We start from the raw sequence: 112856 nt of genomic DNA, 5'->3' as shown, positions 1-112856 counted from the left end.
GACCGATATGCCTGCGATGGCGGTACGCAATGTCGTGGACACCACCGGTGCGGGAGACCTCTTCGCGGCAGGATTCCTCGCCGCGCGCTGCAAGGGATATGGCATCGATCGCCAGCTGATGACTGGCGGCATCGCCGCGGCCGAGATCATCTCCCACTTCGGTGCTCGCCCGGTTGCCGACCTCAAGGAACTGGTGAAGCTGTGATGAAGCGCGTCGCGGTCTATTGCGGCTCCAGCATGGGCGGGGAACCGGCCTTTGCCGAGATGGCCCGGAGCCTCGCGCATGAGATGGTCGCCCGCGACATCGACCTTGTCTATGGCGGTGGCCGCCTCGGGCTGATGGGAGTGGTCGCCGACACGGTGCTGCAGGCCGGAGGCAAGGCCTATGGCGTCATTCCAGCCGCGCTGGTCGACAAGGAGGTGGCCCACACCGGACTGACCGAACTGTACCAGGTCGCGGGGATGCACGAACGCAAGGCGAAGATGACCGAGCTTTGCGACGGCTTCGTCGCGCTTCCCGGCGGGATCGGCACGCTCGACGAACTGTTCGAGGCCTGGACCTGGAACGCGCTCGGCTATCACGCCAAGCCCTTTTGCCTGCTCGATGTTCATGGCTTTTGGCGCGGGCTGGACCTGTTCATGGACCATGTCAGCGATAGCGGTTTCCTGTCGCCGGCGCGGCGTGAGCAGCTCATGCTGGCGCACTCGCCGTCCGAAGCGATCGACATGCTGGACGCCGCGGCGAAGAACGCTACGCAAGGCATGGTCTGGTAAGGGGCGGGGAGGCCCTCACAAGAATGAACCATTTGTTCGGCCTGGTCGGCGTCGCCGCCATACTGCTGCTCGCGTTCCTGCTTTCGAGCGATCGTCGCGCCATTCGACCCCGCGTGGTGGGCGCCGCCTTCGCGCTGCAGGCCGTCATCGCCTTTCTCGTCCTCTACACCCCGTGGGGCCGCGCGGCGATCGAGGCCATGGCGACAGGCGTCTCGAACCTGCTCGGCTATGCGGGTGAGGGAACGGCGTTCTTGTTCGGGCCAAAGGAGAACAACCCGGCGTTGTGGAATACCTTCGCGCTGGGCGCCCTGCCGGTGATCATCTTCTTCGCCTCGCTGGTGTCGATCCTTTACTATCTTGGCATCATGCAGCGGATCGTGCGCTGGGTCGGTGGCGCGATCGGCTGGATTACCGGTGTCGGCCGGGTCGAGGCACTCGGCTCCGCCGCCAATATCTTCGTCGGCCAGTCGGAAAGTCCGTTGGTGGTTCGACCCTATCTCGCCGCGCTTCCGCCCGCCAAGCTGTTCACACTGATGGTGGTCGGCATGGCCGGTGTCGCAGGCACGATCCTGGCCGCTTACGCCAGCCTGCTCGGCGCGCAATACCTGCCCTATCTGCTGGCCGCCGCATTCATGTCCGCGCCGGGGGGCATTCTGATGGCCAAGATCATCATGCCCGATCCCAAGGAGCCGGCCGAAGCGCCCACGCCGGAGATGGCTGCGGCAATGGCAGGGCCGCCTGCGGAAACGGTTGAGATCGCTGAGACCTTCGAAGAGGGCGAAAAGCCCGCGAACATCATCATGGCGGCCGCGCAGGGCGCTCAAACCGGCGTCAAGCTGGCGGTCGCAGTCGGCGCGATGGTGCTTGCCTTCGTGGCTCTGGTGGCGCTCGCCAACGGCCTGCTTGGCGGGATCGGCGGCTGGTTCGGCGTCGAAGGCCTCAGCTTCCAGCGGCTGGTCGGATACATCTTCCAGCCATTCATGTTCCTGATCGGGGTTCCGTGGAACGAGGCCGGAATTGCCGGAGGTCTGTTCGGGACCAAGATCGTGTTGAACGAATTCGTTGCCTTCATCGACCTCGGCAACGCCCAGGGCGCGGCCGCCGCGCTGACCGATCGGAGCCGCGCGATCGTCACCTTCGCGCTGTGCGGTTTTGCGAACTTCTCGAGCATCGCGATCCAGATGGCCGTCACCGGTGGACTTGCACCCAATCAGCGCCCCGTGATCGCCCGCCTTGGCATCCGCGCGTTGATTGCAGGCAGCCTTGCGAACCTGATGAGCGCGGCACTGGCCGGGATCATGATGCCTTGATCGTCATCCCCGCGAAGGCGGGGATCCATCTCCCACAATGCCGACTTGTGCCAAAGTCCGGAGATGGACTCCCGCCTTCGCGGGAGTGACGGCGTGTATGATCTCAAACAATTGCGACCCATCGTGCAGCGGAGTAGAGGCGCCCGCATGACCACCGATCTGCTTACCCCCGATAACATCGCCTCGGTATCTCTCGCCGAGGCCGACCGTGACCGCGATGCCTTTGCGACGAAGCTTGGCCGGAGTTTCGAGGAATATGGCTTTGCCGTGATTGCCGATCACGGCATCCCCGAAGATCTGATCCACCGTGCCGAAGAAAAGGCGAGGGCGTTCTTCGCGCTGCCGGACGAGGCCAAGCGGAAGTACGCCCTCGGGCAGGGCGGCGCGCGTGGTTACACGCCGTTCGGGATCGAGACCGCCAAGGGCCACAAGGCGCACGACCTCAAGGAATTCTGGCACGTCGGCCGCGAACTGCCGGAGGGGCACAAGTTCACCGACGTCATGTCCCCCAACGTGTGGCCCGAGGAGGTGCCGGGCTTCAAGGAGACCTTCCTCGAACTCTACGACACCTTCGACCGAACCGGGCTCAAGATCCTCTCCGCGATCGCTCGCTACCTCGGCGTCGACGAGGACTATTTCGCCGACACCGTGCGGGACGGGAACAGCGTGATGCGGCTGCTTCACTACCCGCCGCAAACGGAACCGACCGGCGAACATATCCGGGCCGGGGCGCATGAGGACATCAACACCATCACTCTGCTGCTCGGGGCCGAAGAGGCGGGGCTGGAGCTGCTTACGAAGGACGGCCGCTGGATCCCGGTTTCACCCAAGCCTGGCGAACTGGTGATCAACATCGGCGACATGCTGCAGCGCCTGACCAACGGCAAGCTGCGCTCGACCTCGCACCGGGTGGTTAACCCGGCGCTCGACCGGGCGAGCAAGGCGCGTTATTCGATGCCCTTCTTTCTCCACTTCCGGCCCGACTTCGTCATCGAAGCGCTGCCGGGCACGGTGCCGCCGGGCGTTGAGCCGAAGTGGCCGCCGATCAGCAGTCACGATTACCTGATGGAGCGACTGCGCGAGATCAAGTTGGCCTGAGCGCTGTTACCAGCGGCGGCCCGAGCCGCGCCGTCCGGTCAGGCGTCGCATCAGCCAGCCGATGCCAACCGTAAACAATAGCCGTCGCAACATGAGGTTTCTCCTTGTGGCGAATGAGCGAACGCGAGGCGCGTCTGTTCCCTAGTGGGCCCGAATGGCAGGCGAGCTCGTTGCGCTTCCATGCTGTCATTCTCAACCGAGGGCTCGGGCCCGAAGCTGCTGCTGATCCATGGGCTCGGCAGTTCCCGTCAGGCTTGGTCACCGATCATCCGGTCGCTGGCGCCAAGGCGGGAACTGATCCTGGTGGACTTGCCAGGACACGGCGCCACTCCGCCGGAAGCGGACAGTGGCACCTTTGCCGGGCTGGCGCGAAGCCTGCGCGAGTTCCTGGAGACGCAAGGGATCATCGGCGTGGACATGGTGGGCAGCTCGCTGGGGGGGCGGCTGGTGCTGGAGATGGCTCGGACGGGCGAATCGGGTGCGGTCGTGGCGCTCGATCCGGGCGGCTTCTGGCGGGGCTGGGAGCGGACCTTCTTCAGCGCGACAATCTCGGCATCCGTCAACCTGCTGCGGCTGGCTGGGCGGAGCCTTCCAGCACTTGCAGGCAACCCGGTATCGAGGACAGCGCTGCTTGCGCAATTGTCGGCGCGGCCGTGGGCGCTTGATCCCAAATTGGTCGCGAACGAGCTGCGGAGCTTTACCTCTACCCCCAACTTCGACGCCCTGGTGGCCGACCTCGCCAATGGGCCGGAGCAGAAAGGTCCGGCGGCGGCGAGCACTGGCACAGTGGTTATCGGCTGGGGCAGGCAGGACCGACTATGCATCCCCGTGCAGGCCAAGCGGGCGCAGGCGGCGTTTCCATCCTCAACGCTTCACTGGTTCAAGGGCAGCGGTCATTTTCCCATGTGGGATCAGCCGGGCGAGACAGCGCAGGTGATCCTGGACGCGACCGGCGGGCGGTGGCGTCAGGACTGACCGCTTTTCCTCCCGCGGCGAGAGGTCAGCTCCCACAGCCGCGGCCGGAACCAGTCGCAGACGATGTCGGGACGGGCCCGATGCAGTCGCTCGAACTCCTCCCTCGGCGCAAATCGCGCAGTGCCGATGAACCTCAACGCCGGGCACTCTGCCAGTGGCATGAGGCATTTCTCCTCGAGCCTGGTGGATGTGGTCAGCAGCGCCTGAAGCGCGGGAAGGCCGCGCAAGGGCTCGAGGCTCGGGATCGTGTACGTGCTGTCCATGCCGCCTTCGATGCCGATCACTTCGAGCCGCCGAGCGTCGCTCAGCCACTCTAGGTTGGACATTCGCTTGGCGTTCGCAATGAGCAGGGTGCCGAGCGCCGGAAGGTCGAGCAAGGGCGAGAAGTCGCCCAGCTTGCGCGGGGAATCAATGCTCAGGAATCGCAAGGAGCGCAGGTTCAGCAACGGCGACAAGTCCGCTGCGACAAATGGATATTCGAGTTCCAGGCGCTCAAGGCCGTGCAATTGGCCGATTTCGTCGAGGCAGGCCTGGTCGGCTTTCCCCACGATCAGGTGCCTTAATGCCGTCTTCGTCCCGATGCCGCGATAGCTGTGCTCCTCTTGCCGCCCGAGCAGGACCTTGTCGGCTGCGTCCGGAATGCACGCGGCGGTCGGGTAGTAGTAGTGCGCGTGCCATTCCTCCCAATTACGATCGGCGTGGCCGCGGAATCGGCCACTGAGCGCGCTGCTAAGGCTGGGATAGGTATCGGCCGCTTCGGACATGAGAAGGGTCCAGGGCGACGGAGTGAAAAATTGCCTACTCGGCGTCCTTCAGATTGTCCGGGCCGAATCCGCAGGGAAGGAGATTGCCAATCCGGTGCTGCTCGACCTCATGACCGTCCCCGCTAGCGCACAGGATCTCAATGTCGTTGCCGGACAGGTGGGCAGCTTCGAGTATCGCCTGCCGGCATCCGCCGCACGGGGTGACCGACTGCTCACCCGTCAGGCCGTCAGGACCGATCCCCCCGCCGGCGACGGCGATCCTGACCACCTTTTGGAGCCCGAATGCGTGTTGCGCCGCGGTCAGCGCGCTTTGCTCCGCGCAGATGCCAAGCCGATAACAGGCGTTCTCCATGTTCGCGCCGGTAACCACCTCGCCATCCACACTCTCGATTGCGCATCCCACATGAAAACGCGAGTAGGGCGCATAGGCCTTGAGCGCCGCTGCGCGCGCTCTTGCAATCAGTTCGTCATCGTTCATGGGCAAGCACCTAAGCGCTCTGCCAAAGCTTGTCGAAGGGTCCCCTCTTGAACCGCGTTGCATTCCTGCTGCCCGCCCTGCTGCTGTCCGCTTGCGCCACCGTCCGCACTCCGCCGACCCCGGTCCAGCCGGTCGAAGTCCAGATCCTCGGGCTCAATGACTTCCACGGCAACCTTGAGGCCCCGGCGGCTCCCGTTGCTGTGATTCAGCCGGACGGCAGCAAGGTGGAGGGCCGGTTCGGCGGCGCGGCGGCCTTGGCCGGAACCTTGCAGCGGCTGCGCGCGGGGAAGGCCAGCGTCACCGTCGCGGCCGGCGACCTGATCGGCGCGACGCCGCTCGCCAGCGCCTACTTTCTCGACGAACCGGCGATCGCCTCGCTGACCGCCGCCGGATTGGAAATTGCGGCTGTCGGAAACCATGAATTCGACAAGGGCAGCGCCGAGCTTCTCCGCATGCAGCGCGGCGGCTGCGACAAGCATAGCAGCCGCACGCCCTGCCGGCTCGAACCCTTCCGCGGCGCCGGTTTTTCCTACCTGGCCGCCAATGTGCTGACCGATCGCGGCACCAGCCTGTTCCCAGGCACTTCAATCAAGCAGCTGGGCCCGGTCCGGGTCGGCTTCATCGGCATGACCCTGAAAGAGACCCAGACGCTGGTCACGCCCGCGGGTGTCGCCGGCCTCCGCTTCGCCGACGAGGCCGATACCGCCAACGCGCTGGTGCCGACGCTGAAGTCGGCCGGCGTCGATGCGATCGTGCTGCTCATCCATCAGGGCGGACGGGTGAAGGACGTGTATCGCGAAACCGGCTGCGAAGGCCTGTCCGGCGACATTCTGCCGATCCTGGACCGCCTGCATCCGGAGATCGGAGTGGTCGTCTCTGGCCACACGCATAACAGCTACGCGTGCGAAGTGGAGCGGGGCGGCGCCCGGCGACTGCTGACGAGCGCGGGCAAGAACGGCTATCTCATAAGCGACATCCGCCTGTCCTTCGATCCTCGTACCCGCCGCCTGCTGAGCCGCTCGGCGGCCAACGTCCCGGTGGACGGAGCCGCCGACCCGCAGGTGGCCGGCCTGGTCCAGCGTTATGTCGATGCGGCCCGGCCGGCGGCTCGGCGAACGGTTGGGCGCCTGCCCGGTCCAGCGCTCAAGGATGCGGACGACGGCGAATCGGCGGCTGCAGCGCTGGTTGCGGATGCCCAGCTTGCCTGGACCCGGCCCGCGGAGCGAGGCGGCGCGCAGATCGCGTTCATCAATGCCAGCGGGGTCAGGACCGACCTCAAGCCGCAGGCCGATGGCACGGTCACCTACGGCGACATCTTTGCGCTTCAACCATTCGGCAACAATCTGGTGGTGAAGACGCTGACCGGCATGCAGCTGAAGGAATTGCTGGAACAGCAGTTCGAAGAGGTGCCCGGCGCGACGAAGGTGAACTCGCTGCTCGTGCCTTCCGCGGGGTTCGCCTTCTCGTACGACCTGCGCTTTCGCAAAGGGCAGCGGATCCAGTCGATGACTCTGAACGGCCGACCCATCCGTAATGAAGAAAATTATCGCGTGACGGTGAACAACTTCCTGGCGAGCGGCGGCGACGGGTTTTCCATGCTGGCGCAGGGCAGGGACAGCTTTGATGCGGGGCTTGATCTGGATGCGCTCGAAGCGTGGCTGGCGCGAAATCCGAAGTTACCGGCGCCGGGGCGAGTGCGGGAAGTGAAATAACCCCGTGCCACTAGCGCGCAAGCAGAATCAACGGAACGGCGGCTCGTCGAAGCTCCTGAGCTTGCGGCTGTGAAGCGCGTCGCCTTCCTCACGCAGCAGCCCCAGCGTCTCGATCCCGATCCGCAGATGCTGGCTGATGGCCCGCTCGTAGAAGGCGTTGGCTTGTCCCGGCAGTTTCAGTTCGCCATGCAGCGGCTTGTCCGACACGCACAACAGGGTGCCGTAGGGCACGCGGAAGCGGTAGCCCTGGGCGGCGACGGTGGCGCTCTCCATGTCGATGGCGACCGCGCGGCTCTGGTTGAAGCGCAGCGCCGACTGGGTGTAGCGCAGCTCCCAGTTGCGGTCGTCCGTCGTGACGACCGTGCCGGTCCGAAGGCGGGTCTTGAGCTGATCTTCGTCCTCTCCGGTGACCTTCGACGCCGCATTGAACAGCGCGGTCTGCACCTCGGCAATGGCGGGAATGGGAATCTCGACCGGCAAGACGTCGTCCAGCACATGGTCGTCCCGCAGGTAGGCGTGGGCGAGCACATAATCACCGATCGACTGGCTTGGACGAAGCCCGCCGCAATGTCCGATCATCAGCCATGCCTCAGGGCGCAGCACGGCGATATGGTCGCAGATCGTCTTGGCGTTTGACGGGCCGACGCCGATGTTCACCAGGCTGATCCCGTCGTCGCCGTTCGGTCCGATCAGGTGATAGGCGGGCATCTGGTAGCGCCGCCACGACCCCGCCGCGATCTCCGCCTCAGCATTCTCCAGCATGCCGCGATCATAACGGCCCCCCGGCACTGACAAGCCTTGGTAGGGGGTGTCGGGCCTGCGCAGGGCATCGGCGGAAAAGCGCACAAACTCATCGACATAGCGCACGTAGTTGGTGAACAGGATGAACCGCTGGAAGTGGGCTGGCGGAGTGCCGGTATAGTGCCGGAGGCGTGCCAGGCTGAAGTCGGTCCGGGGCGCATCGAACAGGGCCAGCGGACGCGCGCTGTGCTGGGCGAAATCCCATGACCCGTCGGCGATCTCGTCGCCGATATGAACCAGCTCGGTCGTCGGAAACCAGCGTCCAAGCTCGGCCGAGGCGATACCGTTGAGCTGGAGGTCTTCCGACCCGTCGAGCACATAAGGGTAGGGGATTTCGCTCGCCGATCGCCCGACACTGATCTCGACCTGATAATCGCGCAGCAGATGTTCGAGCTGCGTCGTCAGATATTCCCGGAACAGCTGCGGTCGGGCAATCGAGGCGGTGTAGATGCCGGCCTGGTTCAGCCGCGCAAAGGCTCGGGCCGGGACCGGCGGCGGCAGGTCCGGATCGTAGGCGATCCTCAGCTCTGGATAGGCGAACGCGCCCGCGGCCCGCGCTTCGGCGTCGGGACGGATGCCCTTGGTCACATACGCGATCAGGGCACGTCGGAGGTTGGCGGCCGACTCGTCGAAGATATCGCCGAGTTGGTTGAGAATGCCGGGAATGGCGTCAGTGCTGGTCATTAAAGAAAGCCCGATGCGGCAAGGGCGGAGCGCTGGCAACCCCTGTTGCGGGCTCCATGGGTTCGCGGCAGAACATTCGAGTTCCGGGGGGGAGGACGACATGGCACGCAAGGCCCTGAGGCACGGCGCCAGTTTCGCGCATCTGGCACTGATCCTTGCCATCGCATCGGCGCTGAGTACCTGGCTGCTTTCGATCGGGAGCATTCGCGGGTGGTGGAGTGCCGCGACGGCTCTCGCGCTCTTGCCTTGGTGCTTCGGGTTAGCGTTGGCGGCGCTGGCTGTCGGATTATTCGCTCGCTTCCGCCGCCGCGAGGGCCAGATGGTGGCGGTGATCGCGTTCCTCCTCGGCCTTGCGGTCGCCGGCTTCCTTGCGGGCGAGAAGATGCGTTGGGACCGTCATCCCGCATTGCATGACGTCACCACCAATCTCGACGACCCGCCGGCATTTTTGGCCTTGCCCATTCGCCGCGACCTCCTGTCGGGCGTACCGCTGCACGACCGGCCCGGCTATGCGGCACTTACCCCGGTCGAGCGGTGGAAGGCCGTGCATGCGGAAGCCTATCCGGACCTGCGCCCCATCTCCGTCGACTGGGAGCCGGGGGAAGCGATCGGTCGGGCCGACGCCATTGCCAGAAGCCGCGGCTGGACGATCGCGCGCACCGATCGAGCCCGAGGAACTCTAGAGGCCACGGCACGATCGCGCTTCCTGGGTTTCGCGGACGACATTGCCATCCGCGCAAAGCCGGGTCGATCCGGCGGCAGCATCGTCGACATCCGCTCCGTCGCGCGGGACGGGATGAGCGACCACGGACGCGGCGCGCAGCATATTCGTATGCTGAGCCGCGCACTTGCTCCGCACCATTGACGAAGATGCATGCCATTGCATTAGTAAGCACGCTTATTATATGGCCATGCCATGGAACAGCTGGCGTGGGACATTGGCGAGACGTCGCATCTGCTTCGGCGCGCCTTCGATCGGCGCGCGGCCGAATTAGGCGTAACTCGCGCGCAATGGCGGGTGTTGGCGCATCTCGGCCGAGTGCCCGGGCAGCGGCAGGTCGATCTTGCCGACCGCATGGACATCGAACCGATCACCTTGTGCCGCATCGTCGATCGGCTGGCTGACGCCGAACTCGTGGAGCGTCGCCGCGATCCCGGTGATCGCCGCGCCTGGCAATTGTTCAACACCCCCAAGGCCGAGCCGCTGCTCGAACGACTTCATCTGCTCGCCGATGAGATGAGCGCGCAGGCGTTTGCAGGACTCGGGTCGAACCAGATCGAATCCGTCCGGCAAGCGCTTGCGCGCATTCGCGCCAACCTCGCCGGGGAGCAAAGGAACAGGGCGTCGGCATGAACAAGATCAGCAGCGAACCGATGGTCGGCGAGGAACTCCCGGTCACTCAGTCGTCCAGGCCAGGCTGGAAGCGCATCCTGCTGATGTGGGTCGTTCCGCTTCTGCTGCTCGGCGCGGGCGGCTGGTATTATCTTTCCGGCCAGAACGAGGTCGAGACCGACAATGCCGCCGTGAAGCAGGATATCACCGCGGTCGGCGCGCAGGTCAGCGGTCCGATCTCCGAGGTGTTCGTCAAAGACGGCGACCGGGTGCGGGCCGGCCAATTGCTCTTCCGTATCGATCCCGCGCCCTATCAGGTCGCACTGGCGCAGGCTGAGGCGCAGTTGGCCGCGGCGCGGCTGCAGGAAACCCAAGTCGTCACCCAGGCGGCGGGGACATCGGCCGATATTGTCGGCGCGCAGGGCCAGTTGACCATTTCCCAGCGCGCCCTGGACCGTCAGACCGAATTGCTGAAGCGCGGCTTCACCACCCGGGTGGACTACGACGCCGCGCTGGCGGAGGTTACCGCCGCCCGCACCCGTTTGGCGGAAGCCCGTGCGCAGGCGGCCAACGCACAAGCCGCGATCGCGCCGACCGGCGAACAGCCCAGCGAAGCGGCCGCCCGCGCCGCCATTGCCAAGGCGCGGCTCGACCTGGCCCGCACCGAGGTCAGGGCGCCGGCTGCCGGAGTCATCGCCAACGCCGACCGCCTGCTTGTCGGGCAGCAGGTCGTGCCCGGCATCGGCATGCTGTCGCTCGTTGCCGGCAATGACGCTTGGGTGGAAGCCAACTTCAAGGAAAAGGACTTGGCGCGCATGGTTCCGGGCCAGCAGGCGAAGATCGAGATCGACGCCTACCCCGGCGAGACCTTTACTGGCCGCATCCAGAGCATCGGCGCCGGTACCGGCAGCGAATTCGCGATCATCCCGGCCCAGAACGCCAACGGCAACTGGGTCAAGGTGACGCAGCGCGTGCCCGTCCGGATCCGCTTTGACCAAAGGCCGGCCCGGCCGATGATCGCGGGCCTGTCGGCCACCGTAACGGTCGATCTGAAGGACTAAGGCCCCGTGCAAGCCGCGTCGCACCCGCTGCCGTCGGGCGAGCGTCTGCTCGTCACGGTCGCCGTCATGCTGGCGGTGCTCATGCAGGTGCTCGACACCACCATCGCCAATGTCGCATTGCCGCACATGCAGGCGAGCCTCGGGGCGACGCAGGACAGCATCAACTGGGTCCTCACCAGCTACATCGTGGCCAGCGCGATCGCCATTCCCATCAGCGGGTGGCTGGCCGACCGGGTCGGACGCAAGCGGTTGATGCTGATCGCGGTGGTCGGGTTTACAGTTGCTTCCATCCTGTGCGCGATCGCGACCTCGCTGCCCGAGATGGTCCTGTTCCGAATCCTGCAGGGGATCAGCGGTGCCTTTCTCGTGCCGCTGGCACAGGCCACGCTGTTCGACATCAACCCGCAAGAAAAGCATGGCCAGGCGATGGCGCTGTTCGGCGGCGGGATCATGATCGGCCCGATCCTTGGCCCCGTTCTGGGCGGCTGGCTCACCGACAGCTTCGACTGGCGCTGGGTTTTTCTGGTCAATCTGCCGGTCGGCGTCCTTGCCGCGTTCATGATCTGGCGGGTCATGCCGGAAGACGAGGTCAAGCGCCGCCCATTCGACATGGTCGGCTTCCTGCTGATCGCGCTGGCGCTCGGGTCCCTGCAGATGTTCCTGGATCGGGGTGAGAGCCAGGACTGGCTGGAAAGCTGGGAGGTGATCATCGAGGCCGGGGCTGCGATCGCCTTTTTCTGGATGTTCATCATCCACACGCTGACGTCCCGCAACCCGATCTTCGTTAAGGCGATGTTCGCCGACCGCAACTTCGCGACTGGTCTGCTGTTCATGGCCGTCACCGGCGTTCTTCTCCTCGCCGGACTTGCCCTGCTGCCGCCGCTGCTCCAGCGATTGTACGGCTATTCGGTGCTGCAATCGGGTATGTTGACGGCGCCCCGTGGCGTCGGGACGCTCATCTCCATGCTCGTCGCCGGCAAGCTGATCGGAAAAGTCGACATGCGCCTGCTGGTCGCCATCGGCATCAGCCTGATGGGCGGCAGTCTGTGGATGATGACGGGCTTCGCGCTGGATCAACCCGCCGGTCCAGTCATTTGGAGCGGGCTGATCCAGGGCCTCGGCCTCGGGCTCATTTTCGTCACCATGCAGAGCCTCGCCTTTGCGACCTTGCTACCGGCCATGCGGACCAATGCTGCCAGCCTGCTTAATCTTGCGCGCAACATCGGCGGCTCGGTCGGCATCGCATTGGTCGGCTCGCAGCTGGTCCGCAACACGCAGATCGCTCATGCCGACATGGCCAGTCACATCACTCGCAACGACATCCCGGCCATGGACCCGACCTTGCTCGAACGGATCGGCCAACAGGGTGATGTCGTGCTTCAGATCATCAATGCGGAGATCAACCGACAGGCGCTTTTCATCGCCTATCTCGACGACTTCAAGCTGATGATGATCCTGACCTTCGCCGCGCTTCCGCTCTTGCTGTTGATGCGCAAGGCTCCCGCTGCTTCCGGACCCCCCGTACTGGCGGATTAGCGTGGCGCCGCGGCCGCGGGCTCCGGCTTCACCCCCGCCAACAATTCTATAGCGATCGATCCCGGGCTGCGACCAGCGACCCGATTGGCAAGCACCACGACACCCCGCTGCCGTGCGGTATCGAGATAAAGGCTGGAGCGCATGCCGCCAGTCCCGCCGTCATGATTCAGCACAGGACCGACCGTGGTCGGGACGCTCAACAATCCCAGAGAAATGCTGTTCGATCCGCCGGCGGGGCGGGCAGGATAGTCGAGCATAATCCTGACGGCGGGTCGAAGCGACTTCGGAGGATTTAGCAGGGCAGCGGCAAATCGCGTCATGTCGCCGATCGTTGAGCGCAGTCCGCCGGCCGCGGCCAAGCTGGACATCGCCCACGGCTTGACTGCCGCATCGGTGGAGCCGCGAGGGGTGGCAAGGTTGCGATCGCTGAAATCTGTGTCGTTCATTCCAAGCGGACGAAGGACCCGTTCCTTGATTAATTGTTCATATGGTTGGCCTGCGTGACGGGCGAGGGCGTGCCCCAGCAGTCCGACGCCCAGGTTGCTGTACTCGAACATTGCACCGGGCTTCCGGTCCGGCCTCCACCCCCGCAGAAAAGCGTATAGCTTGGCTTCGTCATAGTCGGCGTACGGGTCGGTCGGATCGGCCGGAGCAAGATTGGCAGGAAGGCGCGGAAGGCCGGAATAGTGGGTTGCCAGATCGGCCAGGGTGATCGGCCGATTGCCGCCGTCTGCCAAGACGCCCGTAGGGAGCAGATTGCGCACCGGATCAGACAGCTTCACTTCGCCTCGAACGACCATGTCCGCCAGCAAAAGGTCGGTGAACAGCTTGGTCAGCGAACCGATTTCGAACCGTGTCGCGGCGCTTGCCGGCTGACTTGTGCCACCACGCACCGTCGTCTGGATGCGGGTCTCGCTGACCGTTCCGACGGCGATCGCCATCACCGGACTGGAGGCGACGAGTGGGTCGATCAGTCCGGCAGACTCGGGGATTTTCCACCCTGCTGTGGCCTTCAGCAACGGCCGCGTCGGGGCGGCGCTGGGCGTCCAGACCAGGGGCAAGCCTGCTCCGCCCTGCGACCAGGTGCCGACCCAGGCGCCTCGCGCGCCGTCCCACTGGCCCTCATAATTTCCGCCCACGGCTGGAACCGCGAACCGCAAGGCTCCACCCTCGGCAACAATGCCGCTGATCGCGATCCCGCGCGCACCTTGATCCAGGCTGTCCAACGTGCCGACCAGCTCACTGCCTTCCAGCGCATCGGAAAGGTGAAGCGCCAGCCGCAGGCTGATGCCCGGCGCAGGCTCAATTGTTCCGGCGAAGCTGCCCTTGGTAGTTTGCGCATGGACCGGCGCTGCCATCACCACCACCACCAGACCAATCGCCAGACCTGAATAACGCATAGCTACCCCGCAGCACACCCGCTGTAGAGATTAGACTTACCTATCGAGACTATTGCAATGCCTGTCGGCGCGCGGCCTACTCAATCGGTTCGGCAATCAGGCTCATGCAGGTCAGGCCGGCCTCGGCTTTTTCGATCTCGCCAATGTCGACTTCCTCGACGTCGAACCCCAACGCGCGGAGCCGTTCGGCCGTTCGCGGATAAGCGACCGGATAAAGCAGCCGCTCGCCGGCACGCAGGGCGTTGGCGCCGAACGGCTCCGCCGGATGCGAAGGGAGCAGCGCCACATCGCGGAAATGGGAGGGACTGATCCAGTCCGGATTGATCAGCAACGTCGCTCGTCCCGCCTCGTCCCGACCGACGAAGGTCGCGCCAGTCTTCAGATGAAGACAGCGCTCGTGCGGCACTTCGATCACCTCGAAATCCAGCCGCGCGGCGATGTTGGCGAGCGCAACGATCCCCGAACAATCCGTCCGCTGCGATTGGCCGACGTAAAGACGGCGCCCGATCCGGAGCACATCGCCGCCGTCCAGCTTGCCGCGGGTCAACCGATGGATCGTGAAATGTTCCGCCAGTGCGGCTGCCGTGCTGTCGGCTTCCCTGCGCCGGGAGGGGGCGCCGGGTCGGGTAATGACCGCATGCTCGCCCAGCATGATCGCGGTGTCTTCGACGAACACGCTGTCGGGTTGATCCGGCAGTTCGGGAAGGCGAACGACCTGCAACCCCGCCTCGGCGAGCGCCCGCTCATAGGCGGCGTGCTGTCGGCTCGCTTTCTCCAGATCGATCTGATCGCGGTCGAGATGGGTCAATTCGCACTCGGCGAGCCGCCGGCTCAGCGACCTGGTAAACGCAACCCTCATCTCGGTCCTCATGGGCGACAGTCCGCGTGGCCTTTTCCACAGCGCACGTTCTTCATACGGGTTCCGGCGACCGCCCGGACCCGGACCAAAGGCGAGGTCAGCCAGGATAGCTTTCGAGCGCCTGGCGGAGATCCTCGATCAGGTCGCGCGTATCCTCAAGGCCGATGTGAAGACGGACCAGCGGACCGGCCCACTCCCGTTTCGCGGCCGTGCGAACGGGCTGGAGGTCGACCGGAATCGCGAGGCTCTCGAATCCGCCCCAGCTGAAGCCGATCCCGAACAGGGAGAGCCGTTCTATCAGGGTGTCCCGGTCGGCTTCGCTTCCGCCCTGCAACACCATCGAAAAGAGCCCCGTGCTTCCGCCGAAGTCGCGACGCCAATAGTCATGGCCGGGACACGAGGGGAGGGCGGGGTGCAGCACTTCGGCCACCTTTGGGTGGTCGGCCAGCCAGTGCGCCACTTCCAGGGCCGCGTCCCGATGCCGGGCCAATCGCACATCCAGCGTTCTAAGCCCGCGAGCGCAAAGAAACACTTCCTCGGGCCCGACCGCATTCCCGAACAGGCGCGCCGTCCGGTCCAATTCGGTCCAGGTCCCTGGGCTCGCCGTTACCGCTCCGATCATCGCGTCGGAATGGCCCGCGACATATTTGGTGCAGGCGACGATGCTCAGGTCCACGCCGGCGGCGATGGCCTGAAAGTAGAAAGAGGTGGCCCAGCTGTTGTCGAGCAGGCTGGTCAATCCCCGTGCTTTCGCCACTGCGCAGATCCCCGACACGTCCTGCACCTCGAATGTCAGTGATCCCGGGCTTTCCATGAATATCGCCCGCGTCGATGGGCCGACGAGCGCGTCGACCTGCTCGGCCTTGAGCAATGGGTCATAATAGCGGGTCGTGATCCCCAGCCGCTTCAGCGCCCCGTCGCAGAAGGCGCGGGTCGGACCATAGGCGCTGTCGACCATCAGCAACTCGTCGCCCGGCTGCAGCACCGACATCAGCGCGATCGCGACAGCATTCGCGCCGGATGGAAAAAGCCGGGTGCCCGCCGCGCCCGGCTCCATCGCCGTCAGCGCCTCGGCCAGCGACCAGTGCACCGCCGTTCCGTTGCGCCCGTAGTTCAGCGTACCATCCCGAGGAGGGTAGGCGGCGCGCATCTCGGCGACAGAGCCGAACAACACGGTCGAGGTCCGCCCTGGCGGCACGTTGACCAATCCTCCAAGCCACTCCTTGCGGCGCCCGGCGGTGATGAGGCGGGTGGCGGGATGCTGATCCTGTTGGGTATCGCTCATCCAGAGAGTTGTAATCCGCGACGCACAAAAGAAAACGGCGGCCCGTCGAGGACCGCCGTTCGCTTGAACCTGGCCCCGCTGTGAGCAGGGCGGAAGTTCGGCCTTAGCGCTTCGAGAACTGGAAGCTGCGGCGAGCCTTGGCCCGGCCGTACTTCTTGCGCTCCACGACGCGCGGGTCGCGGGTCAGGAAACCGGCGCGCTTTACCGTGGTGCGAAGCGCCGGCTCGAACCGGCTCAGCGCCTGGGCAATGCCGTGCAGCACCGCGCCCGCCTGACCGGACAGGCCGCCGCCCTTCACCGTCGCAACCACGTCATACTGACCGGCGCGGTCGGTGATCCCGAACGGCTGGTTGATCACGAGGCGTTGCGTCGGACGCGCGAAATAAACGGTCTGATCGCGGCCGTTGACCTCGATCTTGCCCGAGCCGGGCTTCAGCCAAACGCGCGCAACCGCGTCCTTGCGGCGACCGGTGGCATAGGCGCGACCGTATTTGTCGAGCTGCTGCTCACGCAGTGGAGCTTCCGGCTGCGGCGGCTGGACCGGAGCGGCAGGCTCCTCGACCGAAGCTTCCGCGGTGGCCGGAGCCTCGGCGGCGACCGGGGCCGGCGCGGGCTGGGCGGGGGCCTGGTTGGTCAGCTCGCCCAGGTCGGAGAGGGACTTCTTGTCGGCCATCTTATGCGCCCACCTTGTTCTTGCGGTTCATGGAGGCGACGTCGAGCACATTGGGGCTTTGGCCCTCGTGCGGGTGCTCCGTGCCGTTGTAGAGGTGAAGGTGCCGCATCTGCTCGCGGCCGAGCGGTCCGCGCGGGATCATCCGCTCGACGGCCTTTTCCAGCACCCGCTCGGGGAAGCGCCCCTCGAGCACCTTGTCGGCGCGCACTTCCTTGAGGCCGCCGGCATAGCCGGTGTGCTTGTAATACAGCTTCTGCTGCGCCTTGCGGCCGGTGAAGCGCACCTTGTCCGCGTTGATGACGACGACATGGTCGCCGCAATCGACGTGCGGGGTAAAGCTCGGCTTGTGTTTGCCGCGCAGGATGTTGGCGATGATCGTGGCGACGCGCCCAACCACCAGCCCATCGGCATCGACCAGATGCCACTTGCGTTCGACCTCCGCCGGCTTGGCCGACTTGGTGGTCTTCATCAGCGCCTTCATGGGGCTTGGACCTTTTGCTAAAACAATGAAGACGCCGCCGACCAGGCCGCGTCCGTGGCGTGCCTTTTGCGGCTGAGGGTCCGAAAGTCAAGCAAAACGGGGCTGTTCCCAACGGGTAAAATGATACCCGCTATCGTTGCGTCTCGCTTTCAACCCACTCGCGGTATGGGGAAAACAGCCGTTCCACCGGCCAGACAACAACCGCCGGCACGTCATAGCTGTGCATTTCCACGATACGAGCCAGCAGCCGGTCGGCAACAATAACGCTGGTCTTCAGGATCGCCGGAACTTCCGCCGCCTGTTCGATCTTCCCTTTCCAGCGATAGAAGGATCGGCAGGGCGGAAGGATATTGATGCACGCCGCGAGACCCTCCTCGACGACGGTGCGGCCGATGCGGTCGGCCTCCTCATTGTCGGCGAATACGCAGTAGACGGAAACCACCGCCATCAGGCGACGGCCCGCTCGTCCTGCTCGACCGCCAACCGGTGCGCGACCATCACGAACCCCAGGATCACCAGCACCGCCATCCCCTGATGGGCGACCGCCACATGCAAGTGCACGCCGGACAGCAAGGTCCAGATCCCGAGAAGGATTTGCGTTCCGATGGCCGAGTGGAGGATGATCGATTCGCGGCGGCCGCCGACCCTCTTCACTTGCCGGGCCATGATCACAGCAAAGACCAGCACGACCCACGCCAGCCAGCGGTGAACGAACTGCACGGTAATGGGATTGTCGACGAAGTTGCGGATGAAGGGCTCAAGCCAGGGCGCTGCGGCCGGATAGAATTCGTCACCCATCAATGGCCACGTGTTGAAAGCGTAACCGGCGTTGAGACCCGCGACATAGGCACCGAACATCAACTGCAACGCCAGTACCGCCATGGCCCAAATCGCCAGCGTTGGCACCCTGCGTTTCTTCGCTTCCGGCGAACGAAGGTCCAGCGCCGTCCAGACGATCGCGCCGAAGATCAGCAGCGCCAGCAACAGGTGTACCGCTAACCGGACATGGCTGACGTCGGTCCGTTCGGTCAGGCCGCTCGCCACCATCCACCAGCCGATTGCCCCTTGCAGTCCACCGAGCACCAGCAGGAAAAGGAGGCGCGGGCCATAGCCGCGGGGAATGGCCCGCTTCCAGGCGAACCAGGCCAGCGGAAGGGCGAATGACAGGCCGATCAGTCGCCCGAGCAGCCGATGGACATATTCCCAGAAGAAGATGTTCTTGAATTCGCCAAGGCTCATGCCCCGATTGATCTGCTGATATTCGGGAATCTGCTTGTAGAGCGCAAAGGCATGTTCCCACTGCGCCTCCGTCAGCGGGGGAATCGCGCCGGTCACCGGCTTCCATTCGGTTATGCTGAGGCCGCTTTCGGTCAGGCGCGTGATCCCGCCCACGACCACCATCAAGAAAATCAGGGCGGCGACCGAGAACAGCCAGTTCGCAATGACGTGCGGCCTGGCAAGCCCGGAACGCGCAGCATCGCCGGCAAGAGGCAGAGTCGTGGCGGTCATGTTGCCGGCGATATGGCCGGAGAGACGACGGGTCGCAACCTGGACAAAATGACCCAGCAAGCGCCTCTATGTGATGTTGTAACTTCGGGCATGTAGCTTTATATCGATACACCGATGCATCAGCACGCGATCCCGACTCACCGGCTGGACCGGTTGGCCATCGGTCTTTCGGGCCTGTGCGTGGTCCATTGCGTCGCGACCACCGTGCTCGTGGCGATGCTGTCGGTTGCCGGCGGCTGGCTCGGCGCCGACTGGATTCACGAGGGCGGTCTGATGATCGCCATGGCGCTGGGCGCGTTCGCGCTCGGCCGGGGCGCGCTGGATCATGGGTTCCTCATGCCGGTCGCGGTCGGCAGCCTTGGCCTTGGCGTGATGGGCGGTGCCTTGACCCTGCCGCATGACGGCAGCGAGGCGGCGGCGACGATGGTGGGTGTGCTGATCCTTGCGCTCGGCCATGACCTCAATCGTCGCGGCTCGGTCAATCCGTTCGGGCGGCGCGGTTAGGCCACCCTTGTGCGCCCCCCGGGCGGGGCGTATCTCCGGATCATGGGACAGCACCAGCACCACCTGCACGACGGCGACGATCTGCGCGACGCCGCCAAGACCCAGCTCACGGAGTCCGGCGAGCAGTGGACCGATATGCGCCAGGCGGTGTTCGATGCGCTGGCAGGCTTCGACCGGCCCGCGTCGGCCTACGACATCGCCGAGGCGGTGTCCAAGGCGCAGGGCCGCCGGGTCGCCGCCAACAGCGTGTATCGAATCCTCGATCTGTTCGTCGGCTCGAATCTGGCCATGCGGGTGGAAAGCGCCAACGCCTATGTCGCGAACGCGCACCCGGGCTGTCTTCACGACTGCATCTTCCTGATCTGCGACGATTGCGGGCAGACCAAGCACATCGATGACGACAGCATCGCCAGCGGGGTCCGCGCGGCGGCGGAAAAGAGCGGCTTTGCGCCCACTCGGCCAGTGATCGAGGTCCGCGGCAAGTGCGAGGACTGCAGCTGACGGTCCCGACCTGTCCCAAGACCCTATTCGACTTCGCCCAAAGGGTGGTTTAGGGCAGCCCAATGTCCGTGCTACCTGAGACGCCGCTGCTCGATACGATCAGCTCGCCCGCCGATATTCGCCGCCTGGCCAAGGACCAGCTTCCAAGGCTCTGCGACGAACTCCGCTCCGAGACGATTTCGGCCGTGTCCGTTACCGGCGGCCACCTTGGCGCAGGGCTCGGTGTCGTCGAGCTGACGGTCGCGATTCACTATGTCTTCGACACGCCGAACGACAAGCTGATCTGGGACGTCGGCCATCAATGCTACCCGCACAAGATCGTGACCGGCCGTCGCGACCGGATCCGCACCATCCGCATGGGTGGGGGATTGAGCGGTTTCACCAAGCGGTCGGAAAGCGAATACGACCCGTTCGGCGCGGCTCATAGCTCGACCTCGATCAGCGCAGCGTTGGGCTTTGCCATCGCCAGCAAGCTGGACGGCTCGCCGGAGCGAGCGATTGCCGTGATCGGTGACGGCGCGGCCACTGCGGGCATGGCCTATGAGGCGATGAACAACGCGGCCGAGGCCGGCAACCGCCTGATCGTGATCCTGAACGACAACGACATGTCGATTGCGCCCCCGGTCGGCTCGCTGCGCAACTCGCTTGCTCGCCTGGTGTCGAGCAGCAAGTATCTCACCCCGCGCCGCTTCGCCGCCAAGCTGGCGAGCAAGATGCCCGCACCGCTCCATCGCGCGGCCGAGCGTCTCGAGGAATATGCTCGCGGCATGGTTACTGGCGGGACCCTGTTCGAGGAACTGGGGCTCTACTACGTCGGTCCGGTCGACGGCCATGACGTGGTCAGCCTGGTCGAAATCCTTGAGAATGTGCGCGACGCCGACACCGGACCAATGCTGATCCATGCGGTGACGCAGAAGGGGAAGGGCTATGCCCCGGCCGAAAGCAGCGCCGACAAATATCACGGCGTGGTCAAGTTCGATGTCGTCTCCGGCAAGCAGGACAAGGGACCGCCGGGCCCGCCCAGCTATACTCAGGTGTTCGCCGACGCACTGACGGCCGAGGCGGAACGTGATCCCAAGATCGTTGCCATCACCGCTGCCATGCCGTCGGGCACCGGCCTCGACCGGTTCGAACAGCGCTTCCCCGATCGCACGTTCGACGTCGGGATCGCGGAGCAGCACGGCGTCACCTTTGCCGCGGGCCTTGCCGCGCAAGGCTACCGGCCATTCGCCGCCATATACTCGACGTTCCTGCAGCGCGCTTACGATCAGGTCGTGCATGACGTTGCGATCCAGAATCTGCCCGTCCGCTTCGCCATGGACCGCGCTGGCCTGGTCGGCGCCGATGGCGCGACGCACGCAGGCAGCTTCGACCTTGCCTATCTGTGCACCCTGCCGAACTTTGTGGTCATGGCCGCGGCCGACGAGGTCGAACTCACGCACATGGTCCATACCATGGCGCTCCACGACAGTGGGCCGAGCGCGGTCCGCTACCCGCGCGGCAGCGGCGAGGGCTTGATCATTCCCGCCACGCCCGAGCGGCTCGAGATCGGCAAGGGCCGGGTCGTCCGCGAAGGCAAGAAGGTCGCGATCCTGTCGCTCGGCACCCGATTGGGCGAAGCGCTCAAGGCGGCCGACCAACTCGACGCCATGGGCCTTAGCACCACGGTCGCCGACATGCGCTTCGCCAAACCGCTCGACGAGGCGCTCATCCGCAAGCTGCTCACCACCCACGAGGTGGCGGTGACGGTCGAGGAGGCGGCGGTTGGCGGCTTCGGCGCTCACGTTCTGACGCTCGCCAGCGACGAGGGCCTGATCGACGCGGGGCTGAAGCTCCGCACCATGCGTCTGCCCGACCGCTTCCAGGATCAGGACAAGCCGGAAAAGCAGTACGACGAAGCCGGCCTCAATGCGCCGCACATCGTCGAAACCGTCCTGAAGGCCCTGCGCCGCAACAGCGTCGGCGTCGAAGTCAGCGAAGGCGTCCGCGCCTGAGGCGACCGTGAAGCAGCGGGTCGACCAGCTTCTCGTCGCCCGCGGCCTGGCGGAGACACGGTCCAAGGCGCAGGCGCTGATTATGGCCGGCGTGGTCTTCGCCGGAGAGCGCAAGGTCGCCAAGGCCGGCGAGACCTTCGCCGATGACGTTCCGTTGGACGTGCGGGGCAAGGATCACCCCTGGGTCAGCCGCGGCGGGATCAAGCTCGATCACGGGCTCACCCACTTCGGCATCGATGTGACTGGCGCGACCGCCCTTGATGTCGGCTCGTCCACCGGCGGCTTTACCGACGTCTTGCTGACCCGCGGCGCGGCGAAGGTCTATGCCGTGGACGTGGGCACGAACCAGCTCGCCTGGAAGCTGCGCCAAGACCCGCGCGTAGTGGTGATGGAGCAGACCAACGCCCGCCAGCTTACCGCCGACCTCGTGCGTGACCCGATCGATATCCTTGTCTGCGATGCCAGTTTCATCAGCCTGGCGAAGGTCCTCGACGCACCGCTCGCGCTTGCCCGGCCGGGCGCCCACCTCGTCGCCCTCATCAAGCCTCAGTTCGAGGCGGGGCGTGAGGAGGTCGGCAAGGGCGGGGTGGTCCGCGACCCGCAAATTCATCAGCGCGTTTGTGCCGATGCCGAACGGTGGATCGCTTCGAAGGGCTGGCGCATAATGGGCGTGACGCGTAGCCCGATCACCGGTCCGGAGGGCAATATCGAGTTCCTGGTCGGAGCAACAAAGGGAGACACGAATGGCGACGCTGGCTGACCGCAACGGCAGGCGCCCCTGGTGGCAATATGCACTCTTCACCGTTCCGCTGATCGTCGTGGCGGGCTCGGCCATGGGATATGTTTCCAACAGCGGCTTCGGCAATCCGTGGTACGACGGCCTTGAAAAGCCGAGCTTCCAGCCGCCCGGCTGGGTTTTCGGCGCGACCTGGACCACGCTTTACACCTTGATGGGCATCGCCCTCGCGTTGGTCCTAGCCGCACCGGACAGCAAGCCGCGCAGCCGCGGCCTCGTGATTTTTATCGTACAGTTGATCCTGAATTTCAGCTGGTCGCCCGTATTCTTCGGCGCGGGCATGATCGACGCGGCCTTTCTGGTCATTCTGGCCATGAATGTGCTCGTCACCATGACCATCATCTGCTTCTGGCGGGTGAAACCGCTGGCGGGCGCGCTGTTGCTGCCCTATCTGGCATGGCTGTGCCTGGCCACGACCCTCAACTGGGAAACGGGCCGGCTCAATCCGGGCGCCGACCAAGCGCCTTTGGGAATTACGGGAGCTTGATGCGATGCAGTCGCAGAACCGTTTGTTCGATGATTTCGTGAAGATGATGAACGGCGCTGCCGGGACCTTCGCCGGAATGACCCGCGAGGCCCAAGAGTCGGCGCGGGAACGCATGCGCGAATGGGTCGGCGGCATGGATTTTGTCTCTCGCGATGAATTCGAGGCCGTGAAGGCAATGGCCGCCGCTGCCCGCGAGGAAGTGGAGGCGATGCGCAATCGCCTTGCAGCGCTGGAAAGCTCCGCTGGGAAGGGTGCGGCGCCGGGTAGCACGTCCACTCGCAAGAAGGGGCCAGCGGCCGAGCTGGAGACGCCGGAGGAGTGAGCGAAGTCTTGGGGCAGGACGACACGGCAGAGGAACGGGAGGACGGCGCTCCGATCGAGGTGCTGGAGGCCTATTTCGACGCCCGCGGCTGGGTTTGCGAGCGTTCGGGGGAGGGCGAGATCGTCGCTTCGGCGCCCGGCAGCTGGACCCAATATGAATTGCGCGGCGTGTGGCGCCCGGAGGACGGGGTACTGCAGTTCCTCGCCTTTCCCGACGTCAAGGTCGCGGCCGAGAAGCGCCTGGCGATTTACGAGGCTTTGGGCCTGATCAACGAACAGATGTGGCTCGGCCATTTCGAGCTCTGGTCGAGCTCTGGCCTTATCGTCTTCCGCTATTCCGCGCTGCTGGATACCGGCAGCGACGGGGAAGGGCTAAGCTTCGAGCAGGCCGAATCCATTGCCGAAGCCGCGCTGGAAGAATGTGAACGGTTCTACCCGGTCTTCCAGTTCGTCCTGTGGGGCGGCAAAAGTCCCAGCGAGGCCATTTCCGCCGCCCTGATCGACACCGTCGGCGAGGCCTAAAGACGCTTTTCCGCCGCGCAGCGCCGGGGGACATGGAGCGACGGGCGAAGCGGCCAACAATTCATCAACGAAAGCCTACAGCATGGACGTCCAAAGCATAACCGGCCCCACACCCGCGCCCGCTGCCAAGCGCGGCTCCATCTGGTTCGTGGGCTGCGGCAACATGGCCGGTGCGATGGTCGAAGGGTGGCGCCAGGCCGGGGTCGATCTGTCTTCTTCCACCGCCATCCGCCCAAGTGGGAAGGCCGTCGACGGCCTCCGCACCGTCCGCTCGCTGTTTGAAGCTGGCCCGGCGCCGGAATTCATCATCCTTGGTTTCAAGCCGCAGACGTTGGACGAAGTCGTCCCCGACCTCCGCCGCTTCGCCGACGGGGCAGTGATCGTTTCCATTCTGGCCGGCGTGACGCTCGGCACTCTGCGGGATCGCTTCCCCGGCGCGAAGGCCATCGTTCGAGCCATGCCGAACATTCCGGTATCGGTGCGCCGCGGCGTAGTGCCGCTCACCAGCACCGATGCCGACGAGCAGCTTCGCATACGCCTCGGCGACCTGTTCCGTCAGCTTGGCACCGCCATCTGGAGTCCGGACGAGGCCAGTTTCGGAGCGGTCGGTTCAGTGGCGGGCTCTGGCCCCGCCTATGTCGCGCGGTTCATCGACGCGCTGGCCGCGGCCGGAAGGGCGAGGGGCCTCGATCCCGTGCTTGCACTCAATATCGCCCGGGAAACCGTGTTTGGCACCGCCTGGCATGCCGCGGGAACCGGGGAAAGCATGGATGATCTGGTTGCCCGGGTGCGCAGCCCGAACGGCACCACCCAGGCCGGGCTCGAGGTCCTCGATGCCGAATTGCCGGACTTGATCGACCGGACGCTCGCGGCTGCCGAGCGGCGCACTCGTGAACTCGCCGATGCGGCCGCCCAAGTTGATAATGGCGCGACCCTGCATTAGGCCGCGCGACAACTTGCTTCTCAACCGGGGACTTCATGGCGGATCCGCAGCCTTTCGACGATCGTGACGGCTTTATCTGGCTCGACGGCAAGCTAGTCCCGTGGCGCGACGCCAACGTCCATATCCTGACCCACGCGATGCACTATGCGTCGTCCGTGTTCGAAGGTCAGCGCGCTTATGGTGGCCGGATCTTCAAGCTCCGTGAACATAGCGAGCGTCTTCGCCGCAGTGCGGACATGCTCGGCTTCGAAATCCCCTGGACCGCCGAGCAGATCGACGCTGCCTGCTATGAGGTCCTGAAGGCCAACGACCTCACCGACGCCTATCTCCGCCCGGTCGCCTGGCGCGGTTCGGAATCGATGGGGGTGAGCCCAAAGGGCACTCGCCCGCATCTTGCCATCGCGGCCTGGAACTGGGGCAAATATTACCCGCATGAAAAGGCGGCCGCCGGCCTTCGGCTCGATATCGCGCCGTGGCGGCGGCCAGCGCCCTACACGGCGCCCGTGCACAGCAAGGCAGCCGGTCTGTACATGATCGCCACCCTGTCCAAGCAGCATGCCGATGCGCGCGGTTTCGACGATGCGCTGATGTTCGACTGGCGCGGCCAGGTGGCCGAAGCTACCGGCGCCAATGCTTTCTTCGTCCGCGATGGTGTGCTCCATACGCCCACCCCCGATTGCTTCCTCGACGGTATCACCCGCCGCACTGTGATCGACCTTGCGACCAAGCGAGGTATCGAGGTTCAGCAGCGGACGATCTGGCCGGAAGAGCTCGAAAGCTTCGAACAATTCTTCCTTACGGGTTCTGCCGCGGAAGTGACGTTCGTTCGGTCGGCGGGTCCATGGAACTTTGAAGTCGGCGAGCTATCGAAGCAGCTGGCTCGCGACTACGACGACCTGGTCAACCACCGGCAGGCCTGACCGGCCGGCAGAAAGACAATGGGGACGTTGCGTCCAACTTGTCCAAGTTGACCGTCGCGATCCCGGTGCCGCACACCCCTTGTCGGCTCGCACCTGCTCTGCCTAAGCTGCTGATGGGGGGATGGAAATGAGCACTGCCGCAGCCGGCCGGACCAACGACGACCGTCCGATCGACCCGAAGCGCGACCGGCTGGTCATCACCGCGTCCGCGCTCGGCACAGTGTTCGAGTGGTACGACTTTTTTCTCTACGGAATTCTCGCTGCACTTCTCGGGCGATTATTCTTTCCGGCGGACAATCCCACGGCCGCCACGCTGGCCAGCCTGGCCGCCTTTGGCGCCGGTTTCGGCGTCAGGCCGCTCGGCGCGCTGCTGTTCGGCTGGTTCGGCGACCGGGTGGGGCGCAAATATACGTTCCTCATCACCATTACGTTGATGGGCGGCGCGACGGCGGCGATCGGTTTCCTCCCCACCTATGCAGAAGCCGGCATCCTCGCGCCCGCCCTGCTGGTGCTGCTGCGCCTGCTGCAGGGGCTGGCGCTTGGCGGCGAATATGGCGGCGCGGCGATCTACGTTGCGGAGCACGCGCCCCGGAACAAGCGCGGTCAGTACACCAGCTGGATCCAGGTCAGCGTTGTCGGCGGCTTCCTGCTTTGCCTCGTGATGGTGCTGGCCTGCCGCCATGCCCTGACGCCCGAACAATTCGATGCATGGGGCTGGCGCATCCCCTTTGTCGCCTCGCTGCTGATGCTCGCCATCTCGCTCTACATTCGGCTCAAGCTGTCCGAGAGCCCGGTGTTCAAGGCGATGAAGGAGGCAGGCCAGACGAGCCGCAATCCCTTCAAGGACAGCCTGACCTACCCGGGCAACCTGAAGCGCGTGTTCGTGGCGCTGTTCGGCGTCGCCGCAGGTCTGACGGTGATCTACTACACCAGTCAGTTCGGCACGCTCTACTTCCTCCAGGGCACCGCCCGCGTCGGGGAGGAGGAAGCGCTCCTCTACATGGCTGTCGGCGCGATGCTCGCAGCGCCACTTTACGTGGGCTTTGGCGCGTTGAGTGACCGGATCGGCCGCAAGAAGATCCTGCTGACCGGCTACGCGCTGACGCTGGCGCTGCTGTTTCCCTTGTTTCATCTGATGGCCGACGGGGCCAATCCGGCGCTGGCCCGGGCCGCCGCAACGTCCCCGGTCACGCTTACCGCGCCGGCGGATTGCGACTTCCGCGTCTTTGCTTCCAAGCAAAGCACGACTTGCGCGAAGGCCAAGGCATTTCTCGCAAAGCGCGGCGTCGCCTATCGCACTATCTCATCACCGCAAGCGGATGACCTCTCGGCGACGGACAAGGTGCGGCTGCAAGTGGGGGGCAGATCGATTCAAGGCTTCGACGAGGCGGCGTACACCGCGGCTCTCGTCGCGGCCGGTTATCCGGACAAGGCCGACCCGGCACAAAAGGAGCGATGGAAGATCATCCTCGCCATCGCCGCTATGGTTGCGCTCTCGGCCATGACCTACGGCCAGGTGGCCGCGATCCTGGTCGAGATGTTTCCGGCGCGCATTCGCTACACCTCGATGTCTGTGCCATACCACATCGGAAGCGGCTATTTCGGGGGGTTTCTGCCGCTAATCTCGCAGTTGATCGTTGTCCGGACAGGCGACCCTTATGCCGGATTGTGGTACACGATCGCGGTGGTGGCGATGGCTCTGGTTGTCTCGGCTATCTGGTTGCCTGAAACGTACCGGAAGGAACTGGACTGATCGCCTGCATTGGGCCGGCGCGATTTAAACTTCGTTCGCCTTTGTCCGATAAGGACGTGGGGATAAGGAGAGAAGTGTTGCAGTCAGGTGCGTCGTGCCAGACGTAGGATCGCTCCTCCGTCCCTTTCTGCTGCGATCGGACGAGGTGCCGATCATCGCCGAGGATCTGTCGCTATCGGCACTGCTGAATCTGTCTGCGACCACCGATGACACGACCCGCGCGCTGCGGGACAACCAACTGCAAGCTCTGATCCGGCTGGTTCCGGCCACGATTTCCGTACAGCTGCTCGCCGCCATCGCCACTTGCGCAGCCCTGTGGCAGCAGGTCCCCCGCTCGGAGTTGCTCGTCTGGTTGGGCGGCTCCTTCATCATTTGCGTCACACGCGGAATACGGGCTTGGCGCCTTCGGAGCGATCCGGACTATGCCCGCCGCAAGCCGGTGGACCTGCGCACCGTAACTCTGATCATCACTGCGCTTGCCACCCTTTGGCTGGTCCCTCCGCTCGTCTGGTTTCCGATGGTCAGCTGGGAGGAGCAGCTGCTGCTTTGCGTCGTAACCGTCGGCTTGATGAGCGCGGGGAGCTATTCCCTTGCCAGCGTGCCGCAGGCGGCCATTACCTATGTGGCAGTGTTGGCGGTCGGGGCACTGGCCATCGCCGTTTATCTCGACAGCCCCGTCCAGTTCGCCTTGGCGATTCTCTATGCGGTTGCACTCGGCTGGGCGGTGCTGGCGAATGCCCGGCAGTTCGCCTTCAACGTGCTTACCCGTCTGGAACTTCAGGAGCACGGCCAGATCGTAAGCCTGCTGAGGGAATTCGATGCCAGCGGAAGCGATTGGTTGTGGGAACTCGACCGGCGCCAGCGATTCGTCCGCGTATCCCGGGCACTCGCTCGGGCTTTCGGCAAGAAACCTGGCGAGCTGGTGGGCAAGCCGGCGATGCAGGTGCTCGATCCTGATGGGCGTACTTCCGTCCTCTCTTCGGGCATGCGCAGCTTGTTCGAACATGCAGCGCTAGGCACGCCCTTTCGCGACGTCGCCATTCCGATGTTCGGAGGGCGCCAATGGTGGACCGTTTCAGGCAAGCCTTTGCATGACGAACATGGCGTCCTCGTCGGCTGGCGTGGCGTCGGGTCCGACATCACGGAGGCTCGGCTATCCGGCTCCGACGCGGTTCGCGCTGCTCGCCGCGATCCGCTGACCGGCATCGGCAATCGCCTGCTGGTCCGCGAGCAGCTTGAGGAAAGCCTGTTGCGGCAACAGACGGGGGGCGGCGGCTGCGCCCTCCTGCTGGTCGACCTCGATCGGTTCAAATTGGTCAACGACACGCTTGGCCATGCCGTTGGCGACCAGCTCCTGTGCGAAGTGGCTCGGCGGCTGGAACGGTGCGCCGGGCAACAAGCCTGCACCGCTCGCCTGGGGGGCGACGAATTTGCGCTGGTCTGGACCGGCGAATGCACTCGGGAGGTTCTTGCCAAGATTGCGGCGGCTGTCTGCACGGAGCTTGAACGCTCGGTTACGGTCGGCACTGCTCACCTGCACGTGGGGGCGACGATCGGGATCGCTCTCGGCGGTGTGGATGCCACGACCGAAGACGGGCTGATGAGTGCCGCGGACCTCGCCCTGTACAGCGCCAAGAAGGCGGGCAGGGGCAGTCACGCCTTTTTCGAGCCAATCATGTTGCAGCGTGCCGAAGAGCATCGGCGGCTCGAGAACGACGTTCGCGACGCTCTAGCGACAGACGCCCTGTCCCTCGTTTACCAGGACATCGTCGACGCGGGCACCGGACGGCTGCTTGCCCGGGAAGCCCTCCTCCGCTGGCAGCACCCGACCCGCGGCGAGGTTCTGCCCGATGAATTCATCGGAATGATCGAGGATATCGGCCTGATCCATCAGATCGGGGCCTGGGTGATGCGCACTGCATTTGGCGAAGCTGCAAACTGGCCTCGCGATGTCGATATCTCCATTAACGTGTCAGGATCGCAGCTCGGCTCGTCCGACTTCCTGGGCCTCGTGGTGAGCACGCTGGCCGCGACCGGGATCGAGCCTGACCGGGTCCAGCTGGAAGTCACCGAACATATTTTTCTTGGCGAGGACGCAGCCACCTTTGCCACCCTGAACGCCCTCCGCGGACTTGGGCTTCAACTTGTTCTCGATGATTTCGGCAGTGGCTATTGCTCCTTCGGCTATCTGCGCCGCGCGCGCTTCTCCAAGCTCAAGATCGATCAGGGGTTCGTTCGAGCCGCCGCTGCCGGCGACGCCGATTGCCTGGCCATCGTCGAGGCGGTGGTCGCGCTGGCCCGAACGCTCGGCATGCGGATTACGGCGGAAGGAATTGAGGAAGAGCGCGAGGCCGAGCTGATGCGCGCCATCGGTTGTGATGAGTTACAAGGTTTCCACCTTGGTCGACCAACCGCTTCCGCTACGGATCGGAACACGGGTTCAAACTCGCCGATCCACCGCAAACGCGCTTGAAAGCTTTGCAACAACGCCTCTTCCACATGGCAAGTCAGCCGCTATAAGCCGCCCCGCTGCTGGGGCGTCGCCAAGTGGTAAGGCACCGGTTTTTGGTACCGGCATTCGCAGGTTCGAATCCTGCCGCCCCAGCCAAGCAGCCAGAAGCGGCTCGATGGTGACAAAGCTTATTCGGCAACCTGGATCGAGGAAGGGCCCTGCCGGCGCTGCATCTCTTCGGCCGCAAGCGCCTTGCGGTCAGGCTTGCCGATCACGGTTTTGGGCAATGCGTCGCGAAACTCCAGTTCGGCCACGCGCTCATGTTTGCCGATCTTCGAATTGAGGAAGCTGAGGACTTCGCCGGCCGTCGCTTCCTCGCCTTCCCGTAGCACAACAAACACCTTCGGCCGTTCACCCACGCGGTCGTCGGGAACGCCGATCACCAAAGCTTCCGCAATCGCCGGGTGACGGGTCAGCACGGCTTCCAACTGGCTTGGAAAGACCTTGAACCCGCCGACGTTGATCATGTCCTTGGCGCGATCGACGATGTGCAGGTAGCCATCCTGATCGATGAGGCCGATATCGCCGCTTCGAAACATGCCCTGGTCGAGCGGTTCGATCGTTTGGTTGGTGGCGCGCCAATAGCCCTGCATCATCTGCGGCCCCGCGACCGCGATTTCTCCCTTCTCGCCTTGCGGCAATTCACGACCTTCATCATCGAGGATCAGGATACGAGTACCGGGAAGGGGCTGGCCGACGGTTCCGGCATGAGCGCCGCCGACATAGGGATTGACCGACACCACGCCGGAACTTTCGGTCATGCCATAGCCTTCGAGGACCCGCGATCCGGTTGCCTCCTCGAAGCGCTGCTTGAGCGCCGGCAACATTGCCGCGCCCCCGGAAAAGCCCTGCCGAACGCTGCGAAAGGTCTCGGGACGAAGGGCCGGATGCTCCAGCATCGCCTGATACATTGCCGGAACACCGCACAGGTCGGTGCATTGCCGTCGAGTGATGGCCGCCAAGGCTTCACCGGCCTCGAACTTCGGCAAAAGGACGATCTCGCCGGCACCAAGAATTGTCCGATTGAGCACCGCCGTGTTCGCAAAGATGTGGAACAACGGAAGCACGCCCAAGACCCGGGCGTCGCTTCGCTGTGGCTCTGGATCGATCGCGGCGAGCTGCATGGCGTTGGTGGACAGGTTCGCGTGGCTCAACGCCGCGCCCTTGGGGACGCCGGTCGTTCCGCCGGTATATTGAACAAGTGCGATGTCACGGACCGGATCGATCGTGGGCAGATCGGGCCGACCCTCGTTGTTTAGCAGGTCGGACCAGCCGACCAGCCGCTTGTCCGTTGGCAAATGCTGCCGTTCCCGCCGCTTGAGCAGGCGAAAGCCGATCGCCTTTGCGCGAGGCAGGACATCCGGCAAACTTCCGACCACCAGCATGCGGACCGCGCCGGTATCGAGGAGAGCCTGCATCGGGGGCCAAAGACGCACCAGGTCCAGGCAAACGAGCGCGTCCACGCCCGAATCCTTCGCCTGCGCCACGACTTCGTCCGGGGAATAAAGCGGCGAGAAATTGACGACCGTCGCGCCGGTCAGCAGCGCGCCATAATAAGCCGCAGGGTAATGGGGTGTGTTGGGCAGGAACAAGCCAATGCGGCTCCCACGACCAAAGCCACGCTTCTGAAATCCGTGAGCCGCCCGGAGGGCCTGTTGCCAAAGCTCAGCGTAGGTCGTCCGCCGGCCGTAGAAGTCGAGCGCCGTCGCATCCGGCCGCCGCTCGGCCGATCGTCGCAACAGGTCCGCAACCGGAACGGGATCGAAACTTTGGTCCCATGCTCCCGGGTGGTCGTAACGTTCAGACCAAAAAGCCTGCATGAATTCTCCGTTCAGGACGACAGCCCCATTTGGCATAGGGCGGTTGCCACTTGGTAAGCGCAGCTTAGATCGAGCGGGCGACGAGTTCCTTCATGATCTCGCTGGTGCCGCCATAAATGCGCGTCACCCGGCTGTCCCGCCATAGCCGCGCGATCGGATACTCGTTCATGTAGCCGGCGCCGCCATGCAGCTGAAGCGACAGATCGCACAGGGCGAACTGCTCCTCCGTGTGCCACAATTTCGCGGCGCTGGCCTCCGCTGGCGTGAGTTGGCGGCGCAGGTGACGCGTGATGGCCCAATCCAGATGAGCCCAGCCGACCTGCAGGCGCGCCTTCATGTCGGCCAGCGTGAATCGCGTATTCTGAAAGTCGAAGATCGTCCGGCCGAACGCCTTGCGATCCTTGGTGAACGCGACCGCGAGATCGTACGCGCGCTGTGCCGCGGCCTGAGCGGAAACGGCAATCGACAGCCGTTCCTGCGGCAACTGGTTCATCAACATCATGAACCCGGCATTTTCTCCGCCAAGCAGGCGATCGCCGGGCAGCGCTACCTCGTCGAAGAAGAGTTCGGACGTGTCGTTGCCGTGCAATCCGATCTTGTCGAGATTACGTCCGCGGCTGAAGCCTTCATCGGTGGCCTCGACCAGGAACAGGCTGATGCCTTTCGCGCCGCCCTCCTCGGTGGTCCGGGCGCAGACGATCACCAGGTCGGCGCTTTGACCATTGGTGATGTAGGTCTTGCTGCCCGACAGCCGCCAGCCGTTCCCGTCCCGCCGCGCCATGGTTTTCATTCCCTGAAGGTCGGAGCCGGCGCCGGGTTCCGTCATGGCGATGGCACTGATGACCTCCCCCGACACCATGCCGGGGAGCCAGCGGCGCTTCTGCTCTTCGGAACCATAGGCGATGAGGTAGTCGGCAACGATGTCGCTTTGCAGCGAAAAGCCGGCGGCGGCGCCCGCGTAGCTCATTTCCTCCGCGACGATGGCGTTGAAGGTGAAGTCGAGCCCAGGCCCACCGTACGCCTCGGGAACACCGGGACATAGCATGCCCGCCGTCCCAGCCTGCAGCCAGGCCTCGCGCTCGACGATGCCTTCGCGTTCGTGGCGGTCATGGTCCAGATTGCCGATCACCCGCCGCACCGTATCGCGGAAGGCTTCGTGGGACTCGTCGAAGATCGTGCGGGTCGAAGTGTCCAGCATGGTTGCTCCTTCCATGGTCTCCACGCTAGCGGCAGCGAGTGCGTCACGAAAGGTGCGAGAAATGGCAGGACCCCTCGAAGGATTGACCATCGTCGAGATGGCCGGATTGGGGCCGGGTCCATTCGCGGGGATGATGCTGGCCGATCATGGCGCGCGGGTCATCCGCGTCGAGCGGCGGGGCCAGCTCGCGGTGCCCAACGATCCGCTGACGCGGAATCGCGAAAGTATCGCCCTCGATCCTCGGCAGGAAGAAGGCCGGCTGGTCGTGCAAAAGCTGGCCAGCGGCGCGGACGGGCTGATCGAAGGCTATCGGCCGGGGGTCATGGAGCGGTTGGGGCTTGGACCGGACGCCCTCCTCGCCGCCAATCCGAAGCTCGTCTACGGCCGCATCACGGGCTGGGGACAGCACGGTCCGCTGGCCGCCGCGGCGGGCCACGACATCAACTACCTCGCTTTGACCGGGCTTTTGTCCTGCATCGGGGACCAAGATCGGCCGGCGGTGCCGCCGCTCAATCTCGTCGCCGATTATGGCGGGGGAGGGCTGATGCTCGCCTTCGGCATGGTGGCGGCCCTGCTCCATGTGCAGCGCGGCGGCGAGGGGCAGGTCATCGACGCGGCGATGAGCGATGGGGCCGCCTTGGTCGGGGCGCTCATCTACGGTCTTCGGGCGGCCGGCGCATGGCGGGACCAGCGCGCGTCGAACCTGCTCGACGGCGGAGACCCGATCTACGGCTGCTACCGCTGCGCCGACGGCAGGGAATTGGCAGTCGGTGCGATCGAGCCGCAGTTCCGCAAGGCGCTACTCGAAGGCCTGGGACTTCAGGCTTCTCCCACCCGGCCGGACATGGAAGCCGCGATTGCCACCCGTACTCGTGACGAGTGGATTGAGCGGCTCGCCGGCGTGGATGCCTGCGTCGCCCCCGTCCTGTCCTTGTCCGAAGCTCCCGCTCATCCGCATAACAAGGCGCGCGAAACGTTCATTGACCTTGATGGCGTGCTGCAACCGGCGCCGGCGCCACGCTACTCGCGCACGGCTTCAGGCACCCCCCGGGGGCCGCGGCAGGAAGGTGTCGATGGTACGCGCATCCTGTCGGAGCTCGGCTATCCGGAAGGGGCAATCTCGGATCTCAAGGACAAGGGCGTGCTTCTGTGAACTCGTTGTATGAGCGAATGCCCGTCTCCGTATTCGAGCGAATGAGCCTGCTTGCGGCGGAACATCAGGCCGTCAACCTGGGGCAGGGATTCCCCGATTTCGGCTGGCCCGAAGCGCTGATCACCGAAGCGGCCCGGTTGCTTGTCGACGGAAACAATCAGTATCCGCCGTCGCGCGGCCTCCCACTACTTCGCCAGGCCGTCGCGGATCACTACGGTCGGCATCACGGGCTGAAACTGACCGCCGAGCATGTCCTGATTACCAGCGGTGCGACCGAGGCCATCGCTGCCGTCCTGCTCGCGATCGTGCAAGCCGGAGACGAGGTGCTCGTCATTGCTCCGGCCTACGATGCCTATGCCCCGCTCATCCGACGGGCCGGCGGAGTTGTGCGGGAAGTGTCCTTGCGCCCACCCGAATGGCGGATCGACCAGGACGCGCTTCGCGACGCCGTCACTCCCGCGACCCGCCTCATCATCCTCAACAATCCGCACAACCCGACTGGCCGCCTGTTCGACCGGCAGGAGCTTGAGGCGGTCGCTGCCGTCGCGTCCGAGCATGATCTGCTGGTGCTGAGCGACGAAGTCTGGGAGCATGTGCTTCTGGACGGCGCACAGTTTACGCCGCTGTCAGCCTTGCCGGGCATGGCCGAGCGCACCTTGAAATGCGGATCGGCCGGCAAGATCTTTTCGCTGACCGGCTGGAAAGTCGGGTGGCTCGTGGCTCCGCCAAAGCTGACCGCAGTCATCGCCCGGGCGCATCAATTCCTGACTTTTGCAACGCCGCCCAACCTGCAGGCAGCGGTCGCGTGGGGCCTTTCGCAAGACGACTGGATCGCGCCCATGCGAACTTCATTCACGCGCGCGCGCGACCGAATGGTTGCTGGCCTGGAGCACGCCGGATTTGCGGTCCTGCCAAGCGAGGCCACCTATTTCCAGTGCGTGGATCTCCAGTCCTCCGGCATCCCACTCGACGACGAGGCATTTGCCCGGCTCGCGGTCGAGCGCGCCGGTGTAGCCACCATTCCCATCTCCGCTTTCAGCGAGAAGGAGCGGGTCACAACCATGATCCGCCTATGCTTCGCCAAGCGTGACGAAACCATCGACGCCGGGCTCGTCGCACTTTCCAAGGCAAAGCTCCTCGCGGGCTGAATGTGCTTGGGCCTTGTAACCATCGGCCGGTTACGGCGCGGACCTGCCGCTAGCCCAGGGCATTCGCCTCGACGCGGCGCCGGAGCCGGGGATCCTCCGGCGGGCTGACCAGCAACTTCCAGCGTCGCTTGTGCCGGGCATGCCAGGCCAGCACCTCATTGGGATTGAGGGGTTGGGCGATCAGATATCCCTGGACGATATCGCATCCCAGCTCACGCAAGACCGCCAGCTGCTCCGCCGTTTCAACCCCTTCAGCGGTGGCGGAGAGGCCAAGGCCGTGGGCAAGCTCGATGATCGTCTTCACGATCACTAGGCTGTCCTTGTTGCGGCACATGTCGGCCACGAACAGACGATCGATCTTCACCTCGGTAAACGGTAGCTGGCGTAGCTGCATGAGCGAGGAATAGCCGGTGCCGAAGTCATCGATCGCAAGACCGATGCCCTTGATCCGGAACCGCGTGAGCGTGTCCATCAACTTGATGAGCGGCTGCGTCGCACCCTCGGTCAGCTCCAGCACCAGCCGGTCGGTTGGCACCTCCAGCCCGCGGCACATGCGCTCGACGAGGTCGGGGAAATCCAGATGCTGCAGCGACAGTGCGGAAATGTTGAAGGCAATGCAGGTGTCGAGGCCGGCGCTGCGCCATTCCAGCCACTGCCGAAGCGTCGTTCGCAGGCCCCATTGCGTCAGCGGATCGATCAATCCATGCCGCTCGGCCAGAGGTACGAAGCGGGACGGCGCCACCGGCCCCAGCTTGGGATCGTCCCACCGAACAAGAGCCTCCACCCTGATCAGCCGGCCATCGGATACCGCCACCTTCGGCTGGTAGGCCATCGACAGGCGGCCGTTCAGCAGGGCCCGTTCAAAGCCGTCGAGAAGCGTTATGTCCGCTTGCGAGGTCATGTCACGATACGGGCTTCAGCATTTCCAGAACGGTTTCCAACTCCTCCAGGCGGGTCGGCTTCTCCAACGGACCCGCCATATCGAGTCCCAACGCCTGACCAAGCCGGAAGGCACTTTCCAGGACGCGCCGGTCGAATCCGGAGATGATCAGCACTGGTCCGGCAAAACGCTCGGCCGCCAGGAAACGCAATAATTCCACGCCGTCCATGCCGGGCATTCCAAGGTCCAGCGCGACGACGTCGGGACGCTTGGCGCCAAACCGCTGCCGAAAATCGGTCTCGTCCCCTGTTACTGCCGGCTGATAGCCGCAACCTTCCGCCGCGGCCGCCACGAAGGTCGCCAGCGCAGGCTCATCGTCAATCAGCAACAGCTGCGGTCGCCCCATCCATTTCCTCCCCTAGGACGGCATACCCTTGCGCCGCTTTTTCGCGCCACGTCAAACGATGATCGCCCGGAAACCCCATCTTAACCATGCGGAATGCACAAGGCTCGCTTAGGTGGTTGCAAAAGGGGACTGAAAGGGTGTTTCAAAGCCTGATCCGACGGGCAGGGGGCCGTCGCCCCTCGGACGAAAGCACGGCCTTCGAAACCACGACCGTTTCGCTGAGCACGGCCGTTCCTCGTCCCACCGACCGGCGTTCCGACGACCGGGTCTATTCCACGCTTCAAGTTGCCAAGCTGGTCAGCGCGACTGGTGAGCAATTCATTCGCCTGCGTAACGTGTCGGCCGGCGGCCTGGCGGGCGATTGCACCGCCCTCCCCACGGTGGGTGAGCAGGTGGAAGTCGAATTTTCGTCCCAACGCATTCCGTCCGTCGTGGTCTGGCTCCGCGACCGGACGATCGGGATCAAGTTCGATCAGAATGTCGATCTGGGGGAGCTTCTGGCTGGCCGAAAGCCGCGGCATGGCTTTCGCGCGCGGCCGCCTCGCCTGGAGGTGGACTGCAAGGCGTCAGTCAAGGTCGGACGGACCTACTACAAGGTGGACGTCCAGGACATTTCGCTCGGCGGCATGAAGGTCGCGCCGATCGACGAATATTGCCTTGGCAAGCAGGTCACGGTGGTGGTCGAAAGCCTCCGGCCAATCAAAGGTGAAGTCCGGTGGTACTCCGAACGGCGCGCTGGCATCGTCTTCGACCATGAGCTCCGCTTCGAGGAACTCGCCGAATGGGTCGGGAAGCGCCTCGAACTTGCCAGCCTGAAAGCCTCTTACAAGCGCTAGGGCGGCCCCCTACATCCCTCCGCACAGGAAATTAGCGGAGTGTTGTTGATGGCCGATCAGGTTGCAGTCCTTGCCGGCGGATGCTTCTGGTGCACCGAAGCAGTGTTCCTCGATGTCGTGGGAGTGAAGTCGGTCGAGAGCGGCTACACCGGCGGACAGACCGTCAATCCGACCTACAAGCAGGTCTGCGGCGGCGACACCGGGCACGCCGAGGCCATCCGGGTCACTTTCGATCCCGATCAGATCGGCTACGGCGACCTGCTCGACATCTTTTTTGCGATCCATGACCCGACCCAGCTCAACAGGCAGGGTAACGACATCGGTACGCAATACCGCTCCGCGATCTTTCCTGAGACCGAAGAGCAGGAACAGCAGGCTCGCGCGAAGATCGCGGCACTCAACGCAGATCAAGACGGGCGAATTGTCACGACGATCGAGCCCAAGGCGGAATGGTACCCGGCCGAGGACTATCACCAGGACTATTGGGCCACCGAAGGCCAGCGCAATCCTTACTGCCTCGCCACGATCCCGCCCAAGCTGCAAAAGCTGCGAAAGAGCTTTCAGGATCGGTTGAAGAACGCTTCGGCGATCGCCTGATGAACGCTAGGGACGGTCGGCGGCGGCTCGCTGCAACCGGTCATTGATCGCCAATCCCAGGCCCTGGTCAGGGATGGGTGCGACGGCGATGCGCGGCAAGCTTTGCGCATCCGCTTCGTGCAGGCTGGCGAACAAATTGGCGGCCGCTTCGGTCAGGTCCCCGGTCAGGCTCAGGTTGGCATGGCCGCCCACCTCGCCAAACCCGATCAGCCATTCGCCTGTCTCGGCCGACGATGCGTTCAATCGAACCGGCTTGGACGGAGCATAGTGGCTGGCCATCATTCCCGGCGCTTCGATCCCCTTTGCTGAGGTTACCGCTCCCTCGATCGTAATCGGCCCAGGCCTCAACAGGCGCAGCCCGCCGCCGGTCGCAGCCACGATGGTGCTTTCGATCCCGCGCTCGCTTGCTCCTCCGTCCAATATCAGCGCGATCCTACCCGCCAGCGAACCCAGTACATGCTCGGCGCGTGTCGGGCTGATCCGCCCGCTGGCGTTTGCAGACGGCGCGGCAAGCGGCTTTGCGACGTCCCGTAACAAGGCCTGCATGATCGGATGAGCAGGCACTCGCAGCGCAATGGTTGGCAGACCGGCGGTTACCAACGAGGCGATTTGTGCATCCTCGCGCAGGGGTACGACCAGCGTTAGCGGCCCCGGCCAATGCTCGGCGGCAAGGGCGCGGGCTGCATCGTTGAAAACCCCGGACCGTTCCGCTGCGGCGAAGTCCGCGACGTGGACAATCAATGGATTGAAGCTTGGTCTTCCCTTGGCCTCGTAGATGCGAGCCACGGCTTCGCCATTGGTCGCGTCGGCGGCGAGGCCGTAAACCGTCTCCGTCGGAACGGCCACCGGCTGCCCCGCCTTGATGAGCGCGACGGCTTCGGCGAGCGCTTCGGGGCCGAAAGGCCGTACACGGGTCTCTGGAACGGACATGCCCATGCCGCTATGGCATCGATCGATCGGTCACAAGAGCCACTGGAAGAGGACAATTCATGACGTTTCGTTGCCCCGTTCAGGATCAGCGCTTCGTTCTCGACCATGTCGTCCGGATCGGCGAACTCACCAATCAGGCCGATATGGTCGACGCAGTGCTCGAAGGGGCTGCGGCCTACGCCGAGGGTGAAGTGGAGCCTCTCAATCGGGTCGGTGATACCGTCGGGGCGAAATGGTCGTCCGACGGCGTTGCCATGCCGCAGGGTTTCCACGACGCCTATCGCCATTTCGTCGAGGGTGGCTGGGGCACCATCGCCGCGCCTGAGGATGCTGGCGGGCAGGGACTTCCACTGGCGCTCGGCGCAGCCGTGATGGAGGATCTGAACGCCGCTAACCTGGCCTTTGCGTTGTGCCCGATGCTGAGCATGGGCGCTATCGAGGCGCTGGAAGCGCACGGCTCCGAGGAGCAGAAGCGTGATTATCTGCCCAGGATCGTCAGTGGCGAATGGCCGGCGACCATGAATTTGACCGAGCCGCAGGCGGGCTCGGATGTCGGAGCACTGAAGTCCCGCGCCGAGCCTAACGGTGACGGAAGCTGGCGGATCACCGGGACCAAGATCTACATCACCTATGGCGAGCACGACCTTGCCGACAACATCATCCATCTCGTGCTTGCCCGCACGCCCGATGCCCCGGTCGGCACGCGTGGAATCTCGCTGTTCCTGGTCCCGAAGATCCTGCCGGGCGGAAGCCGCAACGACCTGCGCTGCGTGTCGATCGAACACAAGTTGGGTATTCATGCTTCACCGACATGCGTCATGTCCTACGGTGACGATGGCGGCGCGACCGGCTGGCTGATCGGGCGGGAGCATGGGGGCATGCGGGCGATGTTCACCATGATGAACAATGCCCGTCTGAACGTCGGGCTGCAGGGGGTCGGCATCGCCGAGCGGGCAACGCAGCGCGCGGTCGATTACGCTCTTGGCCGGGTCCAGTCGGCGCGCGTCGGGGCAGCCAGCCGCGAGGCGGTCGCGATTCACGAGCACCCGGACGTCCGCCGGATGTTGTTGCGAATGCGTGCCCTGACTGGCGGTGCGCGCGCCATTGCCTACTACGCCTTCGGCCAGGTCGATCGCGGACATTCGGGAGACGCCCAAGCGGCGATGCGAGCGGACCTGCTTACACCGCTGGTCAAGGCATGGTGCACGGACGTTGGTTGCGACGTCGCCAGCCTCGGCGTGCAGGTTCATGGCGGAATGGGCTATGTCGAGGAAACCGGCGCGGCCCAGTATTTCCGGGATGCGCGGATCGCGCCGATCTATGAAGGGACCAATGGCATTCAGGCCGCCGACCTTGTCGGCCGTAAGCTTGGCCTGGACGGCGGACTTGCGTTCGACGGGCTCATTGCCGACATCAGGGCGGAGACTGAAACGCCTTCGCTCGAGGCGCTTGCCGACGCCGTCGAAGTCGCCGCCGCTACGCTTCGCGCGGCCGATCATGACGATCGGCTGGCGGGCAGCTACCCATTCCTCACCATGTGCGCCGTGTTGACCGCCGGCTGGCTACTGGAGCGGCAATCGAAGGCGGCAACGGGCGACACCCCATTCGAACAGGCCAAGAAAGCCGCCGCCGGATATTTCCTGTCGGTGATTGTGCCCGAAGCCCTTGGGCTCGCCGCCGGCGCCGAAGAAGGCGCCAGGCTGTTGTATTCCGTTCCCGCCGAGGCGCTCGCCTAAGCCTTCGCCAGCAGGTCCGCCGGGTCGATCCCAAGCCGCTCCATTCGGTCCTGAATGGCCGGCCATTCCTGCTCGATAAAGGATCTGCGCTCGGCCTCGCTCAGACGCGATCGGGCGCCCGAGGCCACGAACATGCCCACGCCCCGACGCACGACTATCAGTCCATCGTCCTGAAAGCCCTGATAGGCCTTGGCGACAGTCAGCGGGTTGGCTCCCTGCTCGGCCGCGAAGGCGCGAACCGAAGGAAGGGGATCGCCATCCTTGTAACGGCCCGCGATGATGCGCTCGGAAATGATCTCGCGGAGTCGAACGTAGACCGGTTTGTCGGGCGATGAACGGAGCGTCATGCTGTCCTAATACAGCGCGGCGGATTTGGTTGCAAGTCGATTACCGGTTTGGCGGGATCCATTTGCGCATGACGGATGGCAGCTCCGGGCGCGGCCGCTCCTGCAGGGGCAGCGCGGGTGATCCGAAGAAGAAGAACCCTGCAATCCGCTCAGCCCCCAGACAGAACGCGCGGGTAACCAGTGGATCGTAGGCAGCCCACCCCGTCAGCCAGCTCCCGACGAAGCCCATGGCGTGCCCGGCGTGCAACAGGTTCATCGCGACGGCGCCGACCGACAATTGCTGTTCCCATCCCGGAATCTTGTGCCCTTCGACCGGGGCCGACAACAGCACTACCAGCGCTTCGCCGCCCTGGGCGAACTCGTCGGCCTTCTGGTAATGGGCCGCGGTGGCCTGCGGATCGGCAGCCTGCAGCGCGTCACGCAGCAGCCGGGCAAGTTCATCACGCTGTTCCCGGTCGACGACCACGAACCGCCACGGATTAAGCTTGCCGTGATCAGGCGTCCGTGCGGCGATCTTGATCATCTGCGCAAGCTCTTCGGGCGTCGGCCCCGGGCCAACCATTTCGCGCAGGCGCCCCGATCGGCGCGACCGCAGGTAGGCCAAGGGGGAAGAAAGCTCGTTGAACATGGCTGAGCGCGACATAAGGGCCACACACGCCTGTCACAATGCGCTTGGCAAGGCGAATTTCACCGTTAGGGTGCGCGCCCATTCCGGCGCATCGCGCGTGTCATCAGGGAAATAATTGCATGAAGCCCATGGGTCTTTGGCAGGAGGGCGACTGGATTGCCGCAATCGCCGTCCTTGTTCTTGGTATTTTCCTTACCGCTGGCGCGAAGGTCGCCATCCAGAAGGAGCCGGAGTTCGCCGGCCACCCCAAGGGCCTGTACATGCTCTTCTTTGCCGAGATGTGGGAGCGCTTCTCCTACTACGGCATGCGGGCGCTGCTGATCTTCTACCTGACCAAGCATTGGCTGTTCGCCGATGACAAGGCCAACCTGATCTACGGCGCCTACACCAGCCTGGTGTACATCACGCCGGTGCTGGGCGGCTATCTTGCCGACCGTTACCTCGGCCAGCGCAAGGCGGTTCTGTTCGGCGGCATCCTGCTGGCGGCGGGGCATGGCCTGATGGCGGTTGAAGGCACGGGCGGCCAGACCGACCCGGCGATCAACGTCTTCTGGGCCGCGCTCGCCTTCATCATTGTCGGCTCCGGCTTCCTGAAGGCGAACATCTCCGTGATGGTGGGCCAGCTGTATTCGCTGACCGATGTTCGCCGCGACGGCGCCTACACGGTCTTCTACATGGGCATCAACGTCGGCGCTGCCATCGGTACGATCCTGGTCGGCTACCTCGGCGAGACCATCGGCTGGGGCTATGGCTTCGGCCTGGCGGGGCTCGGGATGCTTGCGGGTCTGGTCGTCTTCGTCCTCGGCAAGCCAACGCTGAAGGGCGCGGGTGAAGCGCCCCGGCCGCTGTCCAAGAACAAGGAGTGGACCCTTTACGGTATCGGTCTTGCCGCCGTCGCCGTGATCTGGGCGCTGGTTCAGTATCAGGACGTCATCCAGGGGTTGCTGGTGGTGTCCGGCATCGGGTTGCTCGGCTACGTCCTTTACGAAAGCTTCAAGCTGGAAAAGGAACCCCGCGAGCGCATGTTCGCCATCCTCTTCCTGATCAGCCTCAATCCCTTGTTCTGGGGCCTGTTCGAGCAGGCAGGCGGATCGATGAACCTGTTCACCGATCGCTTCGTCGACCGGTCGGGGGTTCCGGCGTCGATCTTCCAATCGATCAATCCCATCCTGATCATGATCCTGGCGCCGATCTTCGCCGGCTTGTGGGTCACCCTGGGGCGCCGCAAATCCGAGCCCTCGGCTCCCGCCAAGTTCGGCCTTGCGCTGGCGCAGATGGGGCTTGCCAACCTGGTCCTGGTCTGGGGCGCGGAGGCTTATGGCGTAGCGGCGATGACCCCGGTCATCCTGGTCTTCGCCTACTATTTCTTCGCGACTACCGCAGAGCTTTGCCTGTCGCCCGTCGGCCTTAGCGCCATGAACCGGCTCGCGCCCAAGTTCCTGGCGTCGCTGATCATGGGCGCCTGGTTCTACATGACGGCCGTCGGCAACTTCGTCGCCGGCAAGATCGGCGAAGCCACCGGTGGGCATGATGGTGAAATGAGCAAGCAGGGCCTGCTGGACGTGTACGAACTGTTCGGCTGGATCGCGATCGGAGCCGGCGTGGTCGTTCTGATGCTCTCGCCCATCGTCAAGCGCTGGATGCATCTCGACACGCTCGGCAAGGACGAGCTCGCCGGTCGCGACGAGCTGGCGGAAAACCAGGGTCCGGGCATGTTCCCACAGGGTGAGACGGCGCCCGGCAAGCCGAAGGAGGCCTGATGACCAGGGGGGCGATTGCGGGGGTGGCGCTCGCAGCCGCCCTCCTCACCGGGTGCGCCGCAACAGGGAATAAGCCGAAGGGAGCGGCGGTACGGATCAATCAGGATCCGTACCCGTCCACCTATCGGGCCTATCCCGGCACGCCCACGTTGATCCGCAATGTCACCATTCTCGATGGCGAAGGCGGGCGGATCGACAATGGCGACATCCTGCTTGCCGACGGCAAGGTGCAGGCGGTGGGTCGGGGACTGACCGCTCCGGCCGGTGCCCGAACCATCGATGGCCACGGCAAATATGTCACGCCCGGCATCATCGACGTTCACTCCCATCTTGGGGATTATCCGTCGCCAGGCGTGCAGGCCCATGACGACGGTAATGAGGCGACCGGTCCTTCCCGGCCCGAGGTCTGGGCCGAGCACAGTGTCTGGCCGCAGGACCCGGGCTTCTCGCGGGCGCTTGCGAACGGCGGCGTGACCGCGCTGCAGATCCTCCCCGGCTCGGCCAACCTGTTCGGCGGCCGCTCGGTCACTCTCAAGAACGTGCCAGCGCGCACCATGCAGGGCATGAAGTTCCCGCAAGCGCCCTACGGCCTGAAGATGGCATGTGGTGAAAATCCGAAGCGGGTCTACGGCTCCAAGGGCCAGATACCGTCCACCCGGATGGGCAACATCGCCGTTACTCGCCAGACGTTCATCGAGGCGAAGAAGTACGACAGCGAGTGGGACAAATATGAGGCGGACGGCGGCGACATGCCGGACCGCGACCTCGCCAAGGATACGCTACGCGGCGTCCTCGACGGTCAGATCCTGGTCCACAACCATTGCTACCGCGCCGACGAAATGGCGATCATGATCGATCTGTCGAAGGAGATGGGGTACAAAATTGGCACCTTCCACCATGCGGTGGAAAGCTACAAGATCGCCGACCTGCTCCAGCGCGAAGGCATTTGCTCGGCGATGTGGGCCGACTGGTACGGCTTCAAGATGGAATCCTACGACGCCATCAAGGAGAACATCGCCTTCGTCGACAAGGCGGGCGCGTGCGCCATCGTCCATTCCGACGATCCGAACGGCATCCAGCGGCTCAATCAGGAAGCCGCCAAGGCGATGGCGGCAGGGCGTCGCGCCGGCCTTGGTATCACCGAGGAACACGCCTGGACCTGGCTGTCCGGCAACGCAGCCAAGGCGCTCGGAATCTTCGAACAGACCGGCAGCCTGAAACCGGGCAAGATGGCCGACGTCGTGCTGTGGAACGGCAATCCGTTCAGCACCTACACCCGCCCCGAAAGCGTATGGATTGACGGGGCCCTGATGTACGACGCCAACAATCCGCGGCTTCGGCCGGTCAGCGATTTCGAACTGGGCCAGCCGGGCGAAGGAGACGTGAAATGACGAGTCCGGCCCGCCGTCACCCCCGCGCAGGCAGAAGTTCAGTTGCGCGAAAACGTCTATCCTGGCTCGGCATGACAGGGCTGCTTTGCGGTGTCGCCGGGGCATTGATCGGTGCCCACGCCGCCACCGCCCAGACCGTCGCCATCGTTCGCGGAACGGTTGCGCTCGGCGACGGGTCGGAGCCGATCGAGAACGGCATCGTCGTCATCCGCGACGGCCGCGTCCTCGGCGCCGGTCGCCAGATACCCGTTCCGGCGGGCGCGCAGTTGATCGACGCTTCGGGCAAATGGGTCACGCCCGGCCTCGTCGCCGGCTTTTCCCGCCTCGGTCTCAGTGATGTCGACGCGGTCGACGCCGCCACCGATATCAGCGCCAACGGGCCGTTCAGCGCCGCGCTCGACGTTGCTCCGGCGATCAATCCGAACGGTCAGCCGGTGGCGGTGAACCGGTCGGAAGGCGTCACTCGCGCTATCGTCGCGCCCGGTACCGGCCGGAGCATTTTCGCCGGGCAGGGCGCGCTGATCGACACCGGCGCCGATCTCGACGCCATTACGCGGCCACGCCTGTTCCAGTTCGTCGAGCTCGGCGAGCAAGGCGCCGACGAAGCCGGAGGTTCGCGCGCGTCTTCCCATGTGCTCCTGCGCAATGCGCTTCGGGAAGCTGCCGAGCTTGGCCGATTTTCCTCCCCGCTGACCGGTGGGGGCACGCGCCTGCGTCCCGGCGTACCGGAGCAGCCCCGCGACGAGCGGCTGCTTACGGCCGACGTGCGTCGCAGTGACGACGTGCTGCTGACCCGCTTCGACGCCGCGGCCCTGGTGCCGGTGCTGCGCGGTCAACAGATCCTGATGATCCATGCCGAGCGGGCGACGGATCTGCTGCAGGTGATCGGGCTGAAACGGGAATTTCCGCGTCTTCGCCTGGTGATCGTCGGCGGCGACGAAGGCTGGCTGGTGGCCGACCGACTTGCAGCCAGCGGCATTCCGGTGATCGCCTCCGCCGTCAGTGATCTGCCGGCCAGCTTCGAAAGCCTGGCCGCCACCCAGAGCAATGTCGGGCGCATGCGTAACGCCGGGGTGAATGTCGCGATCGGGACGATCAACGATGACGATACCCGCATGGCTAGCCGGGCGCGCTTCTATGCGGGCAACCTGGTCGCATTGAGCAAGGTGCCGGGCGCGGCAGGCGTCAGCTGGGGTGAAGCCCTGCGCCTCATCACTTCGGCACCGGCGGAGGCGGTGGGCGTGGGCGGTGAGATCGGCAGTCTTCAGCCGGGTCGCCGCGGCGACGTGGTGATCTGGTCCGGGGACCCGCTCGACAACGCCAGCGCCGCGGAAGTGGTGCTGATCGACGGGGTCCAGCAACCGCTGACTACGCGTCAGACGCGCCTCCGCGATCGGTACCGCGATCTCAGGCAGGACACCTTGCCGGAAGCATACCGGCGGTGAGCGGCGCGGCGATCGTGGCGCTTTGGGCGACCGCCTTCGTCGCAACGCACTTCCTGCTGTCGCATCCGCTGCGTGCATCGCTGGTCCGCCGCCTCGGCCCACGCGGCTTTTCCGCGGCGTATTCGGCCGTGGCTTTGGCGACCTTCATTCCGATGGTGCTCGCCCGGCGTGAGGTGGGGCCGGAAGACCGACTGTGGGACGTGGGCCAGCTCGGCTGGTCGGTCGCTGCCGTTTTGATGTGGATCGGGGCAATTCTTTTCGCCGGCTCACTCGTCCGCAATCCCGCCGTGCAGACCATGGGTGCCCATGACGCGGTCATCGGCCGACCGGTGGGGGTGTTCCGCATCACCCGGCATCCCATGATGTGGGGCTTCGCGCTTTGGGCGATCGTACACCTCATCGTGAATCCGGAGGCGTCGGCTTTGGCGATCGCAGCAGCGGTGCTGGTTCTCGCCCTCGTCGGCGCCGCCGCGCAGGACCGCAAGAAACAGGCGCAGCTTGGCGAGCGGTGGACGGAGTGGCTCGACCGCACCAGCTTTCTCCCCTTCGGCCGCGGCATCGCTTTCCCGGGTTGGTTTGCCCTGCTTGGAGGCACCGCATTGTTCCTGGTCGCAACCTGGCTCCACCCGCTTCCTGTCGGAGTGTGGCAATGGCTCGGGTGACGGAATAAGGCGAGCTTCTAACGCCCTGACAATGCGAGTAGAGGCGCAAGCATGGCACGCAAGTTCTTCGGCACGGATGGCATCCGGGGTCTGACCAATACCGCCCCGATGACGGCGGAAATTGCCCTCAAGGTCGGTCAGGCGGCAGGCTCGCACTTCCTTCGCGGCGACCACCGCCACCGGGTCGTGATCGGCAAGGACACCAGGTTGTCGGGCTATATGATGGAATCGGCCCTGGTGGCGGGCTTCACCAGCGTCGGCATGGACGTGGTCTTGCTCGGACCGATGCCGACGCCGGCGGTCGCCATGCTGACCCGCTCGATGCGCGCCGACCTCGGAGTTATGATCTCGGCCAGCCACAATCCGTTCGCGGACAATGGCATCAAGCTGTTTGGCCCGGACGGCTACAAGCTGTCGGACGCCGACGAACTTGCGATCGAGCAACGGCTCGAGGCCGATCCGGAGCTGGTGGCGGCGGACAGGATTGGGCGCGCCAAGCGGATCGACGACGCACGGGGGCGCTACGTCCACTTCGCCAAGTCCACCTTTCCGGAAAGGCTTCGCCTCGACGGGCTGAAGATCGTGGTCGATTGCGCCAACGGAGCGGCCTACCACGTCGCGCCCGACGCGCTGTGGGAATTGGGGGCCGATGTCGTGCCGCTGGGCGTTCGTCCCAACGGCACCAACATCAACGACGCATGCGGCTCCACCCACCCGCAACTGCTGCAGGAAACGGTGGTGGCGGCCGGGGCCGACATCGGCCTTGCGCTGGACGGCGACGCGGACCGGTTGATCGTCGTGGACGAAGCAGGGAAGGTGATCGACGGCGATCAGCTGATGGCGCTGATCGCGCTCGATCAGCAGCGGCAGGGGCTGCTTCGCGGCGATGCCGTGGTGGCCACCGTGATGTCGAACCTGGGGCTGGAGCGCAAACTCGAGAGCGAGGGGCTTCGCCTTCAACGCACCAAGGTCGGCGACCGTTATGTGCTTGAGGCGATGCGTGCGACCGGGTGCAATGTCGGCGGCGAACAGTCAGGACATATCATCCTGACCGACCATGCGACGACGGGCGATGGGCTCGTCGCGGGCTTGCAGATTCTTGCCGCGATGGTGGGGCAGGGCAAGCCGGCCAGCGAATTGCTCAACCAGTTCGAACCCGTTCCACAGCTGCTCAAGAACGTACGCTTTGCGGGCGGAGCTCCGCTCGACACCGCGAAGGTCCAGGCCTGCATCGCCGAAGCGGAGGCAGAACTCAACGGCAAGGGCCGCCTGGTCATCCGCAAGTCCGGGACCGAACCGCTCATCCGCGTCATGGCCGAGGGCGACGACGAGGCGCAGGTTCGCTCGGTCGTGGAGCGCATCTGCGCCGCGGTGGAGGCTGCTTAACGCTTTGTTGGGCAATCCCAGCCTATGGCGGCTAACAAGATTGGGCCCAATGCAATGACAACAACCCCCCGCATCCTGATCATCGCGGGCTCCGACAGCGGGGGCGGCGCTGGCATTCAGGCGGATATCAAGACCGTCACGATGCTTGGCGGCCATGCCATGACAGCCATCACCGCCATCACGGCGCAAAACACCCTCGGAGTCACCGCCGTTCACCCGGTACCGGCCGAAACCGTACTCGCCCAGATCGACGCCGTCGTCGACGACATCGGGGTGGACGCCGTCAAGATCGGCATGATCGGCTCCGCCTTCACCGCCAACGTGGTTGCGGATAGGCTGGAACGGCTGGAAGGCGTGCCCATCGTGTTCGATCCCGTCATGGTTGCGACCAGCGGCGCCGATCTGGCCGACGAGGCGACCGTTGCCGCCTTTGGCCGATTGATGGACATCGCCACCATCGCAACGCCTAACCTGCCCGAGTTGCAGCGGCTGACCGGCAAGGAAGACCCGGTCGAAGCTGCGCTCGCCCTGGTCGGTGCGCACCGCTGCGCCGTGATGATCAAGGGTGGTCACGACGAGGGCGACACGATTGGCGATGCGCTGATCGAGGAAGACAATATGACGAGCTGGCAGGGCTCGCGCATCGACACGCCGCACACGCACGGCACAGGCTGCACACTCGCCAGCGCCATCGCCGTCGGCCTCGCCCAGCGGCAGGATCTCGCCACCGCCATCGGCTCCTCTCGGGAGTTCGTCCGCATGGCCCTGCACGAGGCGCCGGGGCTGGGGCAGGGGCACGGGCCGATGGGGCATGGCCAGGTCCGGCTCGACGTTGGCGGCGGGCCACGGCTCAACCAGGTGACCATCACCGGCAAGGACTATGCGAAATCGATTGGCTTCTACCGTGCGCTCGGCCTCCGGCAGATCATCGATAGTCCCGACAATGGCTATGCCCGCTTCGAGATGTGGGGCGGGGCCAGCCTGTCCATCCAGATCGATCCGGAAGAGGACATCGCGCCAACGACCGCCATCTATCTCGAATGCGATGATCTCGACTCTCGCGTTGAGCAACTTGCCCGGTCCGGCCTGCCGTTCGAGCATGGCCCCCGCAATCAGCCGTGGATGTGGCGCGAGGCCCGCCTGCGCGACCCGTCCGGCAACATCATCTTTCTCTACAAGGCTGGCGAGCATCGCCGCTATCCGCCCTGGCGGCTGAGCGAAGAGGCCGCGGACGACAAACGCGACGAGCCGAGCCCGCCGGCGCAAATCGACTCTTTCGAGGTGAAGCGCGCCGTCCTACCCTAGCGACGGTGGGACGACCCTGTTTCAAGCTTGAGCGCAATCACCCGATGCCGCTGGCCGGCGTTGACGAGGCGGGCTGCGCGCCGCTCGCCGGCCCGGTGGTGGCGGCGGCCGTCGTGCTGGACCGCGACCGGTTTCCCCGCGGCATCGACGACAGCAAGAAGCTGGATCTCGAAACCCGCGAGGCGATCTACACCCGCCTTCAGCGGCAGGCGCGTTGCGGCGTCGGCATCTGCACCGTCGAAGAGATCGACAGCCTCAATATCTACTGGGCGCGGATGCTGGCGATGATCCGCGCGGTCGAGGCTTTGGGCTTTGACCCGGCCATGGTCATGGTCGACGGTAACCGCTGCCCCAAGTGGGAGCGTCCATCGGTTGCGGTCGTCGCCGGCGACGCCAAGTGCCGCTCGATCGCCGCCGCGTCGATCGTCGCCAAGGTCACGCGCGACCGCATCATGGCCGAATATGCCGAGGTGCATCCCGGCTATGGGTGGGAGCGAAACCGGGGCTATCCCACCCCCGACCACCGCCGCGCGCTGCGCGAGCTTGGTCCCACGCCGTTGCACCGCAAGAGCTTCGGCCTAGTCCGCGAAGTACTTGCCACGGCGGCCCAACCAAGCCTTTTCGCCGCCGAATAGGGCACGGCTGAGTCCTTCGAGTCACACCACCAGAGGTTGAGTCCTTGAGCCTGCAAGGGACTCAACATCTTGTGTACGCATCATTTCGGACTCGTTCCGTTCCGCCGGATCCCGGCACACGTTAACCTCTTCGCGGTTGACCCGGACTCCCCCCGGACTCACCATGCACCGCAAGAGGGGGCCAGTTAGTCATGAACCTAGTTCTTCCCGTCCGCGAGGCGCCTGTTCGCTCGCCCGAGCGGGCGACCGCGAAAGCCGCATCGCTTGACGACGGCCGAATCATCCAGGGCGATTGCATCGCAGAGATGGCGAAGCTTCCCGCGAAGTCGGTCGACATGATCTTCGCCGATCCGCCTTACAACCTTCAACTCGGCGGCGACCTGTTCCGGCCGGAAGGCGGCCGCGTCGACGCGGTCGACAATGACTGGGACAAGTTCGACAGCCTCGCCGCCTACGACGCGTTCACCCGCGCCTGGCTCGCCGAAGCGCGCCGGATCCTGAAAGACGACGGTACCATCTGGGTCATCGGCAGCTATCACAACATTTATCGCGTTGGCTCGTTGCTCCAGGACGCCGACTTCTGGATCCTGAACGACATCGTCTGGCGCAAGGCGAATCCGATGCCGAACTTCCGCGGCACTCGCTTCACCAACGCGCACGAAACGCTGCTGTGGTGCGCCAAGGACGAGAAGGCGAAATACACCTTCAACTATCAGGCGATGAAGGCCCTGAACGACGACCTGCAGATGCGGTCGGACTGGGTGCTGCCGATCTGCTCGGGCGCCGAGCGGCTGAAGGGCGACGACGGCCACAAGGCGCATCCGACCCAAAAGCCGGAAAGCCTGCTCTACCGCGTGCTGCTCGCCTGCACCAAACCGGGCGACACAATACTCGATCCGTTTTTCGGAACCGGCACCACTGGCGCGGTCGCGCGTCGCCTGGGGCGCAAGTGGATCGGCATCGAGCGCGAAACCGACTATGTGCGGGCAGCCCAGCGGCGCATTGCCTCCACGCTTCCGCTCGACGAAAGCGCAATGACAACCGTGCCCGACAAGCGGTCGCAGCCGCGGGTTGCCTTTGGCCTGTTGGTCGAAAGCGGCCTTTGCCCGGCGGGGACCATGCTGTGGGACGCCAAGCGCCGCTGGACCGCGTCGGTCCGCGCGGACGGCTCGCTCAGCTGCGGCCCACACACCGGCTCCATCCATAAGGTCGGGGCAGGCCTCAACAAGGCACCGAGCTGCAACGGCTGGACCTTCTGGCACGTCGAACGGCAAGGCCGGCTGGTTCCGCTGGACGCTATCCGCCAGGAGCATCTGGCGGGGCTCGAGTGATCTCCAGCACCATTCTCCGCCCGACCGGCTTCGTCGACGCTCCGTTCGGCCACGACGGCAAGGTCGCGCGGCTTGCCGGCGGGCTCAACTGGTTTGCTTTGGTCGAGATCATCAGGGTCGGCGAGCCGGACACGGAACTCGTCCCGGTCACCGAAATTGAGCGCCGTCTGGATGATGATGATGATACCGCGGGGCAGTGGCAGCGCCTTACGAACCCACGCGCCCCCCTGACGCTGGGCGAACGGACCATTCGGCTGGATCAGCCGCAGGTCATGGGCATCCTCAACGCCACCCCGGACAGCTTCTCCAACGGCGGCGCGTCCGGCAGTGCCGACGACGGCTTTGCAATGACGGAGCAGGGCGCGGCCATCATCGATGTCGGCGGCGAAAGCACTCGGCCCGGCGCGCGGCCCGTGTGGGAAGGCGACGAGATTGAGCGCGTGGAGCCGGTCGTCCGGGCGCTTGCCGCCGGTGGGGTCGCGGTATCGGTCGACACGCGCAAGGCCGTGGTCATGGAACGTGCCCTCGCCGCCGGTGCGCGGCTGATCAACGACGTGTCCGCCCTGACTTGGGACCATCGCGCACCCGAGATCGCCGCCGCTGCGAACGTACCGGTCATCCTGATGCACCATCAGGGCAATCCTGAGACCATGCAGGAAAGCCCGACTTATCCGCGTGGGGCCTTGGCCGAAGTCTGGTTATGGCTGCGAGAACGCATCGCCGCGGTCGAGGCCTTGGGCATCAAGCGTGAGCGCATTCTGGTCGACCCGGGGATCGGATTCGGCAAGTCGGTGGCGCACAATCTTGAACTGATGAACGGTCTCGCCGCCCTTCACGGCCTCGGCTGTCCACTCGTCCTCGGTGCCAGCCGCAAGCGCACCATCGGCGCGCTCCACAACGAGGCGCCCGCCGACCAGCGCCTCGGCGGCAGCATCGCGCTGGCGGTCAAGGCGGCGGAGCAGGGCGCCCAGCTCATTCGCGTCCACGACGTCTATCCTACGGTCCAGGCCCTCAAGGTCTGGCGGGGGCTTCGCGACCAGGCTTTGACCCCGCGTTCGCGATAGCCGCCCGGCGAAACACCACCACCAGCGGCCCAAGCTCCACGAAACTGTCCTGTCGGCCCACTGCCGGGTCCCACAAGCTGCTGACCGATCCATCCAGGTATAGCGCATTCTGGGCCTGCACCCTGTCGCGGAAGTAACGAGCCAGTTTGCCGAAGCTGACAAGGTCGTCGGAAATGACGAACACCGCCGTTCCATCGGGCGCGATCCCCACACCGTTGCGGACGTACCGACTCTGACCGTCAGGATTGAATTCAGGGTGAAGCCTGCCGTTGATGAGCAGCATCGGCCCCGACTGAGTCGCAAAACTGACGTCGGACGACGGCTTGTAATCCGCGCTGGCGACGACGTCGGCCCGGCCGTCACGCGTCGTCAGGAACACGCCATTGGGCAGCAGGTGGAAGTTGCCGCCACCCTTCCGTCGGTTGATGGCTCGCACCTGCTTGCCGTCTTCCACCAGCAACCCGATCGCCCGTCCTTGATCGTCGAACATGCCGGCGTTCATCGCGAATGCGACCCGCTCGGATTCGAGACCAAGGGCGGCGAAGGACCGGGCTCCGCCTCGGATCTCGATGCGGCCATCGTCTTCGGAGCACCGGGTAAAGCTGCTTCCTTCGAACATCTCGCGGCGGCAGGCAGACGCGACCTCACGGGTCTCGGTCTTCGGGCGGTGGGGCGTTGCTTCCCGGCACGAAAGCAAGGTCAGACAGATCATGAACAGGGCAGGGCGCATCGTCCCCACCTTGCCGGCTTAGCCGCCGTTGTCGATGCCCAGCTCGCCCAGTTTCCGATACAGGGTCGACCGCCCGATCCCGAGCCGCCGCGCGACCTCGGTCATCTTGCCGCGATAATGGCCGATCGCCAGGCGGATCATGTCGGCTTCGACTTCTTCCAGGCTGCGGAGATGGCCGTCACCGCGGAACAGGGTGATGCCCGGTCCGCCGGAAACTGCGGCGTCGGTCGCTGCCTTGCCAATCTCTGGCGCATGGTCGTGCGCCCGGTTGTTGAACTTGGCCTGCATTGCGATGTGGGGAAAGTCTTCCGCCGTCAGCGAGGAGCCGGCGCATTGCAGGGCGGCACGAAACAGCACATTCGACAGCTGCCGAACATTGCCGGGCCAGCCGTAGCGCATCAGCACTTCCAGCGCATCGTTGCCGATCGACAGCGGCCTGATGCCGGGCTGCCCCGCGATCCGCGCCAGCAGATGACGGGCGAGCGCGGGAATGTCGCTGCTCCGCTCCCGCAAGGGGGGGACGGTGACCGTGGTGGCGGTCAAGCGCTCGGCCAGTCCGGCGTGGAAACTTTCAGGCAGCTCCGCGCTGCTGGTGGCGATCACCCGCACGTCGACCGAGTTGCTGCCGTTGCACCCGACCGGGTGGACTTCGCCGGTGGCCAGGACGCGGTCGAGCAAGGCCTGGGTATTGCCCGGCAACTGGTCCACATTATCCAGCAACAGGCTGCCGCCATCGGCTTCGACCAGTTTGCCGATCCGTTCGGCGAAGGCCCCGGGAAAAGCGCCGGCGACGTGCCCGAACAGTTCGCTGTCGATGATGTTCGCCGGGACCGACTTGCAGTCCACGGGCAGGATCGGTCCCTTGGCCCGCGGCGAGGCGGCATGGATCGCACGGGCGATCGTTTCCTTGCCTGCTCCCTGCTCGCCCACGACCAGCAGGGGGAGGCGGCTTCGCGCCGCCTTCGCCGCGATCGCCAGCGCGGTACGGAACTCAGGGGCGGAGCCGACCAGCTCTTCAAGCGCCAACGCGGGCGCCAGCTTCTCGGATAGCGGCGCCAGTTCGCCGACGGCGCGGCGGCGATCGGCGTTGACCGACAGGGCCTCGGTCAGCCGCTCGGGCGCGACCGGACGTGCAAGGAAGTCGGAAGCGCCGGCGCGCATGGCGCTGACCGCATGCGAAATCTCGCCGCCTTCGGCCAGCACGATGATTGGCAGGCCCGGGCGATCGGCGCGCAAGGCCCGAACCATTGCAGGTCCGCCTGCTGCGTCCCACGTTCCGAGCAACACCGCCCGTACCTCGTGCCCGTGGGGGCCGCCCAGCAATTCGACCGCTTCCTGCACGCCGGGTGCGCCGATGGTGTTCCAGCCGGCGCGGCCGGCCGTTGCCGCAACCACCCGGCGCTCGGCCGGGTCGGCGTCGATCAACAGCAGAAAACGGATGGTGTCCGCGCGCATGCTGTTGCCTTACAGGCGGACCAGTAAAGACGGGCTTAAAGCATCGAGGGGCTTGGGGCGACGCCCGTGCCTCGCTATGACGACGGTCACGCAAAGGTTTCCAGGGGACAAGAATGGCGGATCAGGTTCACAATCAGGACGGGGCACAAGTGGATTTCGAACACCATGCCCGCGACTACAGCCGCGTCATGGCCATGCTGAAATGGGGCGCGATCGCCTCGTTCATCGTCGCGATGATCGTACTTGTGATCATTTCCAACTGAGCGATCGGTTGAAGATCGCGGTCCTGGCGGAGACCGGAACGGGCGAGACCCGGGTCGCGGCGATTCCCGAAACAGTCCGGAAATTCGTCTCGCTCGGCGCCGAGGTCGCGGTGGAGCGCGGCGCTGGTCGCGACGCGGCCATTTCCGACGAGGATTTCGCGGCTGCGGGGGCCAGGATCGGCTCGCGCCAGGATGTGCTGGGCGGCGCCGGGATCATCCTGTGCGTGGCCGGCCCGGAACCGGGCGCGCTGTCTGGCGCACCCCGCGATGCCCTTCTGGTGGGGGCTCTGGATCCGGTGCGCCGCCGTGAGCAGATCGACGGTTACGCTTCGGCAGGGCTGCAGGCGCTGGCGATGGAATGGATGCCGCGCATTACCCGGGCGCAGTCGATGGACATCCTGTCCAGCCAGTCGAACCTCTCCGGCTATAAGGCGGTCATCGATGCAGCGGCCGCCTATGGCCGGGCTTTCCCCATGATGATGACCGCCGCCGGTACCGTCAGCCCGGCCCGCGTCTTCGTGATGGGCGTGGGCGTCGCCGGTCTCCAGGCGATCGCCACCGCGCGCCGGCTCGGGGCTCAGGTCAGCGCAACGGATGTGCGCTCCGCCACCCGCGAACAGATCCAGTCCCTTGGTGCGAAGCCGATCTTCGTCGAGGGCGTTCAGGGCATCGAGGGCGAAGGGCAGGGCGGGTACGCTGGCGAAACCTCGACCGAATATCAGCGCGCCCAGGCCGAGCTCGTCTCGGGCCACATCGCCAAGCAGGACATCGTGATCACCACCGCCCTCATCCCCGGCAAGCCCGCCCCACGGTTGATCAGTGACGACCAGCTTGCGTCGATGCGGCCGGGCGGCGTGGTCGTCGACCTCGCTGCCGACGCAGGCGGGAACGTCGAGGGCACGCGCGCGGGCGAGACCGTGATCGTGCACGGCATTACCGTTATCGGCGCCACGAACCTCGCGCGCAGCCTGCCTTCCGACGCATCAGCACTATACGCGCGCAACCTCTTTAACTTCTTGTCCGCGTTCTGGGACAAGGAAAACAACGCTCCAGTGCTGCCCGACGACGACGAAATCGTTTCAGCCATCCGTCTGACCAACGCAGGAGAGATCGTAAATGACCGGCTCCGCACAGTGTGAGGAATTCGGCAATTTTTGGTGTTGGCGCTGAACAGCTTGCCGCGGCCCTATCTCACACCGCCACCCAAGCCTGTGCGATGAACAGAAAGCGGTTTGGACAGCGATCGTAACCTTCGACACAAGCGTGACCGCTCTCGAATTCCTCCTGAAGAAAAGACGGAGGCGGCCATCGGGCCACTTACTCCCCGATCAGATGAAGAGTTAGCTCCCTCGCCGGTGGCCGCCGCCGATGCTCGAACAGGTAAATGCCCTGCCAAGTGCCAAGGCATAGACGGCCGCCCCTCAAAGGGATGGAGAGATGCGTTTGCGTCAGCGCCGCACGCAGATGCGCCGGCATGTCGTCCGGTCCCTCTTCGTCATGTTCGTAAGAACCGCTCTCCGGCGCGATAAGAGCAAAGAAACGCTCCAGGTCGCGCCGGGCCCCCGGTGCTGCATTCTCCTGGATAAGTAACGAAGCCCCGGTGTGTCGGATGAAGATGGTCAACAGGCCGTCTTCGATCTTTAGCCCGCGCATCCAATCAGCGACATGCCCGGTGATTTCGGTCAACCCGGCGTTGCCCGCAACGATTCGCAGCGATCCGAAATCCTGTTTCACTGTTGCGCTTCCACCCCAAAAGAAAAGCGCGCCAGTCCGGGGACCAGCGCGCCAAATATTTGAAAAGGTTGGCTTAGCCAACCGGAGACTTAACGCGAACCCGCGCTGCTCCAGCCGCTGCCGAGAAGCCAGCTCCAGAAACCACCCATGAGACGTCTCCCTGTTACACACGGCGCGATTCGCCGCCTTGCAAGAAGACGTTAACCTTAATCGATACGGTTAGCAAATGATTAGGGATATTCTTTAAGCAACTCTCCGTTGGCCTCCGACTTGCAGTCGCTGGACTAGTTCTCGAACCCCCATCGGTCGTCCGATGGCGAAGCCTTGGGCGACGTCGCAGTCCATTTCGATCAACCGTTCGAGCAGCGGACGATCTTCCACCCCTTCGGCAACCACCGTGCGGCCCAGCGAATGGGCCAGAGCGATGGTGGACTGCACCATGATCAGGTCGGAATGATTGACCCGCATCGCCTTGACGAAGCTCTGGTCGATCTTGATCTCGTTCGCGGGCACCTTCTTCAGGTAATCGAGGGTCGACAGACCCGTACCGTAATCGTCGATCGCGACGCGAACCCCCATGGAGCGAAGCGTTTCCAGCACCGCGATGGCCGCGCCGGCGCTACGCAGCGCTTCGGTTTCCGTCAGCTCCAGCGTCAGCCGGTCGGGCCGCAGCTTGTGCTTCGCAAGGGTCACGCGAACGAGGTCGAGCACCTCCCGATCGTTCAGCATCCGGGCCGAAATGTTGACGGCAATCGTGAAGTCGGCTCCGCGACGATTTATGGCTGCCGCCGTCGCGACTGCCCGTTCCATCACGAACGCGGTCAGTTTGCCGATACGGCCCTGCTGTTCTGCTGCAGCGACGAATTCGGTGGGCGAGATCGGTCCCTTTTCGGGGTGGGTCCAGCGCGCAAGCGCTTCCGCGCCGACGATCTGCCGCGTCCGAAGGTCCAGTTGCGGCTGATACGCGACCCATACTTCGCCATTGTCGATCGCTGCATCGAGTTGCCCGAGCAAGGACAATCGCCAGCCGACCTCTTCCTGGCGAGCGGGATCGTGATATTTCCATTTGAGGCCCTCGCTCCAGGCCTCGTCCGCAGCCACGAGAGCGCTGCCAAGCCGATTGCCGAGCGCACGGGTGCTGCCCATCTCGACTCCAAAGCTCAAAGCCACGTCGATCGGGCGCCCGCCGACGCTCAACGGAGAACGGAATAGCGCGTGCAGTGCTTCCAGATGATTGGCTAGCGGCGCGGATGGGTCGGCCAGCCAGGCGAAGACGCCCTCGTCACCCTGGAATACCTTCAGCTTGGGTCCGCCGCTGACGGACAAACGGTGGACTAGCTGCGCCACCAAGATCGCTTCGTCCTTGCTTTCAAGTGTCGAGGCGATCTCAGCATAGTTATGGATGCGTGCCGCGACCAGCGCCAAACCGGCCGAGTTAGCTTCGTTGCGCAACGCGTTCAGGTTCGGCAGCCCGCTCAGATCATTGACCAGTCCTTCTGAGCGCCAGCGAAGCCAGCCCAGGCGTCCGCCTACGACAGCGAGTGCTAGGAGGGCAGGGACCGTGTCGACGAAGACAAGATGCGCCTCCGCAAGGAATTGGCCAGCGAGCAGGACCACCACGGTTCCGGCGAGCAGGACGATCCGATGGGTGGGGTTCGCGCGGAACAGCGCTAGGCCGACCATGACCAACGACAGCAGCCATGCCGGCCAGAAGCCGAGATCGAGCTGCCGGCCCTCCTTCAGCGTTTCCGCGCCAAGTGCGTGAATATAGGCTCCGGACATTCGGCCGTGCCCCGGAATCCAGTAGTCGTCCGCAGCTTTCTCGGCATTGCTGGCGATCAGAACCTGCCGTCCCTTCATCAGATCGGGCGCAACCTTCCCCGAAAGCAGGTCTTTGGCACTCACGTAGGGAATCGAGGCCGGGTCGATGGAATAATCCACCCGGTAATAGCCGTCGGTCTTTCGCTCTCCGGCCAGCGCGGCGGAAAAGGCCGGGTAGGTCCTACCTTGCACGTCGGCGGAGTAGTGAATTTTCCAGACCGAGTGCTGATAATTGTAAAAGACGGTGATGTTGGCGAGCCGCACATGCTTGCGGAAGCGCTCGTTCGGCATGCCGTCGTAGCGTTCGCCTCCTTTGGTCCCCAATCGCGCGCGCACCGGCATGGTGACCCGACCCGATTTCCGAAGCGCCTCGGCAAATGCCTTATCGTCGGCCGCTATGCCCGGAGCTTCGTGAAAGCTGTCGAGGAAGATTCCGCTCGCCCCATCGCGAGTGGCCGCATCGACCATCCGGGCATAGCGGGCTCGCGGCCACGGCCATTCGCCCAGTTCCCGCAGGCTCGCGTTGTCGATGCCGACCATGACGATATCGCCGCTGGCCTTGCTCGAATGAAGCGAGTTTCGAGCGACGCGCAGCTGGTCCTCGAGGATTTCGCCAAAGTTGACGAGGCCGCAGAGCAGGGAGGCAAGCGCAACCCAGACGAACAGCCGCAGGGGCCGCCAGGTCGGAGAGTCCTTCGCCGAGATCGGATCCTTGCGCATCTTGGGCGAGCATTGCACCGAAAAAGGTTATCAAACCGGAAACCCTGGGCGTGCCCCCGGCGGTAAAACATCAGGGTTAACGGTGCGTTTTAGGCCTGTCCTACGGCCTCATTGCTGTGCCATGCTGCCCGAGATGCCGGGAACCGCTGATTTCTTGTATGTTCAACCATCTGAAGTGAGCGGCGTGGAGGGTGGTTTTCGGCCGTACGTACCCGTCACCTTTGGCAAGCCTTAAAAGAGGAACCGCATGGACCTCATCTCCATCATCTCCATCTTCGTTCTGGCCTGCTTCGTCGGCTATTACGTCGTCTGGTCGGTGACCCCCGCGTTGCACACGCCGCTGATGGCGGTGACCAACGCAATCTCGTCGGTGATCATCGTCGGTGCATTGATCGCCGCGGCTGCGGCCGGCAGCCCGGCTGCGAAGTGGCTCGGCCTCCTCGGCGTCGTGCTGGCCTCCATCAACATCTTCGGCGGTTTCGCCGTCACCAGCCGAATGCTCGCGATGTACAAGAAGAAGGAACGCACCAAGTGAGCGCTCCGCATACCGACTACATCCTGGCGGTTTCGCTGCCGGCGCTCGGTGCCGGTGAGGCACACGCCCAGCCGGCCTGGGTCGCAATCGCCTATCTCGTTGCCGGCATTTGCTTCATCCTCGCCCTGCGCGGCCTGTCGAGCCCGGAGACGAGCCAGCGCGGCAACCGGCTCGGCATGGTCGGCATGGCGGTCGCCGTGGTGACCACCTTGCTGATCCACGATATCGCGAGCCTGCCGGAAATTGCCGGCGCGATCGCGATCGGCGCGATCGTTGGCCTCACCACTGCCCGCCGTATCCAGATGACCGCGATGCCCCAACTGGTCGCGGCCTTTCACTCCCTGGTTGGCTTGGCCGCCGTCCTGGTGGGGGTCGCGGCCTTCCTCAATCCAGATGCGTTCGGCATCCTCGGCGCGGATGGTATCCTGACCGTCAGCCGGGTCGAGATGGGTCTTGGCGTCGCCATCGGCGCCATCACCTTCTCCGGCTCGGTCATCGCCTTCCTCAAGCTCAACGGCAACATGAGCGGCGCGCCCATCCTTCTGCCGGCCCGTCACCTCATCAATCTCGGCACGCTGGCGGCGATCCTCGGCCTCATCGCCTATTTCACTGTCGACCAGAGCCCCTGGGTATTTTTCACTGTAACCGCGCTGTCGTTCGCCATCGGCTTCCTCCTCATCATTCCGATTGGCGGCGCCGACATGCCGGTCGTCGTGTCGATGCTGAACAGCTATTCCGGTTGGGCGGCCGCGGCGATGGGCTTTACGTTGCACAACAGCGCCATGATCATCACCGGCGCACTGGTCGGAAGCTCCGGCGCGATTCTCAGCTACATCATGTGCCGCGCGATGAACCGCAGCTTCATTTCCGTCATCGCCGGCGGCTTCGGCGCGGTGGCGAGCAGCGGGGGCGGGGAGGTCATCGACCGTCCCTACAAGCGCGGCTCGGCGGAGGACGCGGCCTTTTTGATGAAGCAGGCCGACCAGGTCATCATCGTGCCCGGCTATGGCATGGCGGTTGCGCAGGCGCAGCACATCCTTCGAGAGATGGCCGATCTCCTGAAAAAAGAGGGAGTGGCAGTCAAATATGCCATTCATCCCGTCGCGGGCCGGATGCCAGGTCACATGAACGTGCTACTGGCCGAAGCAAACGTGCCCTACGACGAGGTATTCGAACTGGAGGACATCAATTCCGAGTTCGCCCAGACCGACGTGGCCTTCGTGATCGGCGCCAACGACGTCACCAACCCGGCCGCCAAGACCGACAAGACCTCCCCGATCTACGGCATGCCGGTGCTCGATGTCGAAAAGGCGCGCACCGTGTTGTTCATCAAGCGCAGCATGGGTGGCGCGGGTTATGCCGGCGTCGACAACGAACTTTTCTATCGGGACAACACCATGATGCTCCTCGCCGACGCCAAGAAGATGGTCGAGGAAATCGTGAAGGCGCTGGGATAGGCGATCGACCGTTTGGCGGATTGCGCTTCGTCGCTCTCCAGCCACAGTTGGCCGAGAGATCGTTAACTACGCTTTGAACCGCGATTCACCGGGTTGCCGCTGCCGCGCGCTTGGGTGAGAAGCAAGGCGTGGGTGCGGGTGGCGCCCTGTCAGTTCAACAAATTAGATCGAACCGCACCAGCGACCGCAAGTCGCAGTGTAGCGGCAATGAGAAGGGGCATTTGTGCGCAAGCTTGGCATTATCGGCGGGATCAGCTGGACTTCGACAGCGCTCTATTATGAGCAGATCAACAAGGCCGTGGCTGCTCGCCTGGGTGGCCTACACAGCGCACGGCTGGTTATCGACAGCCTCGATCTGGCCGAAGTCGCCGCCCTGCAGCAGGCCGAGGACTGGACGGCGCTTGGACAAGTCGGGTCGGAGGTCGCCAATCGTCTCATCGGCGCCGGTGCCGAGGGCCTGATCATGGCCAGCAACACGATGCACCGCATCTATCCTGAGGTTGCGGCCGCCGCTGGATCCGCCCCCGTCCTTCACATCGGCGACGCCGTTGCCGACCGGCTTGCCGTTGATGGCGTCCAGCGCGTGGCCTTGCTCGGCACCCGGTTCACCATGACCCAGCCCTTCGTCCGCGAGCGGATCGAAGCCCGTGGTATCCAGCTGGCAGCCCTCGATCCGCAATGGACCGTCGAGGTCGACCGCATCATCTATGAAGAGCTCGCCGCCGGACGCGTCGTTCGCGACAGTCAGCGCAAGCTCAAGACCCTCATTACCGAGCTCGGAAAGAAGAAGGTCCAGGCGGTCGTGCTCGGCTGCACCGAGCTGGTGCTGGCGGTCGATACCCGCGCCAACGTGCTGCCCGTTTACGACAGCACGGCGATCCACGCCCGGGTCGCGGCCGAATGGATGCTCGACGAAGCGGAGCAGGTGCGCGCCGCGGCCTGAGCGCGGACTCTCGTAAAGCGGGCCGGTCTCGCCTAGATATCGGGTCATGAACCGCACTCCTGCCGACCGTCCCGCACACCCCCGGGCGGCCGAGCGTTTCAACGAGGACAAGGCGACCTACACGGTGAAGGGCGGGGGCGAGGCCCCCGACCTCGAAGCCGGCGTCGCTGCGATCCGCAACGTATTGAAAACCTTGCCTCCTCGTCCCGGCGTCTATCGGATGCAGGACGCCAAGGGCGATGTCCTCTATGTCGGCAAGGCAAGGGCGCTCAGGCAGCGGGTAACCAGCTACACGCAGGTCGGCCGACTGTCGAAGCGGCTCCAGCGAATGGTCGCGCAGACTCGCTCGATGACCATCGTGACGACCCGCACGGAGGCCGAGGCGCTGCTGCTCGAAGCGCAGCTGATCAAACGCTTTCGACCACCCTACAACGTGCTGCTGCGCGACGACAAAAGCTTTCCCTTCATCCTGCTGCGGGAAGACCACGCCTATCCGCGCGTCCAGAAGCACCGTGGCGCGAGGCGGGTGAAAGGACAGTATTTTGGACCCTTCGCCAGCGCCGGCTCCGTCACCCGAACGCTGAATGCCCTGCAGAAGCTGTTCCTTCTCCGCAGCTGTTCCGACAGCTTCTTCCAGAACCGTTCGCGGCCGTGCCTGCTCTATCAAATTCGTCGCTGTTCCGCCCCCTGCGTGGGCCGCATCAAGGAAGGCGCGTATCGAGAGCTGGTTGACGATGCGAAGAACTTCCTCGCCGGCAAGTCGACGAACGTCCAGTCGCGTCTCAGCAAGCTGATGGCGGAGGCCGCTGAGAAACAGGATTACGAGCTCGCGGCCGTTTACCGCGACCGCCTGCGCGCTCTGAGCTACATTCAAGGCAGCCAGACGGTGCATGCCGAGGGGCTGGGTGACGCCGACATCTTCGCACTCGCCTGCAAGGGCGGCCACATGTGCATCCAGGCCTTTTTCATTCGCGGCGGTCAGAATTGGGGTCATCGCAGCTTTTTCCCGGCGCACACCAGCGATGTGCCCGAGGCGGAAGTCCTGTCGTCGTTCCTGGTTCAGTTCTACGAGGACATGCCGCCACCCAAGCGGGTGCTGGTCGACCGCGACCTGCCTGAGACGGAGCTGCTCACCGAGGCCCTGTCGGCGCGGGCCGAACGCAAGGTGGTGATCGAACGCCCGCAGCGCGGCGATCGGCGCAAGCTGATGGAGCAGGCGCGGCGCAATGCCGAAGAGGCACTCGACCGCCGCCTCGCGGAAAGCACGACCCAGGGCAAGCTGTTGCGCGAGCTCGCGGACGCCTTCGAATTGCCCGATGTGCCCAAGCGCATCGAGGTCTATGACAACAGCCACATCATGGGCACCAACGCCACCGGTGCAATGATCGTCGCCGGGCCGGAAGGCTTCCGCAAGAACAGCTACCGCAAGTTCAACATCAAGTCGGCCCAGACGGACGATGACTTCGGAATGATGAAGGAAGTGCTTCAGCGGCGCTTCGCCAGGCTGGAAAAGGACGACCCCGATCGGCAGAGCGGCGAATGGCCCGATCTCCTATTGATCGATGGCGGTCGCGGCCAGCTCAATGCGGTCATGGAGATCATGGAGGATGCCGGTGTCCACGACGTCCCAGTGGTAGGCGTCGCGAAGGGGCCTCATCATGGGCGCGAGGGGAGGGAGATATTCCACTTGCCCAATGGTCGCGAGCTGACCTTTCCAACCAACGCACCGCTGCTCTTCTATCTTCAGCGCCTGCGGGACGAGGCGCACCGCTTCGCCATTGGGACCCACCGGGCCAAGCGCGCCAAGAGCCTGACCACCTCGTCGCTAGATGAAGTTCCCGGAATCGGCCCGAACCGGAAGCGCGCCCTGTTGATGCACTTCGGTACGGCCCGAGCCGTGAAGGGTGCGGCGCTGGAAGACCTGGAACGCGCGCCAGGCATCAGCAAAGGCACGGCGCGCCTTCTCTACGACTATTTTCACCCCAACGGATGAGGTTTACCGCCACCGCCATCGTCCTCGCGCTCCGGACGCACGGAGAGCATGGCGCGGTCGCTCGGCTGCTGACGGAGGCACATGGTCTCCAGGCTGCCTATGTCCGCGGTGCGCGCGGCAGGCGTATGCGCCCGGTGCTCATCCCTGGAAACCTGGTGGAGGCGCAGCTTAGCGCCCGTACCGACACGCAATTGCCCCAGGCGGCGCTTGAGCTGCTTCACAGCCGCGGCCCGCTGTTGACCGAGCCGTTGCCGGCCGCAGCGATCGAATGGGTGACCGCGCTGACGGCCACCGCCCTGCCAGAGCAGCAGCCTTATCCGCGCCTTTACGAGGCGCTGGGAGGGCTATTGGACGCTATCGAGGCCGCGCCCTCTGCCAGCGGCTGGGGCGGCGCGCTTGTTCGCTTCGAACTGCTGCTGTTGGCCGAGCTCGGTTTCGGTCTCGACCTGGAGCAATGCGCGGTGACCGGCCAATCCGGCGAACTGGTCGCCGTGTCGCCGCGGTCGGGCAAGGCCGTTAGCGCCGGTGAGGCGAAACCCTATGCCGACCGGCTGCTGCGATTGCCCGCCTTTGTCCGCACCGGAGGACCAGCCTCGCTGGACGATGTGATCGCCGGTCTCGCATTGACGGGTCACTTTCTCGCTCGCGACGTCCTGAACGAGCGGGCCGACGTGCTTAATGAGGGTCGAGCCCGCCTCGTCGACCGCTTGCGCCGGGCCGCAGGGCAGGCCTAGGGTCGGCTCATGTCTGCGTTCGACACGATGGCCGTCCTCTTCCCGCATGAAGCGCAGACCCGCGGCGTCACCGTCCGGGTCGCGGTCTCCTATCTTGCGGAACAGTCGGCACCGGCCAGTGGCCGCTGGTTCTGGTCCTACCACATCCGGATCGAGAACGGTTCCGGCCGCAGCGTGCAGCTGCTCTCGCGCCACTGGAAGATTACCGACGGCCGCGGCTCCGTCCATGAGGTCCGGGGAGAAGGGGTGGTCGGGGAGATGCCGTTGGTCGCGCCGGGCGCCAGCTTCGATTATGTGTCCGGCTGCCCGCTGTCCACGCCGACCGGCAGCATGGAGGGCAGCTACCGGATGGTCGATGAAGACGGCTCCAGCTTCGACGTTGCGATTCCACGTTTTTCGCTGGTTGGTCCGGCCTGAGGCCAGCCGTGCATATTTTTACCATTGGTTACGAAGCGGCCACGATGTCGGACTTTATTGCCGCCCTCGAAATTGCCGGCGTGCGCCGGGTGATCGACGTGCGCGCGCTGCCCCTGTCGCGCCGCCCAGGCTTCTCGAAGACGCCCCTTAGCAATGCGCTGGCGGAAGCCGGCATCGACTACTCTCATCTTCGCGCGCTCGGCACGCCGGCCGCCGGACGTGAGGCGGCCCGAAAGGGGCGGCAGGCGGAGCTTGAGCAAATCTATGCCGGCCAGCTTGAGCTGCCGGAGGCGATTGCCGCCGGCGCTCAGATGCTGGCACTTGCAACCGAGGCGCCGAGCGCCTTGCTCTGCTTCGAGCGGGAGCCTGCCGGTTGCCACCGCGCATTGCTGCTGAAGTGGGTGGCCCCCGATGCGAAGGTCACCCACCTTTTCCCATAGGTTCTAGACTTCGGCGGGCTCGGAGGCCTTGGTCTCATTTTCGATCAGCTTCTCGATGTCCGGGATTGGCCGCCCGCTCATCTCCTTGTTGATCGTGCACATCACCCGCTTCTCGACTTCCTTGTGGAGTTCCTTGCGCAGCACGCCCAAGGCCTTGGGCGGAGCGATGATGCATAGCTGATCGAAATCATTCTTCAGCGCACGGCGGCGAAGTTCCTCGGCCGCTTCCTTGACCCAGAGATCCTCTTCCTGCTGTTTGAAGTCGGTTTCTTCCATGCTGTCGCGGCCATGGCCGGCGCTTGGAAAGGAGCCGCCGGCCGCATCGGTCTTAAGGTCGCGATCGAAATCAGCATCGTCGCGCTCGTCGTGCGCTTCCGTGCGCAAGTCGATCTGGTTTTCATCGCCCTGGTTGCGGAAGAAGAGCATCTTCCGGCCATCGACGACAAGCACGAGCGCGTTATTGGGAATGGGCATTCCGGTCTCCTTGTATGACCAAGGAAGAACGTGCTTCGGACGCCGCCCGTTCCGCTAATCGCCGTTCGCTTCGTCGCCTTCCGGACTCTCCATGACCGGATCCGCGGGCTTATCGAGCTCCTGTTCCCCAGTGCTTGCGCCGTCGTCCGGAGCGCGCTCGTCATCCAGCCCCTCGACCTCGACCTCGTCGCTTTCATCGATCTTGGCGACGGACACAACGTGCTCGTTGTCCGCGACTTTGAAGATGGTTACGCCTTGCGTGTTCCGCCCAGCGATGCGGATCGAGCCGACGGTGGTCCGGATCATCTTGCCCTGATCGGTCGCAAGCATGATCTGCTCGCCAGGCTTTACTGGGAAGCTCGCCACCACTCCGCCGTTGCGAGCCGAGGTATCGATATTGGTAATGCCCTGACCGCCGCGGTTGGTGCGCCGGTACTCATAGGCGCTGGTCCGCTTGCCATAGCCGTTCTCGGTTACCGTCAGAATGAACTGTTCGCCCTCCGCCATTTCGGCAAGCCTCTCCTCGGGGAGCGCGCAATCGGTTCCTTCGCGCTCACGCCAGGGTGGGCAGCAAAGATAGGCTTCGCGCTCTTCCTGAGTGGTCCCGACCCGGTGCAGGATCGACATGGAGATGACCTGGTCGTCGCCCAGCAGCCGCACGCCACGCACGCCGGTGGAGGTGCGGCTCTGAAACTCGCGCACGTCCGTCGACATGAAGCGGATCGCCTTGCCGTTGCGGGTCGCAAGGAAGACATCGTCTTCCTCCGTCAGCAGGGCGACGCCGATCAGCCGATCGGTCGTATCCTCGGCCTCGCCTTCGTCACCGTTGTCGGAGGTCGCCTCGCCAACTGCAAAGCGCATCGCGATCTTGCCCGCCGTGGGCACATTGCGGAAAGAATCCATGCTGTTGCGCCGGACCGTTCCGTGGGCCGTCGCGAACATCAGGTGAAGATTGCTCCACTCTTCCTCGTTCTCGGGCAACGGCAGGACGGTGGTGATGACCTCACCTGCGGCGAGGGGCAGCAGGTTGATCATCGGCCGCCCCTTGGCGGTTGGTCCGCCTTCGGGCAGGCGCCACACCTTCATTCGGTAGACGCGCCCGAGATTGGAGAAGAACAGCACCGGATTGTGGGTGGAGGTCACGAACAGGTTGGTGACCGCATCCTCATCCTTGGTGCTCATTCCCGAGCGGCCCTTGCCGCCGCGCTTCTGCTCCCGGAAGACGGACAGCGGAGTGCGCTTGATGTATCCCGTCATCGTGACGGTCACGACCATCTCTTCGCGCTCGATCAGGTCCTCATCGTCGATCCCGTCGGCGGCCGCGGCGAGTTCTGTCCGGCGAGGCGTTGCGAATTCTGCTTCGACCTCGTCGAACTCTGTGCGCATCACCTCATACAGGCGAGCTCGGTTACCAAGGATTTCAAGCAGTTCACCGATGTTCTTGGCAAGCCCTTCAAGCTCGCTGCCGATCTCGTCCCGCCCGAGCGCGGTCAGCCTGTGAAGCCGCAGCTCCAGGATTGCCCGCACCTGTGTTTCGGACAGTCGGTAGGTTTCACCGGCCGCCTGGGGCTCCACCGCCTCGACCAGCTGAATGTAGCTGCGGATCTGGTCGCCGGGCCATTCGCGCGACAGCAGTTTCTCGCGCGCCTCCGCCGGGCTCGACGAGCCGCGGATCAGGCGCACCACTTCGTCGAGATTGGTGACCGCAATCACCAGGCCGAGCAAGATATGGGCCCGCTCGCGCGCCTTCAGCAGCTCGAACTTCGCGCGGCGGGTAATCACCTCTTCGCGGAACTTTACGAAGCTCTCGATGATGTCGCGCAGCGTCAGCGTTTCCGGGCGGCCGCCGCGAATCGCCAGCATGTTCGCCGGGAATGACCCCTGCGCCGGCGTGTGCCGCCACAACTGATTGAGCACCACCTCGGGCGTTGCGTCGCGCTTCAGCTCGATGACGATCCGAACGCCTTCGCGGTTGGACTCGTCGCGAATGTCGCTGACACCCTCGATCCGCTTGTCCTTGGCGGCTTCGGCAATCTTCTCGACCAGCGCGTTCTTGCCCTGCTGGTAGGGGATTTCGGTCAGCACGATGGAGCGCCGCTCGCCGCGGCCTTCCTCGACCTTGTAGCGGCTCCGCACCACCACCGAACCGCGGCCGGTCGTGTAAGCGCTGCGGATCCCCGCCTGGCCCAGAATGAAGGCGCCGGTCGGGAAGTCCGGTCCCTTCAGATGCTCCAACAGCCCTTCGGAGGTGACGGTCGGATCGTCGATATACGCCCGGCAGGCCGCCAGCACCTCGCCAAGGTTGTGCGGCGGAATGTTGGTGGCCATGCCGACTGCGATGCCGCCGGCGCCGTTGACGAGGAGGTTGGGGAAGCGCGCGGGCAGCACCTGCGGCTCGCGCTCGCTGGCGTCGTAGTTCGGCTGAAAGTTGACCGTATCCTTGTCGATGTCGCCAAGCAGGAAGTTGGCGACCTTGGCCAGCCGCGCCTCCGTGTAACGCATCGCCGCCGGTGGATCGGGATCCATCGAACCGAAATTGCCCTGGCCGTCGATCAGCGGCACGCGCATTGACCAGTCCTGGGTCATCCGGGCGAGTGCGTCGTAAATCGCGCTGTCGCCGTGCGGGTGATACTTACCCATGACGTCACCGACGATGCGGCTGGACTTGCGGTACGGCCGTCCGGCGACATAGCCCGCCTCCTGGCAGGCATGAAGGATCCTGCGGTGAACGGGCTTAAGGCCATCGCGCACGTCGGGCAGCGCGCGGCTGACAATCACCGACATGGCGTAATCGAGATAGCTGGTCTTCATCTCCTCGACGATGGAGATGGGGGCGATCGCATCTTCGCTGGGCGTGTCCGCCGGCGGTTGGGTGGCCAAGATCTATCCTGCTTTTCTGCTTGTCGTTACGCGCGGGAACCCGCTTCCAAGCGGCCTAGCAGTCCTCGCGTACGCGCGCGAGGCTTTTCATTGATCAGCTACGGACGAACAACGGCCGGTCAGGGGTCGAGCCGTCGGCTTCGAACCGCCAACCGTCGCCATCGAATCTTTCCAGCGCCTCGGGACTTTCCACCCGTTCCTCGCACACCCACCGCGCCATGCTTCCGCGCGCGACCTTGGCGGTGAAGCTCTGGAATTTCAGTCCGTTGGCCGTTTGTACCCGAAAGTCCGGGGCGATGACCCTTACCCGCCGCTTAGGCAGGTGAGGCCCGACCGCCACGTAATATTCGTTGCTGGCAAGGTTGAGGATGGTCTCGGACCCGTCCTGTTTCAGATCGGCAAGCACCGCTCGGGCAACCTTGCTCCCCCAGAAGTCGGTCAGCTTGCCGCCCTTGGGCGCCCAGACCGTCCCCATCTCCAGCCGGTAGGGGCGGATGGCGTCCAGCGGCCGAACCACGCCGTACAAGCCCGACAGGATGCGGAGGTGGTCCTGGGCATAACGGATCGTGTCTCCGTCGGCGCTGTTGGCATCGAATCCGCGGTACACGTCTCCGGCGAAGGCCCGGATGGCCGGGCGGCTTTCCGCCTTCCCATACCGCTTGAACCGCTCGGCATTGAGTTCGGCGAGGACAGGCGAGATATGCATCAGTGAGGACAGGTCCCCCGGCGACAGCTTCGCCGCTGCCCGCGCGATCCGGCGCGCCTCCGCCTCGAATTTTGGGACGGTCGGCGCCTCATCGAACGGCGTCTTGAAATCCAGGGTCTTTGCGGGGGACAGGAGAATGATCACGGCGGCAGCGGCTAGCAGGCCGACCAACCCGCCGTCAAAGCGACCGCGCGGTTCAACGGCACAAGCGGTTCAATGAGCGTTCAGCCCTCCGCCAGCATGGCGCTGGCGACCGGAGCCCGAGACGTTTATGGGCTCGAGCATCAATTCAACGGGTGTTCCGGCAATTGCGGACGCCTGCAATCACAGGAGTGTTTGAATGGCGATCAAGTCCAAGGCATGGTTGGCCGCATTGGCTCTCGGAACGGCTGCGGTACCGGCAATGGCGCTTGCCCAGGCCCCGGCTGCAGAAGCGCCAAAGCTCAAGATTTCACCGGGTGCCAGCAAGGCGGTTGCAGAGCTTCAGGCAGCAGTGAATGCGAACAACGTCACGGAAATCCCGGCCAAGCTCGCTGCGGCTCAGGCGGTCGCCAAGTCCGACGACGACCGTTACGCCATCGCTCACCTGCGGCTTCAGGCTGCGATCGCGTCGAAGGACCAGGCGGCGATCGCGGCCGCCGGCGATGCCCTGATCGCCACCGGCCGGGCTCCGGCCGATCTCGTCAACCGGCTTCGTCTGAGCGCGGCCCAGACCAGATACCAGGCGAAGGATTATGCTGGCGCTTCGGCCGCGCTCGAACCCATCGTCGCTGCCCAGCCCAACAACGCCGATGCGCTTGCGCTGATGGCCGACATCCGCAACCGCCAGAACCGGCCGGCAGAAGCGCTTGAAATGTTTCAGAAAGCGATCGCTGCTCGCAAGGCTGCCGGGCAAGCCATCCCCAAGGACTGGACCCAGCGCGCGGTCGCCATTGCGTACAAGGCCAAGCTTCCTTCGGCCGGCCAGCTGGCGCTCGACTGGGTCCGGCAGGATCCGACCCCGACCAACTGGCGGGACGCCATCACCATCTACGCGGAGACCAATCGGGTCGCCGACGCCGATCGCCTCGATGTGTACCGGCTGCAGCGCGCGGCGGGGGCACTCAAGGGCGAAAACGATTATTATGCTTACGCCAATGGTGCGTCGGTGAAGGGTCTTCCGGGAGAGGCGAAGGCCGTGATGGACGAAGGCTTCGCCGCCAACGCCATCAGCCGGAGCTCCGCCGCCTTCAGTCAGCTTTACCCCGCGGTCAGCAGCAAGGTGGCGGCTGACAGGGCCTCCCTCGCCGCGTCCGAGCGGAGCGCGCTCGCGGGCGCCGCTGCGCGGCCGGCGCTGGTGACCGGCGATGCGTACCTGGGCTATGGTGACTACGCCAAGGCGGCGGCCCTGTATCGCGCCGCGCTCGGCAAGAGCGGTGTCGACGCGAATGTCGCCAATCTCCGCCTGGGTATCGCCCTGGCGAGGAGTGGTGACAAGGCTGGCGCGAATGCCGCTTTCGAAAAGGTGGGCGGTCAGCAGAAGCCGGTTGCGACCCTCTGGCAGGCCTGGCTCGCGACCCGCGCTTGATCGTTTGATCGCGCCGTCCCGTTATGGGATAGTTAACCGAGCGCGACTTTATCATGAGTAAATCCCCGGCCTAGAGCGTTGTGAGGCTTCGCTTTCCAGGCCGGGGATTTCTCGATTGCGTTTCGACGACCGCCTTTCCACGGTACTGGGCCTTTCGGCCGAGGCTCCGCGCGACCGAGCGGTTCAATGGCGCCAGTTGGTCGAGCTCGTCGCCCGTGGGGGTCGGAGCACGGATCCCGCACTGCTCGGGCGCGCGCTTGACCGCATTGCCTTGCTCCGGCCCGAAGTCCCCGAAACCGTACGAGCGTCAGCCGCCCGCTCCATAGCCGCGCCCGACGTTCCCGCCGGACTGATCGCTGCCTTCGCCGCCGATCGCCTGGAGATCGCCGCGCCGTTACTGCGGGCCGCCGATCTCGACGTTGGCGGCTGGAACATGGTGCGGGGCCAAGCTTCCGCCGAAGTGCGGGAGTTGGTCGATGCGATATCGCCGCCGCCGCCAAGCGCCCGCCCGGCTCCGCCGCGACCGAGCCAGCCGCCCGCACCGACGTCGCCTCAAGCTGGCGGGCTGTTTCGATGGGAAACGGGTACGAACGGAGAAGTCCGCTGGGTCGAAGGCGTGCCCCGTGCCGCGGTCGTCGGACTCCAGCTCGCCCAGCGGGTGGGCGAGCCGTTCGCCTATCAGCTTCCATTCGGCGACGAGCCGATGGAAGTCGCCGATGAGGGCGCGATCGCCGGCGAATGGCTATGGACCGGCCGACCGCGTTTCGACGCCGCCACCGGTCGTTTCGAGGGCTATTCGGGCTTTGCCCGCCGTGAGGGCCATTCGAGCGAGAACAATGTCACATCCGGCGTTCTGGAAGCGCCGATCGATGGGACCAGTCTAAGAGAACTCATCCACGAATTGCGCACCCCGCTCACGGCCATCATCGGCTTCGGCGAAATCATTGAGGGGCAGTATCTTGGTCCCGCACACCGCGCCTATCGGACGCGCGCGGGGGAGATCGTGCGGCAGGCTCGGCGGCTGCTGGCTGCAGTCGAAGAACTCGATCTGGCGGCCAAGCTCGGTTCCACGAGGCAAGAATCTGCGACCGGTGGGGTCGCATTGGCCGATGCTGCTGCAGCGGTCCTCGCAGGTTTGAGCGAAACCCTGGAGCAAGCGCAGGTCAAGCTGGCACCGGACATCCGTAAAAGCGGTGAAAAAGTCGCTATCGATCCTGACGTGCTGACGCGGCTGCTTTCGCGATTGCTTCCGGCGGTGGTGGACGCGGCCTCCCCCGGGGAGCAGCTTGCCATCCTTACCGACCGGGTCGAAGGTCGGGAGGCGCTGGCAATCGAACTGCCCGCCGCTGCCCGCGGCGCAACCGAAGCGGAGATCCTCGACCCCGCATTCGGCGCTGGCACGAGCGACGGTCTTGGGCTTGGATTTTCTCTTCGGCTGGTCAGGGGTTTGGCATCGATCGCCGGGGGGCGGCTGCAGATCGGGGAGGGCAGGCTGATCCTGCTGCTGCCGCTGGCCGGCTCGGGCAAAAGCTAGGATTGGTGGGCCCGGAGGGATTCGAACCCCCAACCTGGCCGTTATGAGCGGCTGGCTCTACCATTGAGCTACAGGCCCCTGGGACAAGGCCACTAGCGTGCAGCATGACGCGCGGCAATCGTCGGGCTTTTCGGCGGGATAGGAACGGCCAGGAAGGCATTTTCCTTCCGGCGCGCTGGACGGGAGCCCAGTCGGGGCGGTAGCGCGGAAAACAGACGTAGCTTTCCGAGGCGAGCACAGCGCTTGTTCCCATATCTCTTCCTGTTCGGATTTTTCGCTACCGGCGCATTGCTGCAGCGGCGAACTGACCATGCGAGGGATAACCAGCCCTACCTGATGCTGTTTATCGGCGGCCTGCTGATCGCCGTCCTGATCGGGCTCCGCTACGAAATCGGGGCCGACTGGAAGACCTACGACATCTATTTCAAATATGCTGGCTACGCGGACCTCGACCGGGTCCTGAAGCTGAGCGATCCCGCTTACCAAGCTACCAACTGGATCGTGCAGCGAATGGGCCTGGGCATCTGGGGGGTGAACCTTATCTGCGGGGGGCTATTTGCCTGGGGCCTCGTCCGCTTTGCCCGTTCGCAGCCGGAACCCTGGCTGGTCATCCTGATCGCCGTTCCATATCTGATCACCGTCGTCGCGATGGGTTACAGCCGCCAGGCGGTGGCGATCGGGATCCTGCTTGCGGGACTTGGAACGGTCCTGCGAGGAGGATCGGCGATCCGCTTTGCCGCTTATGTCGCAGTCGCTGCCTTGTTCCACAAGACGGCGGTCGTGGTGCTGCCGCTCGTCCTGTTCGCCGGTGAGCGGAACCGACTGCTCACCGCCATTGCGGGCTTGGCGATCCTTGTCCTCCTCTACGACACGCTGCTGTCCGAATCCGTGGACGGGCTGGTCAAGAACTACATCGAGGCGGAGTATAATTCGCAGGGTGCCGCCATCCGCGTCAGCATGAATGTCCTGGCCGCTGCCGTATTCTTCTGGCGTTCGAAAGATTTCGGCTTTTCGTCGTACGAAGAACGCGTCTGGCGCTACTTCTCCTGGGCAGCGCTGGGATTGCTGGTGCTGCTGTTGGCGTTGCCGTCCAGCACGGCCGTGGACCGCATGGCCCTTTACATCTTCCCGCTTCAGCTCGCCGTCCTTTCGCGCGTGCCGATTGCATTCCCGCAGGAGGGATCCCGTCTTGCCGTGGTCCTGTACGCCCTCGCCGTGCTTCTCGTCTGGCTGAACTTCGCCGCCCATTCGCAATATTGGGTGCCTTACCGCTTTTACCCGTTTTAAGGCGGACCGTCGGTTGCGGGCGCGCGTTCAACCTGGCTAGGGGAGCTTCCCGGGCAGCTGATAAAATCGAGGGCGCAAGTTGAAAGGCATTATCCTTGCGGGCGGAAGCGGCAGTCGGCTTTATCCCGCCACGCTCGCAGTCTCGAAACAGCTGCTGCCGGTCTATGATAAGCCGATGATATATTACCCGCTCGGCGTGCTCATGCTGGCCGGCATTCGCGACGTGTTGATCATCTCTACCCCAACCGACCTTCCCAGGTTCAAGGATCTGCTGGGGGACGGGTCGGACTTCGGCCTGTCCCTTTCCTACGCCGAACAGGCGGCGCCCAATGGGCTGGCCGAGGCATTCATCATCGGTTGTGATTTCATCGGCGATGATCCGGTCGCGCTGATCCTCGGAGACAATATTTTCTACGGCGCTGGCCTGTCCGAACTGGTCAGCGAGGCTGCGACCCTAACCGGCGGCGCGCGCGTATTTGCCTATTCGGTGGACGATCCCGAGCGTTATGGCGTGGTCGAATTCGACAGGAACGGACTTGCCCTCAGCATCGAGGAAAAGCCGGAACGGCCACGCTCGCACTGGGCGGTGACGGGCCTCTACTTCTACGACAACCAGGTGCGCGACATCGCCGCCTCGTTGAAGCCGTCTGCTCGTGGCGAGTTGGAGATCACGGACGTCAATCGTGCCTATCTGGAGAAAGGCGAACTTACGGTAACGCGCCTTGGTCGGGGTCACGCCTGGCTGGACACCGGAACGCACGACAGCCTGCACGATGCCGGCTCCTTTGTTCGCACGATCGAGCACCGGCAAGGCCTCAAGATCATGTGTCTTGAAGAGATTGCACTCGATCATGGCTGGCTTGAGCCGCATCATTTAGAGGATCGGGCGGAGCGGCTCGGGAAGACCGAATATGCTCGCTATCTTCGTCGCCGCGCGCGGGAGCACGGCCTTGCTTGATGTCCGTGAAACCGGCTTGCCAGGCGTGCTGGAGATCGTGCCGACCCGTCATGGCGATGAACGCGGGTTCTTTTCAGAGGTGTGGAACGCGGCCTCGTGGGAAGAGGCGGGACTGCCGCCGATGTCCTGGCTGCAGGACAATCATAGCCGCTCCGCCAAAGGCGTGCTGCGCGGCTTGCATTATCAGCTGCCGCCGTTCGCGCAGGACAAGCTGGTTCGCGTCAGTCGAGGGGTGGTCTTCGACGTGGCACTCGACATCCGACGCAACTCACCCAGCTTTGGCCAATCGGTCGCGGTCACGCTCTCCGCCGATAAGTGGAACCAGCTATTGATCCCGGCCGGCTTCGCCCACGGCTTCCTCGCGCTGGAGCAGGGGAGTGAGGTCCAATACAAGGTCACGGCCAGGTACAGCGCTGCCCACGATCGCTCCATCCGGCCGGACGATCCAGCGATTGGCATCGAGTGGCCCTTGCCGCAGGACGAGTTGCAGCTGTCCGCGAAGGACAGGGCGGCACCTCTGCTGACCGATGCGGAGCTGTTCTAGGATATGAACCGCATACTGGTTACCGGAGGCGCCGGCTTCATCGGGAGCGCAGTAGTCCGTCGGTTGGTTGGCGCCGGCTACTTCGTCGTCACACTCGACAAGCTTACCTATTCCGGCACCCTGAGCAGTCTTCGCGAGGTCGAAAGCGCTCCCAATCACCGCTTCGTCAAAGGCGACATACTGGACGCAATGCTCGTCGAACGCCTCCTTCGGGAGCACCGGATCGAAGGGATCATGCATCTGGCGGCGGAAAGCCATGTCGACCGCTCGCTCGATGGTCCGGCCGCCTTTGTCGAGACCAACGTCGTGGGTACCTTCCGGCTCCTCGAGGCGGCGCTTACCTATTGGCGCGATCTGGACGACGCGGGCAAGCAGGCATTCCGCTTCCATCATGTCTCGACCGACGAAGTGTTCGGCGACCTGCCCTTCGATCCCCGTGCGGTCTTCACGGAAGAGACTCCTTACGCACCATCGTCGCCCTATTCGGCGTCCAAAGCCGCCTCGGACCATTTCGTCCGCGCCTGGCAGCATAGTTTCGGGCTGCCCGTCGTGCTCTCGAACTGCTCCAACAACTACGGGCCGTATCATTTCCCGGAAAAGCTGATCCCGCTCACGATCCTCCATGCGCTCGAAGGGCGCGAACTGCCGGTCTATGGCCGCGGCGAGAATGTCCGCGACTGGCTCCACGTCCAAGATCACGCCGCGGCGCTGGAGGCAGTCCTGACGCGGGGGACGGTCGGCGAAAGCTACAACGTTGGATCGCGGTCTGAGCGAACCAACTTGCAAGTCGTGCAAACGGTGTGCGACCTGCTGGACTCTCGGGCAACGCCATTGCCGGGCGGAACCTCCCGACGTTCGCTGATCCGTTTCGTAACCGACCGGCCGGGACATGACCGGCGCTACGCGATCGACCCGGCAAAGATAGAGCGGGAAATGGATTGGCGGCCCGCCCATCGCTTCGAGGATGGCCTCGCCGCGACTGTGGACTGGTATCTTGCCAACGAATGGTGGTGGCGACCCTTGCGCGAACGCTACGGTGGTGAACGGCTCGGCAAAGCATCATGAAGCTATTGATTACGGGTCGCGAAGGACAGCTCGCCCGTTCGCTGCTGGACCGTGCGGGCGATGATCCGTCCTTTGAACTGATCACCGCGGCGCGGCCTCTGGTTGACCTCAAGCAACCGGGAAGCATCGGAAAGGCGATCCGTGACATCCGTCCCGGACTGGTGATCAACGCCGCCGCCTACACCGCCGTCGACCAGGCCGAGCAGGAGCCCGAACGCGCCTTTCGCATCAATGCGGAAGCGCCAGGCGAAGCTGCGAAGGCGGCGGCGGAGGTCGGCGCCGCGTTCATCCAGGTTTCGACCGATTATGTATTCAACGGCGATGCCACAGAGCCCTACTCTGAAACTGCCCCGACTGCTCCGCTTGGCGTATACGGATCAAGCAAGCTCGCGGGAGAAGAAGCGGTCCGCCAAGCCAATCTGCAGCATCTTATCATCCGTACTTCGTGGGTCTACAGCCCATTCGGCCGCAACTTCGTCAAGACCATGCTCCAGCTCGCTCGCACGCGGGATGAGGTTCGCGTCGTGGCCGATCAACGCGGCTCGCCAACCAGCGCAGCCGACCTCGCGGAGGCGTTGCTGGCACTAGCCGGACGCCACGCCGCCGGCGACCAGGCCGGCTGGGGTGAAACTTATCACCTCACAGCTGCTGGATCGTGCAGCTGGGCGGATCTCGCGACCGAAATATTCATGACGAGCCAACGTCTGGGCGGGCCTCATGCTGCGGTCTTGCCTATCTCCTCCGCCGACTATCCGGCGCCGGCGCGAAGGCCAGCATTCAGCGTGCTGGCCACCGACAAGGCCCGGCGGCAGCTCGGCATTGCTTTGCCCGATTGGCGCCGATCGCTTGAGCCCGTGGTTGCGACGCTCCTCGCCGAAGGGCGCTGATGCGGGTCCTGGCGTTCACCCGCTACGACGCGGAAGCGGCCTCGACCCGGCAGCGGCTGCTGCAGTATCTTCCCGCGCTTGCCGACGCGGGCATCGACGTCGACGTTCGTCCGCTTCTCAAGGCAGAATATGTTCGCAGCATTGCCGGCGGGCCCCGGGTGCCGCGGTCGACGATTGCCCGCTGGTATGCCGAGCGATTGGCCCAATTGCGTGAAGCGGTCGGCTATGACCTCGTCTGGATTTACGTCGAGCTTTTCCCATGGCTTCCCGCCGCTATTGACCGGCAGATCTTTCGATCGGGCAAGCCGGTTGTCTTTGATTTCGACGACGCCTTCTTCGTCCAATATGATGAAAGCCCGCGCTCGCTCGTCCGGGCCACATTGGGCGGCAAGCATGCGATCCTGTTGCAGCAGGCAGCCGCAGCAGCGTGCGGCAATGATTATCTTCGACGCTTCGCGCAACCGAATTGCCCGCGATCGCTGGTAATCCCGACCGTAGTCGATACCGACCGCTACGTTCCGGCGCCGGCGCGGAGGGAAGGCCCGATAACCATCGGGTGGATCGGCTCCCCCTCAAACTGGGATAATGTCCGCCCGTTGCTCCCCCTTCTTCGGGAACTCGTGGAATCGCGCGATGTCAGGGTCAGGGTAGTCGGGGCAGGGGCGGTACCGCTGGGCGACCGCTTCGAGGGGCTTGAGCTGATTCCCTGGTCCGAGCAAAGCGAAATCGGGGAAGTGCAGCGTTTCGATATCGGTATCATGCCGCTGCGCGACCTGCCGTTCCAGCGCGGCAAGAGTGGCTACAAGATCATCCAGTACATGGCGTGCGGGCTACCGGTCGTGGCCTCCCCGGTCGGGGTCAACAGCGAAATCGTCAGCGAGGGCGAGACGGGTTTTCTGGCGGCTGGCGAGGAAGAATGGCGTACCGCCTTGATTCGCCTGATCGACGATCGGCAATTGCGGCGTCGCCTCGGTGCAGCCGGGCTGAGGCGCGCGCGCGAAGGCTATTCCCTGGCATCTCAGGCCCCGCGCCTCGTCACCCTGTTACGGGACGTGGCCAGCTCGCGATAAATGGTGTCGTAGGCCGCAATGCCGCGTTCGAGGTCGAACCACTGCTTCGTGGTTTCAGCCCACCTATCCCCGGAAGGCCCGAGCGCTGCGAGCTCGGCCAGCGCGTTCCGGTAGGCCGCGGGCGTGAACTCTTGCAGAATGACACCGGCGCCCGCCTGCTCGATGATCCGGGCCGTATCGCCCAAGGTCCGGTCCGCAACCACCGGCAATCGCAAGGACAGGAACTCACCGATCTTCACCGGTGATCGCGCCGCGCCTGATGGGCATTCCTTGCCGAACAACAGTCCGTAGTCGGCCGCCGCGACCAGCGACGGGACCTCGGCGGGGGCAGCCGTCCGTATCAGGATGGAGTGGCGCGGCACCCCGGCCTGCTCGGCGTCGGCGAGGACGGCGGCCGGATCGTCGCGGGTGACGAGCAGCATCCTGGCTGAAGGATCCCGGGCAAGCTGGACCGCGAAAAAGTCGAGCATTCGATCGCGGCGGTACCAACCCGTCAATGACCCAAGCGCCACTGCGACCGGCGCGTCGGGGGCGATGCCAAGTATATTGCGCGCTTCGATCCGCTTCTGCGAACCGATCGGCGGGAACTTGGCTGCGTCGATGCAGCAGGGAATGACGTGGATCGGCGTTGCCGTGGCGGCACCGTCTGGACGGGAAACCATCACCTCGCGCCCCGCCTCGGTCAGGCTGACGATCGCATCCGACTCCCGCAGGAAGTCCCCCTCGCGACCCTTGAACCAGCCGTAGATGGTCCGGAACAGCGGATTGCGCAGATCCCAAAGCCCGCCGTCCACGCGCTCGTCCGCCCAGAAGCCGCGCATGTCGAACAGGAAGCGGATGCCGTGCCGCCGCTTCAACGCCAGTCCGACCAGTGAAGGTGGATAGCTGCGGCAGTGGACAAGGTCGAACGGCTCTTGCCGATGCAACCGCTCGGCCTGGCGGTGCATTGCCAACAGGTCGATGACGGTCGACAGCACGGGCGGCTGCTTGCGATAGGGCAGGGGATGCCAGTCGATGCCATGCGCGACGCAAAAGCTCGCGACCTCGGCCCGCTCGGCGCTGGTGCGCTCCGGCTTCTCGAAGCTGATCAGGCTGATCCGATGACCCTTGCCGGACAGGCCGGCCAGATAGGGCAGGACCTGCGATCCTCCCAGCGGATCGGTCATTCCATCATAGGACAGGAACAGCGCCCGGGCGCCGCCCTCAGCCGTGTCGTTCACGACCGTCGTAGTTCAGATACCAGTCCGCCCAGCGGCGAATGCCCTCGTCCAGCGAGGTGCGCGGACTGAAGCCATGATCTCGCTGGATGGCGGAAATATCGGCGAAGGTATCCGGCACATCGCCCGGCTGCATCGGCGCCAGTTCCTTCACCGCGGAGCGACCAAGCGCTTCCTCCAGCAAGTCCACCAGCCGCCCCAACTCCTCGGAACGCGAATTGCCGATGTTGTACAGCGCGTGAGGCGCAATGCTGCCGCCCGCCTTGGGCTGATTGTCATCGTCGGGCGGCCCATCCAGACAGGCCAGCACCCCGCCGACCACATCGTCGATAAAGGTGAAGTCGCGCCGCATTTCGCCGCGATTGAACAGATGGATTGGCTCGCCCGCCAGGATCGCTCGCGTAAACAGCCATACTGCCATGTCGGGCCGGCCCCAGGGCCCATAGACGGTGAAGAACCGAAGTCCCGTCAGCGGCAGGCGATACAGATGCGCGTAGCTTTCGCTGATCAGCTCGTCGGCCCGCTTGGTCGCGGCGTAGAGCGACACGGGCCGGTCGGTCCGGTCCTCGACCCGAAAGGGTAGTTCCGCGTTGCCGCCGTACACGGACGACGACGAGGCGTAGACCATGTGGCGGGTCGACCGGTGTCGCGCGACCTCCAGCATGTTCAGGTGACCAAGCAGGTTGGATTCGGCATAGGCCCGCGGATTCTCGAGGCTGTGACGAACGCCAGCCTGCGCGGCGAGGTGAACGATGCGATCGAAGTCGTACGATCCAAGCTGCCGCTCGAGCGTGTCGGCGGTCGCGATATCCGCTTCCACGAACTCCCAGTCGCCGCCGCCGGCCGCGACATGACCGAGCCGATCGCGCTTGAGCTGGACGTCGTAGTAGCTGTTGAGATTGTCGAGCCCGACGACCCGCTCGCCGCGGGCAAGCAGGGCGCGGCACACGTGCGATCCGATGAAGCCGGCCGCCCCCGTGACGAGAATTGTCATGCGCTTGCCTGATCCTCCCTCAATGCCTGAGGCTTTCCTCAGGCGGGTTCGGTCAAGGCTGGCGCGCCCGCATTGCGCCGGCCGATGCCGGAATAGGTCAGCCCCACCCGTGTAACCTCTTCGGCTTCATAGATGTTGCGCAGATCGATCACGGCCGTGCCGCGCATGATCCTCGCCACCTTGCGGAGGTCGAGCGCGCGGAATTCGTCCCATTCCGTGACCAGCACCACCGCATCCGCTCCGCCGATCGCCTCATAACTGTCGTCGAGCAGGTCGACATTCTCCAGCAGCGGCTCGGCCTGCTCACGCCCGACCGGATCGTAGGCGGCAACCGATGCGCCGCCTTCCTGCAGCCGCCTGATCAGCGCCAGGCTCGGCGCGTCGCGCATGTCGTCGGTGTTCGGCTTGAACGTGAGGCCGAGCACGGCGACCCGCTTGCCCGCCAGATCGCCACCCAGCGCCGTCTGCACTCGGTCGGCCATGGCCAGCTTCCGCTCGTCGTTTACCTCAACCACGGAATTGACGATCCGCATCGGCACATTCGCCTTCTGCGCCGTCTGCAGCAAGGCGAGGGTGTCTTTGGGGAAGCAGCTCCCGCCATAGCCTGGGCCCGCGTGAAGGAATTTGGGGCCGATCCGATTGTCGAGGCCGATCCCCTGCGCCACTTCCTGCACGTCGGCACCGACCGCCTCGCACAAGTCAGCGATCTCGTTGATGAAGCTGATCTTCGTGGCGAGGAAGGCGTTGGCCGCATATTTTGTCAGCTCGGCGGTTCGACGGCCAGTGAACAGGATCGGCGCCTTGTTCAGGAACAGCGGCCGGTAAATCTCCCGCAGCACCTCGCGTGCCCGCTCTTCCTCGGCGCCCACCACGATGCGGTCCGGGATCTTGAAGTCGCGGATCGCGGCGCCCTCGCGCAGGAACTCCGGATTGGACGCCACCAGCGTACCATCGGGCGCCCTGTTCTCGCGTAGGATCCGGGCGATCGCGTCACCTGTGCCCACCGGCACAGTCGACTTCGTAACGACCACGGTTGGGGCCTTCAGCGTTTCCGCTATCTCCTTGGCGGCCGCATAAACATAGCTGAGGTCGGCGTGCCCGTCGCCGCGTCGGGCCGGAGTGCCGACGGCAATGAACACCGCGTCCGCGCCGTCGCCGAGTGCTTGCGAAAGGTCGGTCGTGAAAGTCAGTCGGCCATGCTGAACATTGTGGGCGACGAGCGCTTCCAGGCCCGGCTCCCAGATCGGCAACTTGCCTGCATGAAGGCCAGCGATCTTGCGCTCGTCCTTGTCGACGCACGTAACGCGATGGCCGAAATCGGCAAAGCAGGCTCCGGAGACAAGGCCAACATAGCCTGTTCCAATCATTACAATATGCATGGGTTGCTCGTCGCTCCGGAAAGGCGGGTCGGGCTGCCTCTACTCAGCAGGTTCGGCAAATGCCAGTCCACTGGCTCGGGCTTCGTCCCCCGGCGGGATTGTCTTGCGCGCCCTGACGATCGCCGCAGTGGAATTCCCGCCCACGGGCACGAAGCCGGCGTGTTCCACCTCCGCCCCCGCCGCTTCCATCATCCGCGCCACGGAACCGATCGTTTTGGGACTATCGTACTCGGGTGAATACATGTCGAAGGTATCGAGCACGGCCCATTCGCGCCGCTCTGCCGGCGACAGGTTTTTCGGCACGACCGTTTCCATGTCGACCAACGGCAGGAAACGCCGCAAGATGCCGAGCCCGCTTCGCTGGAGCAGGTCGGACGCCTTGATCAATCCATCGACATGCCGGTCGATGCTTTTCAGCAGTCTTTGGTGATCCATGCGCCGGGTCAGTGGTCGCAAGAGATATTTGGCGTGGATCTTGGTCCACCATCCGCGGATGGGGTAAAAATCGACGACGATTTCGCCGCCCGGCCTGGCCTTTCTGACCAGCGCCTCGACCGACGCCCGGAAGTCCGGGGTGTGCTGCAACACGCCAAAGCAGAACACCCGATCGAACCGGTCGTCTGGAAACGGCATCTCATAGATGCTGGCCTGTGCCAGGTGGAAGCGGTCCGCGCCGAGGGTGGCGTTGCTCCGCCAGTTCGCCTCGACCGCGCTGCTGTAATCGACGCTGAAAAGATTGGCCTGCGTATGATCCAGCACCGCCCGGCTGAACCTTCCAGCGCCGGACCCGACCTCCAGCACGTCCAGCCCGGCAAGTTCGTCCGCCTCCCAGCCGCTGCCCGCGAAAAAGCGCTCGGCGGTGGCGCCACGCACACCGATCGGATCGAGCTGGGTGCGATCGAACTTGTTCCACTGCATGCCGAAGCTCGCAGTATAATTGTCCACCTCGCAAAAACGCGGCACATCCTTGATGATAGGGTAGGGATGGCGGCCACCCACCAGGTACTCCCCTTCACGGCGAAGGGCAGCCCCGGATACAGGGTCGATGAAGACAGTTTTGGCCATTCCAGACTCCCGGGAACAATCAAGGGCTCTTTCGGCAGGTGTTGAACGATAAGCAAGTGCGCGGCGGCGCCGATCCGGCTGCTCGGCGTCGACACATCGCCTTCCTGCTGCCCAACATGGCGGGGGGCGGAGCGGAACGGGTTGCCCTGGATTTGATGCGCGGCTTCGCAAGCCGCGGCTATCGCGTGTCGCTGGTGCTGATGAGCGCGGACGGCCCGTTGCTGCGTCATGTGCCCGCTGGTGTCCGCATCACGGACCTTGCGGCGCCACGGCTACGAAGCGTCCTGAAGCCCTTGGTCCGTTACCTGCGCACTGACCGACCGGATGTGCTGCTGTCCTTCATGTGGCCGCTTAACTCGATCGCGGCCTTCGCTGGGGCCGCGGCGGGGACAGGCGTGCGAGTGGCTGCCACGGAACATGCCGCCTTGTCGCGGCAATATGCCGATTGGGGCCGGTGGCATCGTCTGTTCTTGTCCGCGACCATTCGCGCGACCTACCGGCGCGCCCATGCGGTGATCTGCGTGTCGGAAGGGGCGGCGGACGATCTCGCCACGCTCGGCGGACTGCCGCGCGGCGCGCTGACGGTAATCCATAATCCTGTGCCCGGCCCCGCCAGGAAGGTGAAGGTGCCCCCGGCGATCGAGCGGCAATGGCGGGGCCCCGGGCAGCGCATCCTCTCGGTCGGCAACCTCAAGGACCAGAAGAATCATGCCCTGCTGCTCCGTGCCTTTGCCAGACTCCCCGCCGACCCCCCGACCCAGCTCATGATCTTGGGCGAAGGGCCGCTCAGATCGTCTCTCGAGCGACTGGCCGGCAAGCTTGGCATCGCGGACCGGCTGGCCCTCCCGGGCTTCGTGACCGACCCCTGGCCCTATTACGCCTCCGCCGACCTGTTCGTCCTGTCGAGCGATTACGAAGGCTTCGGCAACGTTCTGGTGGAAGCAATGCACCTGGGCCTGGGCGCGATCAGCACCGATTGCCCTGCTGGTCCGGCCGAGATTCTCACCGACCAGCGTCTCGGCACGCTCATCCCGGTGGGCGACGAGCTTGCCTTGGCCGCGGCGATCGAGCACCGGCTTGCCCACCCGGTTGATTCCGCGCTGGCCCGGCAGCGCGCCGCCGACTTTTCCAGCGACGCGGCGCTGACCGCCTATGAGCAGGTGTTATTCGGATGAGTGCCAACTCACCGGTCGCTACGGACAAGGCGACCATTTTATTCTTCGCCTTCAATCGCCCGGACCACACCCGGCGCGCCCTGGAGGCGCTGTCGCAGGCTGACGGCGCTGCTGATTCGCGGCTCGTCATCCATTGCGACGGGCCCAGAGCGGATGAGAGCGACGAGATGCGCGGGCGCATCGCCGAAGTGCGCACAATCGCCGCCTCTCGGCAGTGGTGCGGCGAGGTCGAGCTTCGCTTTCAGGACGCCAACCTCGGCCTTAGGCGCCATTTGCTGGAAAGCATCACCGCCGCGACGGAGCGTTTCGACCGGGTGATCGTGGTGGAGGACGACGTGCTCGTTTCCCCCGGGTTTCTGACCTTTCTCAACCAAGCGCTGGAGATTTACGAATCCGACCATCAGGTCATGCACGTGTCGGCCTATTCACCACTTCGCACCGTGCCGACAGGCTATGCCGAGACGACCTACTTCTTCAATCACAGCTTCGTCGGCTGGGGTTGGGCAACCTGGCGGAGGGCGTGGCAACGCTTGTCAACGGACGGCGCCCGGCTCCAGCAACGGCTCCGTTCGCAAGGACTGCGGAGATACGTCAATCTTGAAGACTATTACGAATTCTATTGGGCGCTGGGCTATCTCGATGCCGGCCTGTCGCAGGACTGGAACTGCTATTGGCACAGCAGCATCGTCGCCGACCGCGGCTTCTGCCTGCACCCGGTGAAGAGCCTGGCCGACAATATCGGGTTCGACGGGTCGGGTGTTCATTGCGCAGGCGGTGACGAACGGATGCTGCGGCCGGCCACCGACCGGCTCCCCATCCACCGCATTCCCATCGCCGAGGACCCGAACCTGCGCCGCCTCGCGACGCAAGTTCCCTGGAAGCGACGGTTCGAGATCGGCGCCAAGCATCACCTGCGCAATGTGCTGTTCGAGCGGATGGGCCTCGGCCCGCGCTGGTTCGCCTTCAAGCGACGGAGCGCACGACGTCCTTGAGCAGCGAGCGGTAGCTCAGCGACCAGCTCCAGCCGTAAGCGCCGGACGACACCAGCTCACCAAGATGCCGCAGCCGGCGACGGCGGGCGGGCTCTGCATAAAGGCTCGCCCGTTCCGCCAGCACCGCCGCCTCCCGGCGATTGCGTGCAGCCGACGCGCGCAAGGCAGCCGCATAGCGCGCTGCCGCCGTGCTCTCGGCGAGCGAATCCAGCCGTGCCGCCCAATCATGGTGCCAGTGGGACACCTCGGAATAGCGGGCAGCATGGTTGCCGAGCGCCAGGCCCACCGCTTCCGCCGCGCCCGGCTTCAGCAGACCGCTCGCGTTCGACCCGTGCCGGCGATACTTCGCAAGCCTTGCCTCCAGAAGCTGGACGCTCCCGGCCGCGTTGGCCAGCCAAGCGATCCAGCCGTCGTGCGAGTATCGGTCCACGTTCGGGTAGTCGGGACTGTCATGATGACTGCCGCGCATCCGGTCCGCGAAAGGAAAGTCGCGGATCAGATCGGCGCGAAAGGTTTGCAGGAAGCCGGTGCACAGCCAGTCTCCCGCCAGGCTTCCGTCACGATGCAGCCGGTTGGCGAAGCCATATAGCTGCGGCTGGATCACGGCCCCTGAACCGTCCACGACCTCCGCGTCATGAGCAACGAGCATGAGATCCGACGGGCCATCCGAGATCGCCTGGCCGACGATGCGAAGTTTCTCGGGCGCCCAATGATCGTCCTGGTCGCAGAACGCGACCCAGTCGCCCCGGCAGCGTGAGGCGGTCTGCAGGAAGTTTTCACCGTAGCCGAGATTCTTGGGGTTGCGAGTGACGTGCACCGGAAAGGGGCTGGTCCGCGCAAACTCCGCAAGGATGGCCAGCGTCTGGTCCGTAGAGCCATCGTCCCCGACGACCAGTTCCAGCGGCAACACCTCCTGCCGCGCCAGACTCTCGAGCTGCTCCTTCAGGAAGCGGGCGCCATTGTACGTCGCCATGGCGATGGACAGGGTCACCAATTCACGAACTCTTCACGGCAGTGGCCAACAGGAACTCTTTCTCTCCGCTGTCCCATCCCGTCTCCAACGGTGTTACCTTCATCGGGGGGGCCACTTGGTTGCCGGCATAGGGCTCTCGGCCCGCCGCGATATTCTCGCTCTGTCGATCGAGAAACGCGCGCGCGTCGGATCGGTCGTGAAAACGGATCGCCCGATATCCCGCGCCTTCAAGTTGTTTCTGCAATTCCTCCCGGTTGAGAAGCACCAGATGACGAGGGGGTTCCAGACCGCGCCACGCCGCTCCCCACAGGCGATGGGTCGGCGCGCGCAGATTGGGTGTTTCAACGTAGATTGTGCCGCCCGTTTTCGTCAGCGATGTGATGGTCGCCAGGGTCGCCGGCACATCATGGACATGCTCAATGACGTGTGAAAGCGTGACGTGGTCGAACTGACGCCGCGCATCTTGCCATTCTTCCAGCGTCCCGCGGACATCGATGCCGGCCTGGATGCATACCTCTCGCGCTGCCTCGTCCGGCTCGACGCCGCACGCTTCGAAGCCAAGCCTGCGGGCCAGCTGCAGAAACGCACCATTCCCGCAACCGATGTCCAGCAGCAGCGGGTGGGCGCCGGGCCCTCGTTCCAGAAAGCGGTGCTCGATGTCCCACCGTTCTCGCGCGGACTTTGCCAGCGGAACGAGCCAGCGGCCCGGGAATAATGCCGGCCGAAAAGCGCAGGCGAACCGCGCATTGCGGTAATCATTGGCCAGGGCCTCCCGGGCCGTCGCGACGAGGGAACGGCGAACCGCGGGCGGCAGCGGCTTTTCGTGGGTGTAATATGACCCGTAAGCCATGCCGATGCTCGCCCGATCGGGACGCGGGTCGAGATAGCCAACACCGCATCCGGCGCACTCCCACATGGTCCAGCGGCCGGCAGCGACGCAGAATATCCGATCCTCCAGCGCTTCGTGGAGAAGCGACCGTTCGGCGCTTTGGCAAACGGGACATCGACCGAGCACCTCGACAGCGCCCGCGGGCCAGGGACGCTCGAAGGGCATCGCTCCGCTCGTTACCGGTTCCAAGTTGCCCTCACCCTTGCCTCAATGAACGAGCGTTCGTTTGCCGCCAGCAACAGGAATCCCAGGGCCGCCGCCGCCGCCGCGATCCCGGTCTTGGTCAGCAGGTCCAAGGGCATCAGCAGAAGCATGGCCACCAACCACACGGCAACGCCGTTTTTCAGGACGATCAGCAGCGTGGCACGCGGCGCCTTGTCCAGTATCAGCAAAGCGATGAAGTCGACCGTTGCTCTCACCGCCCACACGATTGCGGCCCCGACCAGCCCGATGGACGAAAGCAAAAGATACAAGAGGGCCAGGTACGGCAGGACTTCGACGAGATGGAGTTTGGCCGTGACGTCGGTACGGCCGCCAGCCTGAAGCCGACCGAAAGGAACCTGTGCCAGGCTGTTTGCCCAAAAGCCTGCCAGGAGGACAATCGCTACCGGGGTCGCCGGCGCGGCGATCGCTTGGCCAACCCACAGCTGGAGAAAGGGACCCACGCAGATCATGGCCCCCATCGCCATGGGCGTTGTGATCAGCGCCAGGCCTCGAAGCGCCTGCTCGCTGGCATCCCGCGCCGAATGCAGTTCCTTTTCCGCAAAGCGCGGGAAAAGTGCGGCGGCGACGGCGTTGGGTACGAGCAACAGCTGAGTCACCAGATTGAATGGAATGACGTAGATCGCCACGGACGCCGCACCCAAAAGGGCGCCGACCGCAAAACGGTCCATGAACATCATCAGCGGCCCCACGATAGTCGTCACCGTCAGCCAGCCTCCGAACCGCAGCATCTGCCCCGCGTCCGCTCGGCTAGGTGTACTGAACCTCAGCACCGGCACGGCACGGACGCAGGCGACGGCCAACGCCGCGATCGTTGCGATCCGCGCCAGCAAGGTGGCGCCGATCAGATAGGCGAGGTTCGGAACCAGGGCCCAAGCGGCCAGCAACGGCAGCGCCGTCGTTCCGACCGCCCCGAACCCCATGATCAAATTGGAACGGCCGAACTCCAGCCGTCCGTCCAGGGCGCCGCGCATCAGGCTTTGGGTGATGCCGATGGGAAGTGCCACCAGCAGGAGGGGCAGGGCCGCCGTGACTTCCTCGCGCAGCGATTCCGGGACTTTTGTGAGCAGTTGTATCAAGCTTTGCAGCACGGGCGCCAGGACGAGCATCATCGCGATCGCCAGGCCCAGCGAGAGCGACATTCCCGTCCAGAACACGCCGCTTCGTTCCTCGCCGCTGGCCCCCCTAAGCGCGGCCAACCGTTGCGTCGTTGCCCGGCCGAGCCCGAAATCCATGAAATGGAGGTAGCCAACCAACACCCAGCACAGCGACAGGACGCCGAAACGCTCCAGCCCGATCAGGTGCAGCAGCAGCGGGACCGAGATCAGGGCCAGGGCCACGGGAACCGCCGACCCGACCAGATTATAGACGCTGTGTCGCGCGACGCTCACCGGCGGGGTCTAGAACAGCAAGGTTACGCCAGTGCAAGGCGCAAATACAGGACTGGCGGCATTGCCGCGAGGGCTTGCGCTCCGGGGAACTGGCGGCTGGTAACGATCGTGATCATGGGGCATTGCGATGGGATGCAATCTTCCTTGTGGCGTGCGGCGGGACGGAGCCGCCGGTATGTTGAACGCCTCGCGATCTGGACACGGGTCCTGCGCGAAATCAAAGGCTGTTCGTCCGCCGACCGGCGAGCGATCAGGGCCGCATTCCTTCGCGCGCCGCTGACGAGCGCCCGGTCGCTGGACGAGTGGCAGAATCCCGAATTGCTGACTGACGCGGACGTGGTCGTCGCCGGCATCGGGCGATACTCCATCCGCGCCGGAACCGATGATCTGTACCACGTGCTGCCCAGCCGGGAGCGGGCAGTGACGAACCTGCTGAATCAGCGACTGAAACCCGGCATGACATTCGTCGACGCTGGCGCGAACATCGGGTTCTTTACTGTGTTGGCGAGTCGCCTCGTCGGCCCCTCGGGGAAGGTGCTGGCCGTCGAGATGATGCCGCCCACGGCCAGGCGCCTGCACCATCATCTCGCGGCGAACGGGTGCGATAACGTGCAGGTTGTCGAACGGGCGCTGTCCGATACCTCGGGACAAAGCCTGCCGGTCAGCATGGTGGACGGCAGTTTCGGGACGGCCACGATCGCGGCAGAGCTCCCCAAGGCTGCCGGTTCGGTACAAACGGCAACGCTCGACGAACTGCTTGCGAGCATTCCTTCCGTCGACTTGATGAAGATGGACCTGGAGGGCGCTGAGCCGAATGCCCTGGCGGGCGCGAACGCGTCCATGGGAAAGATCAAGGCGATTGTCTTCGAGGAACTGGCCGGCGGGCCCGCATCCGCCATGCTGGAGCGCGCCGGCTACTCCGTCCGCCGCCTGTCGCCCCAGATGTCCTTGGCCGAACGATGATGGCAAGGCACGGCGCTGCAAGAGTATGCAAGGCGGCTAGCCCATGTGCGGGATAGCGGGTGTGCTGTCACCCCGCCCCGTCAGCGAGCAATTGCTGGCGGCGATGGGTGGGGCGATCCGACACCGCGGCCCGGACGACGGCGGCACCTGGCGCGATCCGGACGCCGGAATCGGCTTTGCCCATCGACGACTGGCGATCATTGACCTGTCGCCGCACGGGCATCAGCCGATGCACTCCGCCGACGGCCGCTTCGTCATCTGCTACAACGGCGAAATCTACAATCACGCAGCAATCCGGTTGGAATTGGAAGGGCAGGGGCTTGTCCCGTCCGGTGGTTGGCGCGGGCACAGCGACACCGAAACGCTGCTGCAGGCGATCGTAGCCTGGGGCCTTGAAGGCGCGCTGGACCGCTCGGTCGGCATGTTCGCCTTCGCGCTGTGGGACCGCGCGCAGCGGCGGCTGCACCTGGTACGCGATCGCTTCGGTGAAAAGCCGCTCTATTATGGCTGGGTCGGACCCGACCTCGTGTTCGCGTCGGAGATCAAGGCGGTCCGCCGTCATCCGCACTTCAAGGGCGAGATCGACCGGGACGCGCTCGGCCTCTACTTCGCCCGCACCTACATTCCCGCGCCGTTCAGCATCTACCGCCGCCTGTTCAAGCTGGAACCCGGCTGCATCCTGACCGTCGAACAAGGCGCCGAGCCCTCGGACGAACCCGCGGCTGAGGCCGGCAGCGGCAAGGCCCGGTTGACGCGCTACTGGTCCTATCGCTCGGTGGTGGAAGGGGGGCTGCGCGATCCGATCGCCGACGAACGGGACGCGCTCGCCGAGCTTGATCGGGTGCTGGGGCAGGCGGTGTCGGATCAGTCCGTCGCCGACGTGCCGGTCGGTGCTTTCCTGTCCGGCGGGGTCGACAGCTCGACCATCGTTGCCCTTTACCAGCGCAACGCCGCCCGACCGGTGCGGACGTTCTCCATCGGTTTTGCGGAAGACGGCTTCAACGAAGCGGCGCACGCCAAGGCCGTCGCCCAGCATCTCGGCACGGTCCATCATGAGCAGGTCGTGAGTTCCGCCGACGCCCGCGACGTCATTCCATCTCTGCCGCAGATGTATGACGAGCCGTTCGCCGACAGCTCGCAGCTCCCCACTTTCCTCGTCAGCCGTTTCGCGCGCGAACAGGTCACCGTCGCATTGACCGGCGATGGCGGAGATGAACTCTTCGCTGGCTATAATCGCCATTTCCGGGCCCCGGCATTGTGGCGGCAGATCAGTCGAGTGCCCGCGCCACTCCGCCGGCTCATGGGTGCAACCCTTGGCCGCCTTCCCAGCGATGTGCTCGGCCGGGCCGCCGGTCTCCTTCCCGGCCAACGCCCGCCGCACGTCGGCGCAAAATTGCGCAAGGCGCTCCTTGTCGCCGGAAACGCCCGCGTGTTCGACGACATCTACATCAGCTTTCTCGACGAATGGCACGCCGAATCCTCCCCGACCGGGGTGGGGTCATTGGAGCGGGCAGGGGGCTTCGATCTGCGTGTGGCGGGGGAGCCGTCCGACGCGGTACGCATGATGTACTGCGATGCTGTGAGCTATTTGCCGGACGACATCCTGTGCAAGGTCGATCGCGCGTCCATGGCCGTCAGCTTGGAGACCCGAGTCCCCTATCTCGATCATCGCGTCGCCGAACTCGCGGCGCGCATCCCAATCCAGCACAAGGTGCAAGCGGGGCAAGGCAAGCATATTCTCCGCGAACTGCTATACCGGCACGTGCCGCGCCACTTGATCGACCGACCAAAGGCCGGCTTTGCGGTGCCGGTCGGAGAATGGATCAAGGGCCCCATGCGGTCGTGGGCCGAAGACCTGCTAGACGGGAATACGATGAAGGCGCAGGGTTTTATCGATCCTACCGTCGTGCAGTCGCGATGGGACGATCACCTCACCGGACGCCGCGATTCCACTCCGGCCATCTGGGCTGTGTTGATGTTTCAGGCATGGCTGCAGTCTGAAACCGATCGTCCATGAATCGTCAGGATCGCTTCATGGGGTTGCGGGGATCGGCAAAGATCCCGGGAGCGTGACGGCCTAGCACTAGCAGGAGCGTCGGCACTGCGAGCGTGAGCGCGATGTCCTTGGCTGCTTCGCCGACCTGCATTCCCATGCTGGGCCACACCTCGACCCAGAAGTCATGCGCTTCATTGATGGTTTCCAGCCCCGCGACGACCAGCCAGGGCCGCCAGCTTGCCAATGAAGTGCGCAGCAACAGCGCACAGACAAGTTGCAACGCAACGCCGCCAAGGACATGCAATGCGTCCATGCTGACGCCGCTCGAATGAGCGGCGAACAGCTTCAGTTCATACCAGATTGTGCTGTTGAAAGCGGTGGTGCCGCTTACAGGACGGTGACCGGCTCTTCGAGGTCGATGTCGTCATCGCCGTCGTTGCCACCGCTGAGCAGCAGTGCCGCGATCACGGCCGCGCCGGCCAGGCCGAGCAACAGCGGCAGTGCGCCGATCCCACCCGAAGCTACCACAGGCGGAGCCGCCGGAATGACCGGGCTTTCGGCTACGGGCGGAGCAACCGCCGGATCAACCTGCGGAAGCACACAGCCCGGAGCAGCGCCCTGAGCAGTGGTCGCTGCCGCGGCAGCAGCCGATGCCGCACAAAGCGCGGTGCTGGAAGCGGAAGACTGAAGAGCGCTCAGCGCGACCCACGGGCTGATCACCGACGCCTGAACCGGAACGGCAGCGCGCGCCGCGGCGGCTGCCGGGCTGGCGATGGTCATGGAGGCCATTGCGAAAATAGCGGCGGATTTCATCATGATGCTACGCCCCACTGGTCGCTCCTCGCTAATCGTAGGTCGGGTCCTAGTCACAGATCGACGTCTAGGACAACCCCCAACGCCTCTAACCGGGCCAGGTTGCACTGTTATTACGAGGTTTAAGACAAAGCGCACCGCTGTGTGGCCCATTGGACACGATGGGTGGGGTGGCACAGGCCTGAGCCGCGGGTATGAGCAACCCTAATGGCCGACGGTCCGCTGATTATTGCCTGCGCCAATTCCTTCTGGAATCTGCACAACTTCCGGGGAAGTTTGCTGACGGCATTGCAGGAAAGCGGCTACCGGATTCAGGTCGCGGCCGGGTCCGAAGGCGACGATGTCGCGCAGATGGAATGGCCAGCTCACCAAATTCCCGTTCGCAGCGACGGGCTCAATCCCCTGTCCGACGCTCGCTTGCTGCTCGCCTTCGTCCGCCTCTTCCGGAGGGCGCGCCCGGCCGCCTACCTTGGTTGGACAGCCAAGCCGAACATCTACGGTTCGCTTGCCGCGCGACTGGTCGGCGTGCCGGCCTTCCCCAATGTCAGCGGCCTTGGCACGGCCTTCATCCGCGGTGGCGCCCTGCAATGCCTGCTTTCCGTGCTGTACCGGCTCGCCTTCAGCAAGGCCCCGGCCGTGTTTTTCCAAAACAGCGAGGACCTGGAACTGTTCGTCGAGCGAAGACTCGTAAGGCGCGAACAGACGCGGCTCTTGCCGGGGTCGGGGGTCGATCTGCAACGCTTCGTCCCGCCGCCTCGTACACCTCGCCCGCCTGATCGGACGATGTTCCTGTTCGTCGGCCGCCTGCTCGGAGACAAAGGCGTGCGCGAACTCGCCGAGGCCGCCCGCCTCGTTCGCCAGCGTTACCCGCAGGTCAGCTTTCAGCTGCTCGGCTTTCTCGATGCCCGCAATCGCACGGCCATCAGCCGGGAGGAGCTTACGACCTGGGTCGCGGATGGGACATTCGAGTATCTCGGCTCGGCGAGTGACGTCCGGCCGTTTCTCGTGGAGGCGGATGCGGTGATCCTGCCGTCTTACCGCGAAGGTCTCCCCCGGTCGCTGCTGGAGGCGGCGGCCATGGGCAGGCCGCTGCTGGCCAGCGATGTGCCCGGCTGCCGGGAATTGGTGCGCGACCAGGGGAACGGCCTCCTGTTCGAGGCGCGCTCGGCCCAGGCGATCGCGGATGCCTGTCTCGCCTTCATCGACCTTCCCGCCGCCAAACGTGCCGCAATGGGCGCCGCTGCTCGGCAGCTGGTGCAGGACCGGTTCAGCGAAGAAAGAGTTGTGAAAGCATATGTGGAGGCGCTCACCGGTCGACTCGGCGGCCAGCGGCGCAGCGTGGAGGCGGTCAATTCTTAAACGTTGGAGAACAGGTCGGGCGCGCACCATACCGGAGGGTTGGCGGGCCTACGCTATCGGCGACGTCCATGGACGGCTCGACCTGCTTGATGGACTGCTGGCGCAAATCGAGGCGGATCATCGCGATCGCGGTGGCTTAGCCTCCGGTGTGCTGATCTTCCTCGGCGACCTCATCGACCGTGGGCCCCAATCGGCTGAGGTCGTGGAACGGGTGCGATCTGGCCCGCTGCCAAGTTTCCGCACCATCACGCTCGCCGGCAATCATGAAGAAGTGCTGGTGCGCCTGCTCGACGAGGACGAGCCAGGGCTGTTCGAGCAATGGCTTCGGTTCGGCGGCAGGGAATGTCTGGAAAGTTACGGCGAGGATCCCGAATTGCTCGCGCTTCTTCCGGAGCCTGACGCGCTGACGCGCCTCCGCGCCGCGGTCCCGGCAGAGCACCAAGCGTTCCTGCGCGACCTCGGCGACAGCTTCACGCTTGGCGACTATCTTTTCGTCCATGCGGGATTGCGGCCGGGCATCTCGCTCGAACAGCAATCCACGACTGACCTGCGGTGGATCCGAAAGGCCTTTCTGGACGATCCCCGCGATCATGGTGCGATGGTTGTGCACGGCCACACCATCACTCACGAGGTCGACGAGCGGCGCAATCGGATCGGGATCGACACGGGCGCATTCTGCTTCGGCGTGCTGACCGCCCTGTGCCTCGAAGAGGGGGAGCGCTGGTATCTTCAGCACCGGCTCGCGCCTGAGCCTGCAGGCGAGGAGTTGGCGGAATGAAGGTGTTCCTGGATCCTGCCTTGGTGGAACAGGTCACCACCGATCAGAAGCGCTGGCTTGTTACCGGAGCCGCCGGCTTCATCGGGTCCAATGTCGTCGAGGCACTGCTCGAAATGGGTCAGCACGTCACGGGCCTCGATAATTATGCGACCGGGCACCGCCGCAACCTCGAGGAGGTGCGCACAGCGGTCGGCGACGCGGCGTGGCAGCGTTTCACCATGATCGAAGGCGACATCGGTGATCGCGGAACCTGTGAAGCCGCGGTCCGGAACCAGCACGTGGTCCTGCATCAGGCCGCGCTTGGGTCGGTACCGCGCTCCATCGCCGATCCGTTGACCAGCAACGACGTCAACGTCACCGGCTTCCTCAACGTCCTCGACGCCGCGCGGCAGGCGGGGGTGGGGCGGTTCATCTATGCCGCTTCCAGTTCAACCTATGGAGACGAACCAAACCTGCCGAAGCGGGAGGACCGGATCGGCAACCCGCTGTCGCCCTATGCCGTGACGAAACTGGTGAACGAGTTGTATGCTGCGGTCTACGATCGCTCCTACGGTTACAAGGCGACCGGCCTGCGCTACTTCAACGTTTTCGGGCCGCGGCAGGACCCGGACGGTCCCTATGCCGCCGTCATCCCGAAGTGGGTTGCAGCCATGCTCGGCGGGGACGAAATCACCATCAACGGCGACGGGATCACCTCCCGCGACTTCTGTTTCGTCGCCAACGCGGTGCAGGCGAACCTTCGCGCCGCTCTGGCCCCGGATGCTGTCCAGGGGGAGGTCTATAACGTCGCTGTCGGCGACCGGACGAGCCTTTCAGATCTCTTCGGCATGCTCCGATCCGGGATCGCCGATCTGGGCCACGTCTATGACCGCAAACCGGTTCACAAGCCGTTCCGCGCGGGTGACGTGCGCCATTCTGAGGCGGACGTCGGCAAGGCCGGCGAACAGATCTGCTACCGACCGACGCACGACGTCAACGCCGGCCTCCGCGCCGCACTCCCCTGGTACGTCGCGCGCTACGGCGGCCACTCGTTACGGGATGGAAACCAGCACAGCTAACGAACGTTGGGAGGTTTGCGCGCGCCCTCGACTCGGGTAGGAACGCGCAGGCGAAGTGGCGTACCAAGGGGTTGCCGATGCGAGTTGATATGCGCAAGTTTCAGGTCTCGAGCATCGCCGCGGCCTTGGTGGGCATGCTGGCTCTGGCGGGATGCAGTGACAGTCGTGGTGGCCCGATCCCGTACGACGTGACGCTTGCCGCGCCGGATGCGCCAACCATCGTTCCACTGGAACAGAATTACCGCATTGCGCCGCTCGACACCCTCACGGTGCGGGTATTCAAGATGCCGGATCTGACGGGCGACTACGAGGTCGATCTTACCGGCAACATCGCCATGCCCTTGATCGGCAGCGTGCCCGCGGCCGAGCTGACCACGGCGGAGCTCAGTCGCCGGCTGACGGAGCGTTACGGGTCCCGCTACCTTGAAAATCCCGACATTAACGTTGGGGTCAAATCATCCACCCGCCGCTCGGTAACGGTGGACGGTGCGGTAAAGCAGTCCGGCAGTTTCCCGGTCACCAGCTCGCTGACCCTCATCCAGGCGGTGGCGCAGGCTGGCGGAACCACCGAAGATGCAAATCCGCGGCGTGTCGCGGTGTTTCGCACCATCGGGGGCAAGCGTCAGGCGGCTGCGTTCGACCTGACCGACATCCGGCGGGGCCAGGCACCGGATCCGGCAATCTACCCCGGCGACATCGTGGTCGTGGATGGGTCGGCCATCAAATCGGCCCAGAAGTCGATCCTTAACAGCCTGCCCATCCTGAGCATCTTCCGTCCGTTCTAGGGCGCTGGTGTCGTGAAAGGAATTTCGTGAACCAAGACGTTGCCCTTCATGCCGATCCGCGTGCCTTGTCGGATCGTGTCGTGCTATCCGGGCAGCCGGGCGGGTCGGACCAGGTCCGGCAGCATCAGGCGCCAAGCCTCGATGTCCATACCCTCTTCCGCATCATCAAGGACTGGCGCTGGCTGATCGCGGGGGCGGCGGCTCTCGGCCTTGCCCTCGGACTTGCCATCACGCTTCTCACGACGCCCCTTTATCGCGCTTGGGTCACGATGGAGGTCAATCCACCAAGCGTTCAGATCACCGAAGAGCAGGGGCGGCAGCAGCAGTCCGAGACTGCATCCGGGTGGGACAACATCATCACTCAGGTCGGCCTCCTGGGCAGCCGCAGCCTGGCGGAGCGCGTCGCGCAGGAACTGAACCTTGCCAGCGAGCCGGCGATCGCCGGCACCGGGGATGCGAGCGCCCGGCTGCGGGCGGCCACCGGCGTGGTCGCCGGCGGCCTCAATGTCGAAGTGCCGGAGGAGGGGCGGCTGATCCGCTTCAGCTATACCTCGGCCGACCCCGCGCTCGCGGCCCGCATCGCGAATGGCGTGGCCGAGGGCTTTATCAATTCGAATCTTCAGCGTCGGTTCGAGGCATCCAACTATGCGCGGCGGTTCCTCGAACGGCAGATCGCCAAGACCCGCACCGACCTCGAGCGGTCCGAGCGGCAGCTTGTGTCCTATGCGCAGGCCGAGGGGATCATCAATCTTTCAGGCAATTCCGAAGGCGGCAGCTCGCCGACCGACGGCAGCGGCTCGCTGCAAAGCGACAGCCTGGCCGCGCTCAACCAGGCATTGGCGCAGGCCACCGCGCGCCGCGTTGCGGCCGAAGGCGCCTACCGTGCCGGCCTCGCCGCCGGCCCCACTTCGGAAGTGAATAGCAGCACGCAGGGGCTGCGGCAGGCCCAGGCCGCGTTGGAAGCCGAATATCAGGAAAAGCGAACCCTCCTGAAGCCGGATCACCCGGACATGCTCAGCCTGCGCTCGCGCATCCAGGAACTCGATCGCCAGGTGGCCCGCGAGACGAGCCAGGTCAGCAGCGGCCGGAACAACACGCTGGCGCAGGAATACCGGGGCGCACTGGCCGCCGAGCGAGCCCTTGAAGGCCGCGTCGCATCGCTGAAGGGCTCGGTCCTCGACCTGCGCGGGCGAAGCGTCCGCTATTCGATCCTGCAGCGCGAGGTCGACACCAACCGTGGCCTCTATGATGCGCTGTTGCAGCGGTACAAGGAAATCGGCGTGGCCGGCGGCATCGGCGCAGCGCCCGTGTCCATCGTCGACCGGGCCGAGGTACCGGGCGGGCCGTTCAAACCCAATCTGCCGTTGAACCTGTTGATGGGTCTGGGCATCGGCCTGCTGGCGGGCATTGGCGCGGCTGTCGGGCTGGAGTTCGTCAACGACACCATCAAGACGCGCGAGGATGTCCGGACCAAGCTGCAACTGGCGTGCCTGGGGGCGATCCCGCGCCGAGTCGGCAAGGGCGGCTTTCACGAGGACCTCAAGGACCCCAGCTCCACTGTGTCAGAGGCCTATTCCGCGGTTGCTGCCGCGCTGCGCTTCACGACCGAGGAAGGCGTACCGCGGAGCTTGCTGGTCACGTCCACCAAGGAAAGCGAAGGCAAGTCGTCCACCGCCCTGGCTTTGGCGCAGAATTTCGCGCGCCAAGGCCGCACCGTGCTTCTGATCGACGCGGATCTTCGCCGTCCATCCTTCAAGACGCAGACCGACGACCTCGGCCTGAGCCGGCTACTGACGACGCACGATGCCTTGCCGACGCAGGTGCTCCCGACCCACTTCGAGAATTTGTGGCTGCTTCCGTGCGGACCGCTGCCGCCCAACCCGGCGGATCTGCTCTCGACCGGCCGCTTCAATCAGATTCTCGGCGAGGCCTTGGAGCAGTTCGACCTCGTCATTCTCGACGCGCCCCCTGTGCTTGGACTGGCCGACGCACCGCTGCTCGCCGCAGCTGCCGCCGGAGTCATGTTCGTCGTCGAAAGCGGACGCACCCGGACCCGGGCCGCAATCGAGTCGATCAATCGTCTCGAAGCATCGGGCGCACACATCCTGGGCGCGATCCTGACGAAGTCGGCGGAGCGGGAAAGCGGCTACGGCTATTATTCCTATCGCTACGGCAAGCTCGACGACCGGCGTGAGGACAAAACAGTGCTGATCACGCATCAGGCAGGCGTTTGATCATCAACTTCGGGTTGCGCGCATGCTGATGCGGTGGCTGGCACTGCCACTGGCTCTGGCCGCTGGCGTCGCGGCCATCCGCTCGGCTGCGGTGCACGCCTGGGGGGAGCGGCGACCCGAACTCGCGGCCGCCCTGTGGCCGACCCATCCGCAGGTCGTCACCACTCAGGCCCTCGGGCAGATCGGGACTGCGGCCGGCGGCGGACAGACGGCGCCTGCTTCGGCTGTCGGCGCTGTGCGGGCTGTCGCCCTGCGCGATCCGCTCGCGGTCGAGCCGTTCACCATTGCGGGTACCGAAGCCCTGGCGGCCGGCGACATCGGCCTGGCGGAGCGGTTGTTGCAGGAAGCCTTGCGCCGTGAGCCACGGGCAATCGCGCCGCGTTACCTGCTGGCCGATCTGTCCCTCCGGACCGGGCGGTTCGACGAGGGTCTTGTCCATATCTCGGCGCTGACCCAGCGACTCGGCCAGACGCTGCAACCGCTGGCACCGGCAATCGCCAGCTTCGCTCGCCAGCCCGGAGCAATCGACGCCCTCGCGCCGGCCATGCGCCAGGATGCACAGCTTGCCGATCAGGTGCTTGGCGCGCTGGCAACCGATGCGAGTGCGGCGCCGACCGCCTATCGACTGTGGCAGGCCCTGCCACCCGAACAGCGGCGTGTCGGCCGGTCGTGGCAAGGACGCCTGATCGACGAGGTCATCAAGGCCGGGGATTATCGCCAGGCCCAGGATTACTGGCGCTCCTTCGCCGGAGTCGAAGAGGCACCACAAGGCCTCTTCAACCCGCGCTTTGCCAGTTCGACCGCGCAACCCCCGTTCAACTGGACGCTCGCAGGCGGCAGCGGCGGCGTCGCCGAACCTGTGCCGGGCGGCGTCCGACTGATCTTCTACGGCCGGGAGGACGCTATTCTCGCCTCGCAGACGATGATCCTGCGCCCGACCGCCTATCGGCTGAACTGGCACGTCGACGGCAAGGCCGACAACCTCGTCGCCAGCGTAAGCTGCCTGCCCCAGAACCGCGAACTTGCCAGGACTCCGCTGATCAGCGGAACCCTGCGTTTTACGGTACCGGCGGCGAATTGTCCGGCTCAGCGGATCGACTTTCGCGGCCAACTGTCGGAAATGCCTGTCACTGTGCAGCCCAGCGTCACCCAGTTGATGCTGGCACCAGCAGGCGCCCGATGAGGTCGCGTCTTCGGGAATTGGTCGTTCCGGCCTACCTTCTCGCCTGCCTTTTCCTGGGCGGAAGTCCGCAGGGTACGTGGCGCATGCTTGCGCTTCAGCTTGCTGGCCTTGCCTTGCTCGCTTGGGCCGGGATGACCCGGACGCCAGAGCCGCTGTCGAGGGCGGGGCGCTATCTGCTGGGTCTCGCCGGGGCCGCCGTGCTGCTGGTCACGGTCCAGCTCGTTCCGCTGCCGCCAGCCTTGTGGACCTTGCTTCCGGGCCGGGAAACGGTCGTTGCAGGCTATGCGCTGCTCGACCAACCCTTGCCCTGGCTGCCATGGTCGCTCACGCCCTACGCGACGCTCGATAGCCTTCTTTTTCTCATCCCCGCCTGCGCGGTCGTGGCGGGCATTCTGCGGCTTGGCGCCTATCGCTCGCCCTACCTGGCGGCCGCGATCCTGCTCGGCGCGATCACCGGCATCCTGCTGGGTGCCGTGCAGATCAGCACCAACGCCGCCTATCTTTATCCATTGGTCACCAGGGGGCAGGCGAGCGGGCTGTTCGCCAACGCCAACTATATGGGCACGCTGCTGTTGACGGCCGTGCCCTTCATCGCCGCGCTGGCAAGTCGTCGTGCCGGCGACGGCGGCAAGGCGGGGCCGGAGATCGGACGCATGGGAGTTGCGGTCAGCCTCGTCCTGATCATACTGGTGGGCCTGGCCCTCAGCCTGTCGCTCGCCGCGGTCGCACTCAGCTTGCCGGTGATCGGCGCCAGTGCGCTGCTGCTGTTCAAGCGCCGCCGAAAGGTGCCGCCGTGGGCGATCGCAGGATCACTAGTAGCGGCCGTGGCCGCAGTCGGTGTCAGCAGCGTCCTCCCGGCGCTGAAGTCGGGCGGCAATCTCAATTCCCTCAACGAACGCACGGAGATCTACCGCATCACCGCGGCGCTCACCGGCGAGATGTTTCCAGCGGGGTCCGGGTTCGGCTCGTTTCGCCCGCTCTACGCGCAGGCGGAGCGGCGCGAGTTTCTTGGACGGATGTATGTCAACCACGCCCATAACGACTATCTTGAGCTGGTGATGGAGGGCGGGGTGCCGGCGCTGCTGCTGCTGCTCGCGGGACTGTTCTGGTGGGCGCGGCGAAGCTGGTCGATCTGGCGCCTGCCCGCGGCGGGTTCCTTCGCCCGGGCGGCGACGATCGCGTCCGGGGCGATCCTGATGCACTCGCTGGTCGATTTCCCGGCGCGCACCATGGCCATCTCCGCTGTTCTCGCCACCTGCTTCGCGCTGATGGCAGAACCGCGCGCTCGCTCGTCCCAAGCGGCCACGGCATCTACCCATCGCGCGAGGCACCTGCGCCTGTAGGAGCCCTCGCTTCGCGGCTGCCGCGAAGATGCGAAATCCCTTCCATTCAGCGCCGCCCGCCTTAATGCTCGACGGAGATGCACACCTCGTAACGGACATGATTTGCGATGGGTCTTGAGAACGCCGAACAGATCACCCGCGATTCGACCGTGGTCGTCGTCGCCGATCAGATCACGTCGGAAATGGGAGACGAATGCGTCATCCTCAGTCTGAACGACGGCATCTATTATGGCCTGGAAGGGGTCGGCACCCGCATCTGGAAGCTGCTCGATCAGCCTCGCAAGGTCGGTGATATCTGCGCTGCCATTGAGGCGGATTATGATGTCACTCCTGCAACCTGCGAAGCTGCGGTCACGGATTTGCTGCGTGACCTGATCGAACGGGATTTGGTCGAGCTAAAGGAATGAACCGCATCCGGCGCGCCCTGAATCTGTCGGCGCCTGAGCGAACAGCCGTCTTTCGTGCCTTCTCTTTGCTGTGGGCGGTACGCGTGGGCCTCTCCACCATGCCGTTTCGAGCGGTTCGGCAACGCTGCTCCCAAGCCGTGGCCACCGCTCGTCCCGACGCTCTGCAAGCACTGACCCCCCAGCGCATCGTTCGCCTGGTGGCGGTCGCCAGCCGCCTCGTTCCGGGCGCCCATTGCCTTCCCCGGGCGCTCGTCGGCCAATTGCTGCTCGCTCAGGGCGGGTATCGATCGGACCTGCGCATCGGGGTCCGCAAGGAAGGGCGGCTACTCGATGCCCACGCCTGGCTGGAAATCGGCGGCATCCCGCTCCTCGAAGATGAGGATCACGTCACCGCCTTCACTCCTCTCACGCCCCCCGCAATCCGGCATTTGCAGAGGAAATGAGCGGGTTCGTCGCGCTCGTCAGCACGACCGGCGCACCAATCGACCAGGGCCACATTCACCGGCTGACCGACGCGCTGGCATTCAGAGGGCCGGACGGTATCCGAACCTGGCTCGGGCCTCACGCTGCCTTCGGGCATGCCATGTTCCGCACCAATGACGATCCCCGCCCGGAACAGCAGCCATGCAGCCTCGATGACAAGATCTGGATCGCCGGCGACATCCGGGTCGATGCCCGGGAAGAACTGGTCGCGGCGCTGGCGCAGGCGGGGCAGGGCGCCTCACTGACATCGACCGACCCGGAACTGATCCTCCACGCCTATCGCGCGTGGGGACCGTCCCTGGTGGACCGGCTGATCGGCGACTTCTCCTTCGCTATCTGGGACGAGCAGGCCAGACGCCTCATCTGCGTCCGAGATCAGTTGGGAGTGAAGCCGCTCTTCTACGCCGATGCGGGCGAATTTCTGCTGGTCAGCAATACGCTGTCCTGCCTTTGCAGCTACGGCGCTTTGGGCGATGCGCTCGACGAGGCGGCGATCGGCGATTTCCTGCTGTTCGGGTTCAACGCCGATCCGGAAACGACGACCTATCGCGATATCAAGCGGCTGCCTGCCGGAAGCATGCTGAGTTGGTCGCCCGGCACAAAGCCTTCGGTCGGGCGATACTGGGACCTCCCGAGCCATGACGAGCTGCGGCTGCCCCGGCGCGAAGAATATGTCGAGCGCTTCGATCAGCTCCTGCATGCGGCAATCAAGGATCGGGTTCGGGGGGACCGTGTCGCTGTTCACATGAGTGGCGGGATCGACTCCTCGATGATCGCCGCCCATGCGAAACTCGTGCTTGCGCAGCGAAACACGCCGTTCGCGCTGAGTGCCCACACCATCGTCTTCGACCGGCTGATCCCGGACAGGGAACGCTATTACGCCGGCTTAGTGGGTGCGGCACTCGACATCCCGGTCCATTATCTGGCCGCGGATGACTATGGGATCTTCGGCGACACCAAACAATTGCCGGGCACCGGCGCCGAGCCACTCGACGATCTGGCGAGATCGCAATTCCTGCATGACTTCGCACAGCAGGTGGCCGCGACCAGTCGCGTGGTGCTGACGGGGTGGGACGGCGATGCCCTGCTGGCTTCGTCCCCGTCGGCGTACCTGTCCGGCCTCCTGCGGAGCGGCAACTTCCGTCAATTCGCATCAGACGCACTTCAATTCGCCCGTGCCAAGCAGCATCCGCTCGCCGCAATCGCCCGGAGACTTCCCAGGCTCTGGCGTTTGAAGCAGGAGGAGGGGGCAGCCGTCTCGGGCTACCCGGCATGGCTCAATCCTGATTTGGAGGGACGATTCAACCTGCGCCGAAGATGGGATGAGACGCGATCGTCGCCCGCCCATGACGGCTTCGCTCGCACAAGCGCCTACCGGGCCTTGCGACATAACAACTGGCTTCGGCTCCTCGAAAGTCATGATGCAGGGGTGACCGGGGTCCCGACCGACTGTCGACACCCCTTGCTCGATCTGCGCGTCATCGCCTTCCTCCTGTCGCTTCCCGCAGTTCCCTGGTGCGTGGACAAGCATGTATTTCGGGCTTCGGCTCGCAAACTCTTGCCGCGCGAGGTCGTCCGGCGGCCAAAGACCGGACTTGCGGGAGACCCCTATGCGGGGATGACCGCCGACTTCCTGTCACACTTCGCCCCGCAAACTGAACCGGATGCCCCGCTAAGCCGTTATGTCGACGGGAAACGGCTGCGGGCTGCGATTGACCTTGACGGAACGCAGCAATATTGGATGAACCTAAGGCCAGCCATGTTGCAAAAATGGCTGTGCGATCGGCCGAGGAGTGATGAGTGATGTCGGACAACGGTAACAATATCGAGAAGACTTCGTTTGTCGCCCCGAAGCTGGAGGTGTTCGGTCGGGCTCGTGACATCACCCGCGCGGTCGGCAACAAGGGCAACGCCGACAACGGCAAGGCCAGCACCGACAAGACCGGGGCATAAGGACTGACAGACCGATCTCTGGCCGAAGATCAGACGATCGGTAAGCACTATCTGATTAAGTTGCGTCTTCACCGAACGCGGATTGGCAGACTCTCGCAGTCGCCCCACGAGGCCTAGGCTGCGCGTTATGTCCACGCACTCTGCCGGTACGCAGCATTTTGCCTTTGGCCTGAAGATATCCGCCAACGTCGAAGTGCCCGGCCTTGCCCCATGTGAATTCAGCGGGCCGCCGGACATTGTAATCAGACTTGGCCAATCGTGCGCTGATCGGCAGCACTCTGAAGGATTCGCCGAAGCGTCGATCGGAAACTGGATCGACCTCGAACCAAGAGGCGACATCAGGATCCGGTCGAATGACCGGGCCATCGCCATCCGCTTTCGGGACCGGACGGAATTCATCGTATCAAAGTCTGGGTCGAGCATTTGGGGGGATTGGCCTGAACCGCTCACGCTCGAAGATGCTACGACCTATTTGCTCGGTCCCGTCATCAGCCTTGTGCTGCGGCTGCGCGGCATCATTTCGCTGCATGCTAGCGCGGTCCGGATCGGGAACTTTTGCGTGGCGGTGGTGGGGCCGCAGGGCGCTGGCAAATCGACCACTGCCGCGTCGTTTGCGACCGCTGGATATCCAGTTCTGACCGACGACCTGGCGCCGATCGATGACCGGGGCGATCGCTTCAACATCATCCCGTCCTATCCGGGTGTCAGGCTATGGGATTCGTCGGTGGAGATGCTGTTCGGCGCCGGCTCGACATTGCCACGAATAACGCCGACCTGGGACAAGCGCTATCTTGGCCTAGGCAAGGACGGATATCGGTTCCAAAGCGAGCCTGTGCCTTTGGCTGCCATATATTTCCTGCACCCTCGTCTTGATGCTTCATCGGCACCGTCCATCGACGAAGAGCCGGCCCGCGATGGCCTCATAAAGCTGATCGGCAATATCGGGGCAAATTACGTCCTCGACCAGGCTCAGCCGGCCGCGACCTTCGATCTTCTGCAGCGCATCAGCCGCCGGGTTCCCTTGCGGCGGCTGGTGCCAAGTACGGACCCGGAGCGCCTGTCCAGGATGCGGGACATGGTGGTCGCCGACGCGAACGCGTTGCAAGTGTGCCAGGTGCGCAGGCAGGAACATGTATAGCATCGGCGCCTACGGCCGGATGCTGTCGGATCAGGTGCGTATTGCGGCCTATACCGAAGCTTTGAAGCGAACGATTACGCCCGGCTGCACGGTCGTGGATATCGGCACGGGAACAGGGTTTTTCGCGATGCTCGCCTGTCGGCTTGGCGCCGGAAGAGTGTATGCAATCGAACCTGACGACGTGATCCATCTTGCGCGGGAGCATGCCCGTGCCAACGGCTTTGAGGACCGCATCGAGTTCGTCCAGCAATTGTCGACGAAGGTCAGCTTGCCGCAGCCCGCCGACATCGTCGTATCGGATCTCAGAACCGTCTTGCCTTGGTACCAGCACCATATCCCGACGATCGTCGACGCACGGGAACGTCTGCTGGCGCCGGGCGGAACCCTTATTCCTGGGGAAGACCAGGTCTGGGCCGCCGCGGTGAAGATGCCCGGATTCTATGCCGATCATGTCGGGCACCAACCGGAAACCACCGCGGGTTTCGATATGTCGGCCGCGCGACGGGCGGGAGCAAACGCCTGGGCGAAAGCCAGAGCGAAGCCGGACCAACTGCTCACCGAGCCGGCCCATGTGGCGACCCTCGATTACCGGAGCGTGTCACAAAGCAATGTCGAAGCAACGCTCGAATTCAGCGTTACGCGACCCGGCGTCATGCACGGGATCATCGCGTGGTTTGACACCGTCCTGCACGGCGACATCGGGTTTTCGAACTCTCCAACCGCACCGCCGGCACTATACGGCAATGCTTTTTTTCCCATCGCGGATCCCGTTTCGGTCGACTTGGGGGATCTGATCCGGGTTTCGCTTCGGGCCGACCTGATCGAAGAGGATTACGTCTGGCGGTGGCAAGGTCATGTCATGACTTCTGGCCATGAGCCGAAAGGCCGCTTTACCCAGCACAATATCTCGAAGCTGCCGTCACTCGCTTCCCTTCGGCGCCGTGAGCCCGGTCACGTTCCAGTCCTCGGCGAGGAGGGTCAGCTTCACCGGTTCGTTCTTGGCCGCATGGATGGCAGCGCATCGTTGCGGGAGATTGCGCGGGACGTCGCTGCTGAATTTCCGACGAGGTATCCGACCGTGGAGGAAGCGCTCGAGGCGGTCAGCGAGCTTTCATTCCGGCACAGCCGATTGACCTGAAGTGATGGGTCGATCGGAACCCGCAGTCCACCTCGCCATTCCGGAAATTCGTTTCTTGCCGGAACAGCAATTGCTGCTGTGCTGCACCCGGGTAAATCTCGAGCCCGACGATCGCCGTTGGCTAGATACCCTCCTGCGGTCGAACCTCGATTGGTCCAAAGTCGTCGCTGAAACTGTGCGACAATGCATCGTCCCGCTGGTGTATCGCCACCTGCGGCAAGCCGGCAGCGAGCGCGTGCCTGGCGAGGTGCTGTCGCGGCTGCATCAACGCAATCTTGCGGCCACGGCGTCCAGCATGCGGCTTGCAGCGGAATTGAGGGCCGTCATCCGGTTGCTCGCCGCGCACGGGATAGACCTGCTGCCGTACAAGGGGCCGGTGCTCGCACTCCAGGCCTATGGCGACGTGGGTTTGCGCAGCTTCAGCGACCTCGATGTCATCATAAAGCCCTACGACGTCGCGAACGCCAGGAATGTCCTTCGCTCGCTGGGCTATACGACATTGGAGGATATGACGCCGCGCCAGGAAGCTGCCGTGCTCAAACTTGAGCACAACCTGCCGCTCGTCAATGCCGACCGAAGCGTCCTGCTGGAGGTGCACTGGGGCATTGCGCCGGCCTCCTTCAGCTTTCCCTTTCCTATCGACCGGCTGTGGCAGCGGTCGACCCATGTGGATCTTGGCGGCCAGCAAGTGCGTGCCATGGCCATCGACGACCTGCTGATCGTGCTGGCGGTCCATGCCGCGCGGCATTCTTTCTCGGCAATCGAATGGATCGGCGGGATTGCCGAATTGATGCGCAAGCCGGGAATCGCGTGGCTGCAGGTGATCGAGACAGCCGAGCATTATCAGGTCGGCAGGATCGTGCGGCTGGCGACAGCGCTGGCCAACCGTTTGCTTGGCGCGCCGATCCCCGACGCCGTGGACCAATGGGTTTCCGCCGATCGGAAGATCGACGACCTCGTAGCATGGGTTGCGGCGCGCGTGTTCGTCTCGAAGGACCATGCTTCCGCGGCGCAGCAATGGACCGCCTTTAAATTCGAGATGGCGGTGAAGGACGGTCCGCGCGCACGCATTCGGGACGGGTTCAAGCGCTTGACCCAACCCTCGGCGAAGGACTGGGAGGCGACCGGTCTGCCCGACGCCTTGTTCCCGCTTTACCACGTCGTCAGGCCGGCCCGGCTGCTCGGGCGCTACCTCCGCAATGCAGTCGGCGCGTGAAGTATTTCATCGACCGCGACTGGCTTGCGCCAAACGTCATGCGGGTCCCCGTTGACCCGGTGATAGCCAATGATTTCGCCGATCTTGGCGCATCGTCATTGCCCGCGGGCTATCATGCTGAACGGCCGCCTTGGTCCAGCGACATTCAGTGGATTTCCGCCGCCAGCCTGAACGCCTTCGCACGTTTCGAAGCCGCCTTCGAAGCAATGGACATTGCCCGCCACGTCAGCGACTTCATCGCCTGCGACCACAAGATCAGGCTCTACCAGGGCTTCGTCGTCGTCCGCAGCGAGTGCCGCAAGCCCGACTTTCACGTGGATTGGATGGATGCGGGCAACCAGGCCTTTACGATGCTCACCCCGATCGGCGCCCCCCAAGCAGGGTTCGGCCTAAGCTACAAGACTTTGCGGGGCGAGGTCCGGGGCTACGACTATGTGGAGGGGGAGGCGCTGATCTTCGGCGACCATTTCGTTCATTCGACCCGGCCCGGTGCATCCCCAACGCCGATGATGCTGTTGAGCTTCACCTTCGGCACCGACCGGATGGACGACTGGCCGGTCATCCGCAAAACGGCCGGCAACCAGGGTGGGATGGTCCGACGCCCCGACGGGGTGTTCGAATAGGTCGAACGCCATCGTGAGGAATGGTCGGGGAGACAGGATTCGAACCTGCGACCCTCTGCTCCCAAAGCAGATGCGCTACCAGGCTGCGCTACTCCCCGACTTGGGCGCCGGGTAGCAGCGCTTCCCGTGCAACGCTAGCGGTTCTGCTCGTTGCTGGTGGTGACATCGACATCAACGTCAGTATTCTCAATCCGGTCGCCAGCCCGTTCCACCGCGGCGCCGGTGCGTTCGGCGGCGTTCTCGAGCGCTGGCCCGGCCTCGTTCGCGGCTTCACGGACTTCCCCGGCCGCAGCGCCGAGGGCGTTTTCCGCTTGGTCGACGCCGGATTCGACCGCGTTCTGGTCGACGGAGATTACCGTGCTGTTGCCGTCCTGACGCGCGTTGCACGCCGACAGGGCCAGCAGTGCACCTCCGGCCAGCAGAAGAGTTCGGGTCATTGAAGATCCTCCACAACATTGTCGTTCGCTTGGGTTACAGCGCCCATCCGGGCCTCGGCGTTCCCTGCCGCATTTTCCGCCTCACTCATCAGGCGATCGGCGGCCTCGGCCGTTTGCGCAGGGACCGGCTCGATGGCCTCATCTTGCGGCTGGTTGCAGGCGGATATCAGGAGGAGCAACAGCAGCGCTGTCGGCGCCAACATGCCTCTCATCGACGCCTCGCCCGGCCCCGGGGCTCGCTGCTACCGGCCAGGATTGCCAGCGTCGCCGTCCATGCCGCGACATTCTGGCGAAGCTGCGCCCTGTCGACCTTGTCCAGCGTATCGTCGGGTGTGTGGTGCAGATCGAAGTAGCGGGTGCCGTCCTGATTAAGGGCAACGCCGGGCAGCCCGTCCGCCAGCATGGGGCCGATGTCGCTACCCTCGGTATCTTCGAAGCTGCCCGGAACGACGCCGAGCGGCTCGAGCGCCTTCTGGATCATGCGGGCTTCCTCGCGCCGAGCCTCGCCAAGGCGGCTGTCGACCTTCCAGATCCGGTCGGCGCCGAAGTCGCTTTCGAGGAGGGCGTGGTGCGGCTGCTTGCCGTACTTGGCACGATAATCGAGGCCGCCGAACAAACCGACCTCTTCCGCGCCGAACCAGACGATCCGGATCGGGCGGAGCGGGCGACCCGCGTCCATGATCCGCTTTGCCGCCGCCGCCACGATCCCGCAGCCCGCCGCATCGTCGATTGCCCCAGTGCCTTGATCCCAACTGTCCAGGTGACAGGCGACGAGGACTGGGGCGGCCGTCGGGTCACGCCCGGGCACCTCGGCGATGACATTTCCGGATTGCTGATCGGCCAGCCGCTGGCTGTTGAGGACCAGCCGCATGCTGACCGGACCGGAAGCGCGCTCCAGGATCCGCTCGAGCTGGTCGGCATCGGGGTTGCTGAGCGCCGCGGCCGGGATCGGGCGCACGTCGTCCGCAAAGCTCATCACCCCCGTGTGGGGATTGCGGTGGGAATCGGTCCCGATCGAGCGGATCACGATTGCGGCGGCTCCCTTGTCGCTCGCAACGGTCGGTCCCTGGCGGCGCGGCGCGCCAAACACACCGTAGCCCGAGCCGTCCTGAGCGCGGGGCATGGCATGGCCGATGTAAACGATTTTGCCGCGCACCTGCTCGGACGGCGCGGCGCGCAGGGCGCCGACGCTGGCGAAGCCGATGACGTCGGCGGTGATCCCCCCCGGCGGCGTCGCTGCGCTGTTGCCAAGGGCCGCGAGCACCAGCGGCTGAGGGTAGGGGGCAAGGATGGCGGCGCTTTCGGAGCCGCGAATCCATACCGGCATGGTGAACGGGTCGACGCGGACGTTCGCAAAGCCAAGCGCCCGTAGCCTGCGTACCGCCCAGTCCCGCGCCCGCGCTTCCGCCGCGGTGCCGGCCAGACGAGGCCCGACCTCGGTCGTCAGATCCTCGGTGATGTCGTACGCCAGCTCGTCGGCAAGGGCCGCATCCCGTAGCTGAGCGACATGGCGCGGGACTTCTACCGGGGGCGGCGCGGCGGCCTGCTGAGCGAGGGCGGCGGACGTGGAAGCGGCGAGGAGGAATGCAGACAGGCGCTTGATCATGCCGGCAGGACTAGCCGGGTCTGCAGGGGAAAGTCGAGCGACAGCTGGCGTCACACCGGCTGCAATTCCTGCTCTAGACGTTCGGCCAAGCCCATGCGACCGGTGCGTCAATGCACATCCTGATGCTCGCTTCCACCCTCCCTCGGTACCCCGGCGACATGCAGGCCAACTTCGTCGGAGAGCAGGCCGCCGCCTGGACCAGGGCGCGCCCGGCATCGCGCATCACCATCCTCGCGCCGCATCACAACGGAGCCGCCCGCCGCGAGGAGGGAAAGCAAGTCACCGTGGAACGCTACCGCTACATGCGGCCGGACGGAGCGCAGCGGCTGGTCTATCCGGCGATCCTGCCGAATATTCGTCGCAATCCCTTGCTGGCCCTGCAGGTGCCAGCGCTATTGGTCGCGGCCCATAGAGCGGCCGCGCGGGTGGGGCGGCAGGATCCGGTCGACGTGACTTACGCGCACTGGGTCATGCCGCAGGGACTGATCGCCTGGCAGCTGAAGCGCCGGTTCGGGATTCCCTTCGTTTTGCAGAACCATTCGTCCGACCTGTCGATCTTTGGGAAAGCCGGTGCTCCGGGCAGAGCGATCGCGCGTCGGCTGCTGCGCGATTCACTGCACTTCTTTTGCGTCAACGAGCGACAACTCGAGGCAGCACTCGATTATCTCCCGCCGAACGAGCGCGAGGCCTTGCGCGCCAAGGCGAGTGTCCTGCCAATGGGCATCGCGACGCCTGACCGACCGGTCGCAATCGATCGATCGAAGTACGACATTGCGACCATCGGCCGGCTTTCCGAGAAAAAGGGACTGCACTTCCTGATGGAGGCAGCCGAACGGCTGGCAAAGCGTGGCATTCGACCCCGGATCGGAATCGCCGGGGACGGAGAGGAGCGGCAACGGCTGGAAAATCTGGTCAAGGGAGCCGACGTTACTTTTGCCGGCTTCCTGGACGGAGAAGACAAAGACCGGTTCCTGTCGGCGTCCGCGCGTTTCGCGTTCCCGGCGCGCGCGGTGGGCGGTGACGTCGAAGGAATGCCCGTCGCGTTGCTGGAGGCGATGGCGGCGGGCGTCCCGGTGCTCGCAAGTCGTGACACGAACATCGAACTGCTTCCCGAATGGCCGCGCATTCGGGATTCGGTCACGTTTGTTGCCGATCCCGCCGACCTGCCGGTGCTGGAACAAGCACTGGAGACACTGCTCTCCGTGCCGCCCGGCGGAGCGACGGAAGCGCGGCAGCTTATCGGACGCTACCGATGGGATCGCCTGATCGAAGAATATGCTGCCCCCGTGGAACGTGCACTGGCGGGCAGCAACTAAGGCTTACGCGCAACGAGGATGTAGCCCATGGGGAGCAGCTCGAAGGTTTGCGGCGACAGGCGTCGGGCAGTCCCTCGCCGGAGCAAGTTGACGACGCCCCGTCCGACCAATCCCGCCAAGCCTTGGTTCAGCGCTCCGATCGCTCGCACACACAGATCCGCAAGCACATCCAGTCCACCGCCGTAAGGCTCCAGCCGCACTGTCTCTAAGCCGTTCTCCTCGCATGCCTTCTCAAGCGCAAAGCGGGTCCAGCGAAAATAATCGTGCGGCACTTCGTGTAGGGCATAGACGAACGGTACAGACAGAATGAGATGACCGCCGGGCCGCAGCGTGCGGGCCATCTCAGACCACAGCACATCGTGTCGCCAGATATGTTCCAGCACACTGGACGACAGGATCGTGTCGAACGCCTGATCCGGAACGTCGATCGGTTGATTAAGATCGGCATAGACATCGATGTGCCCGGCCTCATGCCGCGTCTGCGGCCAGTCGATACCGGTCACCTGCTCGGTCTGATCCCGATATACGCCGTAGAAGGGAGCCTTGCCGCAGCCGAAATCAGCGAGATGCCCGCTCGCGAACTCCTGCAGGGCGTTAACGCACGCCCGCAGCGCGAGGGAAGCGGACACGATGCTTGCCGGCGTCAACTCCTGTGGGTCCCGGCTTGGTTGCCAGTCCCCGTTGCGCTGTACGAATTTCGTAGGCTGCCATTCGTTGGAGCGGTGCACAGGCCCTCGTTCCTTCCAACGTTCAGAGTTTGCGCAAGAACGGATTCAACCCGCTCTGCATTGCGAAGTCGCGCCGCGTTGCAAGGAACTCGTCGACCGCCGTCCGAGCGCCGCCGTAATCGTGATAGTCATCCAAAATGATCA

110 protein-coding genes and 3 tRNA genes (2 of these 113 running past the window's edge) are annotated in these 112856 nt (G+C 64.7%); 73 read left to right on the top strand and 40 right to left on the bottom strand.

Going from position 1 to position 112856, the window contains the following annotated elements; translation table 11 throughout:
• The 5 genes from AC4GYS_RS10320 to AC4GYS_RS10300 form a co-directional block, all read left to right on the top strand.
• Positions 1-205, top strand: the final stretch of a protein-coding gene (locus tag AC4GYS_RS10320) for an adenosine kinase (RefSeq protein ID WP_491108990.1). 782 nt of this gene lie to the left of the window's left edge; the window shows 205 of its 987 coding nt (coding positions 783-987); its start codon lies off the left edge, out of view; its stop codon occupies positions 203-205.
• Positions 205-774 carry an LOG family protein gene (locus AC4GYS_RS10315; protein ID WP_491108989.1) on the top strand — a complete coding sequence of 190 codons (570 nt, stop codon included), beginning with the start codon at positions 205-207 and terminating at the stop codon, positions 772-774. Before AC4GYS_RS10320 ends, AC4GYS_RS10315 begins: the two co-directional genes overlap by 1 nt.
• Positions 775-797: 23 nt before the next feature.
• The gene (locus AC4GYS_RS10310) at positions 798-2084 is read left to right on the top strand and encodes a NupC/NupG family nucleoside CNT transporter (RefSeq protein ID WP_491108988.1); all 1287 of its coding nucleotides are present in this window, start codon (positions 798-800) and stop codon (positions 2082-2084) included.
• A gap of 147 nt (positions 2085-2231) precedes the next feature.
• On the top strand, positions 2232-3182 hold the full coding sequence (locus tag AC4GYS_RS10305; RefSeq protein ID WP_491108987.1) for an isopenicillin N synthase family dioxygenase: 951 nt from the start codon (positions 2232-2234) through the stop codon (positions 3180-3182).
• Between the two features lie 180 nt (positions 3183-3362).
• Entirely contained in the window at positions 3363-4157 is a 795-nt protein-coding gene (locus AC4GYS_RS10300; RefSeq protein WP_491108986.1) for an alpha/beta fold hydrolase, read from the top strand.
• Here the strand turns inward: AC4GYS_RS10300 and AC4GYS_RS10295 are convergent.
• Positions 4148-4921, bottom strand: a complete 774-nt coding sequence (locus AC4GYS_RS10295; protein ID WP_491108985.1) for a hypothetical protein — start codon at positions 4919-4921, stop codon at positions 4148-4150. The two genes, AC4GYS_RS10300 and AC4GYS_RS10295, sit on opposite strands and share 10 nt — an antisense overlap.
• 34 nt (positions 4922-4955) lie before the next feature.
• The gene (locus AC4GYS_RS10290) at positions 4956-5399 is read right to left on the bottom strand and encodes a cytidine deaminase (protein WP_491108984.1); all 444 of its coding nucleotides are present in this window, start codon (positions 5397-5399) and stop codon (positions 4956-4958) included.
• 47 nt (positions 5400-5446) lie between these two features.
• Here AC4GYS_RS10290 and AC4GYS_RS10285 point away from each other — a divergent pair, with 47 nt between their 5' ends.
• Positions 5447-7111 carry a bifunctional metallophosphatase/5'-nucleotidase gene (locus AC4GYS_RS10285; protein ID WP_491108983.1) on the top strand — a complete coding sequence of 555 codons (1665 nt, stop codon included), beginning with the start codon at positions 5447-5449 and terminating at the stop codon, positions 7109-7111.
• Positions 7112-7138: 27 nt separating this feature from the next.
• Here the strand turns inward: AC4GYS_RS10285 and AC4GYS_RS10280 are convergent, their stop codons facing one another.
• Positions 7139-8596 (bottom strand): AMP nucleosidase, encoded by a 1458-nt coding sequence (locus tag AC4GYS_RS10280; RefSeq protein ID WP_491108982.1) that lies wholly within the window; start codon positions 8594-8596, stop codon positions 7139-7141.
• Positions 8597-8696: 100 nt separating this feature from the next.
• On the opposite strand from AC4GYS_RS10280, the gene AC4GYS_RS10275 reads away from it, so the two are divergent.
• Genes AC4GYS_RS10275 through AC4GYS_RS10260 form a run of 4 tightly spaced genes read left to right on the top strand, consistent with a single transcriptional unit; the run spans position 8697 to position 12526 of the window.
• Positions 8697-9461 (top strand): DUF1499 domain-containing protein, encoded by a 765-nt coding sequence (locus AC4GYS_RS10275; RefSeq protein ID WP_491108981.1) that lies wholly within the window; start codon positions 8697-8699, stop codon positions 9459-9461.
• A 51-nt stretch (positions 9462-9512) separates the two neighbouring features.
• A complete protein-coding gene (locus AC4GYS_RS10270) occupies positions 9513-9950 on the top strand; it encodes a MarR family winged helix-turn-helix transcriptional regulator (protein WP_491108980.1) in 438 nt (145 codons plus the stop codon).
• The gene (locus AC4GYS_RS10265; protein WP_491108979.1) at positions 9947-10990 is read left to right on the top strand and encodes an HlyD family secretion protein; all 1044 of its coding nucleotides are present in this window, start codon (positions 9947-9949) and stop codon (positions 10988-10990) included. Before AC4GYS_RS10270 ends, AC4GYS_RS10265 begins: the two co-directional genes overlap by 4 nt.
• Before the next feature lie 6 nt (positions 10991-10996).
• Entirely contained in the window at positions 10997-12526 is a 1530-nt protein-coding gene (locus AC4GYS_RS10260; RefSeq protein ID WP_491108978.1) for a DHA2 family efflux MFS transporter permease subunit, read from the top strand.
• Here the strand turns inward: AC4GYS_RS10260 and AC4GYS_RS10255 are convergent.
• The 7 genes from AC4GYS_RS10255 to AC4GYS_RS10225 form a co-directional block, all read right to left on the bottom strand.
• A complete protein-coding gene (locus AC4GYS_RS10255; RefSeq protein ID WP_491108977.1) occupies positions 12523-13926 on the bottom strand; it encodes a serine hydrolase domain-containing protein in 1404 nt (467 codons plus the stop codon). The genes AC4GYS_RS10260 and AC4GYS_RS10255 overlap by 4 nt on opposite strands.
• Before the next feature lie 76 nt (positions 13927-14002).
• A complete protein-coding gene (locus AC4GYS_RS10250; RefSeq protein ID WP_491108976.1) occupies positions 14003-14785 on the bottom strand; it encodes a dimethylarginine dimethylaminohydrolase family protein in 783 nt (260 codons plus the stop codon).
• 97 nt (positions 14786-14882) lie between these two features.
• Positions 14883-16070: a cystathionine beta-lyase gene (gene metC / locus AC4GYS_RS10245; RefSeq protein WP_491108975.1), complete on the bottom strand. Its 1188-nt coding sequence runs from the start codon at positions 16068-16070 to the stop codon at positions 14883-14885.
• A 103-nt stretch (positions 16071-16173) separates the two neighbouring features.
• On the bottom strand, positions 16174-16743 hold the full coding sequence (rpsI, locus tag AC4GYS_RS10240; protein WP_491108974.1) for a 30S ribosomal protein S9: 570 nt from the start codon (positions 16741-16743) through the stop codon (positions 16174-16176).
• Position 16744: 1 nt separating this feature from the next.
• Positions 16745-17224, bottom strand: a complete 480-nt coding sequence (gene rplM, locus AC4GYS_RS10235; protein ID WP_491108973.1) for a 50S ribosomal protein L13 — start codon at positions 17222-17224, stop codon at positions 16745-16747.
• Between the two features lie 130 nt (positions 17225-17354).
• Positions 17355-17672, bottom strand: coding sequence for a divalent-cation tolerance protein CutA (gene cutA, locus AC4GYS_RS10230; RefSeq protein WP_491108972.1), 318 nt, complete (start codon positions 17670-17672; stop codon positions 17355-17357).
• Positions 17672-18733, bottom strand: a complete 1062-nt coding sequence (locus tag AC4GYS_RS10225) for a COX15/CtaA family protein (RefSeq protein WP_491108971.1) — start codon at positions 18731-18733, stop codon at positions 17672-17674. Before AC4GYS_RS10225 ends, cutA begins: the two co-directional genes overlap by 1 nt.
• A 114-nt stretch (positions 18734-18847) precedes the next feature.
• On the opposite strand from AC4GYS_RS10225, the gene AC4GYS_RS10220 reads away from it, so the two are divergent.
• From AC4GYS_RS10220 to AC4GYS_RS10165, 12 genes are all read left to right on the top strand, one after another.
• Complete coding sequence (locus tag AC4GYS_RS10220) at positions 18848-19237, top strand: MerC domain-containing protein (protein WP_491108970.1); 390 nt, start codon at positions 18848-18850, stop codon at positions 19235-19237.
• Positions 19238-19279: 42 nt separating this feature from the next.
• On the top strand, positions 19280-19738 hold the full coding sequence (locus AC4GYS_RS10215) for a Fur family transcriptional regulator (protein WP_491108969.1): 459 nt from the start codon (positions 19280-19282) through the stop codon (positions 19736-19738).
• A gap of 62 nt (positions 19739-19800) precedes the next feature.
• Positions 19801-21732, top strand: coding sequence for a 1-deoxy-D-xylulose-5-phosphate synthase (gene dxs / locus AC4GYS_RS10210; protein WP_491108968.1), 1932 nt, complete (start codon positions 19801-19803; stop codon positions 21730-21732).
• 7 nt (positions 21733-21739) lie between these two features.
• Entirely contained in the window at positions 21740-22492 is a 753-nt protein-coding gene (locus tag AC4GYS_RS10205) for a TlyA family RNA methyltransferase (protein WP_491108967.1), read from the top strand.
• Entirely contained in the window at positions 22476-23015 is a 540-nt protein-coding gene (locus AC4GYS_RS10200; protein ID WP_491108966.1) for a TspO/MBR family protein, read from the top strand. Before AC4GYS_RS10205 ends, AC4GYS_RS10200 begins: the two co-directional genes overlap by 17 nt.
• 4 nt (positions 23016-23019) lie before the next feature.
• Complete coding sequence (locus tag AC4GYS_RS10195; protein ID WP_491108965.1) at positions 23020-23337, top strand: accessory factor UbiK family protein; 318 nt, start codon at positions 23020-23022, stop codon at positions 23335-23337.
• Positions 23334-23858, top strand: a complete 525-nt coding sequence (locus AC4GYS_RS10190) for a type III secretion system chaperone family protein (RefSeq protein ID WP_491108964.1) — start codon at positions 23334-23336, stop codon at positions 23856-23858. The genes AC4GYS_RS10195 and AC4GYS_RS10190 overlap by 4 nt, the downstream gene beginning before the upstream one ends.
• 82 nt (positions 23859-23940) lie before the next feature.
• Positions 23941-24801, top strand: a complete 861-nt coding sequence (locus AC4GYS_RS10185; protein ID WP_491108963.1) for a pyrroline-5-carboxylate reductase family protein — start codon at positions 23941-23943, stop codon at positions 24799-24801.
• A gap of 35 nt (positions 24802-24836) precedes the next feature.
• Positions 24837-25721 (top strand): branched-chain amino acid aminotransferase, encoded by an 885-nt coding sequence (locus AC4GYS_RS10180; RefSeq protein WP_491108962.1) that lies wholly within the window; start codon positions 24837-24839, stop codon positions 25719-25721.
• A gap of 127 nt (positions 25722-25848) precedes the next feature.
• A complete protein-coding gene (locus AC4GYS_RS10175; RefSeq protein WP_491108961.1) occupies positions 25849-27474 on the top strand; it encodes an MFS transporter in 1626 nt (541 codons plus the stop codon).
• Positions 27475-27568: 94 nt separating this feature from the next.
• On the top strand, positions 27569-29947 hold the full coding sequence (locus AC4GYS_RS10170; RefSeq protein ID WP_491108960.1) for a putative bifunctional diguanylate cyclase/phosphodiesterase: 2379 nt from the start codon (positions 27569-27571) through the stop codon (positions 29945-29947).
• A gap of 60 nt (positions 29948-30007) precedes the next feature.
• A tRNA-Gln gene (locus AC4GYS_RS10165) sits at positions 30008-30082 on the top strand.
• A 32-nt stretch (positions 30083-30114) separates the two neighbouring features.
• Here the strand turns inward: AC4GYS_RS10165 and AC4GYS_RS10160 are convergent.
• Positions 30115-31806: a long-chain-fatty-acid--CoA ligase gene (locus AC4GYS_RS10160; protein ID WP_491108959.1), complete on the bottom strand. Its 1692-nt coding sequence runs from the start codon at positions 31804-31806 to the stop codon at positions 30115-30117.
• Positions 31807-31870: 64 nt separating this feature from the next.
• The gene (locus AC4GYS_RS10155; RefSeq protein ID WP_491108958.1) at positions 31871-33004 is read right to left on the bottom strand and encodes an acyl-CoA dehydrogenase family protein; all 1134 of its coding nucleotides are present in this window, start codon (positions 33002-33004) and stop codon (positions 31871-31873) included.
• Positions 33005-33065: 61 nt separating this feature from the next.
• On the opposite strand from AC4GYS_RS10155, the gene AC4GYS_RS10150 reads away from it, so the two are divergent.
• Both AC4GYS_RS10150 and AC4GYS_RS10145 read left to right on the top strand, forming a co-directional pair.
• Positions 33066-34157 carry a CaiB/BaiF CoA transferase family protein gene (locus AC4GYS_RS10150; protein WP_491108957.1) on the top strand — a complete coding sequence of 364 codons (1092 nt, stop codon included), beginning with the start codon at positions 33066-33068 and terminating at the stop codon, positions 34155-34157.
• Positions 34154-35305 (top strand): aminotransferase, encoded by a 1152-nt coding sequence (locus AC4GYS_RS10145; RefSeq protein ID WP_491108956.1) that lies wholly within the window; start codon positions 34154-34156, stop codon positions 35303-35305. The genes AC4GYS_RS10150 and AC4GYS_RS10145 overlap by 4 nt, the downstream gene beginning before the upstream one ends.
• A 49-nt stretch (positions 35306-35354) precedes the next feature.
• Here AC4GYS_RS10145 and AC4GYS_RS10140 read toward each other — a convergent pair whose 3' ends face one another.
• Positions 35355-36206, bottom strand: a complete 852-nt coding sequence (locus tag AC4GYS_RS10140; RefSeq protein WP_491108955.1) for an EAL domain-containing protein — start codon at positions 36204-36206, stop codon at positions 35355-35357.
• A gap of 1 nt (position 36207) precedes the next feature.
• Positions 36208-36591, bottom strand: a complete 384-nt coding sequence (locus AC4GYS_RS10135) for a response regulator (RefSeq protein WP_491108954.1) — start codon at positions 36589-36591, stop codon at positions 36208-36210.
• A 137-nt stretch (positions 36592-36728) separates the two neighbouring features.
• Here AC4GYS_RS10135 and AC4GYS_RS10130 point away from each other — a divergent pair, with 137 nt between their 5' ends.
• Both AC4GYS_RS10130 and msrA read left to right on the top strand, forming a co-directional pair.
• A complete protein-coding gene (locus AC4GYS_RS10130; protein ID WP_491108953.1) occupies positions 36729-37427 on the top strand; it encodes a PilZ domain-containing protein in 699 nt (232 codons plus the stop codon).
• Between the two features lie 48 nt (positions 37428-37475).
• On the top strand, positions 37476-38024 hold the full coding sequence (gene msrA / locus AC4GYS_RS10125) for a peptide-methionine (S)-S-oxide reductase MsrA (protein WP_491108952.1): 549 nt from the start codon (positions 37476-37478) through the stop codon (positions 38022-38024).
• A 6-nt stretch (positions 38025-38030) separates the two neighbouring features.
• On the opposite strand, the gene AC4GYS_RS10120 is transcribed toward msrA, so the two are convergent.
• Positions 38031-38954: an L-threonylcarbamoyladenylate synthase gene (locus AC4GYS_RS10120; RefSeq protein WP_491108951.1), complete on the bottom strand. Its 924-nt coding sequence runs from the start codon at positions 38952-38954 to the stop codon at positions 38031-38033.
• 59 nt (positions 38955-39013) lie between these two features.
• Here AC4GYS_RS10120 and AC4GYS_RS10115 point away from each other — a divergent pair, with 59 nt between their 5' ends.
• Positions 39014-40690: an acyl-CoA dehydrogenase family protein gene (locus tag AC4GYS_RS10115; protein WP_491108950.1), complete on the top strand. Its 1677-nt coding sequence runs from the start codon at positions 39014-39016 to the stop codon at positions 40688-40690.
• Here AC4GYS_RS10115 and AC4GYS_RS10110 read toward each other — a convergent pair.
• Together AC4GYS_RS10110 and AC4GYS_RS10105 are read right to left on the bottom strand one after the other, a co-directional pair.
• Positions 40687-41037, bottom strand: a complete 351-nt coding sequence (locus AC4GYS_RS10110; protein WP_491108949.1) for a GntR family transcriptional regulator — start codon at positions 41035-41037, stop codon at positions 40687-40689. The genes AC4GYS_RS10115 and AC4GYS_RS10110 overlap by 4 nt on opposite strands.
• Before the next feature lie 40 nt (positions 41038-41077).
• Complete coding sequence (locus AC4GYS_RS10105) at positions 41078-41680, bottom strand: nitroreductase family protein (protein WP_491108948.1); 603 nt, start codon at positions 41678-41680, stop codon at positions 41078-41080.
• Between the two features lie 104 nt (positions 41681-41784).
• Here AC4GYS_RS10105 and AC4GYS_RS10100 point away from each other — a divergent pair, with 104 nt between their 5' ends.
• The 9 genes from AC4GYS_RS10100 to folP all read left to right on the top strand — a co-directional run bounded on the left by AC4GYS_RS10100 (position 41785) and on the right by folP (position 52644).
• Entirely contained in the window at positions 41785-43425 is a 1641-nt protein-coding gene (locus tag AC4GYS_RS10100) for a peptide MFS transporter (RefSeq protein WP_491108947.1), read from the top strand.
• The gene (locus AC4GYS_RS10095) at positions 43425-44816 is read left to right on the top strand and encodes an amidohydrolase (RefSeq protein ID WP_491108946.1); all 1392 of its coding nucleotides are present in this window, start codon (positions 43425-43427) and stop codon (positions 44814-44816) included. The genes AC4GYS_RS10100 and AC4GYS_RS10095 overlap by 1 nt, the downstream gene beginning before the upstream one ends.
• A 71-nt stretch (positions 44817-44887) precedes the next feature.
• On the top strand, positions 44888-46261 hold the full coding sequence (locus tag AC4GYS_RS10090; RefSeq protein WP_491108945.1) for an amidohydrolase family protein: 1374 nt from the start codon (positions 44888-44890) through the stop codon (positions 46259-46261).
• Positions 46258-46923, top strand: a complete 666-nt coding sequence (locus AC4GYS_RS10085) for an NnrU family protein (protein ID WP_491108944.1) — start codon at positions 46258-46260, stop codon at positions 46921-46923. Before AC4GYS_RS10090 ends, AC4GYS_RS10085 begins: the two co-directional genes overlap by 4 nt.
• A gap of 51 nt (positions 46924-46974) precedes the next feature.
• Positions 46975-48309 carry a phosphoglucosamine mutase gene (gene glmM, locus AC4GYS_RS10080; RefSeq protein ID WP_491108943.1) on the top strand — a complete coding sequence of 445 codons (1335 nt, stop codon included), beginning with the start codon at positions 46975-46977 and terminating at the stop codon, positions 48307-48309.
• 54 nt (positions 48310-48363) lie between these two features.
• Positions 48364-49614: a bifunctional hydroxymethylpyrimidine kinase/phosphomethylpyrimidine kinase gene (gene thiD, locus AC4GYS_RS10075; RefSeq protein ID WP_491108942.1), complete on the top strand. Its 1251-nt coding sequence runs from the start codon at positions 48364-48366 to the stop codon at positions 49612-49614.
• A gap of 5 nt (positions 49615-49619) precedes the next feature.
• Entirely contained in the window at positions 49620-50249 is a 630-nt protein-coding gene (gene rnhB, locus AC4GYS_RS10070) for a ribonuclease HII (protein WP_491108941.1), read from the top strand.
• Positions 50250-50440: 191 nt separating this feature from the next.
• Positions 50441-51580 (top strand): site-specific DNA-methyltransferase, encoded by a 1140-nt coding sequence (locus AC4GYS_RS10065; protein ID WP_491108940.1) that lies wholly within the window; start codon positions 50441-50443, stop codon positions 51578-51580.
• Entirely contained in the window at positions 51580-52644 is a 1065-nt protein-coding gene (gene folP, locus AC4GYS_RS10060) for a dihydropteroate synthase (protein ID WP_491109404.1), read from the top strand. The genes AC4GYS_RS10065 and folP overlap by 1 nt, the downstream gene beginning before the upstream one ends.
• Here the strand turns inward: folP and AC4GYS_RS10055 are convergent.
• Both AC4GYS_RS10055 and AC4GYS_RS10050 read right to left on the bottom strand, forming a co-directional pair.
• Positions 52592-53356 (bottom strand): phosphodiester glycosidase family protein, encoded by a 765-nt coding sequence (locus AC4GYS_RS10055; RefSeq protein WP_491109403.1) that lies wholly within the window; start codon positions 53354-53356, stop codon positions 52592-52594. The two genes, folP and AC4GYS_RS10055, sit on opposite strands and share 53 nt — an antisense overlap.
• A 36-nt stretch (positions 53357-53392) precedes the next feature.
• Complete coding sequence (locus AC4GYS_RS10050) at positions 53393-54829, bottom strand: sigma-54-dependent transcriptional regulator (RefSeq protein ID WP_491108939.1); 1437 nt, start codon at positions 54827-54829, stop codon at positions 53393-53395.
• Positions 54830-54942: 113 nt separating this feature from the next.
• On the opposite strand from AC4GYS_RS10050, the gene AC4GYS_RS10045 reads away from it, so the two are divergent.
• Both AC4GYS_RS10045 and AC4GYS_RS10040 read left to right on the top strand, forming a co-directional pair.
• Positions 54943-55092 carry an aa3-type cytochrome c oxidase subunit IV gene (locus AC4GYS_RS10045; RefSeq protein ID WP_491108938.1) on the top strand — a complete coding sequence of 50 codons (150 nt, stop codon included), beginning with the start codon at positions 54943-54945 and terminating at the stop codon, positions 55090-55092.
• 8 nt (positions 55093-55100) lie between these two features.
• Positions 55101-56231 (top strand): NAD(P) transhydrogenase subunit alpha, encoded by a 1131-nt coding sequence (locus AC4GYS_RS10040; RefSeq protein ID WP_491108937.1) that lies wholly within the window; start codon positions 55101-55103, stop codon positions 56229-56231.
• A gap of 178 nt (positions 56232-56409) precedes the next feature.
• Here the strand turns inward: AC4GYS_RS10040 and AC4GYS_RS10035 are convergent, their stop codons facing one another.
• Together AC4GYS_RS10035 and AC4GYS_RS10030 are read right to left on the bottom strand one after the other, a co-directional pair.
• Positions 56410-56778 carry a secondary thiamine-phosphate synthase enzyme YjbQ gene (locus tag AC4GYS_RS10035; RefSeq protein ID WP_491108936.1) on the bottom strand — a complete coding sequence of 123 codons (369 nt, stop codon included), beginning with the start codon at positions 56776-56778 and terminating at the stop codon, positions 56410-56412.
• A gap of 291 nt (positions 56779-57069) precedes the next feature.
• Positions 57070-59367, bottom strand: a complete 2298-nt coding sequence (locus AC4GYS_RS10030) for an EAL domain-containing protein (protein WP_491108935.1) — start codon at positions 59365-59367, stop codon at positions 57070-57072.
• Positions 59368-59614: 247 nt separating this feature from the next.
• Between AC4GYS_RS10030 and AC4GYS_RS10025 the strand changes: the two genes are divergently transcribed.
• The 7 genes from AC4GYS_RS10025 to AC4GYS_RS09995 all read left to right on the top strand — a co-directional run bounded on the left by AC4GYS_RS10025 (position 59615) and on the right by AC4GYS_RS09995 (position 65886).
• The gene (locus AC4GYS_RS10025; protein WP_491108934.1) at positions 59615-59902 is read left to right on the top strand and encodes a proton-translocating transhydrogenase family protein; all 288 of its coding nucleotides are present in this window, start codon (positions 59615-59617) and stop codon (positions 59900-59902) included.
• A 35-nt stretch (positions 59903-59937) separates the two neighbouring features.
• The gene (locus AC4GYS_RS10020) at positions 59938-61359 is read left to right on the top strand and encodes an NAD(P)(+) transhydrogenase (Re/Si-specific) subunit beta (protein WP_491109402.1); all 1422 of its coding nucleotides are present in this window, start codon (positions 59938-59940) and stop codon (positions 61357-61359) included.
• Positions 61360-61582: 223 nt separating this feature from the next.
• Positions 61583-62302, top strand: a complete 720-nt coding sequence (locus AC4GYS_RS10015; protein WP_491108933.1) for an aspartate/glutamate racemase family protein — start codon at positions 61583-61585, stop codon at positions 62300-62302.
• 46 nt (positions 62303-62348) lie between these two features.
• Positions 62349-64295, top strand: a complete 1947-nt coding sequence (uvrC, locus tag AC4GYS_RS10010; protein WP_491108932.1) for an excinuclease ABC subunit UvrC — start codon at positions 62349-62351, stop codon at positions 64293-64295.
• Positions 64292-65029: a DNA repair protein RecO gene (gene recO, locus AC4GYS_RS10005; RefSeq protein ID WP_491108931.1), complete on the top strand. Its 738-nt coding sequence runs from the start codon at positions 64292-64294 to the stop codon at positions 65027-65029. The genes uvrC and recO overlap by 4 nt, the downstream gene beginning before the upstream one ends.
• A gap of 27 nt (positions 65030-65056) precedes the next feature.
• Complete coding sequence (gene apaG, locus AC4GYS_RS10000; RefSeq protein WP_491109401.1) at positions 65057-65446, top strand: Co2+/Mg2+ efflux protein ApaG; 390 nt, start codon at positions 65057-65059, stop codon at positions 65444-65446.
• A gap of 8 nt (positions 65447-65454) precedes the next feature.
• Positions 65455-65886, top strand: a complete 432-nt coding sequence (locus tag AC4GYS_RS09995) for a DUF488 domain-containing protein (protein WP_491108930.1) — start codon at positions 65455-65457, stop codon at positions 65884-65886.
• Positions 65887-65889: 3 nt separating this feature from the next.
• On the opposite strand, the gene AC4GYS_RS09990 is transcribed toward AC4GYS_RS09995, so the two are convergent.
• The 3 genes from AC4GYS_RS09990 to AC4GYS_RS09980 all read right to left on the bottom strand — a co-directional run bounded on the left by AC4GYS_RS09990 (position 65890) and on the right by AC4GYS_RS09980 (position 70090).
• Positions 65890-66360, bottom strand: a complete 471-nt coding sequence (locus tag AC4GYS_RS09990; protein ID WP_491108929.1) for a host attachment family protein — start codon at positions 66358-66360, stop codon at positions 65890-65892.
• Positions 66361-66414: 54 nt separating this feature from the next.
• Positions 66415-69240: a DNA gyrase subunit A gene (gene gyrA, locus AC4GYS_RS09985; protein ID WP_491108928.1), complete on the bottom strand. Its 2826-nt coding sequence runs from the start codon at positions 69238-69240 to the stop codon at positions 66415-66417.
• A gap of 94 nt (positions 69241-69334) precedes the next feature.
• Positions 69335-70090 (bottom strand): YaaA family protein, encoded by a 756-nt coding sequence (locus AC4GYS_RS09980; protein WP_491108927.1) that lies wholly within the window; start codon positions 70088-70090, stop codon positions 69335-69337.
• A 196-nt stretch (positions 70091-70286) separates the two neighbouring features.
• Here AC4GYS_RS09980 and AC4GYS_RS09975 point away from each other — a divergent pair, with 196 nt between their 5' ends.
• On the top strand, positions 70287-71513 hold the full coding sequence (locus AC4GYS_RS09975) for a hypothetical protein (protein ID WP_491108926.1): 1227 nt from the start codon (positions 70287-70289) through the stop codon (positions 71511-71513).
• 115 nt (positions 71514-71628) lie between these two features.
• Positions 71629-73047, top strand: a complete 1419-nt coding sequence (locus AC4GYS_RS09970) for a sensor histidine kinase (RefSeq protein ID WP_491108925.1) — start codon at positions 71629-71631, stop codon at positions 73045-73047.
• 3 nt (positions 73048-73050) lie between these two features.
• Here AC4GYS_RS09970 and AC4GYS_RS09965 read toward each other — a convergent pair.
• A tRNA-Ile gene (locus tag AC4GYS_RS09965) sits at positions 73051-73125 on the bottom strand.
• A 165-nt stretch (positions 73126-73290) separates the two neighbouring features.
• Here AC4GYS_RS09965 and AC4GYS_RS09960 point away from each other — a divergent pair.
• The 6 genes from AC4GYS_RS09960 (at position 73291) to AC4GYS_RS09935 (ending at position 78858) form a co-directional block, all read left to right on the top strand.
• Positions 73291-74334: an EpsG family protein gene (locus AC4GYS_RS09960; protein ID WP_491108924.1), complete on the top strand. Its 1044-nt coding sequence runs from the start codon at positions 73291-73293 to the stop codon at positions 74332-74334.
• Positions 74335-74413: 79 nt separating this feature from the next.
• Positions 74414-75292 (top strand): glucose-1-phosphate thymidylyltransferase RfbA, encoded by an 879-nt coding sequence (rfbA, locus tag AC4GYS_RS09955; RefSeq protein WP_491108923.1) that lies wholly within the window; start codon positions 74414-74416, stop codon positions 75290-75292.
• Positions 75246-75836, top strand: coding sequence for a dTDP-4-dehydrorhamnose 3,5-epimerase (rfbC, locus tag AC4GYS_RS09950; RefSeq protein ID WP_491108922.1), 591 nt, complete (start codon positions 75246-75248; stop codon positions 75834-75836). The genes rfbA and rfbC overlap by 47 nt, the downstream gene beginning before the upstream one ends.
• Before the next feature lie 3 nt (positions 75837-75839).
• A complete protein-coding gene (gene rfbB / locus AC4GYS_RS09945; protein ID WP_491108921.1) occupies positions 75840-76901 on the top strand; it encodes a dTDP-glucose 4,6-dehydratase in 1062 nt (353 codons plus the stop codon).
• Positions 76898-77788 (top strand): dTDP-4-dehydrorhamnose reductase, encoded by an 891-nt coding sequence (gene rfbD / locus AC4GYS_RS09940; protein ID WP_491108920.1) that lies wholly within the window; start codon positions 76898-76900, stop codon positions 77786-77788. Before rfbB ends, rfbD begins: the two co-directional genes overlap by 4 nt.
• Positions 77788-78858 carry a glycosyltransferase family 4 protein gene (locus AC4GYS_RS09935; RefSeq protein ID WP_491108919.1) on the top strand — a complete coding sequence of 357 codons (1071 nt, stop codon included), beginning with the start codon at positions 77788-77790 and terminating at the stop codon, positions 78856-78858. Before rfbD ends, AC4GYS_RS09935 begins: the two co-directional genes overlap by 1 nt.
• On the opposite strand, the gene AC4GYS_RS09930 is transcribed toward AC4GYS_RS09935, so the two are convergent.
• The 4 genes from AC4GYS_RS09930 to AC4GYS_RS09915 are packed head-to-tail and all read right to left on the bottom strand — an operon-like array spanning position 78807 to position 83513.
• On the bottom strand, positions 78807-80078 hold the full coding sequence (locus AC4GYS_RS09930) for a glycosyltransferase (protein ID WP_491108918.1): 1272 nt from the start codon (positions 80076-80078) through the stop codon (positions 78807-78809). The two genes, AC4GYS_RS09935 and AC4GYS_RS09930, sit on opposite strands and share 52 nt — an antisense overlap.
• Positions 80062-81069 (bottom strand): NAD-dependent epimerase/dehydratase family protein, encoded by a 1008-nt coding sequence (locus tag AC4GYS_RS09925; protein WP_491108917.1) that lies wholly within the window; start codon positions 81067-81069, stop codon positions 80062-80064. The genes AC4GYS_RS09930 and AC4GYS_RS09925 overlap by 17 nt, the downstream gene beginning before the upstream one ends.
• Positions 81070-81107: 38 nt before the next feature.
• Entirely contained in the window at positions 81108-82448 is a 1341-nt protein-coding gene (locus tag AC4GYS_RS09920; RefSeq protein ID WP_491108916.1) for a UDP-glucose dehydrogenase family protein, read from the bottom strand.
• A gap of 39 nt (positions 82449-82487) precedes the next feature.
• Entirely contained in the window at positions 82488-83513 is a 1026-nt protein-coding gene (locus AC4GYS_RS09915; RefSeq protein WP_491108915.1) for a class I SAM-dependent methyltransferase, read from the bottom strand.
• Positions 83514-83554: 41 nt separating this feature from the next.
• Between AC4GYS_RS09915 and AC4GYS_RS09910 the strand changes: the two genes are divergently transcribed.
• A complete protein-coding gene (locus AC4GYS_RS09910; protein ID WP_491108914.1) occupies positions 83555-84688 on the top strand; it encodes a glycosyltransferase in 1134 nt (377 codons plus the stop codon).
• Positions 84685-85680: a glycosyltransferase family protein gene (locus AC4GYS_RS09905; protein ID WP_491108913.1), complete on the top strand. Its 996-nt coding sequence runs from the start codon at positions 84685-84687 to the stop codon at positions 85678-85680. The genes AC4GYS_RS09910 and AC4GYS_RS09905 overlap by 4 nt, the downstream gene beginning before the upstream one ends.
• Here the strand turns inward: AC4GYS_RS09905 and AC4GYS_RS09900 are convergent.
• The 3 genes from AC4GYS_RS09900 to AC4GYS_RS09890 are packed head-to-tail and all read right to left on the bottom strand — an operon-like array spanning position 85652 to position 89155.
• On the bottom strand, positions 85652-86671 hold the full coding sequence (locus tag AC4GYS_RS09900; protein WP_491109400.1) for a glycosyltransferase: 1020 nt from the start codon (positions 86669-86671) through the stop codon (positions 85652-85654). The genes AC4GYS_RS09905 and AC4GYS_RS09900 overlap by 29 nt on opposite strands.
• 4 nt (positions 86672-86675) lie before the next feature.
• Positions 86676-87707, bottom strand: coding sequence for a class I SAM-dependent methyltransferase (locus AC4GYS_RS09895; RefSeq protein WP_491108912.1), 1032 nt, complete (start codon positions 87705-87707; stop codon positions 86676-86678).
• An 11-nt stretch (positions 87708-87718) separates the two neighbouring features.
• A complete protein-coding gene (locus AC4GYS_RS09890; RefSeq protein WP_491108911.1) occupies positions 87719-89155 on the bottom strand; it encodes a flippase in 1437 nt (478 codons plus the stop codon).
• Positions 89156-89269: 114 nt separating this feature from the next.
• On the opposite strand from AC4GYS_RS09890, the gene AC4GYS_RS09885 reads away from it, so the two are divergent.
• A complete protein-coding gene (locus AC4GYS_RS09885) occupies positions 89270-90118 on the top strand; it encodes an FkbM family methyltransferase (protein WP_491109399.1) in 849 nt (282 codons plus the stop codon).
• A gap of 43 nt (positions 90119-90161) precedes the next feature.
• Positions 90162-92135, top strand: coding sequence for an asparagine synthase (glutamine-hydrolyzing) (gene asnB / locus AC4GYS_RS09880; RefSeq protein ID WP_491108910.1), 1974 nt, complete (start codon positions 90162-90164; stop codon positions 92133-92135).
• Positions 92136-92139: 4 nt separating this feature from the next.
• Here asnB and AC4GYS_RS09875 read toward each other — a convergent pair whose 3' ends face one another.
• Together AC4GYS_RS09875 and AC4GYS_RS09870 are read right to left on the bottom strand one after the other, a co-directional pair.
• On the bottom strand, positions 92140-92427 hold the full coding sequence (locus tag AC4GYS_RS09875) for a hypothetical protein (protein WP_491108909.1): 288 nt from the start codon (positions 92425-92427) through the stop codon (positions 92140-92142).
• Between the two features lie 74 nt (positions 92428-92501).
• Positions 92502-92945, bottom strand: coding sequence for a hypothetical protein (locus AC4GYS_RS09870; RefSeq protein WP_491108908.1), 444 nt, complete (start codon positions 92943-92945; stop codon positions 92502-92504).
• A gap of 189 nt (positions 92946-93134) precedes the next feature.
• Between AC4GYS_RS09870 and AC4GYS_RS09865 the strand changes: the two genes are divergently transcribed.
• The 15 genes from AC4GYS_RS09865 to AC4GYS_RS09795 all read left to right on the top strand — a co-directional run bounded on the left by AC4GYS_RS09865 (position 93135) and on the right by AC4GYS_RS09795 (position 108625).
• Positions 93135-94286 (top strand): glycosyltransferase family 4 protein, encoded by a 1152-nt coding sequence (locus tag AC4GYS_RS09865; protein WP_491108907.1) that lies wholly within the window; start codon positions 93135-93137, stop codon positions 94284-94286.
• On the top strand, positions 94279-95064 hold the full coding sequence (locus AC4GYS_RS09860) for a metallophosphoesterase (protein WP_491109398.1): 786 nt from the start codon (positions 94279-94281) through the stop codon (positions 95062-95064). Before AC4GYS_RS09865 ends, AC4GYS_RS09860 begins: the two co-directional genes overlap by 8 nt.
• The gene (locus AC4GYS_RS09855; RefSeq protein ID WP_491108906.1) at positions 95061-96122 is read left to right on the top strand and encodes an SDR family oxidoreductase; all 1062 of its coding nucleotides are present in this window, start codon (positions 95061-95063) and stop codon (positions 96120-96122) included. The genes AC4GYS_RS09860 and AC4GYS_RS09855 overlap by 4 nt, the downstream gene beginning before the upstream one ends.
• Positions 96123-96211: 89 nt before the next feature.
• A complete protein-coding gene (locus AC4GYS_RS09850) occupies positions 96212-96907 on the top strand; it encodes a polysaccharide biosynthesis/export family protein (protein WP_491108905.1) in 696 nt (231 codons plus the stop codon).
• Between the two features lie 26 nt (positions 96908-96933).
• A complete protein-coding gene (locus AC4GYS_RS09845; RefSeq protein WP_491108904.1) occupies positions 96934-99141 on the top strand; it encodes a GumC family protein in 2208 nt (735 codons plus the stop codon).
• Between the two features lie 28 nt (positions 99142-99169).
• Positions 99170-100324, top strand: a complete 1155-nt coding sequence (locus AC4GYS_RS09840) for a tetratricopeptide repeat protein (protein ID WP_491108903.1) — start codon at positions 99170-99172, stop codon at positions 100322-100324.
• Positions 100321-101667 (top strand): O-antigen ligase family protein, encoded by a 1347-nt coding sequence (locus AC4GYS_RS09835; protein WP_491108902.1) that lies wholly within the window; start codon positions 100321-100323, stop codon positions 101665-101667. Before AC4GYS_RS09840 ends, AC4GYS_RS09835 begins: the two co-directional genes overlap by 4 nt.
• Before the next feature lie 107 nt (positions 101668-101774).
• Positions 101775-102074, top strand: a complete 300-nt coding sequence (locus tag AC4GYS_RS09830) for a PqqD family peptide modification chaperone (protein ID WP_491108901.1) — start codon at positions 101775-101777, stop codon at positions 102072-102074.
• A complete protein-coding gene (locus AC4GYS_RS09825; RefSeq protein WP_491108900.1) occupies positions 102071-102517 on the top strand; it encodes a lasso peptide biosynthesis B2 protein in 447 nt (148 codons plus the stop codon). The genes AC4GYS_RS09830 and AC4GYS_RS09825 overlap by 4 nt, the downstream gene beginning before the upstream one ends.
• Entirely contained in the window at positions 102514-104361 is a 1848-nt protein-coding gene (locus AC4GYS_RS09820; protein WP_491108899.1) for an asparagine synthetase B family protein, read from the top strand. The genes AC4GYS_RS09825 and AC4GYS_RS09820 overlap by 4 nt, the downstream gene beginning before the upstream one ends.
• Positions 104361-104510, top strand: coding sequence for a hypothetical protein (locus AC4GYS_RS09815; RefSeq protein ID WP_491108898.1), 150 nt, complete (start codon positions 104361-104363; stop codon positions 104508-104510). Before AC4GYS_RS09820 ends, AC4GYS_RS09815 begins: the two co-directional genes overlap by 1 nt.
• A 127-nt stretch (positions 104511-104637) precedes the next feature.
• Entirely contained in the window at positions 104638-105648 is a 1011-nt protein-coding gene (locus AC4GYS_RS09810) for a phosphoenolpyruvate carboxykinase (ATP) (protein WP_491108897.1), read from the top strand.
• Positions 105641-106786: a 50S ribosomal protein L11 methyltransferase gene (locus AC4GYS_RS09805; protein WP_491108896.1), complete on the top strand. Its 1146-nt coding sequence runs from the start codon at positions 105641-105643 to the stop codon at positions 106784-106786. The genes AC4GYS_RS09810 and AC4GYS_RS09805 overlap by 8 nt, the downstream gene beginning before the upstream one ends.
• Positions 106787-106790: 4 nt before the next feature.
• A complete protein-coding gene (locus AC4GYS_RS09800; protein ID WP_491108895.1) occupies positions 106791-108002 on the top strand; it encodes a nucleotidyltransferase domain-containing protein in 1212 nt (403 codons plus the stop codon).
• Positions 107999-108625, top strand: a complete 627-nt coding sequence (locus AC4GYS_RS09795; protein ID WP_491108894.1) for a hypothetical protein — start codon at positions 107999-108001, stop codon at positions 108623-108625. Before AC4GYS_RS09800 ends, AC4GYS_RS09795 begins: the two co-directional genes overlap by 4 nt.
• 21 nt (positions 108626-108646) lie before the next feature.
• On the opposite strand, the gene AC4GYS_RS09790 is transcribed toward AC4GYS_RS09795, so the two are convergent.
• The 4 genes from AC4GYS_RS09790 to AC4GYS_RS09775 all read right to left on the bottom strand — a co-directional run bounded on the left by AC4GYS_RS09790 (position 108647) and on the right by AC4GYS_RS09775 (position 110668).
• Positions 108647-108723 (bottom strand) — tRNA-Pro (locus AC4GYS_RS09790).
• 36 nt (positions 108724-108759) lie between these two features.
• A complete protein-coding gene (locus AC4GYS_RS09785; protein WP_491108893.1) occupies positions 108760-109062 on the bottom strand; it encodes a hypothetical protein in 303 nt (100 codons plus the stop codon).
• Entirely contained in the window at positions 109059-109274 is a 216-nt protein-coding gene (locus AC4GYS_RS09780) for a hypothetical protein (protein ID WP_491108892.1), read from the bottom strand. The genes AC4GYS_RS09785 and AC4GYS_RS09780 overlap by 4 nt, the downstream gene beginning before the upstream one ends.
• The gene (locus tag AC4GYS_RS09775; RefSeq protein WP_491108891.1) at positions 109271-110668 is read right to left on the bottom strand and encodes a M28 family peptidase; all 1398 of its coding nucleotides are present in this window, start codon (positions 110666-110668) and stop codon (positions 109271-109273) included. The genes AC4GYS_RS09780 and AC4GYS_RS09775 overlap by 4 nt, the downstream gene beginning before the upstream one ends.
• Positions 110669-110778: 110 nt before the next feature.
• Here AC4GYS_RS09775 and AC4GYS_RS09770 point away from each other — a divergent pair, with 110 nt between their 5' ends.
• Positions 110779-111984 (top strand): glycosyltransferase, encoded by a 1206-nt coding sequence (locus tag AC4GYS_RS09770; RefSeq protein WP_491108890.1) that lies wholly within the window; start codon positions 110779-110781, stop codon positions 111982-111984.
• Here AC4GYS_RS09770 and AC4GYS_RS09765 read toward each other — a convergent pair.
• The gene (locus AC4GYS_RS09765) at positions 111981-112613 is read right to left on the bottom strand and encodes a class I SAM-dependent methyltransferase (RefSeq protein WP_491108889.1); all 633 of its coding nucleotides are present in this window, start codon (positions 112611-112613) and stop codon (positions 111981-111983) included. The two genes, AC4GYS_RS09770 and AC4GYS_RS09765, sit on opposite strands and share 4 nt — an antisense overlap.
• A 121-nt stretch (positions 112614-112734) precedes the next feature.
• Positions 112735-112856 carry the end of a TylF/MycF/NovP-related O-methyltransferase gene (locus AC4GYS_RS09760; RefSeq protein WP_491108888.1) on the bottom strand. It continues 589 nt past the right edge of the window, so 122 of the gene's 711 nt are visible here — the last part of the coding sequence; its start codon lies off the right edge, out of view; its stop codon occupies positions 112735-112737.

The organism is Sphingomonas sp. SP1 (assembly GCF_058313395.1).
Note: the sequence above shows the minus strand (reverse complement) of the source record. Positions and strands in the feature narration are given on the sequence as shown.

Bases quoted from the DNA above. Each gene is read 5' to 3' on its own strand.
- AC4GYS_RS10045 (WP_491108938.1), top strand. From the start codon at position 54,943: ATGGCGGATCAGGTTCACAATCAGGACGGGGCACAAGTGGATTTCGAA.
- AC4GYS_RS10105 (WP_491108948.1), bottom strand. From the start codon at position 41,680: ATGTCGCGCTCAGCCATGTTCAACGAGCTTTCTTCCCCCTTGGCCTAC.
- AC4GYS_RS10050 (WP_491108939.1), bottom strand. From the start codon at position 54,829: ATGCGCGCGGACACCATCCGTTTTCTGCTGTTGATCGACGCCGACCCG.
- AC4GYS_RS09865 (WP_491108907.1), top strand. From the start codon at position 93,135: ATGGCCGACGGTCCGCTGATTATTGCCTGCGCCAATTCCTTCTGGAAT.
- uvrC (WP_491108932.1), top strand. From the start codon at position 62,349: ATGAACCGCACTCCTGCCGACCGTCCCGCACACCCCCGGGCGGCCGAG.
- AC4GYS_RS10255 (WP_491108977.1), bottom strand. From the start codon at position 13,926: ATGCGTTATTCAGGTCTGGCGATTGGTCTGGTGGTGGTGGTGATGGCA.
- AC4GYS_RS10160 (WP_491108959.1), bottom strand. From the start codon at position 31,806: ATGCAGGCTTTTTGGTCTGAACGTTACGACCACCCGGGAGCATGGGAC.
- AC4GYS_RS09855 (WP_491108906.1), top strand. From the start codon at position 95,061: ATGAAGGTGTTCCTGGATCCTGCCTTGGTGGAACAGGTCACCACCGAT.
- AC4GYS_RS09800 (WP_491108895.1), top strand. From the start codon at position 106,791: ATGGGTCGATCGGAACCCGCAGTCCACCTCGCCATTCCGGAAATTCGT.
- AC4GYS_RS10250 (WP_491108976.1), bottom strand. From the start codon at position 14,785: ATGAGGGTTGCGTTTACCAGGTCGCTGAGCCGGCGGCTCGCCGAGTGC.
- AC4GYS_RS09905 (WP_491108913.1), top strand. From the start codon at position 84,685: ATGAGTGCCAACTCACCGGTCGCTACGGACAAGGCGACCATTTTATTC.
- AC4GYS_RS09885 (WP_491109399.1), top strand. From the start codon at position 89,270: ATGGGGCATTGCGATGGGATGCAATCTTCCTTGTGGCGTGCGGCGGGA.
- AC4GYS_RS10065 (WP_491108940.1), top strand. From the start codon at position 50,441: ATGAACCTAGTTCTTCCCGTCCGCGAGGCGCCTGTTCGCTCGCCCGAG.
- AC4GYS_RS09850 (WP_491108905.1), top strand. From the start codon at position 96,212: ATGCGCAAGTTTCAGGTCTCGAGCATCGCCGCGGCCTTGGTGGGCATG.
- AC4GYS_RS10025 (WP_491108934.1), top strand. From the start codon at position 59,615: ATGGACCTCATCTCCATCATCTCCATCTTCGTTCTGGCCTGCTTCGTC.
- AC4GYS_RS10150 (WP_491108957.1), top strand. From the start codon at position 33,066: ATGGCAGGACCCCTCGAAGGATTGACCATCGTCGAGATGGCCGGATTG.
- AC4GYS_RS10140 (WP_491108955.1), bottom strand. From the start codon at position 36,206: ATGACCTCGCAAGCGGACATAACGCTTCTCGACGGCTTTGAACGGGCC.
- recO (WP_491108931.1), top strand. From the start codon at position 64,292: ATGAGGTTTACCGCCACCGCCATCGTCCTCGCGCTCCGGACGCACGGA.
- AC4GYS_RS10110 (WP_491108949.1), bottom strand. From the start codon at position 41,037: ATGACGCTCCGTTCATCGCCCGACAAACCGGTCTACGTTCGACTCCGC.
- AC4GYS_RS10095 (WP_491108946.1), top strand. From the start codon at position 43,425: ATGACCAGGGGGGCGATTGCGGGGGTGGCGCTCGCAGCCGCCCTCCTC.
- AC4GYS_RS10265 (WP_491108979.1), top strand. From the start codon at position 9,947: ATGAACAAGATCAGCAGCGAACCGATGGTCGGCGAGGAACTCCCGGTC.
- AC4GYS_RS09925 (WP_491108917.1), bottom strand. From the start codon at position 81,069: ATGACAATTCTCGTCACGGGGGCGGCCGGCTTCATCGGATCGCACGTG.
- AC4GYS_RS10180 (WP_491108962.1), top strand. From the start codon at position 24,837: ATGGCGGATCCGCAGCCTTTCGACGATCGTGACGGCTTTATCTGGCTC.
- AC4GYS_RS10055 (WP_491109403.1), bottom strand. From the start codon at position 53,356: ATGATCTGTCTGACCTTGCTTTCGTGCCGGGAAGCAACGCCCCACCGC.
- apaG (WP_491109401.1), top strand. From the start codon at position 65,057: ATGGCCGTCCTCTTCCCGCATGAAGCGCAGACCCGCGGCGTCACCGTC.
- AC4GYS_RS09835 (WP_491108902.1), top strand. From the start codon at position 100,321: ATGAGGTCGCGTCTTCGGGAATTGGTCGTTCCGGCCTACCTTCTCGCC.
- AC4GYS_RS09895 (WP_491108912.1), bottom strand. From the start codon at position 87,707: ATGCCCTTCGAGCGTCCCTGGCCCGCGGGCGCTGTCGAGGTGCTCGGT.
- AC4GYS_RS10030 (WP_491108935.1), bottom strand. From the start codon at position 59,367: ATGCGCAAGGATCCGATCTCGGCGAAGGACTCTCCGACCTGGCGGCCC.
- msrA (WP_491108952.1), top strand. From the start codon at position 37,476: ATGGCCGATCAGGTTGCAGTCCTTGCCGGCGGATGCTTCTGGTGCACC.
- AC4GYS_RS10195 (WP_491108965.1), top strand. From the start codon at position 23,020: ATGCAGTCGCAGAACCGTTTGTTCGATGATTTCGTGAAGATGATGAAC.
- AC4GYS_RS09780 (WP_491108892.1), bottom strand. From the start codon at position 109,274: ATGAGAGGCATGTTGGCGCCGACAGCGCTGCTGTTGCTCCTCCTGATA.
- AC4GYS_RS09990 (WP_491108929.1), bottom strand. From the start codon at position 66,360: ATGCCCATTCCCAATAACGCGCTCGTGCTTGTCGTCGATGGCCGGAAG.
- AC4GYS_RS10280 (WP_491108982.1), bottom strand. From the start codon at position 8,596: ATGACCAGCACTGACGCCATTCCCGGCATTCTCAACCAACTCGGCGAT.
- AC4GYS_RS10220 (WP_491108970.1), top strand. From the start codon at position 18,848: ATGCATCAGCACGCGATCCCGACTCACCGGCTGGACCGGTTGGCCATC.
- AC4GYS_RS09815 (WP_491108898.1), top strand. From the start codon at position 104,361: ATGTCGGACAACGGTAACAATATCGAGAAGACTTCGTTTGTCGCCCCG.
- AC4GYS_RS10115 (WP_491108950.1), top strand. From the start codon at position 39,014: ATGACGTTTCGTTGCCCCGTTCAGGATCAGCGCTTCGTTCTCGACCAT.
- AC4GYS_RS10300 (WP_491108986.1), top strand. From the start codon at position 3,363: ATGCTGTCATTCTCAACCGAGGGCTCGGGCCCGAAGCTGCTGCTGATC.
- AC4GYS_RS09810 (WP_491108897.1), top strand. From the start codon at position 104,638: ATGTCCACGCACTCTGCCGGTACGCAGCATTTTGCCTTTGGCCTGAAG.
- AC4GYS_RS09875 (WP_491108909.1), bottom strand. From the start codon at position 92,427: ATGGACGCATTGCATGTCCTTGGCGGCGTTGCGTTGCAACTTGTCTGT.
- AC4GYS_RS10175 (WP_491108961.1), top strand. From the start codon at position 25,849: ATGAGCACTGCCGCAGCCGGCCGGACCAACGACGACCGTCCGATCGAC.
- cutA (WP_491108972.1), bottom strand. From the start codon at position 17,672: ATGGCGGTGGTTTCCGTCTACTGCGTATTCGCCGACAATGAGGAGGCC.
- AC4GYS_RS10270 (WP_491108980.1), top strand. From the start codon at position 9,513: ATGGAACAGCTGGCGTGGGACATTGGCGAGACGTCGCATCTGCTTCGG.
- AC4GYS_RS10290 (WP_491108984.1), bottom strand. From the start codon at position 5,399: ATGAACGATGACGAACTGATTGCAAGAGCGCGCGCAGCGGCGCTCAAG.
- metC (WP_491108975.1), bottom strand. From the start codon at position 16,070: ATGAGCGATACCCAACAGGATCAGCATCCCGCCACCCGCCTCATCACC.
- AC4GYS_RS09775 (WP_491108891.1), bottom strand. From the start codon at position 110,668: ATGATCAAGCGCCTGTCTGCATTCCTCCTCGCCGCTTCCACGTCCGCC.
- AC4GYS_RS09915 (WP_491108915.1), bottom strand. From the start codon at position 83,513: ATGGCCAAAACTGTCTTCATCGACCCTGTATCCGGGGCTGCCCTTCGC.
- rfbD (WP_491108920.1), top strand. From the start codon at position 76,898: ATGAAGCTATTGATTACGGGTCGCGAAGGACAGCTCGCCCGTTCGCTG.
- asnB (WP_491108910.1), top strand. From the start codon at position 90,162: ATGTGCGGGATAGCGGGTGTGCTGTCACCCCGCCCCGTCAGCGAGCAA.
- dxs (WP_491108968.1), top strand. From the start codon at position 19,801: ATGTCCGTGCTACCTGAGACGCCGCTGCTCGATACGATCAGCTCGCCC.
- AC4GYS_RS09975 (WP_491108926.1), top strand. From the start codon at position 70,287: ATGGCGATCAAGTCCAAGGCATGGTTGGCCGCATTGGCTCTCGGAACG.
- rpsI (WP_491108974.1), bottom strand. From the start codon at position 16,743: ATGGCCGACAAGAAGTCCCTCTCCGACCTGGGCGAGCTGACCAACCAG.
- AC4GYS_RS10315 (WP_491108989.1), top strand. From the start codon at position 205: ATGAAGCGCGTCGCGGTCTATTGCGGCTCCAGCATGGGCGGGGAACCG.
- AC4GYS_RS10215 (WP_491108969.1), top strand. From the start codon at position 19,280: ATGGGACAGCACCAGCACCACCTGCACGACGGCGACGATCTGCGCGAC.
- AC4GYS_RS09920 (WP_491108916.1), bottom strand. From the start codon at position 82,448: ATGCATATTGTAATGATTGGAACAGGCTATGTTGGCCTTGTCTCCGGA.
- AC4GYS_RS10295 (WP_491108985.1), bottom strand. From the start codon at position 4,921: ATGTCCGAAGCGGCCGATACCTATCCCAGCCTTAGCAGCGCGCTCAGT.
- AC4GYS_RS09785 (WP_491108893.1), bottom strand. From the start codon at position 109,062: ATGACCCGAACTCTTCTGCTGGCCGGAGGTGCACTGCTGGCCCTGTCG.
- AC4GYS_RS09830 (WP_491108901.1), top strand. From the start codon at position 101,775: ATGGGTCTTGAGAACGCCGAACAGATCACCCGCGATTCGACCGTGGTC.
- thiD (WP_491108942.1), top strand. From the start codon at position 48,364: ATGACAACAACCCCCCGCATCCTGATCATCGCGGGCTCCGACAGCGGG.
- AC4GYS_RS09825 (WP_491108900.1), top strand. From the start codon at position 102,071: ATGAACCGCATCCGGCGCGCCCTGAATCTGTCGGCGCCTGAGCGAACA.
- AC4GYS_RS09770 (WP_491108890.1), top strand. From the start codon at position 110,779: ATGCACATCCTGATGCTCGCTTCCACCCTCCCTCGGTACCCCGGCGAC.
- glmM (WP_491108943.1), top strand. From the start codon at position 46,975: ATGGCACGCAAGTTCTTCGGCACGGATGGCATCCGGGGTCTGACCAAT.
- AC4GYS_RS10310 (WP_491108988.1), top strand. From the start codon at position 798: ATGAACCATTTGTTCGGCCTGGTCGGCGTCGCCGCCATACTGCTGCTC.
- AC4GYS_RS10100 (WP_491108947.1), top strand. From the start codon at position 41,785: ATGAAGCCCATGGGTCTTTGGCAGGAGGGCGACTGGATTGCCGCAATC.
- AC4GYS_RS10275 (WP_491108981.1), top strand. From the start codon at position 8,697: ATGGCACGCAAGGCCCTGAGGCACGGCGCCAGTTTCGCGCATCTGGCA.
- AC4GYS_RS10090 (WP_491108945.1), top strand. From the start codon at position 44,888: ATGACAGGGCTGCTTTGCGGTGTCGCCGGGGCATTGATCGGTGCCCAC.
- rplM (WP_491108973.1), bottom strand. From the start codon at position 17,224: ATGAAGGCGCTGATGAAGACCACCAAGTCGGCCAAGCCGGCGGAGGTC.
- AC4GYS_RS09820 (WP_491108899.1), top strand. From the start codon at position 102,514: ATGAGCGGGTTCGTCGCGCTCGTCAGCACGACCGGCGCACCAATCGAC.
- rfbC (WP_491108922.1), top strand. From the start codon at position 75,246: ATGCTCGCTATCTTCGTCGCCGCGCGCGGGAGCACGGCCTTGCTTGAT.
- AC4GYS_RS10200 (WP_491108966.1), top strand. From the start codon at position 22,476: ATGGCGACGCTGGCTGACCGCAACGGCAGGCGCCCCTGGTGGCAATAT.
- AC4GYS_RS10120 (WP_491108951.1), bottom strand. From the start codon at position 38,954: ATGTCCGTTCCAGAGACCCGTGTACGGCCTTTCGGCCCCGAAGCGCTC.
- AC4GYS_RS10305 (WP_491108987.1), top strand. From the start codon at position 2,232: ATGACCACCGATCTGCTTACCCCCGATAACATCGCCTCGGTATCTCTC.
- AC4GYS_RS10185 (WP_491108963.1), top strand. From the start codon at position 23,941: ATGGACGTCCAAAGCATAACCGGCCCCACACCCGCGCCCGCTGCCAAG.
- AC4GYS_RS09840 (WP_491108903.1), top strand. From the start codon at position 99,170: ATGCGGTGGCTGGCACTGCCACTGGCTCTGGCCGCTGGCGTCGCGGCC.
- rfbB (WP_491108921.1), top strand. From the start codon at position 75,840: ATGAACCGCATACTGGTTACCGGAGGCGCCGGCTTCATCGGGAGCGCA.
- AC4GYS_RS10225 (WP_491108971.1), bottom strand. From the start codon at position 18,733: ATGACCGCCACGACTCTGCCTCTTGCCGGCGATGCTGCGCGTTCCGGG.
- AC4GYS_RS09805 (WP_491108896.1), top strand. From the start codon at position 105,641: ATGTATAGCATCGGCGCCTACGGCCGGATGCTGTCGGATCAGGTGCGT.
- AC4GYS_RS09935 (WP_491108919.1), top strand. From the start codon at position 77,788: ATGCGGGTCCTGGCGTTCACCCGCTACGACGCGGAAGCGGCCTCGACC.
- AC4GYS_RS10155 (WP_491108958.1), bottom strand. From the start codon at position 33,004: ATGCTGGACACTTCGACCCGCACGATCTTCGACGAGTCCCACGAAGCC.
- AC4GYS_RS10135 (WP_491108954.1), bottom strand. From the start codon at position 36,591: ATGGGGCGACCGCAGCTGTTGCTGATTGACGATGAGCCTGCGCTGGCG.